General features: G+C 63.7%; 114 protein-coding genes and 1 tRNA gene (2 of these 115 cut by a window edge). 52 read left to right on the top strand and 63 right to left on the bottom strand.

Annotated features, from left to right (window positions below):
* From mmsB to ltnD, 12 genes are all read left to right on the top strand, one after another.
* Positions 1-514 carry the final stretch of a multiple monosaccharide ABC transporter permease gene (gene mmsB / locus IB235_RS15210; RefSeq protein ID WP_192337408.1) on the top strand. It extends 671 nt beyond the left edge of the window, so only the last 514 of its 1,185 coding nucleotides appear in the window; the start codon falls outside the window, past its left edge; it ends in the stop codon at positions 512-514.
* On the top strand, positions 514-2,256 hold the full coding sequence (gene araD / locus IB235_RS15205) for an L-arabinonate dehydratase (protein ID WP_192337407.1): 1,743 nt from the start codon (positions 514-516) through the stop codon (positions 2,254-2,256). Before mmsB ends, araD begins: the two co-directional genes overlap by 1 nt.
* Positions 2,243-3,175 (top strand): Gfo/Idh/MocA family protein, encoded by a 933-nt coding sequence (locus IB235_RS15200; protein ID WP_370576902.1) that lies wholly within the window; start codon positions 2,243-2,245, stop codon positions 3,173-3,175. The genes araD and IB235_RS15200 overlap by 14 nt, the downstream gene beginning before the upstream one ends.
* Complete coding sequence (locus IB235_RS15195; RefSeq protein ID WP_192337406.1) at positions 3,169-4,071, top strand: 2-dehydro-3-deoxygalactonokinase; 903 nt, start codon at positions 3,169-3,171, stop codon at positions 4,069-4,071. Before IB235_RS15200 ends, IB235_RS15195 begins: the two co-directional genes overlap by 7 nt.
* The gene (locus tag IB235_RS15190; RefSeq protein ID WP_192337405.1) at positions 4,068-4,664 is read left to right on the top strand and encodes a 2-dehydro-3-deoxy-6-phosphogalactonate aldolase; all 597 of its coding nucleotides are present in this window, start codon (positions 4,068-4,070) and stop codon (positions 4,662-4,664) included. Before IB235_RS15195 ends, IB235_RS15190 begins: the two co-directional genes overlap by 4 nt.
* Complete coding sequence (locus IB235_RS15185) at positions 4,661-5,506, top strand: SMP-30/gluconolactonase/LRE family protein (RefSeq protein WP_192337404.1); 846 nt, start codon at positions 4,661-4,663, stop codon at positions 5,504-5,506. Before IB235_RS15190 ends, IB235_RS15185 begins: the two co-directional genes overlap by 4 nt.
* Complete coding sequence (locus IB235_RS15180; protein ID WP_192337403.1) at positions 5,503-6,513, top strand: aldose epimerase family protein; 1,011 nt, start codon at positions 5,503-5,505, stop codon at positions 6,511-6,513. The genes IB235_RS15185 and IB235_RS15180 overlap by 4 nt, the downstream gene beginning before the upstream one ends.
* Positions 6,514-6,557: 44 nt before the next feature.
* Positions 6,558-7,313, top strand: coding sequence for a GntR family transcriptional regulator (locus IB235_RS15175; RefSeq protein ID WP_155039050.1), 756 nt, complete (start codon positions 6,558-6,560; stop codon positions 7,311-7,313).
* Between the two features lie 113 nt (positions 7,314-7,426).
* Complete coding sequence (locus IB235_RS15170) at positions 7,427-8,401, top strand: tripartite tricarboxylate transporter substrate binding protein (RefSeq protein ID WP_155039051.1); 975 nt, start codon at positions 7,427-7,429, stop codon at positions 8,399-8,401.
* A gap of 60 nt (positions 8,402-8,461) precedes the next feature.
* Positions 8,462-8,935, top strand: coding sequence for a tripartite tricarboxylate transporter TctB family protein (locus IB235_RS15165; RefSeq protein ID WP_192337402.1), 474 nt, complete (start codon positions 8,462-8,464; stop codon positions 8,933-8,935).
* Positions 8,936-8,942: 7 nt separating this feature from the next.
* A complete protein-coding gene (locus IB235_RS15160) occupies positions 8,943-10,436 on the top strand; it encodes a tripartite tricarboxylate transporter permease (protein WP_155039053.1) in 1,494 nt (497 codons plus the stop codon).
* On the top strand, positions 10,433-11,335 hold the full coding sequence (gene ltnD / locus IB235_RS15155) for an L-threonate dehydrogenase (protein ID WP_192337401.1): 903 nt from the start codon (positions 10,433-10,435) through the stop codon (positions 11,333-11,335). The genes IB235_RS15160 and ltnD overlap by 4 nt, the downstream gene beginning before the upstream one ends.
* 52 nt (positions 11,336-11,387) lie before the next feature.
* Here ltnD and IB235_RS15150 read toward each other — a convergent pair whose 3' ends face one another.
* Genes IB235_RS15150 through IB235_RS15120 form a run of 7 tightly spaced genes read right to left on the bottom strand, consistent with a single transcriptional unit; the run spans position 11,388 to position 18,151 of the window.
* The gene (locus tag IB235_RS15150) at positions 11,388-12,143 is read right to left on the bottom strand and encodes a hydroxypyruvate isomerase family protein (RefSeq protein WP_192337400.1); all 756 of its coding nucleotides are present in this window, start codon (positions 12,141-12,143) and stop codon (positions 11,388-11,390) included.
* Between the two features lie 54 nt (positions 12,144-12,197).
* Positions 12,198-13,040, bottom strand: a complete 843-nt coding sequence (locus IB235_RS15145; RefSeq protein WP_155039056.1) for an ureidoglycolate lyase — start codon at positions 13,038-13,040, stop codon at positions 12,198-12,200.
* The gene (locus IB235_RS15140; protein WP_192337399.1) at positions 13,037-13,978 is read right to left on the bottom strand and encodes a DMT family transporter; all 942 of its coding nucleotides are present in this window, start codon (positions 13,976-13,978) and stop codon (positions 13,037-13,039) included. The genes IB235_RS15145 and IB235_RS15140 overlap by 4 nt, the downstream gene beginning before the upstream one ends.
* A gap of 3 nt (positions 13,979-13,981) precedes the next feature.
* Positions 13,982-14,644, bottom strand: coding sequence for a GntR family transcriptional regulator (locus IB235_RS15135; RefSeq protein WP_155039058.1), 663 nt, complete (start codon positions 14,642-14,644; stop codon positions 13,982-13,984).
* 11 nt (positions 14,645-14,655) lie between these two features.
* On the bottom strand, positions 14,656-15,597 hold the full coding sequence (locus IB235_RS15130) for a 2-hydroxyacid dehydrogenase (RefSeq protein ID WP_192337398.1): 942 nt from the start codon (positions 15,595-15,597) through the stop codon (positions 14,656-14,658).
* A gap of 12 nt (positions 15,598-15,609) precedes the next feature.
* Positions 15,610-16,344: an SDR family oxidoreductase gene (locus IB235_RS15125; protein ID WP_192337397.1), complete on the bottom strand. Its 735-nt coding sequence runs from the start codon at positions 16,342-16,344 to the stop codon at positions 15,610-15,612.
* Positions 16,345-16,369: 25 nt separating this feature from the next.
* Complete coding sequence (locus IB235_RS15120) at positions 16,370-18,151, bottom strand: IlvD/Edd family dehydratase (RefSeq protein ID WP_192337396.1); 1,782 nt, start codon at positions 18,149-18,151, stop codon at positions 16,370-16,372.
* A gap of 128 nt (positions 18,152-18,279) precedes the next feature.
* On the opposite strand from IB235_RS15120, the gene IB235_RS15115 reads away from it, so the two are divergent.
* From IB235_RS15115 to IB235_RS15100, 4 genes are all read left to right on the top strand, one after another.
* Positions 18,280-19,191 (top strand): dihydrodipicolinate synthase family protein, encoded by a 912-nt coding sequence (locus IB235_RS15115; protein WP_155039062.1) that lies wholly within the window; start codon positions 18,280-18,282, stop codon positions 19,189-19,191.
* A gap of 117 nt (positions 19,192-19,308) precedes the next feature.
* Positions 19,309-20,286 (top strand): D-erythronate dehydrogenase, encoded by a 978-nt coding sequence (denD, locus tag IB235_RS15110; protein WP_192337395.1) that lies wholly within the window; start codon positions 19,309-19,311, stop codon positions 20,284-20,286.
* The gene (locus tag IB235_RS15105) at positions 20,273-21,016 is read left to right on the top strand and encodes a GntR family transcriptional regulator (protein ID WP_225612339.1); all 744 of its coding nucleotides are present in this window, start codon (positions 20,273-20,275) and stop codon (positions 21,014-21,016) included. Before denD ends, IB235_RS15105 begins: the two co-directional genes overlap by 14 nt.
* 28 nt (positions 21,017-21,044) lie before the next feature.
* On the top strand, positions 21,045-21,779 hold the full coding sequence (locus IB235_RS15100; RefSeq protein ID WP_192337394.1) for an SDR family NAD(P)-dependent oxidoreductase: 735 nt from the start codon (positions 21,045-21,047) through the stop codon (positions 21,777-21,779).
* A gap of 145 nt (positions 21,780-21,924) precedes the next feature.
* Here the strand turns inward: IB235_RS15100 and IB235_RS15095 are convergent, their stop codons facing one another.
* The 6 genes from IB235_RS15095 to IB235_RS15070 all read right to left on the bottom strand — a co-directional run bounded on the left by IB235_RS15095 (position 21,925) and on the right by IB235_RS15070 (position 28,817).
* Positions 21,925-22,806 (bottom strand): carbohydrate ABC transporter permease, encoded by an 882-nt coding sequence (locus IB235_RS15095; RefSeq protein WP_225612337.1) that lies wholly within the window; start codon positions 22,804-22,806, stop codon positions 21,925-21,927.
* Complete coding sequence (locus tag IB235_RS15090; RefSeq protein WP_155039066.1) at positions 22,806-23,732, bottom strand: carbohydrate ABC transporter permease; 927 nt, start codon at positions 23,730-23,732, stop codon at positions 22,806-22,808. The genes IB235_RS15095 and IB235_RS15090 overlap by 1 nt, the downstream gene beginning before the upstream one ends.
* A 50-nt stretch (positions 23,733-23,782) precedes the next feature.
* Positions 23,783-25,096 (bottom strand): ABC transporter substrate-binding protein, encoded by a 1,314-nt coding sequence (locus tag IB235_RS15085; RefSeq protein ID WP_155039067.1) that lies wholly within the window; start codon positions 25,094-25,096, stop codon positions 23,783-23,785.
* A gap of 91 nt (positions 25,097-25,187) precedes the next feature.
* Entirely contained in the window at positions 25,188-26,234 is a 1,047-nt protein-coding gene (locus IB235_RS15080; protein ID WP_192337392.1) for an ABC transporter ATP-binding protein, read from the bottom strand.
* Positions 26,235-26,363: 129 nt separating this feature from the next.
* Positions 26,364-27,260 (bottom strand): sugar kinase, encoded by an 897-nt coding sequence (locus tag IB235_RS15075; RefSeq protein ID WP_192337391.1) that lies wholly within the window; start codon positions 27,258-27,260, stop codon positions 26,364-26,366.
* A 114-nt stretch (positions 27,261-27,374) separates the two neighbouring features.
* Positions 27,375-28,817 carry an aldehyde dehydrogenase family protein gene (locus tag IB235_RS15070; RefSeq protein WP_225612356.1) on the bottom strand — a complete coding sequence of 481 codons (1,443 nt, stop codon included), beginning with the start codon at positions 28,815-28,817 and terminating at the stop codon, positions 27,375-27,377.
* Positions 28,818-28,951: 134 nt separating this feature from the next.
* Here IB235_RS15070 and IB235_RS15065 point away from each other — a divergent pair, with 134 nt between their 5' ends.
* Positions 28,952-29,344, top strand: a complete 393-nt coding sequence (locus tag IB235_RS15065; protein ID WP_192337389.1) for a VOC family protein — start codon at positions 28,952-28,954, stop codon at positions 29,342-29,344.
* 78 nt (positions 29,345-29,422) lie between these two features.
* A complete protein-coding gene (locus IB235_RS15060) occupies positions 29,423-30,079 on the top strand; it encodes a redoxin domain-containing protein (RefSeq protein WP_192337388.1) in 657 nt (218 codons plus the stop codon).
* Between the two features lie 142 nt (positions 30,080-30,221).
* On the opposite strand, the gene IB235_RS15055 is transcribed toward IB235_RS15060, so the two are convergent.
* Positions 30,222-31,004, bottom strand: coding sequence for a hypothetical protein (locus tag IB235_RS15055; RefSeq protein WP_192337387.1), 783 nt, complete (start codon positions 31,002-31,004; stop codon positions 30,222-30,224).
* A 171-nt stretch (positions 31,005-31,175) separates the two neighbouring features.
* On the opposite strand from IB235_RS15055, the gene IB235_RS15050 reads away from it, so the two are divergent.
* A complete protein-coding gene (locus IB235_RS15050) occupies positions 31,176-32,078 on the top strand; it encodes a glycosyltransferase family A protein (RefSeq protein ID WP_192337386.1) in 903 nt (300 codons plus the stop codon).
* Between the two features lie 66 nt (positions 32,079-32,144).
* Here IB235_RS15050 and pnp read toward each other — a convergent pair whose 3' ends face one another.
* From pnp to IB235_RS15010, 8 genes are all read right to left on the bottom strand, one after another.
* Positions 32,145-34,289 (bottom strand): polyribonucleotide nucleotidyltransferase, encoded by a 2,145-nt coding sequence (gene pnp / locus IB235_RS15045; RefSeq protein ID WP_192337385.1) that lies wholly within the window; start codon positions 34,287-34,289, stop codon positions 32,145-32,147.
* A gap of 233 nt (positions 34,290-34,522) precedes the next feature.
* The gene (putP, locus tag IB235_RS15040; protein WP_155039075.1) at positions 34,523-35,968 is read right to left on the bottom strand and encodes a sodium/proline symporter PutP; all 1,446 of its coding nucleotides are present in this window, start codon (positions 35,966-35,968) and stop codon (positions 34,523-34,525) included.
* Between the two features lie 230 nt (positions 35,969-36,198).
* Positions 36,199-36,543 (bottom strand): hypothetical protein, encoded by a 345-nt coding sequence (locus IB235_RS15035; RefSeq protein WP_155039076.1) that lies wholly within the window; start codon positions 36,541-36,543, stop codon positions 36,199-36,201.
* A 186-nt stretch (positions 36,544-36,729) separates the two neighbouring features.
* Positions 36,730-37,086, bottom strand: a complete 357-nt coding sequence (locus IB235_RS15030) for a hypothetical protein (protein ID WP_192337384.1) — start codon at positions 37,084-37,086, stop codon at positions 36,730-36,732.
* Positions 37,087-37,331: 245 nt separating this feature from the next.
* Positions 37,332-37,601, bottom strand: a complete 270-nt coding sequence (gene rpsO / locus IB235_RS15025) for a 30S ribosomal protein S15 (protein ID WP_155039078.1) — start codon at positions 37,599-37,601, stop codon at positions 37,332-37,334.
* Positions 37,602-37,744: 143 nt separating this feature from the next.
* The gene (locus tag IB235_RS15020; RefSeq protein WP_192337383.1) at positions 37,745-38,626 is read right to left on the bottom strand and encodes a calcium-binding protein; all 882 of its coding nucleotides are present in this window, start codon (positions 38,624-38,626) and stop codon (positions 37,745-37,747) included.
* Between the two features lie 100 nt (positions 38,627-38,726).
* The gene (locus IB235_RS15015; RefSeq protein ID WP_192337382.1) at positions 38,727-39,380 is read right to left on the bottom strand and encodes a YggS family pyridoxal phosphate-dependent enzyme; all 654 of its coding nucleotides are present in this window, start codon (positions 39,378-39,380) and stop codon (positions 38,727-38,729) included.
* A 69-nt stretch (positions 39,381-39,449) separates the two neighbouring features.
* Complete coding sequence (locus IB235_RS15010; protein ID WP_192337381.1) at positions 39,450-40,514, bottom strand: porin; 1,065 nt, start codon at positions 40,512-40,514, stop codon at positions 39,450-39,452.
* A gap of 371 nt (positions 40,515-40,885) precedes the next feature.
* On the opposite strand from IB235_RS15010, the gene IB235_RS15005 reads away from it, so the two are divergent.
* From IB235_RS15005 to IB235_RS14960, 10 genes are all read left to right on the top strand, one after another.
* A complete protein-coding gene (locus IB235_RS15005; protein ID WP_155039082.1) occupies positions 40,886-41,341 on the top strand; it encodes a DUF3576 domain-containing protein in 456 nt (151 codons plus the stop codon).
* A 66-nt stretch (positions 41,342-41,407) separates the two neighbouring features.
* The gene (gene leuS / locus IB235_RS15000) at positions 41,408-43,945 is read left to right on the top strand and encodes a leucine--tRNA ligase (RefSeq protein WP_192337380.1); all 2,538 of its coding nucleotides are present in this window, start codon (positions 41,408-41,410) and stop codon (positions 43,943-43,945) included.
* Positions 43,932-44,417, top strand: coding sequence for an LPS assembly lipoprotein LptE (lptE, locus tag IB235_RS14995; protein WP_155039084.1), 486 nt, complete (start codon positions 43,932-43,934; stop codon positions 44,415-44,417). The genes leuS and lptE overlap by 14 nt, the downstream gene beginning before the upstream one ends.
* Positions 44,414-45,442 (top strand): DNA polymerase III subunit delta, encoded by a 1,029-nt coding sequence (holA, locus tag IB235_RS14990; RefSeq protein WP_192337379.1) that lies wholly within the window; start codon positions 44,414-44,416, stop codon positions 45,440-45,442. Before lptE ends, holA begins: the two co-directional genes overlap by 4 nt.
* Positions 45,439-46,647, top strand: coding sequence for a TIGR03862 family flavoprotein (locus tag IB235_RS14985; protein ID WP_370576901.1), 1,209 nt, complete (start codon positions 45,439-45,441; stop codon positions 46,645-46,647). The genes holA and IB235_RS14985 overlap by 4 nt, the downstream gene beginning before the upstream one ends.
* Before the next feature lie 52 nt (positions 46,648-46,699).
* On the top strand, positions 46,700-47,944 hold the full coding sequence (locus IB235_RS14980; RefSeq protein WP_155039086.1) for an MFS transporter: 1,245 nt from the start codon (positions 46,700-46,702) through the stop codon (positions 47,942-47,944).
* Positions 47,945-47,952: 8 nt separating this feature from the next.
* Positions 47,953-49,152, top strand: a complete 1,200-nt coding sequence (locus IB235_RS14975; RefSeq protein WP_192337377.1) for an MFS transporter — start codon at positions 47,953-47,955, stop codon at positions 49,150-49,152.
* Positions 49,139-50,170 carry a glycosyltransferase family 4 protein gene (locus IB235_RS14970; protein WP_192337376.1) on the top strand — a complete coding sequence of 344 codons (1,032 nt, stop codon included), beginning with the start codon at positions 49,139-49,141 and terminating at the stop codon, positions 50,168-50,170. Before IB235_RS14975 ends, IB235_RS14970 begins: the two co-directional genes overlap by 14 nt.
* A complete protein-coding gene (locus IB235_RS14965) occupies positions 50,167-50,784 on the top strand; it encodes a glycosyltransferase family 29 protein (protein ID WP_192337375.1) in 618 nt (205 codons plus the stop codon). The genes IB235_RS14970 and IB235_RS14965 overlap by 4 nt, the downstream gene beginning before the upstream one ends.
* Before the next feature lie 76 nt (positions 50,785-50,860).
* Positions 50,861-51,883: an aspartate-semialdehyde dehydrogenase gene (locus tag IB235_RS14960; protein WP_192337374.1), complete on the top strand. Its 1,023-nt coding sequence runs from the start codon at positions 50,861-50,863 to the stop codon at positions 51,881-51,883.
* Between the two features lie 71 nt (positions 51,884-51,954).
* Here the strand turns inward: IB235_RS14960 and IB235_RS14955 are convergent, their stop codons facing one another.
* The 3 genes from IB235_RS14955 to IB235_RS14945 all read right to left on the bottom strand — a co-directional run bounded on the left by IB235_RS14955 (position 51,955) and on the right by IB235_RS14945 (position 55,678).
* Positions 51,955-52,614 carry a 5'-methylthioadenosine/S-adenosylhomocysteine nucleosidase gene (locus IB235_RS14955; RefSeq protein ID WP_192337373.1) on the bottom strand — a complete coding sequence of 220 codons (660 nt, stop codon included), beginning with the start codon at positions 52,612-52,614 and terminating at the stop codon, positions 51,955-51,957.
* A gap of 67 nt (positions 52,615-52,681) precedes the next feature.
* Positions 52,682-54,268, bottom strand: coding sequence for a PAS-domain containing protein (locus IB235_RS14950; RefSeq protein ID WP_192337372.1), 1,587 nt, complete (start codon positions 54,266-54,268; stop codon positions 52,682-52,684).
* 66 nt (positions 54,269-54,334) lie between these two features.
* Positions 54,335-55,678, bottom strand: a complete 1,344-nt coding sequence (locus IB235_RS14945; protein ID WP_192337371.1) for an ActS/PrrB/RegB family redox-sensitive histidine kinase — start codon at positions 55,676-55,678, stop codon at positions 54,335-54,337.
* Between the two features lie 149 nt (positions 55,679-55,827).
* Here IB235_RS14945 and IB235_RS14940 point away from each other — a divergent pair, with 149 nt between their 5' ends.
* Together IB235_RS14940 and IB235_RS14935 are read left to right on the top strand one after the other, a co-directional pair.
* Complete coding sequence (locus IB235_RS14940) at positions 55,828-56,379, top strand: ActR/PrrA/RegA family redox response regulator transcription factor (RefSeq protein WP_155039092.1); 552 nt, start codon at positions 55,828-55,830, stop codon at positions 56,377-56,379.
* Between the two features lie 99 nt (positions 56,380-56,478).
* Positions 56,479-56,787 (top strand): H-NS family nucleoid-associated regulatory protein, encoded by a 309-nt coding sequence (locus IB235_RS14935; RefSeq protein ID WP_155039093.1) that lies wholly within the window; start codon positions 56,479-56,481, stop codon positions 56,785-56,787.
* 38 nt (positions 56,788-56,825) lie between these two features.
* On the opposite strand, the gene IB235_RS14930 is transcribed toward IB235_RS14935, so the two are convergent.
* The 3 genes from IB235_RS14930 to IB235_RS14920 form a co-directional block, all read right to left on the bottom strand.
* Positions 56,826-57,431, bottom strand: a complete 606-nt coding sequence (locus IB235_RS14930) for a YfbR-like 5'-deoxynucleotidase (protein WP_155039094.1) — start codon at positions 57,429-57,431, stop codon at positions 56,826-56,828.
* 78 nt (positions 57,432-57,509) lie between these two features.
* On the bottom strand, positions 57,510-58,022 hold the full coding sequence (secB, locus tag IB235_RS14925) for a protein-export chaperone SecB (RefSeq protein ID WP_155039095.1): 513 nt from the start codon (positions 58,020-58,022) through the stop codon (positions 57,510-57,512).
* A 49-nt stretch (positions 58,023-58,071) separates the two neighbouring features.
* A complete protein-coding gene (locus tag IB235_RS14920; protein WP_155039096.1) occupies positions 58,072-58,632 on the bottom strand; it encodes an FxsA family protein in 561 nt (186 codons plus the stop codon).
* Positions 58,633-58,741: 109 nt separating this feature from the next.
* Between IB235_RS14920 and IB235_RS14915 the strand changes: the two genes are divergently transcribed.
* Entirely contained in the window at positions 58,742-59,398 is a 657-nt protein-coding gene (locus tag IB235_RS14915) for a Tim44/TimA family putative adaptor protein (RefSeq protein ID WP_192337370.1), read from the top strand.
* Positions 59,399-59,998, top strand: coding sequence for a Smr/MutS family protein (locus IB235_RS14910; RefSeq protein WP_192337369.1), 600 nt, complete (start codon positions 59,399-59,401; stop codon positions 59,996-59,998).
* 30 nt (positions 59,999-60,028) lie between these two features.
* Here IB235_RS14910 and IB235_RS14905 read toward each other — a convergent pair whose 3' ends face one another.
* The 3 genes from IB235_RS14905 to hslV form a co-directional block, all read right to left on the bottom strand.
* The gene (locus tag IB235_RS14905) at positions 60,029-60,220 is read right to left on the bottom strand and encodes a PLD nuclease N-terminal domain-containing protein (protein WP_370576900.1); all 192 of its coding nucleotides are present in this window, start codon (positions 60,218-60,220) and stop codon (positions 60,029-60,031) included.
* Positions 60,221-60,263: 43 nt separating this feature from the next.
* Complete coding sequence (hslU, locus tag IB235_RS14900; protein ID WP_155039100.1) at positions 60,264-61,568, bottom strand: ATP-dependent protease ATPase subunit HslU; 1,305 nt, start codon at positions 61,566-61,568, stop codon at positions 60,264-60,266.
* Positions 61,569-61,659: 91 nt separating this feature from the next.
* Positions 61,660-62,214, bottom strand: coding sequence for an ATP-dependent protease subunit HslV (hslV, locus tag IB235_RS14895; RefSeq protein ID WP_155039101.1), 555 nt, complete (start codon positions 62,212-62,214; stop codon positions 61,660-61,662).
* A gap of 83 nt (positions 62,215-62,297) precedes the next feature.
* Here hslV and IB235_RS14890 point away from each other — a divergent pair, with 83 nt between their 5' ends.
* Entirely contained in the window at positions 62,298-63,200 is a 903-nt protein-coding gene (locus IB235_RS14890; RefSeq protein ID WP_192337368.1) for a hypothetical protein, read from the top strand.
* A gap of 35 nt (positions 63,201-63,235) precedes the next feature.
* Here IB235_RS14890 and trxA read toward each other — a convergent pair whose 3' ends face one another.
* Genes trxA through dapB form a run of 6 tightly spaced genes read right to left on the bottom strand, consistent with a single transcriptional unit; the run spans position 63,236 to position 72,866 of the window.
* On the bottom strand, positions 63,236-63,556 hold the full coding sequence (gene trxA / locus IB235_RS14885; RefSeq protein WP_155039103.1) for a thioredoxin: 321 nt from the start codon (positions 63,554-63,556) through the stop codon (positions 63,236-63,238).
* Between the two features lie 52 nt (positions 63,557-63,608).
* Entirely contained in the window at positions 63,609-67,001 is a 3,393-nt protein-coding gene (gene addA, locus IB235_RS14880) for a double-strand break repair helicase AddA (protein WP_192337367.1), read from the bottom strand.
* Positions 66,994-69,933: a double-strand break repair protein AddB gene (gene addB, locus IB235_RS14875; RefSeq protein WP_192337366.1), complete on the bottom strand. Its 2,940-nt coding sequence runs from the start codon at positions 69,931-69,933 to the stop codon at positions 66,994-66,996. The genes addA and addB overlap by 8 nt, the downstream gene beginning before the upstream one ends.
* Positions 69,926-70,597, bottom strand: a complete 672-nt coding sequence (locus tag IB235_RS14870; protein WP_192337365.1) for a nucleotidyltransferase family protein — start codon at positions 70,595-70,597, stop codon at positions 69,926-69,928. Before IB235_RS14870 ends, addB begins: the two co-directional genes overlap by 8 nt.
* Complete coding sequence (gene tsaE, locus IB235_RS14865; protein WP_192337364.1) at positions 70,594-72,012, bottom strand: tRNA (adenosine(37)-N6)-threonylcarbamoyltransferase complex ATPase subunit type 1 TsaE; 1,419 nt, start codon at positions 72,010-72,012, stop codon at positions 70,594-70,596. The genes IB235_RS14870 and tsaE overlap by 4 nt, the downstream gene beginning before the upstream one ends.
* 47 nt (positions 72,013-72,059) lie before the next feature.
* The gene (gene dapB / locus IB235_RS14860) at positions 72,060-72,866 is read right to left on the bottom strand and encodes a 4-hydroxy-tetrahydrodipicolinate reductase (protein WP_155039108.1); all 807 of its coding nucleotides are present in this window, start codon (positions 72,864-72,866) and stop codon (positions 72,060-72,062) included.
* A 69-nt stretch (positions 72,867-72,935) separates the two neighbouring features.
* Here dapB and rbfA point away from each other — a divergent pair, with 69 nt between their 5' ends.
* From rbfA to truB, 3 genes are read left to right on the top strand one after another with little or no spacing between them, the layout of a single operon-like run.
* Positions 72,936-73,355: a 30S ribosome-binding factor RbfA gene (rbfA, locus tag IB235_RS14855; RefSeq protein WP_155039109.1), complete on the top strand. Its 420-nt coding sequence runs from the start codon at positions 72,936-72,938 to the stop codon at positions 73,353-73,355.
* On the top strand, positions 73,345-74,103 hold the full coding sequence (locus IB235_RS14850) for a phosphodiester glycosidase family protein (RefSeq protein ID WP_192337363.1): 759 nt from the start codon (positions 73,345-73,347) through the stop codon (positions 74,101-74,103). The genes rbfA and IB235_RS14850 overlap by 11 nt, the downstream gene beginning before the upstream one ends.
* 1 nt (position 74,104) lies before the next feature.
* Complete coding sequence (truB, locus tag IB235_RS14845) at positions 74,105-75,001, top strand: tRNA pseudouridine(55) synthase TruB (RefSeq protein ID WP_192337362.1); 897 nt, start codon at positions 74,105-74,107, stop codon at positions 74,999-75,001.
* 20 nt (positions 75,002-75,021) lie between these two features.
* Here truB and IB235_RS14840 read toward each other — a convergent pair whose 3' ends face one another.
* The 10 genes from IB235_RS14840 to IB235_RS14795 all read right to left on the bottom strand — a co-directional run bounded on the left by IB235_RS14840 (position 75,022) and on the right by IB235_RS14795 (position 82,005).
* Positions 75,022-75,564: an MOSC domain-containing protein gene (locus IB235_RS14840; protein WP_192337361.1), complete on the bottom strand. Its 543-nt coding sequence runs from the start codon at positions 75,562-75,564 to the stop codon at positions 75,022-75,024.
* 104 nt (positions 75,565-75,668) lie between these two features.
* The gene (locus tag IB235_RS14835) at positions 75,669-76,595 is read right to left on the bottom strand and encodes an MBL fold metallo-hydrolase (protein WP_192337360.1); all 927 of its coding nucleotides are present in this window, start codon (positions 76,593-76,595) and stop codon (positions 75,669-75,671) included.
* An 81-nt stretch (positions 76,596-76,676) separates the two neighbouring features.
* Complete coding sequence (locus IB235_RS14830) at positions 76,677-77,324, bottom strand: RluA family pseudouridine synthase (RefSeq protein ID WP_192337359.1); 648 nt, start codon at positions 77,322-77,324, stop codon at positions 76,677-76,679.
* A complete protein-coding gene (locus tag IB235_RS14825) occupies positions 77,321-77,947 on the bottom strand; it encodes a LysE family translocator (protein ID WP_192337358.1) in 627 nt (208 codons plus the stop codon). Before IB235_RS14825 ends, IB235_RS14830 begins: the two co-directional genes overlap by 4 nt.
* Before the next feature lie 2 nt (positions 77,948-77,949).
* Positions 77,950-78,306 (bottom strand): GFA family protein, encoded by a 357-nt coding sequence (locus IB235_RS14820; protein ID WP_192337357.1) that lies wholly within the window; start codon positions 78,304-78,306, stop codon positions 77,950-77,952.
* Complete coding sequence (locus IB235_RS14815; protein WP_192337356.1) at positions 78,303-78,698, bottom strand: GFA family protein; 396 nt, start codon at positions 78,696-78,698, stop codon at positions 78,303-78,305. Before IB235_RS14815 ends, IB235_RS14820 begins: the two co-directional genes overlap by 4 nt.
* Positions 78,676-79,131 carry a GAF domain-containing protein gene (locus tag IB235_RS14810; protein ID WP_192337355.1) on the bottom strand — a complete coding sequence of 152 codons (456 nt, stop codon included), beginning with the start codon at positions 79,129-79,131 and terminating at the stop codon, positions 78,676-78,678. The genes IB235_RS14815 and IB235_RS14810 overlap by 23 nt, the downstream gene beginning before the upstream one ends.
* Positions 79,128-79,955: an NAD(P)-dependent oxidoreductase gene (locus tag IB235_RS14805; protein WP_192337354.1), complete on the bottom strand. Its 828-nt coding sequence runs from the start codon at positions 79,953-79,955 to the stop codon at positions 79,128-79,130. Before IB235_RS14805 ends, IB235_RS14810 begins: the two co-directional genes overlap by 4 nt.
* Positions 79,952-80,794, bottom strand: coding sequence for a glycosyltransferase (locus IB235_RS14800; protein ID WP_192337417.1), 843 nt, complete (start codon positions 80,792-80,794; stop codon positions 79,952-79,954). Before IB235_RS14800 ends, IB235_RS14805 begins: the two co-directional genes overlap by 4 nt.
* Positions 80,788-82,005 (bottom strand): NAD-dependent epimerase/dehydratase family protein, encoded by a 1,218-nt coding sequence (locus IB235_RS14795; RefSeq protein WP_192337353.1) that lies wholly within the window; start codon positions 82,003-82,005, stop codon positions 80,788-80,790. Before IB235_RS14795 ends, IB235_RS14800 begins: the two co-directional genes overlap by 7 nt.
* A 153-nt stretch (positions 82,006-82,158) precedes the next feature.
* Here IB235_RS14795 and IB235_RS14790 point away from each other — a divergent pair, with 153 nt between their 5' ends.
* The 5 genes from IB235_RS14790 (at position 82,159) to IB235_RS14770 (ending at position 85,865) form a co-directional block, all read left to right on the top strand.
* The gene (locus IB235_RS14790; protein ID WP_155039121.1) at positions 82,159-82,608 is read left to right on the top strand and encodes an Rrf2 family transcriptional regulator; all 450 of its coding nucleotides are present in this window, start codon (positions 82,159-82,161) and stop codon (positions 82,606-82,608) included.
* 155 nt (positions 82,609-82,763) lie between these two features.
* Positions 82,764-83,615, top strand: coding sequence for a shikimate dehydrogenase (locus IB235_RS14785; RefSeq protein WP_155039122.1), 852 nt, complete (start codon positions 82,764-82,766; stop codon positions 83,613-83,615).
* Entirely contained in the window at positions 83,612-84,208 is a 597-nt protein-coding gene (gene coaE, locus IB235_RS14780; RefSeq protein WP_192337352.1) for a dephospho-CoA kinase, read from the top strand. The genes IB235_RS14785 and coaE overlap by 4 nt, the downstream gene beginning before the upstream one ends.
* Complete coding sequence (dnaQ, locus tag IB235_RS14775; protein ID WP_192337351.1) at positions 84,201-84,908, top strand: DNA polymerase III subunit epsilon; 708 nt, start codon at positions 84,201-84,203, stop codon at positions 84,906-84,908. Before coaE ends, dnaQ begins: the two co-directional genes overlap by 8 nt.
* A gap of 75 nt (positions 84,909-84,983) precedes the next feature.
* Entirely contained in the window at positions 84,984-85,865 is an 882-nt protein-coding gene (locus IB235_RS14770) for a YihY/virulence factor BrkB family protein (RefSeq protein WP_155039125.1), read from the top strand.
* Here the strand turns inward: IB235_RS14770 and IB235_RS14765 are convergent.
* Genes IB235_RS14765 through IB235_RS14755 form a run of 3 tightly spaced genes read right to left on the bottom strand, consistent with a single transcriptional unit; the run spans position 85,862 to position 88,393 of the window.
* Positions 85,862-87,640, bottom strand: coding sequence for a histidine kinase dimerization/phosphoacceptor domain -containing protein (locus IB235_RS14765; RefSeq protein ID WP_192337350.1), 1,779 nt, complete (start codon positions 87,638-87,640; stop codon positions 85,862-85,864). The genes IB235_RS14770 and IB235_RS14765 overlap by 4 nt on opposite strands.
* Before the next feature lie 12 nt (positions 87,641-87,652).
* Positions 87,653-88,240: an RNA polymerase sigma factor gene (locus IB235_RS14760; RefSeq protein ID WP_155039126.1), complete on the bottom strand. Its 588-nt coding sequence runs from the start codon at positions 88,238-88,240 to the stop codon at positions 87,653-87,655.
* A gap of 6 nt (positions 88,241-88,246) precedes the next feature.
* Complete coding sequence (locus IB235_RS14755; protein WP_155039127.1) at positions 88,247-88,393, bottom strand: NepR family anti-sigma factor; 147 nt, start codon at positions 88,391-88,393, stop codon at positions 88,247-88,249.
* A 93-nt stretch (positions 88,394-88,486) separates the two neighbouring features.
* Between IB235_RS14755 and IB235_RS14750 the strand changes: the two genes are divergently transcribed.
* Positions 88,487-89,290: a response regulator gene (locus IB235_RS14750; protein ID WP_155039128.1), complete on the top strand. Its 804-nt coding sequence runs from the start codon at positions 88,487-88,489 to the stop codon at positions 89,288-89,290.
* A 39-nt stretch (positions 89,291-89,329) separates the two neighbouring features.
* On the opposite strand, the gene IB235_RS14745 is transcribed toward IB235_RS14750, so the two are convergent.
* From IB235_RS14745 to IB235_RS14695, 11 genes are all read right to left on the bottom strand, one after another.
* Entirely contained in the window at positions 89,330-90,286 is a 957-nt protein-coding gene (locus tag IB235_RS14745; protein ID WP_192337349.1) for a nitronate monooxygenase family protein, read from the bottom strand.
* Between the two features lie 90 nt (positions 90,287-90,376).
* On the bottom strand, positions 90,377-91,429 hold the full coding sequence (locus IB235_RS14740) for an aldo/keto reductase (protein ID WP_192337348.1): 1,053 nt from the start codon (positions 91,427-91,429) through the stop codon (positions 90,377-90,379).
* Between the two features lie 17 nt (positions 91,430-91,446).
* A tRNA-Sec gene (locus IB235_RS14735) sits at positions 91,447-91,542 on the bottom strand.
* 7 nt (positions 91,543-91,549) lie between these two features.
* Positions 91,550-93,475: a selenocysteine-specific translation elongation factor gene (gene selB, locus IB235_RS14730; RefSeq protein WP_192337347.1), complete on the bottom strand. Its 1,926-nt coding sequence runs from the start codon at positions 93,473-93,475 to the stop codon at positions 91,550-91,552.
* Positions 93,472-94,809 carry an L-seryl-tRNA(Sec) selenium transferase gene (gene selA, locus IB235_RS14725; protein ID WP_192337346.1) on the bottom strand — a complete coding sequence of 446 codons (1,338 nt, stop codon included), beginning with the start codon at positions 94,807-94,809 and terminating at the stop codon, positions 93,472-93,474. The genes selB and selA overlap by 4 nt, the downstream gene beginning before the upstream one ends.
* Entirely contained in the window at positions 94,809-95,717 is a 909-nt protein-coding gene (gene fdhE, locus IB235_RS14720; protein WP_192337345.1) for a formate dehydrogenase accessory protein FdhE, read from the bottom strand. The genes selA and fdhE overlap by 1 nt, the downstream gene beginning before the upstream one ends.
* A 33-nt stretch (positions 95,718-95,750) precedes the next feature.
* Positions 95,751-96,440 carry a formate dehydrogenase subunit gamma gene (locus tag IB235_RS14715; RefSeq protein ID WP_192337344.1) on the bottom strand — a complete coding sequence of 230 codons (690 nt, stop codon included), beginning with the start codon at positions 96,438-96,440 and terminating at the stop codon, positions 95,751-95,753.
* A complete protein-coding gene (gene fdxH, locus IB235_RS14710; RefSeq protein WP_225612335.1) occupies positions 96,437-97,426 on the bottom strand; it encodes a formate dehydrogenase subunit beta in 990 nt (329 codons plus the stop codon). The genes IB235_RS14715 and fdxH overlap by 4 nt, the downstream gene beginning before the upstream one ends.
* Positions 97,423-100,506, bottom strand: coding sequence for a formate dehydrogenase-N subunit alpha (gene fdnG / locus IB235_RS14705; RefSeq protein ID WP_192337343.1), 3,084 nt, complete (start codon positions 100,504-100,506; stop codon positions 97,423-97,425). Before fdnG ends, fdxH begins: the two co-directional genes overlap by 4 nt.
* A 142-nt stretch (positions 100,507-100,648) precedes the next feature.
* On the bottom strand, positions 100,649-101,725 hold the full coding sequence (locus IB235_RS14700; RefSeq protein WP_192337342.1) for a hybrid-cluster NAD(P)-dependent oxidoreductase: 1,077 nt from the start codon (positions 101,723-101,725) through the stop codon (positions 100,649-100,651).
* Positions 101,725-102,966: an aromatic ring-hydroxylating dioxygenase subunit alpha gene (locus tag IB235_RS14695; protein WP_192337341.1), complete on the bottom strand. Its 1,242-nt coding sequence runs from the start codon at positions 102,964-102,966 to the stop codon at positions 101,725-101,727. The genes IB235_RS14700 and IB235_RS14695 overlap by 1 nt, the downstream gene beginning before the upstream one ends.
* 577 nt (positions 102,967-103,543) lie before the next feature.
* On the opposite strand from IB235_RS14695, the gene IB235_RS14690 reads away from it, so the two are divergent.
* From IB235_RS14690 to IB235_RS14660, 7 genes are all read left to right on the top strand, one after another.
* A complete protein-coding gene (locus IB235_RS14690; RefSeq protein ID WP_370576899.1) occupies positions 103,544-103,999 on the top strand; it encodes a CopD family protein in 456 nt (151 codons plus the stop codon).
* Between the two features lie 116 nt (positions 104,000-104,115).
* The gene (gene rho, locus IB235_RS14685) at positions 104,116-105,387 is read left to right on the top strand and encodes a transcription termination factor Rho (protein WP_155039140.1); all 1,272 of its coding nucleotides are present in this window, start codon (positions 104,116-104,118) and stop codon (positions 105,385-105,387) included.
* A gap of 16 nt (positions 105,388-105,403) precedes the next feature.
* Positions 105,404-106,663 (top strand): tRNA uridine-5-carboxymethylaminomethyl(34) synthesis GTPase MnmE, encoded by a 1,260-nt coding sequence (gene mnmE / locus IB235_RS14680; protein ID WP_192337339.1) that lies wholly within the window; start codon positions 105,404-105,406, stop codon positions 106,661-106,663.
* Between the two features lie 10 nt (positions 106,664-106,673).
* On the top strand, positions 106,674-108,533 hold the full coding sequence (gene mnmG, locus IB235_RS14675; RefSeq protein ID WP_192337338.1) for a tRNA uridine-5-carboxymethylaminomethyl(34) synthesis enzyme MnmG: 1,860 nt from the start codon (positions 106,674-106,676) through the stop codon (positions 108,531-108,533).
* Positions 108,530-109,111, top strand: coding sequence for a 16S rRNA (guanine(527)-N(7))-methyltransferase RsmG (gene rsmG / locus IB235_RS14670; RefSeq protein WP_192337337.1), 582 nt, complete (start codon positions 108,530-108,532; stop codon positions 109,109-109,111). The genes mnmG and rsmG overlap by 4 nt, the downstream gene beginning before the upstream one ends.
* The gene (locus IB235_RS14665; protein WP_192337336.1) at positions 109,104-109,880 is read left to right on the top strand and encodes a ParA family protein; all 777 of its coding nucleotides are present in this window, start codon (positions 109,104-109,106) and stop codon (positions 109,878-109,880) included. Before rsmG ends, IB235_RS14665 begins: the two co-directional genes overlap by 8 nt.
* 9 nt (positions 109,881-109,889) lie before the next feature.
* Positions 109,890-110,765 carry a ParB/RepB/Spo0J family partition protein gene (locus IB235_RS14660; RefSeq protein ID WP_155039144.1) on the top strand — a complete coding sequence of 292 codons (876 nt, stop codon included), beginning with the start codon at positions 109,890-109,892 and terminating at the stop codon, positions 110,763-110,765.
* A gap of 73 nt (positions 110,766-110,838) precedes the next feature.
* Here the strand turns inward: IB235_RS14660 and IB235_RS14655 are convergent, their stop codons facing one another.
* A complete protein-coding gene (locus IB235_RS14655) occupies positions 110,839-111,384 on the bottom strand; it encodes a nucleotide exchange factor GrpE (RefSeq protein WP_155039145.1) in 546 nt (181 codons plus the stop codon).
* Between the two features lie 4 nt (positions 111,385-111,388).
* Positions 111,389-112,444 carry a heat-inducible transcriptional repressor HrcA gene (gene hrcA, locus IB235_RS14650; RefSeq protein WP_155039146.1) on the bottom strand — a complete coding sequence of 352 codons (1,056 nt, stop codon included), beginning with the start codon at positions 112,442-112,444 and terminating at the stop codon, positions 111,389-111,391.
* An 86-nt stretch (positions 112,445-112,530) separates the two neighbouring features.
* Here hrcA and rph point away from each other — a divergent pair, with 86 nt between their 5' ends.
* Positions 112,531-113,244, top strand: coding sequence for a ribonuclease PH (gene rph / locus IB235_RS14645; protein ID WP_155039147.1), 714 nt, complete (start codon positions 112,531-112,533; stop codon positions 113,242-113,244).
* Positions 113,241-113,775, top strand: the 5' portion of a protein-coding gene (rdgB, locus tag IB235_RS14640) for an RdgB/HAM1 family non-canonical purine NTP pyrophosphatase (protein WP_192337335.1). Its footprint extends 71 nt past the window's final position; only the first 535 of its 606 coding nucleotides appear in the window; its start codon is at positions 113,241-113,243; the stop codon falls past the right edge of the window. The genes rph and rdgB overlap by 4 nt, the downstream gene beginning before the upstream one ends.

Raw genomic sequence — 113,775 nt, 5'->3', positions numbered from 1 at the left:
GATCTTTGTTGCGCTGGCCTGGATGACCTGGGCGCTGGCCAACTTCCGCGGCCTGCCGAACGTCTTCATCGTCATGGCCGTTCTGGTCGCACTGTATTCGTTCATCTCCGAGCGCACCACGCTGGGCCGTCGCATCTACGCCATCGGTGGCAACGAGAAGGCTGCGAAGCTCTCGGGCATCAATGTCGAGCGCATCACCTTCCTGACCTTCGTGAACATGGGCATGCTGGCCGCGCTGGCCGGTCTGGTCGTCTCGGCACGTCTGAACTCGGCCACGCCGAAAGCCGGTGTCGGCTTCGAACTGGACGTGATCGCGGCGGTCTTCATCGGCGGCGCGTCGATGTCGGGCGGTGTCGGCACGGTGATCGGCGCAATCGTCGGCGCTTTCATCATGGGCGTCATGAACAACGGCATGTCGATCCTTGGCATCGGCATCGACTACCAGCAGGTCATCAAGGGCCTGGTCCTTATGGCCGCCGTCATCTTTGACGTCTCGAACAAGAGAAAATCGTAATGTCCTTCAAACCCGCTGAATGGCCGCGCAAGCTGCGGTCGCAACATTGGTATGGCGGCAATTCGCGCGACACCATTTACCATCGTGGCTGGCTGAAGAACCAAGGCTACCCTCATGATCTGTTCGATGGCCGCCCGGTCATCGGCATCCTGAACACCTGGTCGGACCTGACGCCCTGCAACGGCCACCTGCGTGAGCTGGCTGAAAAGGTGAAGGCCGGGATCTGGGAGGCCGGTGGCTTCCCGGTCGAGGTTCCGGTGTTCTCGGCGTCGGAAAACACCTTCCGCCCGACCGCGATGATGTATCGCAACCTCGCCGCCATGGCGGTCGAGGAAGCGATGCGCGGCCAGCCGATCGACGGTGCCGTCCTTATGGTCGGCTGCGACAAGACCACGCCTTCGCTGCTGATGGCTGCTGCCTCGACCGATATTCCGTCGATCGTGGTCACCGGCGGTCCGATGCTGAACGGCTGGTTCCGTGGCGAGCGTATCGGCTCGGGCACCCATCTGTGGAAATTCTCGGAGGCCGTGAAGGCTGGCGAGATGACGCAGGACGAGTTCCTTGAGGCCGAACAAGCGATGAGCCGTTCGTCCGGCACCTGCAACACCATGGGCACTGCGTCGACGATGGCGTCGATGGCGGAAGCCCTCGGCATGGCGCTTTCGGGCAATGCCGCGATCCCGGCGGTGGATAGCCGTCGCCGCGTGATGGCGCAGATGACCGGCCGCCGCATCGTGCAGATGGTCAAGGATGACCTGAAGCCCAGCGACATCATGACCAAAGAGGCGTTCGAGAACGCGATCCGCTGCAATGGAGCGATCGGCGGCTCGACCAATGCCGTGGTCCACCTGCTGGCGATGGCGGGCCGCACCGGAGTCGAGCTGACGCTGGACGATTGGGACCGCTGTGGCCGCGACGTCGCGACCATCGTGAACCTGATGCCCTCGGGCAAATACCTGATGGAAGAGTTCTTCTATGCCGGCGGCCTGCCCGTCGTGCTGAAGCGTCTGGGTGAAGCCGGCCTTCTGCACAAGGACGCGCTGACCGTCTCGGGCGAAAGCATCTGGGACGAGGTCAAGGACGCCAAGAACTGGAACGAGGATGTCATCCTGCCGGTCGAGAAGGCTTTGACCCAACAGGGCGGCATCGCGGTCCTCAAGGGCAACCTCGCGCCGCTGGGCGCGGTGCTGAAGCCCTCGGCCGCGTCCCCGCATCTGATGCAGCACCGTGGCCGCGCCGTGGTCTTCGAGGATATCGACGACTACAAGGCCCGGATCAACGATGACGATCTCGACATCGACGAGACCTGCATCATGGTCATGAAGAACTGCGGTCCCAAGGGCTACCCGGGCATGGCCGAGGTTGGCAATATGGGCCTGCCGCCCAAGGTGCTGAAAAAAGGCATCACCGACATGGTCCGCATTTCCGATGCGCGCATGTCTGGCACGGCTTACGGCACGGTTGTCCTGCACACCTCGCCCGAAGCCGCGCGCGGTGGCCCGCTGGCCATCGTTCGCAGCGGTGACTTCATCGAACTGGACGTGGCGAACCGCCGCCTGCATCTGGACCTGAGCGACGAGGAAATCGCCGCCCGTCTGGCCGATTGGAAGAACCCGGTCGAACCACCCGCCTCGGGCTATGCACGGATGTTCCATGACCATGTCGAGGGCGCCGATACCGGGGCCGATTTCGACTTCCTCAAAGGATGCCGCGGAAGCGAGGTGGGACGTGACAGCCACTGATCTGGCCATTATCGGCTTCGGCAAGATTGCCCGTGAACAGCACCGTCCCGCGTTGGAGGCCTCATCGGCCTTCAACTTCGCGGCGACGGTTGATCCGTTCAACACGGCCGAGGGCATCTCCTCCTACAAGGACGTGACGACTTTCCTGGCCGAGCGCCCGGAAGTCGGCGCGGTCGCGCTTTGCACGCCGCCGCAGGTCCGCTTCGCCGTCGCGCGCGAAGCGCTGCTGGCCGGTCGCCACGTGCTGCTGGAAAAACCGCCGGGCACCACCGTGTCCGAGGTGATGACGCTGCAGCGCATCGCCAAGGAACAGGGCAAGACGCTTTTCACCGCATGGCACAGCCAATTCGCCCCCGGCATCCCCGGCGCGCGGGACTGGCTTTCGGACCGCAAGATCACCGCAATCACGGTGACCTGGCGTGAGGACGTGCGCCGCTGGCATCCCGGTCAGGACTGGATCTTTGCCCCCGGCGGGACCGGCGTCTTTGACCCCGGCATCAACGCCTATTCGATCCTGACCTATATCCTGCCGGTCGGCCTTTACACGACCGAGGCCGCGCTGGAATTCCCGGAAAACCGCGACACGCCGATCGCCGCTCAGCTGAAAATGCTGACCGAAGAAGGCGCACCGGTCGATCTGGACTTCGATTTCCGCGAGACCGGCGTGCAGACCTGGGACATGCGGATCGAGACCGATCGCGGCGTGATGGAGCTGTCGCAAGGCGGCGCGACCATTACCGCGGACGGCGAGGTGCTTTCGGCCGAAGGCGCGCTGGCGGGCGAATATGACCGCATCTATGCCCGCTTCGCTGAACTCATCGCTGCGGGCGAAAGCGATGTCGACGTGGCACCGTTCCGCCATGTCGCCGATGCGATGATGCTGGGCCGCCGGGTCCAGTCGGAAGCCTTCGAATGGTAAGGCCGAACTGGATCGCAGTCGATTGGGGCACCACCCGGCTGCGCGTCTGGGCCATGAACGACTCCGAGGTGCTGGAAAACCGCTCCTCGGACAAGGGCATGGGTAGCCTTGACCGCGACGGCTTCGAACCCGCGCTTCTGGAACTGGTCGAGGACTGGCTGGGCGACCAGCCGGTCCCCGTCATCGCCTGCGGCATGGTCGGTGCCCGCACCGGCTGGGTCGAGGCGGAATACCGCCCCACCCCCTGCACCCCGCTGGACCCGCTGCGCGCCACCCGGCCCGTCGTGCGCGATCCTCGCCTTGACGTACATATCCTGCCCGGCCTGTCGCAGATCGACCCGCCCGACGTGCTGCGCGGCGAGGAAACCCAGATCGCGGGCTTCATCGCGCAGAACCCGGACTTTCAGGGCACGCTTTGCCTGCCCGGCACGCATTGCAAATGGGTCATTATCTCGAACGGTCAGGTCGAGGGTTTCCACACCTTCATGACCGGCGAGGTCTATGCGCTGCTGTCGCGCCAATCGGTGCTGCGCCTGACCATTGGCGACGCCAAGCCCGACCTGCCCGGCTTCCTTGAGGCCTCGGCGCAGGCGGCGACCAATGCCGACATGGCGGCGGCAGGGCTGTTCCCCCTGCGTGCAGCGGCGTTGTTGAACGGGATGACCCCGGAACAGGGCGCGGGGCGGCTTTCGGGCCTGCTCATCGGGTCCGAGTTGGCAGCGGCGCATCCGCTTTGGCATGGCCGTCGCGTCATCATCATTGGCGCACCGGAACTCTCGGCGCTTTACGCGCAGGCCTTGACGCAGGCCGGTGCCGATGCGCATCAAATGGACGGCGGCGAATTGGTCCTTGCCGGACTGACCGCTGCCGCTTCCGCCCTGACGAGGACCCCATGACCCAGCCCATTATCGCCATCTTGCGCGGCCTGACCCCCGCGGACGCCCTGGCCGTCGGTCAGGCGCTGATCGACGCCGGCATCGACCGGATCGAAGTCCCGCTGAACTCGCCCGATCCGCTGGAAAGCATCCGGCTGATGGCGACCGCCTTTGCCGGTCAGGCGACGATCGGCGCGGGCACCGTGCTGACTGTCGAGGATGTGGCCCGGGTCGCGGATGCCGGCGGGCGGATGATCGTCTCGCCCAATGCGAACCCCGAGGTCATCCGCGAGAGCCGCCGCCGTGGGCTGGAATCCTATCCGGGCGTCTTTACCGCCACCGAATGCTTCACCGCGATCGACGCCGGTGCGACCGGGCTGAAACTGTTCCCCGCGGATCAGGGTGGCATCGGCGTGCTCAAGGCGTTGCGCGCCGTGCTGCCCCGCGACATGCCGGTCTATGCAGTGGGTGGCGTTGGTCCCTCGAACTTTGCCGACTGGTACGCCGCCGGTGCGCAGGGTTTCGGCATCGGGACCTCGCTTTACAAGCCCGGCGACAGTGCCGAGTCCGTCGGTCAGCGTGCGCGCGAGATGGTCGCAGCGCTTCCGGCATGAAATACACCCTGTTCGATCCCCGAGCCTGCCTGCTGGGCGAAGGTGCCTTCTGGCATCCCGAACGTCAGCAGGCCTTCTGGTTCGACATTCTCGGTCGCCGGATGCTTAGCCGCAAGGATGGGCGCGAGCTGGAATGGCGCTTTGATGAGCGCGTCTCGGCTGCAGGCTGGATCGATCATGACACGCTGATCATCGCCAGCGAAACGGCTCTGTTCCGTTTCAACCTCAAGAATGGCAGCCGTGAGGATCTAGTCCCGCTAGAGGCCGACCGCCCGGACACCCGTTCCAATGACGGGCGCGCCGATCCGCAGGGCGGCTTCTGGATCGGGACGATGGCGGTAGATGCGAGCCCCGGTCAGGGCGCAATCTATCGCTACTACAAGGGTGAGTTGCGCAAGCTTTTCGCGCCGATCTCGATCAGCAACGCAATCTGCTTCTCGCCCGATGGCACGCTGGCCTATTTCGCCGATACCGAAGAACAGACCGTCTGGGTCCAGGATCTGGATGGCGACGGCTGGCCCAAGGGCGACAAACGGGTCTTTCTGGATCTGCGCGGCACCGAGGAATATCCCGATGGCGCGGTCACCGATGCCAAGGGCAACTTCTGGAACGCGCGTTGGGGTACCGGGCGGCTGGTCTGCCACGCGCCGGACGGGCGGCTGCTGGATCAGGTCGAGGTGCCCTCGAAACAGACCACCTGCCCCGCCTTCATCGGTGAGCATCTGGACCGCATCCTGCTGACCAGCGCTGCGGTCGATCTGGGCGGCGCGCAGGACGGGCGCAGTTGGCTGGTGATGCCGAACGGTCCAAGGGGCCGACCGGAACCGCAGGTGCTGGCATGACCCGCGAGGTATTCGGCACCCTGCCCGATGGCCAGACCGTCGAGCGCATCACCATCAGCGCGCATGGGCTGACGCTGTCGGTGCTGACGCTGGGCGCGACGGTGCAGGACCTGCGGCTGGAGGGGGTTGATCACCCGCTGGTCTTGGGCTTTCCCGCGCTGGAACCCTATCTGGGTGAGGGTCGCTATGTCGGGGCCATTGTCGGGCGTTGCGCCAACCGCATCGCGCGCGGCCATGCCCGGATCGATGACCTGACACTGGAACTGGACCGCAACGAGGCGGGCCGAACCACGCTTCATGGCGGCTCGGACGGGACGGGCACGCGCAATTGGGCCGTGGGCGAGATCTCGGCAGATGCGATCGCGCTGTCGGATTATCTGCCTGACGGGCATATGGGCTTTCCCGGCGCGATGCTGGTCCATGTCCGCTATCGGCTGCTGCCCGGTGCGGTGTTGCAGATCGAGATGCTGGCCACCTCCAGCGAAACCACTTTGTGCAATTTCGCTCAGCACAGCTATTTCAACCTCGATGGCAGCGACAGTATCGCCGATCACGTGCTGACCATCCCGGCGGAAAGCTGGTTGCCGGTGGATGACACGCTGATCCCGCTGGGCGATCCCGCCCCGGTTCAAGGCTCGCATCTGGACTTCCGCACGCCCGTGCGTCTGGGTGAGCGGTTGGACGGGCCGCTGATCGATCACAACCTGTGCCTGTCCGAGCACAAGCATAAGCTGACCCAGCCTGCCGCCACGCTTGAGGCCGGGGGACTGCGGATGCAGATCGCCTCGACCGAGCCGGGGATTCAGGTCTATGCCGCCGATCACATGCGCCCCGGCGCAACGGGAATCGGTGGTCGTCCTTATGGCCAACATGCCGGAATTGCGTTGGAATCGCAGCTGTGGCCCGATGCGGTGCATCATCCCGGCTACCCGTCGGTGCTGCTCTCGCCGGGGCAACTCTATCGCCAGACCACCAGCTTCAGTTTCACCCGCGTGACAAGCAGTTGACGCAGGGGTAGCCTTCAACCGAAATGGATGCGAGGAGGACGATCATGGCCACTTCATCCACTGAATCCGAGCCGTCGCGCCCGGACACCATCATTGCAGCCGATCAGCCTGCCGCGATGCAGATGTACGGTTTGCTGCGCCGGCGCATCATCGCCGCCGACCTGCTGCCCGGCACCCGCCTGTCGGAACAGGAGATCGCCGACCAATACGACCTGTCGCGCCAACCCGTGCGCGAAGCCTTCATCCGCCTTGCCGGAGAGGGCCTGATCGAGGTCCGTCCGCAGCGCGGGACCTATGTCTCGCGCATCGACATGGATTGGGTAATGGGCACCCGCTTCATCCGCGAGTCGGTCGAGGCCGATATCGTCCGCCTTGCCGCCCGGCTGGCGCAACCCCAGCAGATCGTCGCGCTCCGCGAGATCCTTGAGCGGCAAGAGGCCATTGCGCAGGGCGATGCCAAGGCGCTGGTGACCCTGGACGAGGAATTCCATTACTCGCTGGCCGCAATCGCCGGTCAGACGCTGGTCTGGCGGCATCTGCAGGGACTCAAGATGCATCTGGACCGGGTGCGGCATCTGGTCTCGGCAGTGTCGCCCAAGGACGTGATGCTGGACCAGCACCGCGCCGTGGTCGATGCCATCGCCGCAGGCGATTCCGACCGTGCCGAAAAGGCGATGCGGCTGCATCTGCGTAGGGTCTTTGGCGACCTGCCGGCGATCATGCAGCTTTCACCGCAATATTTCGACAAGGCCGAAATGCTATCCTCGCGTATGCATTACGATCCGGCAGTGAATGCCTGAAATCCCTGTCCGGGCGCTGGTCAGCCGTCTGCACCGTTGACAATGTATACATGAATCACTGATCTTTCCCTTGGGAGAGGCCCGGTAACGCCGTGCCACAAGGGAGGAAAATCATGAATCGCAGAGCTGTTCTGCCGCTGATGGCGGCTGCGCTGTCGCTGGGGCTTGGTGTTGCCCCGGCCATGGCCGAATATCCCGAACGTCCGATCGAGATGATCGTGCCATGGGGCGCAGGCGGCGGCACCGATGCCGTCGGCCGCATCTTTGCCCAGATCCTGCAGGAAGAACTGGGCAAGCCGGTGAACGTGGTGAACCGCACCGGCGGCTCGGGCGTGGTCGGCCACAGCGCCATCTCGCGGGCCAAGCCTGACGGCTATACCATTGGCGTCATGACCATCGAAATCGACATGATGCATTGGCAGGGCCTGACCGACCTGACCTACAAGGATTTCGACATTCTGGCGCTGGTCAACGCCGATCCCGGCGGCATCATGGTCGCCGAGGATGCGCCGTGGAAGGACGCGGCAGCGCTGCGCGACACGATCAAGGCCGACCCGGCCGGGACGGTGAAGGCATCCGGCACCGGTCAGGGCGGCATCTGGCACCTGAACCTGCTGGGCTGGCTGATGTCCGAGGGCATCCCGGTCACGGCCGTGCCCTTCGTCCCCAGCCAAGGTGCCGCAGCGGGCCTGACCGACATGGTCGCGGGCGGCGTGCAGATGGTGCCGTCGTCCCTTGCCGAGGGCCGCTCGCTGATCGATGCGAAGCGTGTCCGCGCGCTGGCCAGCATGTCGGATGAACGCCAATCGCTGTTCCCCGACACGCCGACGCTGAAAGAAGCGACCGGATCGGACTGGAAACTGGCCGTCTGGCGCGCCATCGCCGCGCCCAAGGACATGCCGCCCGAAGCGCGCGCGAAGCTGATCGAGGCCATTGAAAAGGCCTATAACAGCGATGCCTATCAGAACTTCATGAAGGAACGCGGCTTCGGCCTGCGTTGGGCCGGCCCCGAGGAAGCCACCCAGATCGTCGCCGCCGATGACGCCAGCCTTGGCGATGTCATGAAAAAGGCCGGTCTGGCCAAGTGACGACCGGGCCGCGGGGCGCAATCCCGCGGCCTTTTTCATGCAAGCGAAGGGGGATCTGGCATGAGACTGGGGGACCGCGCGCTTGGCGCGCTGACATTGCTGGGGGCGATCGGGCTGTTCTTTGCCTCGCGGCAATTCTCGCCCATACCGGGACAGAAATACGGGGCCGAGACACTGCCGCTGGTCATCTCGATCCTGGCCGGGGCAGTCGGCATCTGGCTGCTTGTGCAGGGCCTCGCCACTGAGCGCAGCGCGGCGCTGACGACCACGCCCGACTGGGCGCGCGAGCCCGCAGCCTGGGCCAAGATCGCGGCGGCCATTATCGTCATCGCGGGCTATATCCTTGCCTCGGACTGGCTGGGTTTCACCATTTCAAGCCTGATCCTTGTCGCAGCGCTGATGCTGCTGACCGGAACCCGGCTTCTGACCGCGTTACCGGTCGCGCTGGCCACGGTGATCGTGGTGCAATTCGCCTTTGGCAAGCTGCTGCTGGTGCCGCTGCCGCGCGGCGAATTCCTGTCTTTGCCGTGGTGAGGTGACAATGAGCGTTCTTGCCCAATCCTTCGCCATGGTCTTCGACCCGCAGGTGCTGCTGGTCATGTTGCTGTCAGGCGCCTTCGGCCTGTTCGTCGGCGCGATCCCCGGTCTGACCGCGACCATGGCCACGGCGCTGCTGGTCCCGATCACCTTCTTCATGGAGCCGATCGCCGCCATCGCCTCGATCGTCACCGCCTCGGCCATGGCGATCTTTTCCGGCGACATTCCTGGCGCGCTTCTGCGCATTCCGGGCACCCCCGCCTCGGCTGCCTATGTCGAGGATTCCTACCGCATGACCCGCGCCGGCCGCGGCCCCGAGGCATTGGGTGCGCTGCTGGTGTTTTCGGTCATCGGCGGTATTTTCGGCACCATCGTCCTGATCGTCGCCTCGCCGATATTGGCGGAAATGGCGCTGAAATTCTCGTCCTTCGAGTATTTTTGGCTGGTGCTGCTGGGCCTGTCGGCGGCGATCTTCGTGTCGCCCGGCTCGGTCCCACGCGGGCTGGTGGCGCTGATCATCGGATTGGTCGCGGCCTCGGTCGGCATGGACAACCCCACCGCCGAGCCGCGCTTTACCTTTGGCAATCTCGATCTTCTGGGCGGGATTTCCTTCATCCCGGCGATGATCGGGCTGTTCGCGCTGGCCGAGGTGTTTCGCTACTTCGTCCACGGGCACAAGCTGGGCGCACCGCTGCGCCCCTCGACCAAGGGCATGCTGCGCAGCCAGATCGGGGTCCTGCGCCGCTACCCGAAACAGATGCTGCGTGGCAATATCACCGGTACGCTGATCGGCGCCCTGCCCGGTGCAGGCGCCGACATCGCCGCCTGGATCAGCTATGCCATGTCCAAGCGCTTCTCGCGTGAGCCGGAAAAATTCGGCAAGGGACATGTCGAAGGTCTGGTCGAGGCCGGAGCCTCGAACAATGCCGCCGTCAGCGGGGCGTGGATTCCGGCGCTGGTCTTTGGCATCCCCGGCGACTCGATCACCGCCATCGTCATCGGCGTACTGTACATCAAGGGCATGAATCCCGGCCCGACGATCTTCATCAATCAGGCCGAGCTGATCAACGCGCTGTTCATCGTCTTCCTGCTGGCGAACCTGCTGATGATCCCGCTGGGCTGGCTGGCGATCCGCGCCTCGACCACGATCCTTGCGGTGCCGCAAAAGATCCTGATGCCGATCATCACGCTGTTCTGTATCGTCGGAGCGTTCGCCATCACCAATTCGGTCTTCGGCATCATCCTGATGCTGGCTTTCGGCGTGCTCGGCTTCCTGATGGAGGAAAACGACATCCCCATCGCCCCCGCCATTCTGGGGCTGGTGCTTGGCCCGCTGCTGGAACAGCATTTCATCACTTCGATGATCAAGGCGGACGGAAACCTGCTTTCGTTCTTTGAGCGACCGATCGCAGCCGGTTTGGGCATCTTCACCATCCTCGTCTGGTGCGCGCCGCTGATCCGTCGCATCCTCATCCGCCGCAAGGAGGCGCTGACATGACCCTTTCCACCGCCGTTATCGGCCTTGGCTCGATGGGCCTGGGCGCGGCGCTGTCGCTGGCCCGTGCCGGTCTGCCGGTGCGCGGCCTCGACCTTAACCCCGCGCCCTGCGCGGAACTGGCCGAGGCAGGAGGGACCATCGCCACCACCCCCGCAGAGGCCGCAAGCGAGGCAGGCGCGGTCTTCATCTATGTCGTGAATGCGGCCCAGACCCGAACCGTGCTGTTTGGCGAAAACGGAGCGGTCGCGGCGGCCCGGCCCGGAACCGTCTTCGTTCTTTGCCCGACCATGCAACCCGATGATACCACAGCCATTGCGGAGGATCTGGCACAGGCGGGCATGCTGGCCATAGACGCGCCGGTTTCAGGCGGCGCGGCCAAGGCCCGCGACGGCGCGATCAGCATCATGGCCTCGGGTCCTCCCGCGGCCTTTGACCGTATCCAGCCCGCGCTTGACGCCATCGCGGCCCGTGTCTTTCGCCTTGGCGACCAGCCGGGCGCGGGCAGCCGGATGAAACTGGTGAACCAGCTTCTTGCCGGTGTCCATATCGCCGCCATGGCCGAGGCGATGGTGCTGGCCGCGAAATCCGGCCTAGATCTGGGCAAGGTATACGAGGTCATCACCGAATGCGCCGGCAACAGCTGGATGTTCCAGAACCGCGCGCCGCAGGTGGTCTCGGGCGACTATACCCCGTTCTCGGCGGTGGACATCTTCGTCAAGGATCTGGGCATCGTCACCGATGCCGCCGCCGCGCTGGACACCCCCACGCCGCTGGCCGCAGCCTCGCTTGATCTCTACCGCGCCGCATCAAGTGCCGGACTGGGGCGCGAGGCCGATGCCGCCATCGCCAAGATCCTCGCCACTCAGGCCAGGACCCGCCTGCCCGGCCAAGACGGTTGAATCTCTTCGTTTCCTAAATACCCATTCTGCCCGCGCCATCACCGGCGCGGGTTCAGATCCGGCGCAGCTCCGGCAACCAGCCCAGACTGTCGCCGGTCGCGCCAACGGGCTTGTATTCCGCCCCAAGCGGCCGATCCCAACCAAGATCGCGCAGCACGGCGCAGATATGGCGGTAATCCACCTCGCCATGATCGGGCGTCCCGCGATCGGGAACCGCAGCGATCTGGACATGACCGATCACCGGCAGCAGCCGGGTCAGGCGGCGAGTCAGATCACCCTCCATGATCTGCAGATGATAGCAGTCGAACATCAGCTTCAGGTTCGGATGCCCCAGCCGCTCGATCAGCATCAACGCCTGATCCGAGCGCGACAGGAAATAGCCCGGCGCGTCATAGCTGTTCAACGGTTCGATCAGAATGGTCAGATCGGGCGCGGCGCGGCAGGCATGGTCCAGATTGGCAAGGAAAACCGCCTCGGCCTGCGGCCCTTCGGCCACGCCCGCCATGACATGGACCGAGCCGCAGCCGATGGCGCGGGCGTAAGCGATGGCGCGGTCGATTTCGGCCCGCGCCTCGGCCTCACGTCCCGGAATGGCGGACAGCCCGTTTTCGCCCGGCTGACCGCGCAAGGTGTTCAGCCCCAGCATCGCAAGGCCTGTTTCAGCCAGCGCCGCAGAAACCGCCTCGGGGGCATGGGCATAGGGCCAATGGCATTCGACTGCATCGAAACCGGCGGCAGCAGCGGCGCGGATCGCATCGGGCAGCGCCAGATCCGACCACAGAAACCCCAGATTTGCGGAAAACTGCATCTTTCCTCCCCGAAAGACGAAGGGCGGCGGGGTAATCCCCGCCACCCGTCAGGATCAGGCGCGGCGCACGCTTTGACGCTGCTCGCCCAGACCCTCGATGCCCAGACGGATCACTTCGCCGCCGTTCAGATAGACCTGCGGGTTCTGACCCATGCCGACGCCCGGAGGGGTGCCAGTGGTGATCACGTCGCCCGGCATCAGCGTCATCAGCTTCGAGCAATAGGCCACCAGAGTCGCCACGTCGAAGATCATCGTTTTGGTCGAGCCGTCCTGATAGCGTTTGCCATCGACCTCCAGCCACATCGACAGGTTGCCCGCATCCGGCACCTCATCGCGGGTCACGACATAGGGGCCGATCGGGCCAAACGTGTCGAAGCCCTTGCCCTTGTCCCAGGTCTGGCCACGCTCAAGCTGCCATTCGCGCTCGGACACGTCGTTGACGACGCAGTAGCCGGCGACATGCTCCAGCGCCTGTTCCTTGCTGACCTTGCGGGCGGTCTTGCCGATGACGATGCCCAGCTCGACTTCCCAATCGGTCTTTTTCGAACCTTCCGGGATGACCACGTCGTCATTCGGGCCGACGATGCAGCTGGTCCATTTGTTGAAGACGACAGGCTCGGCCGGGACCGGCATGCCGCTTTCGGCGGCGTGGTCGGCATAGTTCAGCCCGATGGCGATGAACTTGCGCACATGGCCGACGCAGGCGCCCAGACGGGGCGAGCCTTCGACCACCGGCAGGCTGGAGACGTCGATCGCCGCCAGTTTCGCCAGCCCTTCGGGGGTCAGCACGTCATCGGCGATGTCGGCCACATGGCCCGACAGGTCGCGGATCTGGCCCTCGGCGTCCAGAAGACCGGGCTTTTCCTGGCCCTCGGGGCCATAACGCAGCAGTTTCATCTCTCCTCCTTCTTTCCTTGTTCAGATTGTGACTGTTTAGAAGAAACCGCGATGGCGGAAGCCCGGATCGCGGCAATTCTGTTTCTTCGACCCGACAGCCAAAGCAGCACGCCGCCGGCGATGATGACCAGCGCGCCCAAGAGTGTCGAGGCCCCCGGCACCTGTCCAAAGACCAGATAGCCCGCGACCGAAGCGAAAAGCAGTTGCAGATAGACCACCGGTGCCAGAACCGAGGCATCGGCGATGCGATGGGCCAGCGTGACCAGACTGTGCGACATGCCGCCCACGACGCCGATCAGGCACATCAGCCCGACGATCAGCCAGCTTTGCGGTTGCTCCCAATGCATCATCGCGAAGGGCGCGAGGCAAAGCGCCGCGATGCCGCTGGACCAGACCTGCTGCACGGCCGTCGATTCCGCCGCCAGCTTTCGGCTGAAGATGAAATAGAACGAGGTGCAGATGCAGGCCGTCAGCGAGAACAGGATCGCCGGGTGGAAGTCCGCCTGCCACGGCGCGACGACGATCAGCACGCCGATAAAGCCCACGATGATCGCCAGGAATTGCAGCGGGCTGACCCGCTCACCCAGCATCGGCACGGCCAGAAGCGTGGTCAGGACCGGACCCGCGAACATGACGGCGGTCACGGTGGTCAGCGGCAGATGGCTCAGGCCGACAAAGTTGAAGGCCGTGCTGCCCAGCAGCGCCAGCGAACGCAGGATCTGCAGCCGCGGGTTGATCGAGCGCAGCGTCGAGACGCCCTGCTTCGGCAGCACCGCAACCAGCGTCATCACCAGATGGCCCAGATAGCGGACAAAGGCCACCTGCATCAGCGCCAGCCCCGAACCCAGCAGAAATTTCGCGGTCGTATCCTGCACGGCGAACAACATCACCGCACCGGTCATCAGCAAGAGACCCGTCAGGTTGCCGCCCTTTTTCATGCCCTAATCCTGCCCCTCGTCCGTTTCCTCGCGGAAATGGTCCTCGATATTGGCGATCATCGCGCCCAGATGGGCGCCGATCTCGGCCTTGATGGCGGCCACGTCCCGGGCGTGCAGCGCGGCGTGGATCGCCTTGTGCTGGCGCAGCACCCGCCCCCGCGACAGCTTGCGGCGGGCCGACAGGTAGCGCGCCCGCCACAGCCGGGCCATGTAGGAGGCGTGGGTTTCCGCCAGCGCCGCATTATGCGAGGCAGCGACAATTGCGGAATGGAACTGCATGTCCAGCTCGAACACGTCCAGCGTGTCGGCCTCGCCATAGATTTCCTCGATCCGGTCCTTCAGCGCGCCGATGGCAGAGATCTCGCCCTCAGTGGCCTTTTCGCATGCCAGTTCACCCGACAGCAGCTCCAGCGCGTGCAGCACCCGGATCTGGTCGATGATCTCGGCCAGCGAAGGATCGGCGACGATGGGGCTGCGCAGGGGACGCAGTTGCACCAGCCCCTCTTTCGCCAGAATGCGGATCGCCTCGCGCATTGGGGTGCGCGAAACGCCCTGCCTTTCGGCATTGTCGCGTTCCTTGATCGTCGCGCCCGGCGGCAGATTGCCGCGCAGGATTTCGCGGCGCAGCTCATAGGCGATGGCCTCGGCCAAACTATCCTCGGTCATCGCCCTGCCCATCAGTTCACCGGCGTCACAAGCGCCTGCCCGGCCAGATGCGCACGGACATTCTGGCGCTGCAGATCGCCCATCGCCGCGCGGGTTTCAACGGTGGCCGAACCGACATGCGGCAGGATCGTGGCATTGGGCAGCGTCAGGAAGCGCGGATCGACATTCGGCTCAGCCCGGAACACGTCCAGCGCCGCGCCGCGCAGCCGACCCTGTTCCAAGGCGTCCAGCATCGCGGCCTCGTCCACGACCGAGCCGCGGGCGATATTGACGATGATCCCGTCAGGCCCCAGCGCGTCGATCACCGCTGCCGAAACGAAGCCCTCGGTCTCGGGACCGCCGACGACGGCAATGACCAGATCATCGACCGCGCGGGCCAGTTCCACGGGGTCGGCATGATAGGTCCAACCGGAGGGCGCGTCCTTGCGGCTGCGCGACTGGTAATGGATCTCGCATTTGAAGGCGGCCAGCCGGTCGGCGATCTCGCGGCCGATGCGACCCATGCCCAGCACGCCGACCTTGCGACCCGACATCTTGCGCGCCAGCGGATAGGCACCGCCCGCGGGCCATTTGCCATCGCGCATCCAGTTTTCCGAAGCCGTCAGCTTGCGCGATTCCATGATCAGCATCGCCACGGCCAGATCGGCCACGTCGTCATTCAGGACATTGGGCGTATTGGTTACGGTGATGCCGCGCGCCGAGGCATCCGTGACATTGATCGCGTCATAGCCCACGCCGAAATTCGCGATCAGCTTCAGCCCCGGCAGCAGGTCCATCACCGCGCCATTCAGCGGGTGATGACCCTTATAGGCAAGGGCCGTGACTTCAGCCCGCAAGGCAGGGGACAGGTCGGCGATCTGCGACAGGTCATCCAGCGGTCGCGCGCCGAATTCATCGGTCAGCGCGGCCACGTCGATATCGGAATACTGGCCCACGGCCAGAACCTTGTTCATACCCACATCCCCTCAGCCGCGCCCGATATAGGGCATGTTGGTCGCCATCACGGTCAGCCACTGGATATTTGCGCCCTCGGGCATCGTGGCCATGTGCCAGACCGAATCTGCGACGGTCTTCACGTCGATGACCGGCTCGATCTTGGTCGAACCATCGGCCTGCGGGACGCCCTTGGTCATGGCGACCGCCATGTCGGTCAGGGCATTGCCGATATCGACCTGCCCGCAGGCGATGTTGAAGGGCCGCCCGTCCAGAGACAGCGTCCGCGTCAGCCCCGTCACCGCATGTTTCGACACCGTGTAGGGGACCGAGCCCGGACGCGGCACGTCAGCCGAGATCGAGCCGTTGTTGATGATCCGCCCGCCCATCGGCTGCTGATTGCGCATCTGACGAAAGGCCGCGCGGGCGCACAGGAACATGCCGGTGATGTTCACATCCGTCACCCGCCGCCAATCCGCGACCGAAATCTCGTCGATCAGGGTCGAGGGCAGGACCGCGCCCGCATTGTTGAACAGGATATCCAGCCGCCCCCAGCTAGAAGCCACCTTGGCGAAAGTCGCATCCACGGCGGCCTCATCGGTCACGTCGCAGGGCAGGATCAGGGCGTTCGGGTTGTCCTCGGCAGTTTCCTGCAGGGCGTCCTCGCGCCGACCGATCAGGCCGACCTGCCAGCCCTCGATCAGGAAACGGCGGGCGGTGGCGCGGCCGACGCCGCTGCCGCCACCGGTGATCAGGATGTTCTTCACGTCTCTCTCCTCCCTTAGAGTGCCGTCAATGGTTGTCGCGTGCCATGGTCTGGCGCACGCGCTGATAGGCGGTGGCCAGTTCAAGGCAGCCCCCCTGCGCCAACTGGCCAACCTCCTTGCGGTAAATCTCCTCCCAAGGCGTCTGGCATTCGAGCACTGGCGGCGTCCACGCCTCCTTGCGGGCCTGCCATTCGGCCTCATCGACCAGCGCGTCCATGCGGCCCGCATTCAGGTCCAGCCGCACAAGGTCACCGGTCTGCAGATAGGCCAGCCCGCCGCCGACCACGGATTCCGGGCTGGCGTTCAGGATCGACGGGCTTTCCGAAGTGCCCGATTGCCGCCCGTCACCCACCGTCGGCAGGTGGTTGATGCCCTGTTTCAGCAGCGCGTCCGGCGGCTGCATGTTCACCACCTCGGCGCTGCCGGGATAGCCGACGCAACCGACATTGCGGATGAACAGGATGCAATGTTCGTCGATACCCAAGGCGGGATCGTTGATGCGGTCGTGGTAATCCTCCGGGCCCTCAAAGACCACCGCGCGGGCCTCGTGGACGCCCTCATTTCCCGGTTGGGACAGGAAGCGCTGGCGGAAATCCTTCGAGATCACGCTGGTCTTCATCAGCGCGGAATCGAACAGGTTGCCGGTCAGGACGATAAAGCCCGCATTCTCGCGCAGCGGGTTGGCATAGGGGCGGATCACCGCCTGATCCTGACTCTCCCAGCCGATCAGGTTTTGGCCCATGGTCTGGCCCGTCACCGTCATCGCCCGCTCATGCAGGCGACCGGCCTTTTTCAGCTCACCCATGACGGCAGGAACGCCGCCCGCATGGAAGAAGCTCTCGCCCAAGAACTCCCCGGCGGGCTGCATATTGACCAGCAGCGGCACGTCAAAGCCCACCTTCTGCCAATCGGTCACATCCAGTTCCACACCAGCATGGCGCGCGATGGCCTGCAGATGCGGCGGGGCATTGGTCGAGCCGCCAATGGCCGCATTGACGATGATCGCGTTTTCAAAGGCTTCGCGGGTCATGACATCGCTGGGCTTGATGTCCTCATAGACCATTTCGACGATGCGCTTGCCGGTCTGGTAGGCCATGTTCATGCGCTCGCGGAAGGGCGCGGGAATGGCCGAGCAGCCGGTCAGCGACATGCCAAGCGCCTCGGCCATGGCATTCATCGTGCTGGCCGTGCCCATGGTGTTGCAATGCCCAAGCGACGGCGCCGAGGCGCAGACGCGCGACATGAACTCATCATAGTCGATCTTACCCTCGGACAGCAGCCGGCGGCTTTCCCAGACGACCGTGCCGGAACCGGCGCGCTTGCCCTTCCACCAGCCATCCAGCATCGGCCCGCCATTCAGCGTGATCGCCGGAATGTCGACCGTCGCCGCGCCCATCAGCATGGCGGGTGTGGTCTTGTCGCAACCGGTGGTCAGCACGACACCGTCCAGCGGATAGCCATGCAGAACCTCGACCAGACCCAGATAGGCCAGGTTGCGATCCAGCGCCGCCGTCGGGCGCTTGCCGGTTTCCTGAATCGGATGGACCGGGAATTCCATCGGGATACCGCCGCCGTCACGGATACCCGCCTTGATCCGGTCCATCAGGAAGACATGGATCTTGTTGCAGGGCGCAAGATCGCTGCCGGTCTGGGCGATGCCGATGATCGGGCGCGCCGATTGCAGCTCTTCGCGCGTGTACTGCTGGTTCAGGTAGCGCTCGATGTACAGCGCGGTCATGCCGGGATTGTTCGGGTTGTCGAACCATTCCTGCGAACGGAAGCGCTTGTTTGCTCTGGTATTTCCCATGGCTTGCCTCATCTCCGGGCTATCGCTTGGCTGACTTGGTATACCAGAATCCGCCAAGGGGAAAGGGGTCCGCTTGCGCCCGCGACAAAATGGTATACCATCCGGCCCGAATTTTTCAGGAGGCCATCATGGCTAAATACGAGGGCATCTGGCCGGTTGCGCCGGTTTCTTTCAACGATGACGGCTCGGTCGATTATGCCGGCATGCGCCGCATTCTCGACTGCATGATCGATCAGGGCGTGGACGGGATCTGCATCCTTGCGAACTTCTCGGAACAGTTCCTGATCTCGGATGCCGAGCGCGAGGAACTGACCCGCGTCTCGCTGGAGCATGTCGCAGGGCGCGTGCCGGTGATCGTGACGATCAGCCATTACTCGACCCCGATCGTGGTTGAGCGTGCCCAGCTGGCCAAGGATCTTGGCGCGGCCCAGGTCATGATGATGCCCCCCTACCACGGCGCCCTGCTGAAAGGCACCGCCGAGCAAACCTTTGAGCAATTCGCCCGCGTGGGTGACGTCGGCATCCCGATCATGATCCAGGACGCGCCGCTTTCGGGCGTCGACCTGCCGGTGCCGCTGCTGGTCCGCATGGCCCGCGAGATCGAGATGGTGAAGCTGTTCAAGATCGAGTGCCCCCGCGCCGCGAACAAGCTGCGCGCGCTGATCGCCGAAGGCGGTGACGCGATCGAAGGCCCCTTCGACGGCGAAGAAGCCATCACCCTGCTGGCCGACCTTGATGCAGGCGCGACCGGGACCATGACCTCGGCGATGATCCCCGACCAGATCAAGCCGGTGCTGACCCATTGGAAGGCCGGCGACCGCGCCGCCGCCACCGCCGCCTATGCCCGCATCCTGCCCGCGGTGAACCACGAAAACCGCCAATGCGGCTTCCTGTCGGCCAAGGCCGTCATGGTCGAAGGCGGCGTGATCAAGTCGGAATTCAGCCGCCACCCGATCCCGGCGCTGCACCCGGCGACCCGCGCCATGCTGATGGATCTGGTCCGCCCGCTGGACCCGGTCGCCCTGCGCTGGGGCAAGTAAGCTGACAGCCCGGTCGCGGCGACGCGGCCGGGCATTTCGACTCTATCGAAACACTGGCGCAAGCCTCGACAGCAATGTATACATAATCCGACCGATACTGGGGAGGATAGGTCGGACATGAAGCTGTTGATCATTGGTGCTGCAGGCATGGTTGGCCGCAGGCTAGCCGAAAACATTCTGAAAACTGGCACGCTGGGCGCGCATCCTGTGGATGCACTGACCGCGTTCGACGTGGTTCCGGCCGATCTGGCCTCGACCGATTCCATCGCCGTCACGGTGAAATCGGGCGATATTTCCGACCGGGCAACGGTCGATGGGCTGGTCACCGACCGTCCTGACGTGATCTTCCACCTTGCCGCCATCGTTTCGGGCGAAGCCGAGGCCGATTTCGACAAGGGCTATGCCATCAACATGGACGGCACCCGCCACCTGTTCGAGGCGATCCGCGCCCAGGGCCCCGACTATCACCCGCGCGTGGTCTATACCTCGTCCATTGCGGTCTTTGGCGCGCCTTTCGAGGAAAAGATCACCGACACGTTCCTGACCGCGCCGATGACCAGCTATGGCGCGCAAAAGATGATCGGCGAGCTGCTGCTGAACGACTATGCCCGCAAGGGTTTCTTCGACGGCGTCGGCATCCGTCTGCCCACCATCGTCGTGCGCCCCGGCAAACCGAACAAGGCAGCCTCGGGCTTCTTCTCGGGCATCATCCGCGAGCCTCTGGCGGGGCTCGACGCCGAATTGCCGGTCGAGGATGACGTGCGCCACTGGTTCGCCAGCCCCGATGCCGCCGTGGGCTTCCTGCTGCATGCGTCCACGATGGACACGGCGCAGCTTGGCGTGCGGCGCTGCCTGACCATGCCGGGACTGTGTTTGTCGATTGCCGAGGTGCTGGAGGCGCTGCGCGAGGTCGCGGGCGACGACGCCGTGGCTCGCGTCAAACGGGTCCCGAATGAGACGATCCGGACCATCGTCGCTGGCTGGCCGCAGGACTTCGCGCCCGACCGCGCACTGGCGGCGGGCTTTACCGCCGACCCGGATTTCCCTTCGATCATCCGGGCGCATATCCGCGATAGCGGCCATGCCACAGGCTGAACCGCCCGTCTCGCGAAGGGCCAAGGGGCGTTCGGCCAGATCGGTCCCCAGTCTGCATGGGCTGACAGAAATGGCCGCGCGCGAACGCGCCTATCACGACCTGCGCTACCGCATCCTGACCGGGCGGCTGGCGCCCGGCACGACATTGCTGGAAACCGAACTGGCCGGGCTGCTGGCTCTTTCGCGCACTCCGGTGCGCGAGGCGGTGATCAAGCTTGAAGAGGAAGGACTGGTCGAGGTTCGCCCGCGCCACGGCGTCACCGTCAAGGCGCTGTCCCTGCAGGATTTCGCGAATATCCTCGACGTGTTTTCGGCACTTGAAGTGCGGGCGTTCGAACTGACCGCCGAGCGCGGGTTGACGCCAGAACAGACCCGCCTGCTGGAACGCATGGTCGAGGATATGGAGGTGGCAACCGCCTCGGGCGACATCGCCCGCTGGTCCGATCTTGACGACGAATTCCATTCCGAAGTGGTAGCTCTTTGCGGCAACCAGCGCCTGCAGACGGCGCTGAACGCCTTCTGGGGCCAGCAATACCGCGCAAGGATGATGATCCTGCCGACGCGGCCATTGCCCGAGGAATCGAATGCCGAACATCGCAGCGTGCTGGACGCGTTGAAACAAGGCGACCGTGCCCTGACCCGCGAAAGGCACAATGCCCATCGCGACCGGGCCGACAAGCAGCAGCTCGAGCTTCTCAGCCGCTCATTGGGGAGCAGCGGACTGGCCTGAGCTTTCCGGAGGAGGGAAAGAGGGAAGAATGAACCAGATCGATCTGAACGGCCGCCTTGCGGTCATCACCGGCGGCGCGCAGGGCATCGGCTATGCCATCGCACAGCGCTTCATCGACAGCGGCGCGCGGGTGATCATTTGGGACCGTGATGGCGATGCCGCCGAAAAGGCCGCCGCCAATCTTGGCGACGCCGCATCCAGCCGTCAGGTCGAACTCAGCGAGGACGCCCAGATCGAAGCCGCGGCGCGTGAGGCTGGCCCGGTCGATATCCTGATCAACAATGCCGGCATCACAGGCGGTAATGGCAAGACCTGGGAACTGGACCCGACCGTCTGGCGTCAGGTGATCGAGGTGAACCTGAACGCGCCCTATGTCGCCTGCCGCGCGCTGGTGCCGGGGATGATCGAGCGCGGCTATGGCCGCATCGTCAACGTGGCCTCCATCGCTGCCAAAGAGGGAAATCCCAATGCTGCGCATTACTCGGCTTCGAAAGCCGGGCTGATTGCACTGACGAAATCGCTGGGCAAGGAACTGGCGGGCACCGGTATTTTGGTCAACGCCATCACCCCCGCCGCAGCCCGCACCCCGATCTTCAACCAGATGACCCAACAACATATCGACTACATGCTGTCGAAAATCCCGATGAACCGCTTTCTTGAGCCCGCCGAGGCTGCCGCGCTGGTCGCCTGGCTGGCATCCGAGGATTGCGCCTTTTCGACCGGTGCCGTCTTCGACATTTCCGGCGGTCGCGCCACTTATTGATCTTGCTGCCGGGGGCTGTCTGCCCCCGGACCCCCGAGGATATTTAAGCAAGAAAGACCAAAGGCGGCCGCTATCAAGCAGGTCGCCTTCTTTCTTGTCCAAATATCCCGGAGGAGTCCGAAGGACGGGGGCAGAGCCCCCACCCTTACTCCTTCACCGCGCCTGTCATCGAGCTGACGTAGTAATCCACGAAGAACGAGTAGAGGATCACCACGGGCAGCGAACCCAGCAGCGCCCCGCTCATCAACGCGCCCCATTCATAGATGTCACCCCGCACCAATTCGGTCAGGACGCCCACCGGAATCGTCTTGTTTTCCGAACTGGAGATGAAGGTCAGGGCGTAGATGAATTCGTTCCAGGACAGCGTGAAGGCAAAGATGCCGGCCGAGATCAGCCCCGGCACTGCCAGCGGCAGCACGATCTTGGTCAGGATCTGCCAACGCGTCGCACCATCGACCAGTGCCGATTCCTCAAGCTCATAGGGGATCGAGCGGAAATAGCCCATCAGCAGCCAGGTGCAGAACGGGATCAGGAAGGTCGGATAGGTCAGGATCAGCGCCAGCTTGGAATCGAAGATGCCGATCTGGAAGACGATCACCGACAGTGGAATGAACAGGATCGACGGCGGCACCAAATAGGCGAGAAAGATCAGAAGCCCGGTGACACGTGCGCCGCGAAAGCGCAGCCGTTCGATGGCATAGGCGGCAAAGACCGAGGCCAGCAACGACAGGAAGGTCGAGCAGACCGCCACGATCAGTGTGTTCCACAGCCAGCCGGGATAGCTGGTCTCGAACAGCAGGTATTTGATGTGATCAAGCGTCGGACCGACCACCCAGAACGGGCTGTGGTTCTGGTAGTCGGTCAGCTGGGCGTTCGGCTTCACCGCCGTGACCGCCATCCAGTAGAACGGGAACAGCAGCACGAAGATGAAGCAGGCCAGCGGCAGCCAGACCAGAAAGATCTTGCGGCCCCGACTTTCGAACTGGTCCAGGCCTTCGTGGTCGTCGGTCACGGTCTGGTCAGCCATCAGTCTGCTCCCTGCTGCCATTTGCGGCGCTGAAGGCCGAAGAAGCTGAATAGGATCGCTGCCAGCAGGAAGGGGATCATGGCGACCGCGATGGCCGCGCCCTCGCCCAGTTGGCCGCCGGGAATGGCGCGCTGGAAGGACAGCGTCGCCATCAGATGCGTCGCGTTCACCGGCCCGCCGCGGGTCAGCACATAGATCAGCTGGAAATCGGTGAAAGTGAACAGCACCGAGAAGGTCATCACCACCGCGATGATCGGCGTCAGCAGCGGCAGGGTCACCCGGCGGAAGCGCTGCCACGGGGTCGCCCCGTCAATGGCCGCAGCCTCATTCAGGGATTGCGGAATGGTCTGCAACCCGGCCAGCAGCGAGATCGCGACAAAGGGAATCCCGCGCCACACATTCGCCGCCATCACCGACAGCCGCGCGTTCCACGGATCGCCAAGGAAGTTGATCGGCTGGCTGATGATGCCCCATTTCATCAGCACCCAGCTGATGATCGAGAATTGTGAATCGAAGATCCACCAGAAGGCCAGCGCCGACAGCACCGTCGGCACGACCCATGGCAGCAGGATGATGGCCCGGAAGAAGTTCTTGCAGGGGAGGTGCCGGTTCAGCAGCAGCGCCAACCACAGGCCCAGCCCAAATTTCAGCACCGAGGCAACAATGGTGTAGAAAAGCGTGTTGAAGACCGACAGCCAGAAGACCGGATCATCCATCAGCCAGGCGTAGTTTTCCAGCCCGATCCATTGTCCGGCGCGACCGATCCGCGCGTCGGTAAAGCCCAGCCAGACGCCCAGGCCCAGCGGATAGGTCAGGAAGCACAGCAGGAACGCCGCCGCGGGCAGCATGAACAATAGGCCAAGGCCATTGCGGCTTTCGACAAAGCGTCGCCAGAAAGAGGCGCGCGGTTCGGGCACGGGGGGCATGTTCCTCTCCTTCCGTCAGGAAGGGGGCGCCCGAAGGCGCCCCGATGCGATCAGCGGTAATAGCGCGCGATGCGGCGCTCGGCATTGGCGATGGCTTCCTCGGTCGTGCGCTGACCGGTGACGGCCTCGGCGAACATGTCGACAAGGACGTAATCGGCCATTACGCCCGCCGATGCCGGACCCAGTTTCCCGGCATAGCCATTGGCACGCAGCGATTCCGAGGCTTTGGCATAGGGCGCGTGGATCGGGTTCGAGGTCCAGACCGGGTTATTCGCGAACCCCTTCAGTGCCTGACAGCAATAGGCGCTGGCGCCGGTCAGCCAAGCGTTCATCTGCTCGGGCTGATACATGAACTCCAGATAGGCCTTGGCGGCATTCGGGAACTTGCAATGCTGGAAGATCGAGATGGTCGAGGTCTGGTGCAGTTCGACCGACTTGCCGACCGGGCCGATCGGCAGGTTGCCGGTGCGCAGATCCTCGGCAATCGCCTTGGTCGCCTCTTCCTTGCGGGCCGCGTAGTACAGCGACACGCCATTCGCCGTCAGCGAGATGTCACCCGACAGGAAGGCACGGTTGTTGTTGATATCAAGCCAGCTTTCCGTTCCCGGCACGAAGACCGCGTAAAGCTTCTTGGCATATTCGATCGCCGCAGCGGTTTCGGGGCTGTTGATCGCGACCTCGCCCGCCTCGTTGACGGTCTGGCCGCCGTGGCTCCACAGCAGCCAATGCGCGAAGTTGTTGCCGTCGCCCACCGCCTTACCAAAGGGAAAGCCTGCCGGCGTACCCTTTTCCTTGAGCGCTGTGCAAAGCGCCAGAAACCCTTCGGTATCCTTGGGGAACTCGTCGAAACCGGCGGCCTTCATATGGCTTTCGCGGTAGCAAACGGCGTTGCCGATGGCGCAAAGCGGGGTCGAGATGAACTTGCCATCCTGCTCGCCATAGGCGCGCAGCCCGTCATACCAGCCGCCGTTCTTTTCGCCCAGCATGGTGCAAAGGTCGGTCACGTCGACCAGTTTGTCGGGATACTGGAAGGGGTCGTCGAACCAGCTCATCACCATGTCGGGGCCGGAACCCACATTGGCGGCGACGGCGGCTTTCGGGCGGACATCCTCCCAGCTTTCCTGGTCGATGCGGACCTCGACGCCGGTGGCCTTGGTGAAGGCTGCGGTATTGGCGTTCCACGCCTCTTCCTCGCCCTTGACGAAGGGCACCCAGCGCAGCAGGCGCAGACTGGCGCCCTCTTCGGGGGTGAAGGTCATGCCCCCCGTTTGCGCCATGGCGGGGCGGATGAAGGGGCTGGTCAACACGGCGCCGGCTGCCAGCGCGGCGCCGCCCTGCAAGAGCTTTCTGCGGTCGATGGACATTGCTTAACTCCTCCCAAAGTGCAATGCGGCCGTTTCGCGGCCCGTTATACCCGCCCCGAAGCCGGGACGGGGCCAGTCAATCCGTCACCTGTCAGTCCGTCAGGCGCACCCCGCTATCGGCGTCGAAAAGGTGGATGCCGGCAGGGTCGATGGTGACATGGATCACCTCGCCCGGACGGGCGGTCACGCGGTCGCGGAAGACGCAGGTCACGGGCTCGCCGCCCAGCTTTCCGGCGACATAGGTTTCCGCCCCGGTGGGTTCGGTGACTTCGATCGTCAGGGGAATGTCGCCGCCAAGGGTGATCGCCTCGGGGCGGACGCCATAGATCAGCTTGCGGCCCTCGGGTGCGCGCGGGGTCGGCAGGCGCTGGCCGTCACCGGCGACAAAGCTGCCACCCTCGGCCCGGCCGGGGATCATGTTCATCGCCGGGCTGCCGATGAAGCCTGCCACGAACAGGTTGGCGGGCCGGTCATAAAGATCCAGCGGCGCGCCGATCTGTTCCACCCGCCCGTCATGCATGACCACGATCTTGTCGGCCATGGTCATGGCCTCGATCTGGTCATGGGTGACATAGACGGTCGTGGTCTTCAGCCGGTTATGCAGGTTCTTGATCTCGGTCCGCATCGAGACGCGGAGCTTCGCATCCAGATTCGACAGCGGCTCGTCGAACAGGAAAACCTGCGGATCGCGGACAATGGCCCGGCCCATGGCAACACGTTGGCGCTGACCGCCCGACAATTGCCGCGGGTAGCGATCCAGCAGATGCGCAAGCCCAAGGATCTGGGCGGCGGGCTTCACCTTTTCCTCGATCTCGGCCCGGCCGGCGCCCTTGAGCTTCAGCGAGAAGCCCATGTTTTCGGCCACGGTCAGATGCGGGTAAAGCGCATAGTTCTGGAACACCATGGCGATGTCGCGATCCTTTGGCGGCAGGTCATTCACGACCCTTTCGCCGATCAGGATCTCGCCCGAGGTGATATGTTCCAGCCCCGCCAGCATGCGCAGCAAGGTCGACTTGCCGCAGCCCGAGGGGCCGACCAGAACGACGAACTCCCCTTCGTCGATATCGACCGAGACGCCATGCATCACCTCGACCGCGCCATAGGATTTCTTGATATCCCGGATCGTCACCGAGGCCATGCGATCCCTCCTCCCAAAGGTATCCATTGGGAGGAAGGCTGGCAGGAAGCCCTGCATCAAGCAAGCATTTTGTTGGGGATGCGCGAAAAGGCCTAGTCGGCCACGCCCATCGCCCAATGTATACGCTGTTTAACGCAGCGCCTCGTGCGGGATCAGCGCGCCGGGATGGCAGATGACGCGGGCAGCGGTCGCATGGCCGCGCGCGACCGCGCCCGCCATGTCCATTCCGGCCAGTCGCGCCGAGAGATAACCGCCATTGAAGCTGTCCCCGGCACCGGTCGTATCGACAGGTTGCAGACGCTCGCCGCAGGGCAGGTCCAGCCAATCGCCATCGGGGGTGTGACCCAGCATGTCGCCGCCGCCATTCTTGACCAGAATCTCGGTGACACCTGCCTCAAGATAGCGGTCGGCGGTCTGGCGCGGGCTTTCGTCGCCGAAATACTGCGCCTCTTCGTCGAAACTGGGCAGGGCGATGTCGGCCACGGCCGCGCCCTTCATGATCCAGTCGCGCATGTCCTCGGCGCCCGGCCACAGGCGCAGGCGCATGTTGCTGTCAAAGGCCACGCGGCCCGGTGCTGCCGCCAGTGCCGCCAACAGCGCCTGACGGCGGTCCGGTGTCAGAATCGCCAGCGTGATCCCCGAGAAATAGATCAGGTCTGCGCCGTGAAAGCAGCGGGCCAGATGGTCGATGTCATCGGCCAGACAACGCGCCGCCGAACTGTCGCGCCAATAGGTAAAGCTGCGCTCGCCATCCTTCAGGTCGATCATGTACAGGCCCGGCGCACGGGTCGGATGGCGAGTGATGCAATCGGTGCCGATTCCGGCCCCCGCGAAGAAATCCAGCATCTTGCCGGAAATCCCGTCCTGACCGACGCAGGTCAGGTAATCGACTTGCGCGTCAGCGGGCATCAGGGCGCGCAGGTACCATGCGGTGTTGAAGGTGTCGCCCGCAAAGGCCTGACGCCAGAGCCCCTGCCCCGCGCCCGACAATTCGACCATGCATTCGCCTACCGAAACAACCCGCATCGCATCCCCCTGTCACCTGCGAGGCGCAACTTAGCGGGAACGCCCGAAATGAAAAGGGCCGCCGGTCATCCGGCGGCCCCTCTCGGCAGGATTGCGGCGGATTATGCGCGCCGATCAGGCGTCGACGTCCCAGCCGCTGATCTGCTTGCTGTCCATGAACTCTTCCAGCCCCCAGACGCCGCCTTCACGCGCCCGGCCCGAGGCCTTGACCCCGCCAAAGGCCGAGCCCTTGCCACGGCCTTGGCCGTTCATCTCGACCATGCCGGCGCGCAGCTGGCGGGCCAGACGGTTGCGGCGGGTGCCGTCCTGGGTCTGCACGTAGTTGGTCAGGCCGTAGACGGTGTCATTGGCGATGGCGACGGCCTCTTCTTCGGTATCGAAGGGGATGATCGCCAGCACCGGGCCAAAGATTTCCTGACGCGCGATGGTCATGTCATTATTCACATCGGCAAAGACCGTCGGGCGGACGTAATAGCCGCGATTGACGCCCTCGGGCAGGCCGGGACCACCGGCGACGACGCGCGCGCCCTCATCGATGCCCGCCTGAATCAGGTCCTGGATCTTGTCCCATTGCAGCTTGGAAACCACCGGGCCGATATGACGGCCGGACTGGTGGGCAGTCGCCACCGCGGTTTCCTCGGCGACCTTGCGGGCCTGCTCGACCGCAGTCTCATAGAACGAGCGCTCGACCAGCATCCGGGTCGGCGCGTTGCAGGATTGGCCGCTGTTGTAGAACACATGCCGCACACCGCGCGTCACCGCCTTTTCATCGGCATCGGCAAAGACCAGGTTCGCGCCCTTGCCGCCCAGTTCCAGCGCCACTTTCTTGACCGTATCGGCAGCCGCCTTGGTGATGGCGATGCCGGCGCGGGTCGAGCCGGTGAAGCTGATCATCTCGACATCGGGATGGGTCGAAAGCTGGGTGCCGACACCCAGACCGTCGCCGTTCACCATGTTGAAGACGCCGGCGGGTAGCCCGGCCTCATCCACGATTTCCGCGAACAGGATCGAGGACAGCGGCGCGATTTCGCTGGGTTTCAGCACCACGGTATTGCCGGTCAGAATCGCCGGGATCACCTTCAGCGTGACCTGGTTCATCGGCCAGTTCCACGGCGTGATCAGGCCGATGACGCCGATCGGCTCCCATGCGACCATGGCATTCGGGGCATGCGGGCCCAGCGGGCGGATGAATTCGAATTCGCGGAAGGCGTCGATGAAGGTCTGGATGTGGCTGACGCCGCAGCCCGCCTGATCCTCGATCGCCATGTCATGGGGGGCACCCATTTCATCCTCGATGGCCTGACCCATCTCGGCCTGACGGCGCACATAGATCTCAAGGATCTTCTCGACATGGGCCAGCCGTTCCGCCGGGGACGTGGCCGACCATGCCGGGAAGGCAGCCTTGGCCGCCGCCACTGCCGCATCGGTATCGGCCTGCGCACCCAGAGAGATCACCGCGACCGAATCTTCCGTCGAGGGGTCGATCACCTCAAGGTCATTGGGGACGCTCGGGGCGACCCATGCACCGTTGATGTAGAATTTCCGCTTGTCTGCCAGTTCGCTCATGAGCGGACTCCCTTTCTGTTCTGGGCCGTAACCTGCCACCGTGCCCGACGCGGTGCAAGCTTGCGGGACTCGCCAAGTCGCAGGATCGCGGGCAAGGTGGGGCGACCAGCCAGAGAGAGGGGCTCATGCTGCGCACCATTCATCATGCGGCCATCATCTGCTCGGACTATCCGCGCGCGCGCGCTTTCTATACAGAAATCCTCGGGTTGCGGATCGTGGCCGAGAACCACCGGATCGCGCGGGATTCGTGGAAGCTGGATCTTGCACTTCCGGGTGGCGGCCAGATCGAGCTGTTTTCCTTCCCCGATCCCCCGCCGCGCCCGAGCCGACCCGAGGCATGCGGCCTGCGCCATCTGGCCTTTACGGTCAGCGATCTGGATGCCGCCTGTGCGCGACTGGCCCGGCACGGGGTTCAGGTCGAGCCGGTCAGGACCGATGAATTCACCGGCCGTCGTTTCACCTTCTTTGCCGATCCGGACGGACTGCCGCTGGAGCTTTACGAGATTCCCGAAAATTAACACGATGAAATAAATCGTGTTTTCAACCGCCTCGGCCTCGCATATCGTGTGGCCGCGACCCAACCGAAAGGATCAGAAATGTCCCTGCGCATCAATGACATCGCCCCCGATTTCGCGGCCGACTCGACCGAGGGGCAGATCAGCTTCCATGACTGGATCGGCGACAGCTACGCCATCCTTTTCTCGCATCCGCGCGACTTCACCCCGGTTTGCACCACCGAGTTCAGCGCCGTCGCGCAACTGGTTCCCGAATTCGAATCCCGCAACACCAAGGTTCTGGGCGTCTCGGTCGATTCGGCGGCAGATCATGCCAAATGGAAGGCCGACATCGAGAAAGTCGCGGGCGTCCCGGCGAACTTTGCCATCATCGACGACACTGCGCTGAACGTGGCCAAGGCCTATGACATGTTGCCCGCCGATTACTACCTGCCGACCGAGGGCCGCACCCCGGCGCATTCGGCGACCGTGCGCACCGTCTTCATCATCGGCCCGGACAAGAAGGTCCGCCTGACCATGACCTATCCGATGTCGGTCGGCCGCAATTTCGCCGAGATCCTGCGGGCGCTGGACGCCGTGCGCAAGACTGACGGTGTGCCGCTGGCGACCCCGGCGAACTGGGTTCCCGGTCAGGACGTGATCGTGGCGCTGGCGCTGGACGACGCGGCCGCCGAAGCGAAATACGGCGCGCTGGACAAGAAGCTGCCCTATCTGCGCTTCGCCAAGGACCCGGCCTGATCCGGTCAAAGGCCGCCGCAAGGCGGCCTTTTTCTTTGCCTAACGCCCGGCAAAGCGCATCCGGATATCCGTTCTCGGCCACCTCGCGACACAACTTACGCAGGTAATGGGCAATCGCGGTCATGCTGGCAGTGCGCCGGGACTATCGCCCCACGTCCATCTCGGCGCGCAGCCGCGCCATGGCGGCCTCGACCTGTTCGCCGAGCACCACATGACGTCCCCTGCCTCGCGCCGCATCGACCAGATCGGCCAGCAAAAGCGCCTCACGCGCGGGGTCGTGATGCCCGATTCCGGCGACGCGCTGCCGTGCCTCATCGTCGGTGCCAAGCTCGGCCTCATAGCCGACGTTGTAGCACGTGGTGAAAAAAGTGAAGCCGACGATGGCCAATTCCTGCACTGGGGCGCGCAGGAAGAAATCCGCGCAGATCAGCCCCGAGGTCGGGCTGGCGCCGCCCAGATCTCGCTGCAGATCGCGGTATCGCTCCCACGGGATATGCCGCAAGGCCTGCCGGGGAAAGCATCGCGCCGCAATCAGGGTTTGCAGGAAGGCCCCCTTGGTCGGTGTGCGATGCACGAGCACCTGAACCCCCGCCGCCTCCAGCGCCGCCGCTGTGACCGGGCGGGTATCCGAGGTCAGCGAATGGAACAGCACGTCGCAGCGCCGGGCCGCCTGCCCCAGTGCCGGGATTGGCATGTCCAAGCCGTTGTTCAACCGAACGAAAACGTCAAAGCGTGCCGGATCGAGACAGGCCAGATCCTCGCCCACGGTTCGCGCGGGTCCCAAAATCAGCACGCGCAGGCCCTGAAAATCCGCGGCATTCAGCTGATATTCCGGCCCCAGCCTGCGCCGCAGCAGTTTGATCACCGGCGACCTGAGAAAGCCCGGCATCCGGCTGACGATCGAAAGAGCAAGCTTGCCCGGCATGGTTCATTCCGCCCAACTGCGCGTGTCGCGGCATGCCCATGCCATGCCTTGTCACGTGGCGGAAGGCAAGGAACTCGTTCCGTGCCCCGTCACACCTGCCCGAAACCAGCTTCCGCCTATATCCCGCAAGCGATATGAGCAAATACAACTGAACCAGCGCGCGGAAATGCCGTGAACCGTCCCACCATCATTACCCTGTCGACCATCCCGCCGCGCTTTGGCCTGCTTGGGCCGACGCTGGATTCGCTGTTGCGGCAAAAGCTGCCCGCACAGCAGATCCTGTTGCAGATCCCGAAAAGCTATCGGCGCTTTACCGATTGGGACGGGCGCCTGCCCGATGTGCCGACCGGAGTGACCATCAGCCGATGCGAGGCCGATCTGGGCCCCGCCACCAAGATCCTGCCCGCCTGCCGCGAATTCGCCGGGCAGGATGTGGACCTGCTGTTCTGCGACGATGACAAGATCTACGACCGCGACTGGCATGCGCGGCTGAAAAAGGCCCGTGCGGAACATCCCGATGCCTGCATCGTCGAGGCCGGCGACAGCCTGCCCGACATCGCCGACAGCGCCCGACCCGCGGACCGGCTGCCGCGCGCAGCCCGCTGGAGCAAGAAGCCGCTGTCCTATCGCATCAAGCGCGTGTTGTCGTTGTTCACGATCAAGTCGCCGATCTATGCCTCCAGCGGCTTTGTCGATGTGCTGGGCGGTCATGGCGGCGTCATGGTCAAGCCGGACTGGTTCGGCCCCGAGGCATGGGACATTCCTCCGGTGCTGTGGACCGTCGATGATCCGTGGCTGTCCGGCCATCTGGAACGACAGGGCATTCCGATCTGGCTTCTGGCCAAAGTCAGTCGCATGCGCGTTTCGCGCGCTGGCGGCGTCGATGCCCTGCATGATCTGGTCGAAATGGACCATGGCCGGGTCGAGGCCGATATTGCCGCGATCGACTACATGCGCCGCCATTACGGGATCTGGCAGCCGGGCGGTACGCCGATTCCGCCCGCCTCATGGATGAGCAACACCATGCGCCGGATCTCCAGACGCGCGCTGGAGGCGGGCGACAAACAAGGCTGAGGCACGGGCCCAAATGCAAAAGGCCCCGTCGATTGACGGGGCCTTTCCTTTAGCAGATCGCGCCGATTACTCGGCGTTTTCTTCTTTCTTCTCGGGGGCGATTTCCTCGCCGGTCTCTTGGTCGACCATCTTCATGCCCAGACGGACTTTGCCGCGGTCATCGAAGCCCAGCAGCTTGACCTTCACTTCTTGACCCTCTTTGAGGATCTCGTTCGGGTGGGTCAGACGCTTGTTGGCGATCTGGGACACGTGGACCAGACCGTCGCGCTTGCCGAAGAAGTTCACGAAGGCGCCGAAATCGACCAGTTTCACGACCTTGCCGATATAGACCTTGCCTTCTTCCGGCTCGGCCACGATCGAATAGATCATGTCATAGGCTTTCTTGATCGAGTCGGCATTGGCCGAAGCGATCTTGATCACGCCGTCGTCGTTGATGTCGACTTTGGCACCCGAGGTTTCCACGATCTCGCGGATGACCTTGCCGCCCGAGCCGATCACTTCACGGATCTTGTCGGTCGGGATGGTCATGGTCTCGATGCGCGGAGCATGAGCCGAGAATTCGCGGCGGCCTTCGGTCAGGGCATGGGCCATCTCGCCCAGGATGTGCATCCGGCCGTCCTTGGCTTGCGCCAAAGCCTGCTCCATGATCGCCGGCGTGATGCCCGCAACCTTGATGTCCATCTGCAGCGAGGTGATGCCGTTTTCCGTACCGGCAACCTTGAAGTCCATGTCGCCGAGGTGATCCTCGTCGCCCAGAATGTCGGTCAGAACCGCGTATTTGCCGTCATCCTCAAGGATCAGGCCCATCGCGACGCCAGCAACCGGAGCTTTCAGCGGAACGCCCGCATCCATCATCGACAGCGAGCCGCCGCAGACCGAAGCCATGGACGACGAGCCGTTCGATTCCGTGATCTCGGAAACGACGCGGATGGTATAGGGGAAGTCGGTCGCAGCCGGCAGCACGGCTTGCAGCGCACGCCATGCCAGTTTGCCATGGCCGATCTCGCGACGACCGGGCGAACCAACGCGGCCCACTTCGCCGACCGAGTAGGGCGGGAAGTTATAGTGCAGCAGGAAGTTCGAGCGGAAGTTGCCGTGCAGCGCGTCGATGATCTGTTCGTCATCGCCGGTGCCCAGCGTGGTCACGACCAGCGCCTGCGTTTCACCACGGGTGAACAGCGACGAGCCGTGGGTGCGCGGCAGGATGCCGACTTCGCTGTCGATGGCGCGAACGGTCTTGGTGTCGCGGCCGTCGATGCGGGCACCACCATTGATGATGTCACCGCGCAGAATGCCCGATTCCAGCTTCTTCAGCGCCGAACCAAGGTTCGCATCGGCCAGTTCTTCTTCGCTCAGGCCAGCCTTGACAGCAGCTTTTGCGGCGCCAACAGCGTCCTGACGGTCGCTTTTGTCTTTGATCGCATAGGCGGCGCGCATATCGGCCTCGCCCAGCGATTTCACACGGGCGTAAAGCGCGCTGTAATCGGGCGATTGGAAGTCGAAGGGCTCTTTTGCGGCGGCTTCTGCCATGTCGATGATCAGGTCGATCACCGGCTGCATTGCCTCATGGCCGAATTTCACGGCGCCCAGCATTTCTTCCTCGGTCAGCTCATAGGCTTCCGATTCGACCATCATCACGGCGTCTTTGGTGCCGGCGACAACCAGATCCAGACGCTGTTCCGGGTTGTTGCGCAGCTGGTCCATGTCCTGAACTTCGGGGTTCAGCACATATTCGCCATTCGAGAAGCCGACGCGGGCAGCGCCGATCGGGCCCATGAACGGAACGCCCGAGAGCGTCAGCGCGGCCGAGGCAGCGATCATCGCGACAATGTCGGGATCGTTGACCAGATCGTGCGACAGCACGGTGCACATGACCAGAACTTCATGCTTGAAGCCGGCGGCAAACAGCGGGCGGCAGGGACGGTCGATCAGACGCGCGGTCAGCGTCTCTTTCTCGGTCGGGCGCGCTTCACGCTTGAAGAAACCGCCCGGCACTTTGCCGGCGGCATAGTATTTCTCTTGGTAGTGGACCGTCAGCGGGAAGAAGTCCTGCCCCGGCTTCGGCTCTTTGGCGAAAGTGACGTTGGCCATGACGCTGGTTTCGCCAAGCGTGGCGATGACCGTACCGTCGGCCTGACGGGCAACCTTGCCCGTTTCCAGCGTGAGAGTTTCCTCGCCCCACTGGATCGATTTTTTCACTTCATCAAACATCTGATTTCCTCTGGGCGACGCCAGCCCTCTGGTCGCGCCCGTGTCATATGGCGGCCCCATTGCCGCCTGCCCCTATCCTTCGCATGTGCCCCGAGGCATGGGCGGCACGTCACAGATGCGCGGGGCATACAGCAAAACATGGGTTTTGGAAAGTGTCTTGCAGGTTGGCAACCCGGATGCGCAAAGGCCCGCCCCGTTTCGGGGGCGGGCCTTATTATCGAAGTCAAACCGGCTCAGGCCAGTTTCTGATGGCGGTATTCGCCCTGATCGGCGGTCGCCATGCTGACCGCGACAATGGCAAGGAACGAGGCGATGAAGCCCGGAACGATCTCATAGATGGTGCTGCTCAGCCCCATGGCGATCCATGCGATGACGGTCACCGCACCGACGATCAGGCCCGCGACGGCACCCGCGCCGGTCATCCGTTTCCAGGTCAGCGACAGCACGATCAGCGGACCAAAGGCCGCGCCGAAACCGGCCCATGCGTTCGCGACCAGACCCAGCACCTCTGACTCGGGGTCGGCAGCGATGATCAGCGCCACGACGCCTACGGCCAGAACGGCCAGACGGCCGATATTGACCAACTCGCGTTCGGATGCGTCACGCTTCATCAGCGCGTGGTAGATGTCCTCGGTCAGCGACGAGGACGCGACCAGAAGCTGGCTCGACACGGTGGACATGATCGCAGCCAGCAGCGCCGCATACAGGAACCCGGTCACCAGCGGATGGAACAGCAGGTCCGACAGCAGGATGAAGATGGTCTCGGGGTCAGCCACCTCAAGCCCGGTGCGCAGCGCATAGGCGCGACCAAAGACGCCGACCGCCAGCGCACCCGCAAGCGACACGATCATCCACGACATGCCGATCCGGCGCGCCGCCGGAACGTCCTTGACGCTGCGGATCGCCATGAAGCGCACGATGATATGCGGCTGCCCGAAATAGCCCAGACCCCAGGCCATGGCCGAGATCCAGCCGATCGCCGTCACACCCTTGGACAGAGAGAAGAACTCGGGATCGATCGCGGTCACCCGCGCGGCCGCCTCAGAAGCGCTCGACCCGTCCGAGGTCAGGATGACGATAGGCATGATGACCAGCGCCAGCATCATGATGCAGCCCTGCACGAAGTCGGTCAGGCTGACCGCAAGGAAGCCCCCGATCACCGTATAGACCAGCACGATGCCCAGCGTCAGCGAAATCCCGACCATGTAATCGCCGCCAAAGGCGCTGGCGAACAGCTTGCCGCCGCCGACAAGGCCCGAAGCGGTGTAGACCGCAAAGAACACCACGATGATGATGGCCGAAACCATGCGCAGCAGGCGCTCGGTGCTGGGGAACCGCTTGCCGAGGAAGCCCGGAATGGTCAGGCTGTCATAGAATTCGGTCTGCTCGCGCAGACGCGGCGCGACGATCAGCCAGTTGGCCCATGCGCCCAGCACAAGGCCAACGCCGATCCAAGCCTGCGACAGACCCGCGACGAACAGCGCGCCGGGCAGACCCAGCAGCAACCAGCCGCTCATGTCGGACGCCCCGGCCGACAGTGCCGTCACCGACGGCCCCAGATCGCGGCCACCCAGGATGTATTCTTCGGAATTCGATGTCGACTTGCGCCAGGCATAGACACCGATTGCAATCATCAGCAGGAAATAAGCCGATAGGCTGATCCACACTCCCATTTGCATGCGCGCTTCCCCTTTTTGAACAAGGGCGCGCCTTTTTCACGATTTCGGCATTCGCGAAAGCGAAAACGGGCCGGCCGGGCGGGCAAAACAGGCAAATGGTCAGATCGTCCATCAGCCCCCTCGAAAAAATCCGAAAATCAGCCAGAATCGCGGATTTTAGACGAATCCGATTTCGGCCTTCCGGGCCGGAAACCTGCCCGGAGGCGCTCGGGAATCACCCTTTGGGCGAGTCAGTTGCAGTCGGGATACTTGTAGCGGTCGGCCTCGGTGACATCGACCGGGCAGCCTGCCCCGGCACCCGTCTTGGGCCGCATCCGCATGCCGCAATCAGACGGCTTCACGATATCCACGGATTTGAAGCGCCCCTGCGAGACGGGCATATGCACGCAGATCCCCTCGCCGGCGCTCCACCAATAGCTGCCTTTGACATTCGCGAAGCCGCGCTGGTTCAGGCCACCTTCAGCCTGCCCCGAACGCGCCCCGACAAAGTCTTCCAGTTCCGGCGGAGGATGCGCCAGCGCCGGGCTGGCAAACATGACAAGGACAAGCGCGAGGCGGGTGGGGGCGATCAGCAATTGGCAATCCTTTCCTGCAGACAAATGACGCGTGAAAGAAGCTTCTGCCGCAAGGTTCCGATCCGGACCGGGACAGAGCGGTCGCCTGATGCGGGCATCTTGCCCTAACCCGGCAACCGCATTCCGGTTCCGCCGCCGCGCAACTTCGCCATTGGGAACCCGCGACCGACGCCGCGGGTCCGCATCTTAGCGCCCAGCCATCGAGCGGCCGCAAAAGCCTTCCGCCGCCGCGCCCGCGCCGACCCTGCACACCTTGACCGGCGTCGCTATGGCCCGCATCGCCATGCCGCAGACAGTGGGTCTTGCCCTGACCAGCGGCGGTGCCCCGCTGCCGGGGGTCGAGGCATAGACGCAGTCTTTCTCAGCCGCGTTCCACCAATACTGACCCCTGACATTGTCATAGCCATATTCGGGCAGGACCTCGGAGGCGGGCTCGACGCCGTTCCCGATGATTTTCGCCGCCAGTTCCAGATTGGTCTGCGCAATGACAGGCAATGCGACAGCACCCGCCAGAATGGCGGTCCCAACGATCATGAATTTCATCTAGTGATCCTTTCGTGACGGCAACCGCAGTGCCGATCAACATTGACGAGGATCCAGCCCCTCTATCCGCGCCCAGATCCTACCAGAAATGGGCGATTCCAAATATCGGGTTTCAACCTGCGGAACCTGACCCTTAAGGCAGGATTCCGGAGTACGCGCCATGTAGGGCTAGCACCTAGCATCGGCGCAAAGAAAAACGCCCGCAGCTTTCGCCACGGGCGCCGATCAATGCGACTGATCTACGATCAGCGGCGCAGACCCAGCTTGCCGATCAGGTCGGTGTAGCGGGCTTCGTCCTTGCGCTTCAGGTAGTCCAGCAGCTTGCGGCGCTGTGCGACCATCATCAGCAGACCACGACGCGAGTGGTTGTCTTTCTTGTGGGTCTTGAAGTGCTCGGTCAGGGTCGCGATACGCGACGACAGGATCGCAACCTGAACCTCGGGCGAACCGGTGTCGCCTTTCTTGGTCGCGAATTCGGTCATCACGCGGTTCTTTTCCTCGACGGTGATCGACATCGGGGTCTCCTTTTCGGATCAAAGGGTTATGGCACAGGCCGGGATGTCGTCCAGCTCAGGCCCGTGGAGAATTCCGGCAGGATTCGCCTGACCGGATGCGGGCGTATAGGCGAAATCCCTGCAAAAGAAAAGGAATTTGTGCCTCAGGCATTCGGAGCGCGGGTCAGCACGATGTCGCGCAGGTCCAGCCCTTCGCCATTCAACACGCGTCCCACTGCCTGACCATCGATGCGGATCAGGGCCGAGCCGTCGTCGCCCCGTTCCAGCGTGACGGTCGGCACGTGCTGTTCGGCCCCGTGCCAGCGCAGTTCAATGATATCTTCGGCAGGATTGTAATCCCCGATGACCGGGGAGGTCTGGCCCGGTTCCTGCAGCACAAACAGATCGCGCCCTGCCCCACCTTCCGCAAAATCTCCGGCATGGGCTTGCAAGCTGTCATCACCCTCACCTCCATGCAACCACGCAGCGTCCTCTTCAGGCGAACCGATCAGCAGATCGTTGCCGTCGCCCCCATCCAGATCGTCCAGCCCGCGACCCGCAACCAGCGTGTCATTGCCCGAATTGCCCGAGAGCCAATCGTCCCCAGCCCCGACGGTCAGGCTGTCATCGCCCTCACCCCCGAACAATGTGTCATTGCCCCCGCGCCCCAGCAGCGTGTCATCGCCGCCCTGCCCGGCCAGTTGATCGTCCCCTGACCCGCCATCCAGCAGATCATCCCCACCAATGCCATAGTCGCCGTCGCCGTAGATCCAGTCGGTTCCGTCGCCACCGCGCAGCGTGTCATCACCCAGATCACCATGCAGATCGTCATTCCCGGCCCCGCCTTCCAACAGGTCGTCGCCATCCTCTCCGGCCAGCCAGTCCGAGCCGGAACTGCCCTCGACCTCCAGCCCTTCGGGTTCGTCAGGATCAGGCCTATCGATTGGATTTTCGGCACCGTCGTCCTTGGGACCGCGCGACGCGCCGGTGCCGTCAATGGCAAGCCCCATGACCAGAAGCCCCAAAAGGCTGCCAAGGATGAACATCTGAATACCCACAACAATCGTCAAACTATGAACGAAAGGTTAATCCCGTGACGGGATTCGCGCACGGGATTTGACGATTCTGGGTTAACCGGTGTTGGCCTTAGCCGTAGTCGCGCGCGCCAAAAATGGCACTGCCCACGCGAACATGCGTCGCGCCCTCGGCGATAGCGGATTCGAAATCCGCGCTCATCCCCATCGACAAGCCGGTCAGCCCGTTACGCGCGGCGATCTCGCGCAGATGGCGGAAATGCGGGGTCGAGGGTTCATCCTCGGGCGGGATGCACATCAGCCCAGCAACCTGCAGGTCCAAAGATCGGCACGAGGCGATGAACTCATCCGCGTCGTCGGGCAGAATCCCGGCCTTTTGCGGCTCGGCACCGGTATTGACCTGTACGAAAAGCTGCGGGCAAGCCCCGTGCGCCTGTACCTGCCGTGCCAGTTTCTGCGCCAGCGAAGGTCGGTCCAGCGTGTGGATCGCGTCGAAAAGCTCCAGTGCCAGCTTCAACTTATTGGTCTGAAGCGGGCCGATCATATGCAGTTCGACCCCCGGATAGGCCTCGCGCCAGGCGGGCCACTTTCCGGCGCTTTCCTGCACGTAATTCTCGCCAAAGACCCGATGTCCGGCCTGCAAGACCGCCTCGACCCGGTCGCCGGGCTGCACCTTGCTGACGGCAATCAGCCGGACCGTGCCCTGCGGACGTCCGGCGGCGGTTTCGGCCGCGTGAACGCGGCTTTTGATCTGTTCCAGTCCCATATGGGGAGAATCCCAAAACAAAAGAGCGGGCACAAGGCCCGCTCTTTCTTAATTCCGTATCCCGAAGGATCAGAACTTGAAGCGAACACCCATGTCCGCGACGGTGTCGTTCAGCCAGTCGCTGTCAACGATACCGCCCGACAGGGTGGCGCCGCCGCCCAGATCGTAGTCGGCGCCAACACCGAAGGTGTCGAAGTCACGGTCGTCGAGGCCAGCAGCATCGCCAATGTCGGTGGTGCGGACTTCGTCACGACGGTAGAAACCAGCAACGCGGATCGCGTCTTGCTGCCACTCGAGGCCCAGGCCCCAGGTTTTGCTCAGCTGGTAGTTGTCGGAGGTCAGGGTCAGGTCGTCAACGAAGTTGCCGGTCGCGTCGTCGCCGCCGAAGCTGATCGAGTCGCGATCGCTATAGTCAGCGTAGATGGCCGAAACGGCGATGTTGTTGAACGTCGCTTTACCGCCCAGAGTGACCTCTTTGGCGTCGCCGTCTTTGGCGTAGCCCAGACCAACGGTGAAGTTTTCGGCTTCGTAGTTGGCGCCCAGCGACCAAGCGGTGTCATCCGACGACACAGTCGCGCAGTCGACCAGCTCACCGGTAACCGGATCGTAGGTGCACTCGATGTTGTCGTTGGCGCCGGTGGTGGTGAACCACTTACGGTCGCTGCCATCCGAGGCCGAGGCAAACAGCGAGATGTTGTTGATGGTGTACTGGTACAGGATGTTCGGGCCCTGATCCAGGTTCGCACCGTCGCCGGTCAGGTACGAGATCTCTTCCAGGTCGCCAGCGAAGCCGCCTTGGGTGTAGCCGATTTCCGGCAGGTCGCCGATCGCGGCTTCCGAAGCCGAGACCACGTCGCCCATTTCGAGCTTGCCGTAGGTGCCCGAAACATAGACCGAGCCTGCGGTGCCCTGATTGCCGTTGGCCGAGTTGTCGGCACGGATCGAGCCGCCGAAGGACAGGCCAGCATCGCTCTCGCCGGTCATGGTGAAGATGGCACGGATACGGCTCGAGAACTGAGCGTCGTTACCGTCATAGATCACACCCATCCGGCCGGTACCGGTGACCGCAACCTCAGCGGCGGCGACACCAGCGGTCATCACCAGCGCGGTGGTGGCGAAAAGAACCTTTTTCATGGTTTTCCCTCTTGTCTCTCTCGTGTGCCCCAGCTGTTTGCCAACTTGGGGTATGGCAGTTGTCTCGCGCTTTCATCCTAGTATTGCAACGAATTCGGACCGGCCCTTCCTGATTAGCAAGTGTTGTGATGCATCAGCGCCACACCGGCTATGCAACCCCTGCAATCGTGGGTGTTTCGCGCCTGCAGCACGCACAATCCGCAGATTTTCACCCCCAGTCCTTCAGGTCATGCCCCGCTCATTGGGAAGCCGTTATCACTCAACCGCAGGAATCGCTGACAAAGGCGACTCGGCCACGCGGGAAGCGCTATCTTGTCGCTAGCCCCGGATTTGCGCTATGGCTCGCATTCAGGACGATCGGGGGATGACTGATGACCAGATGCGCCGCACGGCTGACCGCCGCCTTGCTTCTTACGGCGGGGCTTGCCGCATGTTCCGGCTCGGGCAGCAATACCGCCCAAAGCCAGCCGGCCGAGCGGGAATCGACGCTTTGGGACCTGTTCTCGAACCGGCGCAACGCCAATGACACGGTGGCGGTGAACCGCTATCTGTGGAACGCCAGCCTTGAAGTGCTGAACTTCCTGCCGATCCAGTCGATCGATCCCTTCACCGGCATGATCGTCACCGGCTATGGCACGCCCCCCGGCGGCGGACGCAGCTATCGCGCGACGATCAAGGTCAGCGACCCCTCGCTGGACGCCCGCGCATTGAAGGTCTCGCTGCAGGGTCCGGGCGGTAGCGCCGTGGCACCCGACACCGTTCGCGCGGTCGAGGACGCCATCCTGACCCGCGCCCGTCAGATGCGCGTCCGCGACGGCAAGCTCTGACCCCGCTGGACCTGCGGCGCGGCAACGGATAATACCCTGCGGGCATTCTGACGCCCGGAGGTTCCCATGCCCTATGATCCCGCAATCAGCGAAACCCGCTGGCAAGAGGCGTGGGACCAGGCCGACACGTTCCGCGCCATCCGGGACGAGCGGCCCAAATACTACGTCCTCGAGATGTTCCCCTATCCCTCGGGGCGCATCCATATGGGGCATGTGCGCAACTACACGATGGGCGACGTGGTCGCGCGCTTCAAACGGGCGCAGGGCTTCAGCGTGCTGCATCCGATGGGCTGGGACGCCTTCGGCATGCCAGCGGAAAACGCCGCGATGGAGCAGGGCGGTCACCCCCGCGACTGGACCTATGCCAATATCGCCACCATGCGCGAGCAACTGAAACCGCTGGGCCTGTCCATCGACTGGAGCCGCGAATTCGCCACCTGCGACGATTCCTACGTCCACCAGCAGCAATCGATGTTCCTCGACTTCCTGGAAGCCGGGCTGATCTATCGCAAATCGGCGATGGTGAACTGGGACCCGGTCGACATGACGGTTCTGGCCAACGAACAGGTCGAGGACGGTCGCGGCTGGCGCTCGGGCGCGCTGGTTGAGCGGCGCGAGCTGACGCAATGGTTCTTCCGCATCTCGGATTATTCCGATGAGCTGCTGTCCGCCTTGGACAATCTGAACGGCTGGCCTGAAAAGGTCCGGCTGATGCAGCAGAACTGGATCGGCAAGTCGCGCGGGCTGCAATTCCGCTTTGACATCGTGAACCCGCCGCAGGGTTTCGACGCGATCGAGGTTTATACGACCCGTCCCGACACGCTGATGGGCGCGAGCTTCGCCGCGCTGTCGCCCGATCACCCGCTGATCAAGGCGCTCGCCGAGACCCGCCCCGAGATCGCCGAGTTCTGTGCCGAATGCCGCCGCATCGGCACCACCGAGGAAGCCATCGAAACCGCGCCGAAGCTGGGCTTCGACACCGGGCTGACCGTGCGTCATCCGCTTGATCCGACTTGGGAATTGCCGATCTGGATCGCGAATTTCGTGTTGATGGATTACGGCACCGGCGCGATCTTCGGCTCGCCCGCCCATGACGAACGCGACCATGAGTTCGCCACCAAATACGGTCTACCGATCCGCGCGACCTTCGGCCCGAAAGGCGCGACGCTTGAGGAAGCCGACGCGCTGATCGCCGAGGCCCCCTATGTGCCGCTGAAATCGGACGCCGTGACCTATGTGCGTGGCTTCTCGGGTGCCGCCGATCAGACTGGCGAAGCCGCGGTCGATGCCGCCATCCAGCACGCCGAAGCGGCGGGCTATGGCGAGGGGGTCACCAAGTTCCGCCTGCGCGACTGGGGCATCTCGCGGCAGCGCTATTGGGGCTGCCCGATCCCGGTCGTCCATTGCGATGACTGCGGCACGGTCCCCGAGAAGAAGGAAAACCTGCCGGTGCTGCTGCCGCAGGACGTCACCTTCGACGTGCCCGGCAACCCGCTGGACCGCCACCCGACTTGGCGCAACACCGCCTGCCCGGTCTGCGGCAAGGCAGCACGCCGTGAAACCGACACGATGGACACGTTCGTCGATTCGTCCTGGTATTACGCGCGCTTCACCGCGCCGCATGCCGAAACGCCGACCAGCCGCGCCGACGCGGATTACTGGATGAATATCGACCAGTATATCGGCGGCATCGAACACGCGATCCTGCACCTGCTGTATTCGCGCTTCTTCGCCCGCGCGATGGTCAAGACCGGCCACCTGCCGGAAAGCGCCAAGGAGCCCTTCGACGCGCTGTTCACGCAGGGCATGGTCACGCATGAGATCTACCTGACCCGCGACGAGCGCGGTCGTCCGGTCTATCACCTGCCCGAATCCGTCACTGACGGAAAGCTGGCGGACGGGACTGCGGTCGAGATCATCCCCTCGGCCAAGATGTCGAAATCCAAGAAGAACGTCGTCGACCCGGTCAATATCGTCGAAAGCTTCGGCGCTGATACCGCGCGCTGGTTCATGCTGTCCGACAGCCCGCCCGAACGTGACGTGGAATGGACCGCCGCCGGGGCCGAGGCTTCGAACAAGTTCCTGTCGCGCGTCTGGCGTCTGGCCGACGAGATCCCCGAGGGTGAGACTGATGCCGACCTGACGCGCGCCGCCCATCGCGCCATCGCCGACGTGACCAAGGCGATCGAGGGCTTTGCCTTCAACAAGGCCGTGGCCAAGCTTTACGAACTGGCCAATGCCATCGGCAAATCCAAGGCCGGGGGCGAGGGCCGCCGCGACGCGATCCGCATCCTTGCGCAACTGCTGGCGCCGATGGTGCCGCACCTTGCCGAAGAACTCTGGTCGAAAGCGGGCGGGCAGGGCATGGTGGTCGATGCCGCCTGGCCCAAGGCGGACCCGGCGATGCTGGTCTCGGACAGTGTGGTGCTGCCCATCCAGATCAACGGCAAGCGTCGGGCGGAAATCGAGGTGCCCAAGGACATGCCCAAGGAACAGATCGAGGCCATCGTTCTGGCCGACGAGACCGTCCAGCGCTTCATGGAAGGCGCGGCACCGAAAAAGCTGATCGTCGTGCCGGGGCGCATCGTCAATGTCGTGGTCTAGGCGCGGACTGCTTGTCAGCGTGCTGGCGCTTGCCGCCTGCGGCTTTTCCCCGGTCTATGGGCCGGGGGGCACGGGCAGCAAGCTGTTCGGCAAGGTCCGCACCGCCGACCCCAAGACCCCGGACGATTTCACCTTTGCCGGTCGGATCGCCGAACGGATGGGGCCGGACAGCGCCGCCACCTATGAGCTGAAGTGGCAACTGCGCATCGCGGTCGTGCCGCAGGCGATCACGCCCGACGAGATCACCACCCGCTATGCCCTGAACGGCAGCGCTGAATACCTGCTGACCAATATCCAGACGGGCCATGCGGTCAGCCGGGGGCAGGTCAGCAGCTTTACCTCGTATTCGACCACCGGCACGACCATCGCCACCATGGCGGCGGAACAGGACGCGCATGAGCGGCTGGCACGGTTGCTGGCCGATCAGGTGGTGACGCGGCTGCTGGCCATCGATCCCGCGACGGTCGAATGATCCTGAAAGGGGCCGAGATTGCCCGCTACCTATCGCGGCCCGATCCGACGCGCCCGGCGCTGCTGATCTATGGTCAGGACGCGATGCGCGTCGCCCTGAAACGGGCCGAGGCGGTCAAGGCGCTGGTGGGCGATCACGCAGAAGAGGAAATGCGCCTGACGCGTCTGCCCGGCGCGGATCTGCGCAAGGACCCGGCGGCATTGCTGGATGCGGTCAAGGCAGTGGGCTTTTTCCCCGGTCCGCGGGTTGTGCTGGTCGATGACGCGCCCGATGCCTCGGCACCCGCCATTGCGGCGGCGATCGCGGAATGGAAGACGGGCGATGCCGCGATCGTGGTCGCGGCGGGCGGGCTGTCCAAGGGCTCGGCCCTGCGCAAGCTGTTCGAGCCTCATCCTTCGGCGGTAACCGCGCCGATCTATGACGATCCCCCCGGAGAAGAAGAAATCACCCGCTGGCTGCGCGAGGCCGGCCTGCCCGACGTGCCCCGCGACGCGATGCGCGATCTGGTGGCGCTCAGCCGTGCGCTGGACCCCGGCGATTTCCGCCAGACGGTGCAGAAGATCGCTCTGTACAAGCTGGGTGACGACAGCCCGCTGAACCCTTCCGAGATCGCGCTTCTGGCCCCGGCCACCATCGAAGCCGAGGTTGACGACCTGATCGATTGCGTGGCCGAACGCCGCGCCAAGGAATTCGGCGCGCTGATGCGGCGGATCGAAGGGCAGGGGATTCTGCCGGTGACGCTGTGCATTGCCGCCCTGCGTCATTTCCGGGCGCTGCATGCGGCATCCTCGGACCCCAGTGGACCTGCGGCGGGAATCGGGCGGCTGCGCCCCCCTGTCTTTGGCCCGCGCCGCGACCGGATGATCCGGCAGGCACAGGACTGGGGCATGCGTGCGCTTGAGGATGCCATCCATCAGCTGATCGACACCGATCTGACGCTGCGCTCAGCCTCGAAGGCGCCGGCCATGGCGGTGATGGAGCGGACATTGCTGCGGCTGTGCATGATGCCTCGGGGCAGCCGGTGAGCGGTCCTGAGGCGGTCGAGGCGCTGATCATCGGTGCCGGGCCCGCAGGCCTGATGGCCGCCGAGGTGCTGGCCGGGCAGGGGATTGGGGTGGTCATCGCCGAGGCCATGCCCACACCGGCGCGGAAATTCCTGATGGCCGGGAAATCCGGGCTGAACCTGACCAAGGACGAGGATCTCGAATCCTTTGCTGCGCGGTTTTCTGGGGCTCTGCCCCAGACCCCGGGATATTTAGGCAAGAAAGAATTCGGGCCGACCGAGGTCATGGGCTGGGCCCGGGGGTTAGGGATTGAGCTGTTTTCCGGCTCGACCGGGCGGGTGTTTCCGATCGGAATGAAGGGATCGCCGCTGTTGCGGGCTTGGCTGACGCGGTTGGCCGGACTGGGCGTCGAGATGCGGACCCGCTGGCGTTGGACCGGGTTCGAGGGCGAGGATTGGCGCTTTGAAACCGCCGATGGCGTCAGGCTGCTGCGCCCGCAAGCGGTGGTGCTGGGTCTGGGTGGGGCAAGCTGGCCGCGGCTGGGATCTGACGCGGCATGGATCCCGTGGCTGGCTGAACGCGGCGTGCAGATCGCGCCCTTCCGCCCGGCCAATATGGGGTTTCACGTGAATTGGTCGGCGGCAATGGACCGGCATTTCGGGCAGGCGGTCAAGGGCGTCGCTCTGACCGCCGGAACACTTTCCAGCCGGGGCGAATGGGTGGTGACCGCCAAGGGGATCGAGGGCGGCGGCGTCTATGAGGTCTGCGCGGCCATCCGTGATGGGGCGACAGCGCAGGTCGATCTGGCACCGGACGTGACGGTCGCTGAACTGGCCCGGAAATTTGCCCAAGCTCCTACGAAGCTGTCGGTCGGCAACCGGCTGCGGCGTGTGCTTGGCGATCCGCTGCGGGCAGCGCTGCTGATGGAATGGGGGCGGCCACTGCCTTCTGATCCCGCGGCACTGGCAGAATTGGCCAAGACCCTGCCGATGCGCCATGACGGCGCAATGGGGCTGGAGCGAGCGATATCCTCGGCCGGGGGAATCATGGCCGAGAGCCTTACCGACGAACTGGAACTGAGCGGCCTGCCCGGCGTCTTTGCCGCGGGCGAAATGCTGGACTGGGAAGCGCCCACCGGAGGTTATCTGCTGACCGGCTGTCTGGCCTCGGGACGGCTGGCCGGGCAGGGGGCCGCGACGCGGCTTAGGGGTGCCGTCAGGCATTGACCTTGCCCCCGGTCGGGCGCAGGAATTGCGTCTGCCATACAAGGAACCGGCCATGCCCAACGCCCCCCGCGCCTCGCTGTTCACGCCGGTCCTGATCGGCGGCTCGCTTATCCTGCTGATCAACTTCGCCCTGCGCGCGAGCTTCGGCGTCTTTCAGATCCCAATCGCGCAGGAGTTTGGTTGGCCACGGGCCGAGTTCAGTCTGGCCATCGCCATCCAGAACCTTGCCTGGGGCATCGGCCAACCGATTTTTGGCGCGCTGGGGGAACGTTTCGGCGACCGCTGGTCGATCATCATCGGCGCGTTCCTGTATTCGGCGGGGCTGATCCTGTCCTCGCAGGCGACGGACCCGGCGACCATGCAGATGCTTGAGGTGATGGTCGGCTTTGGCATCGCCGGAACCGGATTCGGGGTCATCCTTGCGGTCATCGGTCGTGCCTCCAGCGATGAAAACCGCAGCCTTTCGCTGGGCATCGCCACCGCCGCAGGTTCCGCTGGTCAGGTCTTTGGCGCGCCCTTGGCCGAGGGGCTGCTGGCCTTTTACCCGTGGCAGACGGTCTTCGTGATCTTCGGCGTCACCGTACTGGCCTGTCTGTTCTTTCTGCCAATGCTGGGCGACAGCAAGCCCGCCTCGCGTCACGAGCTTGAGGAAAGCATGGGAACCGTGTTGAAGCGCGCCTTCACCGACCCGTCCTATCTGATGATCTTTGCCGGGTTCTTTTCCTGCGGCTATCAGCTGGCCTTCATCACTGCGCATTTCCCGGCGATGATCACCGAGATGTGCAGCGCCATCGCACCGGGCGGGACGCTGGCCAGCCTTGGCATCACCACGACATCGGCGCTGGGGGCGGTGGCGATTTCGGTGATCGGGATGGCCAATATCGGCGGCGCGATCTTTGCGGGCTGGCTGGGCAGCCGCTACAGCCGCAAATACCTGCTGGCGGGCATCTATACCCTGCGCACCATCGCGGCAGCGGCCTTTATCCTGATGCCGATCACGCCCACCAGCGTCATCATCTTCTCGCTGGTGATGGGGGCGCTGTGGCTAGCGACGGTGCCGCTGACCTCGGGGCTGGTCGCCTATATCTACGGGCTGCGCTACATGGGCACGCTTTACGGCTTCGTCTTTCTCAGCCACCAGCTGGGCTCATTCCTTGGGGTCTGGCTGGGCGGGCGGATGTATGACGCCTATGGCGATTACACGCTGGTCTGGTGGGTCGGCGTCGGTGTCGGAGCGTTCAGCGCGCTGATCCACCTGCCCGTGCGAGAGGCTCCCGCCCGGCTTGCAACGGCCTGATTGCCGCCATGCGCTGGATCATGTCGCCGGGACTTCTGTCCCTTGTGCTGGGCTATACGCTCAGCCAGTTCTACCGCGCGTTTCTGGCCGTGCTGGCGCCCCGGCTGCAGGCCGAGCTGGGGGCGGGTCCCGAGGATCTCGCGCTGTCATCAGGGCTTTGGTATATCGCCTTCGCCGCGGTGCAGCTGCCGGTCGGCTGGGCGCTGGACCGTTTCGGCCCGCGCGAGACCGTGGCCGCGCTGCTGGGCTTTGGCGGGGCAGGTGGGGCGCTGGTCTTTGCCTTGGCAACTGCGCCCTGGCATATCCATGTCGCCATGGCGCTGCTGGGGATCGGCTGTGCGCCGGTGATGATGGGCAGCTTCTACATTTTTGCCCGCATCCTTCCCCCTGCCTCAATGAGCGCGGCGGGCGGGGCCGTTGTGGGCCTTGGATCGCTGGGCAATATGCTGGGCGCGGCGCCGCTGGTCTGGACCGTCGGCCAGCTGGGCTGGCGCGAAACGCTGGTCGCGCTGGCCGTCGTCACGCTGGCCGTCGCACTAACGGTCTTTGCCTGCGTCAAAAATCCCGCCCACCCCGAGGGCAAGCTGGCCCCCGCCCGACTGCGCGACTTGCTGGCAGTGCGCGAGCTGCGTCTGATCCTGCCGCTTCTGGGCGTCACCTATGCCGCCTCGGCCTGTATCCGCGGGCTGTGGGCCGGGCCCTATCTGGCGCAGGTCTTTGGTGCCAGCGACCGGCTGATCGGCTGGGTGACGCTGGGCATGGGCCTTGCCATGGTCACGGCGAATCTGGCCGTGGGCCGGATCGTGCGCATCTTTGGTTCGGACAAGCGGACCTCGATCGCCAACACCCTGCTGCTGTGCCTGGTCCTAGGGACGCTGGCGCTGGCTCCGGGGGCAAGCCTGCCGCTTTCGGCAATGCTGTTGGTCATGGTCTGCATCTCGGACAGTTCATATTCGCTGATCATGTCGCATGGCCGCGTCTTCATCCCACAGCATCTGGTGGGGCGGGGCATCACCTTCCTCAACATGATCTCGATCTCGGGGGTGGGGGTCATGCAGTTCCTGTCGCGCCCGGTCTATCTGGCCGCATCCGGGGCGCATCCACCGGCGGCGGCATACGGTTACATTTTCCTGTTCTTCCTGATACCTCTGGCGATCGGATTGGTTTTCTATCTGTTCAGTCCCGAGGATCGCCATGCAGGATATTGACGTTGTCGCCCCCAATCTGAAGCGCCGCTTGTCCGGCGTGACCGCGACCGTGGTCCGGCTGATCCCGGTTCAGTCCAGGATGATCGGCATCGTCACCACCGGGCCGGGTCTGCCGCCCGAGCTGCCGCATATCCCGCTGACCCGCGCCGCCACCCTGCCGCGCGACCGATGGCGGGTCTGGCATGCACGCCGCAATACCGAAATGGCGCTGGGGCTGATCCTGCGCCACGTCCTGCGGCGGCGCTATCGGCTGCTGTTCACCTCGGCGGCGCAGCGCGCCCATACCGGCTTCACCCGTTGGCTGATCCGCCAGCAGGATGCGCTGATCGCGACCTCGCCGCAGGCCGCCAGCTATCTGGAACGCCCGGCGACGGTGATCCTGCATGGCGTCGATCTGAGCATCTTTCACCCCTCGCCCGACCGCGAGGCGTTGCGGGCACAGCTGGGTTTCGCCCCGGGTGACATCGTCATCGGCTGCTTCGGCCGCATCCGCGCGCAAAAGGGCGTGGACCTGCTGGTTGAGGCAGCCTTGCGCCTGTTCCCGTCGCGTCCGCGCGCAAAGCTGATCTTCACCGGCCGCGTCACCGCCGATAACCAGAAGTTCACCGACGATCTGCTGGCCCGGATCAAGGCCGCAGGCCTGTCCGACCGTATCCGCTTTCTTGGCGAGGTCCCGTGGGAGCAGGTGGTCCAGAACTATCAGGCCATCGACCTGTTCGCCGCGCCCGCCCGCTGGGAGGGATTCGGCCTGACCCCGCTCGAAGCCATGGCCTGCGGCGTGCCCAGCGTCGGTGCCCGCGTCGGCGCCTTCGAGACCCTGATCCGCGACGGCGAAACCGGCAGCCTTGTCCCCCGCGACGACGCCGATGCCCTGACCGAAGCCTTGGCGCATTGGCTGGACGACGACGCGGCGCGGTCGGCGGCGGGGCAGGCAGCCCGCGCCCATGTGCAGGCCAACCACGCCATCGAGGGCGAGGCCCGCGCCATTGTCGAGGTCTATCGAAAGCTGCTGGCGTGAACCGGCTGGGCTTTCTGGTGGCGCGGACTCTGCGGGACGAGACCGCCTTGCAGCCGCTTTCCGTACCCCAACCGGCGTTGCTGGCGGACCTGAGCGGCAAGCATGTCGCCCTGATCGGCAATGCCCGCGCGCTGGCCGAAAGCCACCACGGCGCGGCGATCGACGCCGCCGACCGGGTGGTGCGGATCAATCTTGCGCCCATGACAAGCCCCACAAGCCATGGCACGCGCACCGACTGGCTGGCACTGGCGGTGCGGCTAGGGACCGCAGACCGTACCCGCATCGCGCCGGGCCGCATCCTGTGGATGTCGCACAAGCGCAAGCGGCTGGATTGGCGAACCGCGACCAGCCCCGGCTTCTACCTGCATCCGCTGGACGATTTCGCGGCGCTGAAGGCCCGGCTGGGTGCGCCGCCGACCACGGGGGCAATGATGATCGACCTGATCGCGCGGTCGGACATGGCCTCGCTAAGCCTTTATGGCTTTGATTTCTTTGCCTCGCTGTCGCTTTCCGGCAATCGTACCGCTGGCAAAGTGCCACATGATTTCGTCAAAGAGGCGGATTTTGTGGCAAATCTGCTAAAAAATGACAAACGTATCCGTCATATTCGCTGATTAGCCCACGGAAACCGCTTCCTTTTTTCCGCTGCGTGACCTATATCGCAGCGTCTTTACATGAGGAGACCCCCAGATGGGCTACAAGGTCGTTGTCGCCGGCGCCACGGGGAACGTGGGCCGTGAAATGCTGAACATTCTCGCCGAGCGCGAGTTCCCTGCCGATGAGGTTGTTGCTCTGGCTTCGCGCCGGAGCATTGGCACTGAGGTCAGCTTTGGCGACAAGACACTTAAATGCAAGGACATCGAGGGTTTCGATTTCACTGGCTACGACATCGCGCTGTTCGCGATCGGCTCGGAAGCCACCAAGACCTATGCGCCGATCGCCGCCTCGCAGGGCTGCGTGGTCATCGATAACTCGTCCCTCTACCGCTATGACCCGGCGATCCCGCTGGTCGTGCCGGAAGTGAACCCGGATGCGGTCGAGGAATACCGCAACAAGATGATCATCGCGAACCCCAACTGCTCGACCGCGCAGATGGTGGTGGCACTCAAGCCGCTGCATGACCGCGCCCGCATCAAGCGCGTCGTCGTCTCGACCTACCAGTCGGTTTCCGGCGCGGGCAAGGACGGCATGGACGAGCTGTGGAACCAGACCAAGGGCATGTATGTCCCCGGTCAGGAAGTGGCCCCCAAGAAGTTCCAGAAACAGATCGCCTTCAACGTGATCCCGCAAATCGACGTCTTCCTGGACAGTGGCGACACCAAGGAAGAATGGAAGATGGCGGCCGAGACGAAAAAGATCATGGACCCGTCGATCAAGGTCACCGCGACCTGCGTGCGCGTCCCGGTCTTTGTCGGCCACTCGGAATCCGTGAACATCGAGTTCGAGGACTTCCTGGACGAGGACGAGGCACGCGACATCCTGCGCGAGGCACCGGGCGTGCTGGTCATCGACAAGCGTGAGCCGGGCGGCTACACGACCCCGGTCGAATGCGTCGGCGATTTCGCCACTTTCGTGTCGCGCATCCGTCAGGACGTGACGGTTGAGAACGGCCTGAACCTGTGGTGCGTCTCGGACAACCTGCGCAAGGGCGCGGCCCTGAACGCCGTTCAGATCGCCGAACTGCTGGGCAATCGCTGCCTGAAAAAAGGCTGAGGCCTGCTTTGATCGATTTCAGGGGCGCCCGTCGGGGCGCCCTTTTTCGTGTCGAAACCCGTTGCGGAGTATCAGTCGCGGCGGATCAGATCGTCCAACCTGCCGCTTTCCAGCTCGATGGCCAGCAGATCGACGGCATCAGCCAGTTTTTCGTCGATCACATGCAGATATTGCGTCCAGTCCTTCAGATGGGAAAGCTCCTCCGCACCATCGGAAATGCCGCGAAGGCCGATCAGTGGCAGGCCGAAACGCTGACACGCCCGCAGAATGGCGAATGTCTCCATATCGACCATCTCGGCGGCAATGCCGTCATATCCCGGACCGCTGACAATGCTGCCTCCCGTCGCCAGGCTGGCCTTGGGCAGACCCGGCAAGGGACAAGGCATTTCGATCCGCGCCGGCAGGTCCAGAAACGGTGTCACCCCCTTGGCAAAGCCAAGGGCCGAGGCATCCATGTCGCGATATTCGACCGCGGCAACCTGATAGACCTCTGCCTGCGCCAACAGGCGCGACCCGGCCGAGCCCAGCGACACGACCAGATCCGGCAGCCCGCCCTGTGCCCGTAGCCCTGCCAGAACCGAGGCCAGAACGACACCGGCCTCGACCGGTCCGACCCCGGTCATCAGGGGCGTGATCCGCTGCTGCAGCTCAGGACCGTATTCAGCCTGCGCCGCCATCACGAACAGCACATTCCGGTCCCCGATCCGGTCGTATTTACCCAAGTCCTGCATTCCCGTCCCGTCGATCATTTGGCGTCAGGGAACTACAGCTGATCGCGACGGGCAAGCCCTGCGCGGCTTAAGCTTGCTGCGCGACAGATTGTTCGGGCGAATCGCCCGGCAGGTCGGCGCTTCCCTGACCTGTTTGCTGTCGAACCGGATGATCGACCGATGCCAGATCGACCATCGCCTGAAAGCGCAAAAGGGTGCGGCCGCCCGAAAGCGACCGCAGGCTCCATGACAGAAGCCCGCCCGTCGGTCCGGCAATTGCCCCGTTGCGAGCCGGATCAGAGGCGGGTTGCGCAAAGGCCTGCCGCAACGCCGCCAAACCCGGACTGTCGCCGCAGGCAGCAGTCCAATGGGCGAACTGGTCCTCAAGCGTGCCGCGGGGCGGCGTGTTCCAGATCGTCGCATAGCGGCGGTTTGACAGGATCAGCTCTCCGTTCACCGCAAAAACGGCGATGGCATCGTCGAGCGCATCCAGCACATCCGCACCCAGCGAGAGATCGGCCCGGAACTTGCGGGTCAGCGAAATCTCTGAGGTGATGTCTTCAAGAAGGAAGGCAATCGCGCCATCGGGATGCGGGCGGCCAGTGACGCGATAGGTCTGGCCACCGGGCAGCGACCATGTCTCGACATGCCGTCCCGAGGAGGCCGCCGCCTCTAGCGAGTTCATCTGTTCACGCCAGCTGCGATAATCCTTGGGCTCGGGGACCATCCGCGCCTCGCGCAGACGGTCGAGAAAGGCAAAGAGGGTAGGTCGCGCGGTCAGGAATCCCGTCGCCAGTCCGGTCAGGTCGATCAACGCTGGGTTGAATAACTGCAGCTTCCGGTCACGGTCAAAGATCGCAAGCCCGATGGGCAGATCGGCAAAGGTCTTGGTCAGGGTCTGGACAAATTCGCGCAGGCTGCGCTCGGCCCGGACGGCGGCATCGGCGGGCAGGGCCATGGCGACGGTCTGATCGGCGACGTCATGGATATGACAATCATACCAGCGACCGTGCTGATCGTTTCGAACCTGCATCCGGCGCGCTACCTGGACCGTGCCCTGTGCCGGTAAGGTCGCGGCGGGCAGGTCGATCAGCCGTGGCAGCGGCCATTGGGTTTCACCGTCCGAAACCTCTTCGACCATCTGCAGATAAGCGGAATTGGCCCATGTCACATGCCCCTGCCCATCCTGCCGCCAAGCCAGCATCGGCGAATGATCGATAGTGCTGCGCAGGATCTGCAATTCATGCTCCATCGCGGCAAAGGACAGCGAATCCACCACGATTCCGGCATTCGCTGCGGTCGGATCGGCCAGCGTCAGGCGCAGATGCCCGGACCCGAGATCCTCGGCCAGCAGGCGAAACCCGTTATCCCCCGTCAACTCCAACCGAGGCGGGCGGGCTTCGCGGTCAAGCCCCGTTTCCTGCGGCAGACGAGAAGCGAGCCAGCCCATGACGCGTTGCCAGTCGCTATCCCCCGGCATGACCGACAGCAGCAGCCGTGCGGGCGATGTCGCATCGACCAGCACCCGATCGCGGAACAGAAAGACGATCGGCTCCACATCCCGTTCCAGCCGAGCCTGCTCTGGCCGCCGCCTTTTGGTTCCGACCGCAAGCAGCCGAAACAGCACAACGGCGGCCAGAGCCGCCGCGAAAGCGATCGGGAATTGCGCAAGCATCGGTCCGCCCCGGCATAGCTACAAACATTCACAACTATAACGAGAAAAATAAACGAAGAGTTAACGCTATTCGGAAATATGCGGATTCTGTCCCAAGGCCCCTCGATCATTCTTGGCCTCGATCACTTCACGCGGCCAAGTGACCGTCACCTGCGCGCCGCGTTGGCGGTTGCCAAAGCGCACCGCCGCCCCGGACCGCTCCAGCAGGGTCTTGGCGATGAACAGGCCTAGCCCCATGCCCTCATAGCTGCGCCCGTCCTCGGAGCGGGGGCGGGTGGTCAGGAAAGGGCTGCCCAGACGCGGCAGGATCGCCAAGGGAAAGCCCGGACCGTCATCGGCGATACGCAGCCTGATTTCACGCCGGTCTGCCTTGGCCTCAATCAGCACCTCGACCGAGGCGAAATCGACCGCGTTCTGGATCAGGTTGCGCAGGCCGTGGATCAACGCGGCATCGCGCTGGATACTGGGGTGATCGCCGGTGATCTCGATGCGGATGCGGATACCACGGTCGCGATGCGGGCCTGCGGCCTCTTCCAGAACCTGCCGCAAGGGCGCGCTGCGGATCAGCAGATCGTCGCGCCCGGCACTGCCCATCGAGCGCAGGATCGCCCCGCAGCGGTCGGCGGATTGGCGCAACAACTCCATATCCTCGGCCAGATCATCGCGGTCGGGCAGGGCCTCGCCGATCTCATCGGCCAACTCGGAACTGACCAGTTTGATCGTCGCCAGCGGTGTGCCCATCTCATGCGCGGCAGCGGCGACGACGCCGCCCAGATGTTGCAGCCGCTGCTCGCGTTCCAGCGCCATGCGCGCGGCAAACAGCGCGTCCGATGTCGCGGTGATCTCGGCGGTGACGGTCCGGGCATAAAGCGCAAAGAACAGCGCGCCGATGATGATGGCAAACCAGCTTCCCACGAGCAGCGGATCGCTGAGCACCGCAATACCGTTATCCGAGAACGTCATTGGCCGCGCGAACCACGCCGTCATCGAGACCATGATGAAGGTGGCGATCCCCAGTGCCATCAGTTGCCGTCCGGGCAGCGCCGTTGCCGCCACCGTCACCGGGGCCAGCAGCAGCAGCGCGAAGGGATTGGACAGCCCGCCGGTCAGCGACAGCAGCGCCGCGATCTGGGCAAGGTCGAATCCCAGCTGCCAAGCGGCCTCCAGCGCCGAGATGCGCCTGTCGGGCCGCAGCATCATCGCAAGGTTGAGGATCATCGCCAGACCCAGCACCACCATCACCGGACCCAGGCTCAGATGCGCGCCGATCAGAAGCGCCACGCCCACGGCGACGGTCTGGCCGCAGATGGCCACCCAGCGCAGCAGGATCAGCGTTCTCAGTCGGATCGGCTCGGGACCGGGCTGGCCGGGCAGCAGGTCGAAGCGCCGCGAAACGAGGCCAATAAGCACCTGTTCCCTCCTTGATCGGAAATCACCGATTGATACGCAGGGACGGGCGGGCAATCAATGCAGTGTGAACTGCGGCAAATCGAGTCGGTTTGACCCGAGGGTCATTTCCGCCTAGAAGCCACCGGGTATTTTTTCAGGGGTAACTGACCATGGCCGAAAGCCGGAATATCGGACCCGATGCCAGCCTTCTTCTGGTTGATGACGACGAAATCTTTCTGAACCGCCTGGCCCGAGCCATGGAAAAGCGCGGCTTCAGCGTCACGCGCGCCTCGTCTATTGCAGATGCAAAAGCAATCGTCGCGGATAAGCCTCCGGCCTATGCGGTGGTCGATCTGCGGCTTGAGGATGGCAATGGGCTGGATGTGGTCGATGCCCTGCGCGAAGCACGCGCCGATGCCCGCATTATCGTGCTGACCGGATATGGCGCCATTGCCACGGCAGTCGCCGCCGTCAAAATGGGTGCGACCGACTATCTTTCGAAACCCGCGGATGCCGAAGAGGTGACGCGCGCCCTTCTGTCCAGCGATTCAGAAATGTTGCCACCGCCGCCCGAATCCCCGATGTCCGCGGATCGCGTGCGCTGGGAACATATCCAGCGCGTCTATGAACAATGCGACCGCAATGTCAGTGAAACTGCGCGGCGCCTGCATATGCACCGCAGAACCTTGCAGCGAATATTGGCAAAGCGCAGCCCTAAGTAGTATTTCACGAAATTGTGCAACCTGTACTTATAGCCATATCACTTTTGAGCATGTCTGCTTATATGGTGGATAAGATTTAAATACGCTTAGGAAATGAAAATGGAACTTGATCTGGACCAAATGTCCCTTCGCGAGCTGCGCGACCTGCGCAACAAGGTCGAAAAATCCATTTCGACTTTTGAGGACCGTCGCAAGCGCGAAGCTCTGGCCGCTGTGGAAAATGCCGCTCGGGAATTCGGTTTCACCTTTGCTGATCTGGCCGATGTGAAACCCGCACGTGGCAAGGTTGCCGCGAAATATGCCGACCCCGCCAATCCGGACGCCACCTGGACCGGTCGTGGCCGCAAGCCGCGCTGGGTTGTCGAGGCGCTGGATGCCGGCAAATCCATGGCCGATCTGGAAATCTGATTTCCCAAACCCCGCCCTTCCGGCGGGGTTTTCATTTTTCACCGACGATCGATTTCCGAAATCAGTATTTCGAACTGTGCCAGATAGGCATTGCGGGTCTCGATCGGCGGACGCAGCCGGATTTCCAATCCCTCCAGCAATTCCTCGGCCGGAACCGGGAATAGCCGGTCGGCCTCGGCTTGCGAAAAGCCCGCGATCTGCACGGCCTCCAGCCATGCCGACACCCGATCCGCGCTTTTGATCGCCGCCTTGACGGTCTTGGGCAATTGCGCGGGCAATCCGAAGCGCAGGTGAATGGCGGCGGTCAACCGTGCGTCCATTTCGCCATATTCCTGACCAAGCGCGGCTTTGACCGGGGAAATCATGTCCCCGATCACATATTCAGGGGCGTCGTGCAAAAGCGCCGCCAGATGCCAGCGCGGATCGCAATCGGGTTGGGCACGGCGATGGATTTCCTCGACCAGCAGAGAATGCTCGGCCACCGAATAGGCCCAGTCGCCGCGAGTCTGGCCATTCCAGCGCGCGACGAATGCCAAACCATGCGCAATATCCGAAATCTCGATATCGACAGGGGTCGGGTCCAGCAGATCCAGCCTGCGGCCCGAAAGCATCCGCTGCCATGCGCGTTGCGCGCGTTTCGCCATGACTTTCCCCTGCTGATGAATATGAAAAGGCCCGCGCATTGCCGGGAACGCGCGGGCCGAAATACTAAGTCACGCTGATCAGGACAGCGGCTGGTCGGCCGGACGCTCGGCCTGAACCCGACGCGAGATTTCCTGACGGTACAGCGCCACGAAATCGACCGGGTCCATATTGAAGGTCGGGAAGCCGCCATCGCGGGTCATGTCCGAAATGATGCGGCGCACGAAGGGGAACAGCATACGCGGGCATTCGATCATCAGGAACGGGTGCAGTTGTTCCTCGGGCACACCCTCGACGTGGAAGATGCCGCCGTAATCCAGCTCGCACAAGAAGATCGGCGATTTGTCCGCCGCATTAACGGACTGGACGCGGAACTTGCTGATGACCTCGTACTGGTGCTCGGTCGTGCGCTTGCGGGCATCAAGGCTGACCTGGACGCTGATCTCGGGCTGGACCTCGCCCGAGGGCAGGCCCTTCTGCGCGACGGCATTCTCGAACGAGAGGTCACGGATATACTGGGTCAGGATCTGCATGCGGACGGCGGGCTGGGTGCCGGCCGGCGCTGCGGCTCCGTTGGTGGTTTCGTCGCTCATTGGGGTCTCCCTGTCATCCGAAGGGTTCTAGCACCCTCGCGGATGACGCTCAATGCCGGGTCCAGCCCGAGCTGCCGGGTCGTGGCCCGCCTGCCGGACGATCATCGGTCAGCCCTTCGCGCACCGGGGCGGGCGGGTCATCCTGCACGGAATATTCGCCGTCGATCACCCCATCGCGGGAATTGCCGCGACGCCCGAAACCCGAAGGGAAATCGCCCATCACGTCGGCCTCGCGCCCCGGATAGCCAAAGCCCACGCCGGATACGCGGACCTTGCGGCCCATCCAGCGCATCACCAGGCTGCGCACCGCCGGGATCAGCAGCAGCACGCCCACCGCGCTGGTAAACAGGCCCGGAATCACCATCAGTGCCCCCGCCACCATGATCAGCGCCCCATGCGCCATCGGCGCGGACGGGTCGCGGAATTCCTGCATCGCACGTTGCACATCCAGCATCGCCAGCGCACCCTGACGGCGCATGACGGCGACGCCCGCAACTGCGGACAGCAGGACCAGAAGGATCGTCGGCAGGACACCGATCGCACCGCCAACCTGAATGAACAGCGCGATCTCGACGATCGGCAGGATGACGAATGGCAATAGCAGCCACATGGGCGCACCTTTCACTTTTGACTTCCACAGGCGGCAAACTGGACTTGCACCGCCCTGCATCCTACATAGGTATCAAGCGCCCGCTCCGAAAGCTCCTCAAGGACCGTTGATGTCGAACCCAATGCTGCAACTTCTTGTTCTTGCCGCGATCGCGATTTTCCTGATCCTCCGCCTCCGGGGGGTTCTTGGCACGCGTGACGGGTTCGAAGCCCCCCGCGTCCCCGAGGAACGTCCGGCCCCCCGCCGCTTCGACGTGATCGACGGCACCGCCGATACCCCGGACACCGATATCAACGATCACGCCGAGCCGGGTAGCGCCAATGCCCGCGCCCTTGCCGCGATGAAACAGGTCGAGCCCGACTTCCAGGTCGGCCCGTTCCTGTCCGGTGCGAAAGCCGCCTATGAGATGATCCTGATGAGCTTCGAACGTGGCGATATCAGCGATGTCCGCGCCTTCCTCGCGCCGCCGGTGGCCGAGGCCTTCGAATCCGTGATCGCCGACCGCAAGGCCCGCGGCCTGACCACCGAGGCGCAATTCCTTGGCACGCGCGAAACCGCGCTCGCCGCGGCGGAATTCAACCCGGCCACCCGTCAGGCCGAGATCTCGGTGCGCTTCGTCGGCGAAATGATCGTGGCCACCCGCGATGCCGCCGGCAATGTCGTCGAGGGCGATCCCAAAGCCTCGCGCAAGCAGCGCGACACTTGGACCTTTGCCCGTCAGATGGGGTCGAACGACCCGAACTGGCAGCTTGTCGCCACGGCGTAAATGGCGCGGCGCAGGGGCCTGACGGCCGACGAACAGGCCCTCTGGTCCCGCATTGCCCAGACGACGGTCCCGATCCATCCGTCCCGCAGGACCAAGCTGGAACCGCTGGAGCCCCCAAAGGCCCCGGCGGTGAAATCACATTCGCCCGAACCCGAGCCGCTACCCGTTGATTTCCGCATCGGGGCTAAGCCGCTGGGGAAATCCTCGACCCGGATCGAACTCTCCCCCCATCCCGGCAAGGCGCTGCGCGACAAGCCGGTGCGGATGGATCACAAGACCCATCGCCGGATGAATCAGGGCAAGCTTGTCCCCGAGGCGCGGATCGACCTGCATGGCATGACCCTCAGCGTCGCCCAGCCACAGCTGCTGCGCTTCATCCTGAACGCCCATGCCGACGGGCGCAGGCTGGTGCTGGTCATCACCGGCAAGGGCCGCGAGGGTGGCCCGGACGCGCCACTGCCGGTCCGCCCCGGCGCTTTGCGCCACAACGTGCCGTTATGGCTGCAAATGGCGCCGCTGAACCAGCTGGTGCTGCAGGTCAGTCACGCCCATCGCCGTCATGGTGGCGAAGGGGCCTATTACGTCTACCTGCGGCGCTGAATGCGAAAAGGCGGCCCGAGGGCCGCCTTGTCATGCGCTGTAATTCGGCTTCGGTCCCGCAAACCACCAGATGATCAGTCCCAGAACCGGCAGGAAGGCGACCAGCGCAATCCACAGGATCTTGGTCGATGTCTCGGCATTGGAATTGATGATCATGGCGATCGCCCAGACATCGAGGGCAAAGATGATCAGTCCGATGATAAACTTCATGAAGCTCCCCAAGGTTGCTGCAGTTCTTCAACCACAGCAGCCCCCGGGGGTTCCATCACAGCACGTAGCGCGACAGATCGGTCGAACGCGACAGGTCGCCCAGATGCTTCTCGACAAAGGCTTCGTCCACGGTCACGCTTTCGCCCGAACGGTCGGGGGCGCTGAAGGACAGCTCCTCAAAGACCCGCTCGATCACGGTATAAAGCCGCCGCGCACCGATATTCTCGACCGAGCCGTTGACCTCGGCCGCGATCCGCGCCAGCGCCCGGATGCCGGTCTCGGTGAACTCAACCACCACGCCTTCGGTCGCCATCAGCGCGGTGTATTGGCGCGTCAGGGCGTTGTCAGTCTCGGTCAGGATGCGGACGAAATCCTCCTCGGTCAGCGGGCGCAACTCGACCCGGATCGGCAGGCGACCCTGAAGCTCTGGCAGCAGGTCCGAAGGCTTGGCGATGTGAAAGGCACCGCTGGCGATGAACAGGATATGGTCGGTCTTGACCGGGCCATATTTGGTCGAAACGGTCGTGCCCTCGATCAGCGGCAGCAGGTCGCGCTGCACACCTTCACGTGAAACGTCGCCGCCACGGGCATCGGTGCGCGCCGCGACCTTGTCGATCTCGTCGATGAAGACGATGCCGTTTTCCTGCACCGATTCAAGCGCCGCCGCCTTGACGGCCTCATCATCCAGCAGCTTGTCAGCCTCTTCGGCGATCAGCAGGTCATAGCTTTCCTTGACACTGACCTTGCGCCGCACGCGACGCCCGCCAAAGGCCTTCATCAGGCCCGACAGATCCATCATCCCGCCCATGGCACCGGGCTGGCCGGGAACATCCATCATGCCCAGCGGATTGGAGTTGTCCTGCAGCTCCAGCTCGATGATCGTGTCGTCCAGCTCACCGCGCTTCAGCTTGTCGCGGAACATCGCCTGCGTCTGCTCGCGCGCGCCATCGCCCGCAAGGGCCGCGACGACGCGATCCTCGGCCGACTTATGCGCCTTGGCCTTGACCTCTTCGCGCATGCGCTCACGGGTCTCGATGATCGCGGCATCGGCCAGATCGCGGATGATCTGCTCGACATCGCGGCCGACATAGCCGACCTCGGTGAACTTCGTCGCCTCGACCTTCAGGAAAGGCGCACGGGCCAGTTTGGCCAGACGGCGGCTGATCTCAGTCTTGCCGACGCCGGTCGGCCCGATCATCAGGATGTTCTTCGGATAGACCTCGTCACGCAGGTCGTCGCCCAGCTGGCGACGACGCCAGCGGTTGCGCAGGGCGACGGCGACGGCGCGCTTGGCCTCTTTCTGGCCGATGATGAAGCGATCAAGCTCGGACACGATCTCGCGCGGCGTCAAATCACTCATGTTGAACCTTTCTTCATGCTGGAAACGGGATTGAATTCACCGTTTCCGAAATACCCCGGGGGGGTCCGAAGGACGGGGGCAGAGCCCCCCTTCAGCCCAAAATCTCGACGGTCAGGTTGCCGTTCGTATAGACGCAGATATCGGCGGCGATCTTCATCGCTGCCCGCGCCACGCCCTCGGCATCCAGATCGCTGGCCATCAGGCCACGCGCCGCAGCCAGCGCGAAATTCCCGCCCGAGCCGATCGCCGCCACGTCATGTTCCGGCTCCAGCACGTCGCCCGCGCCGGTCACGACAAATATTTCCTTGCCGTCGGTCACGATCAGCATGGCTTCCAGATTGCGCAGGTACTTGTCCATGCGCCAGTCCTTGGCCAGATCGACGCAGGCCCGCGCCAGCTGACCCGGTGCGCTTTCCAGCTTCTTCTCCAGCCGCTCCAGCAGCGTAAAGGCATCGGCGGTCGATCCGGCAAAGCCCACCACCACGTCATGGCCGCCGGGCGTCAGGCGACGCACCTTGCGGGCAGTGCCCTTCATCACGGTCGGGCCGACGCTGACCTGACCGTCCCCGGCGACGACGACCTTGCCGCCGCGCCGCACCGCAAGGATCGTGGTGCCGTGCCAGCCGGGAAATTTCTCATCGGACATGCGTATTCTCCGCTTTGGTCTGCGGCTCAGATATGAGGCGTCGGGGGCTTTCGCAACCCGAGCCTGACCGCTAGCCTGCCCTTATGAGCAACACGACCACCCTGCGCGTCTATCTGGAAGCCCCGATGTTGAAAACGGCGGTGGACGGGACGTTCAACTTCATGAACGTGCTGAAAGCGACCGTCGAGGGCGCGGGCTGGCGCGTCGAATGGCACGAGGCCAGCGAACACGCACGGCTGCGCGCTGCCGATCTGGACGGTTATGCGCTGTTTCACGCGGCCGCGCCGCCCGACGCGCGCTCACTGTCCTTTCGCCGCGCCTATCACTACCCGTTCTGGCAGATCGAGCCGACGCAGCAGCGCTGGCGCTTCGAGGTCGCGCGCAGCGCCTATGATCCCGACAGCATCGACCCGACCGAGGCCCGCGACTTCGCCAACCGGTTGCGCGCGCGCGTCCTGCCCGGCCCGCCACCACGGCGCGACGGTCCGATCCTTGTGCCGCTGCAGGTCCATATCCGCCGCTGCCGCGGCTTTCAGACCATGAGCCCGCTCGACATGGTCGAGGCGGTGGCCCGAACCGGCAGGCACGCCATCGTCACGCTGCATCCCGGCCATCACTACGATCCGGGCGACATGGACGCGCTGCACACGCTGCTGCGCCACCACCCCAACCTGAAATTCGCGCCGCGTACCGCGCCGGTGCTGCGCGACTGCAGCCTTGTCGCAACCCAGAACAGTGCCGTGGCCTTTGACGGCCTGCTGCTGGGCAAGCCGGCGGTGCTGTTTGCGCAGATCGACTTTCATCATATCGGACTGAGCGTCGCCGAACTGGGCGCATCCGAGGCGCTGGCGCGGGCCGAAACCTTCGCCCCCGATTTCGACAAGTATGTCTATTGGTTCCTGCAGAAGAAATCGATCAACGCGACGCTGCCCGATGCCGGCGAGCGCATCCTTGCTGCAATGAGAAGGGGCGGCTGGCCGATCTGACCTGCCGCCCCCGAATTTCCAGCTGAACGATCAGCTTAGATTGCGTCGTCGATCCAGGCCTTCAGCGCGGCCTTGGGCGCGGCGCCGATCTTGTTCGAGACGACCTCGCCATCCTTGAACAAGAACAGCGCCGGGATGCCACGCACGCCAAGGGCGGCCGGGCTTTCCGGGTTTTCGTCGACATTGACCTTCACGATCTTGACCTTGCCGTCATATTCGGCGGCAAGCTCTTCCAGCGCCGGGCCGATCTGGCGGCAGGGGCCACACCATTCGGCCCAGAAATCGACCACGACCGGGGTCGCGGACTGGCGGACTTCGGTATCGAACTCGGCGTCGGAAACGGCTTGGGTGGCCATTGAAATCTCCTCGATGCGCCGGCAACGGGCCGGCTGGGCTGTCCTGCAAGAGCTAGGGATGGGACCGGGCAGGGTCAAGACCCGCCAACACCTCGTCCAGCAACCCGCCGGGCAGGGCCGTCAGGCTGCGCGTCGCGGTCCACAGCACCGCCGTCTCGACCGGCAGATCCGGCCACAGCTGCCGCAAGGCCGCGCGATAGGCCGCCATCTGGCGCAAGATGCCCAAGGGCGTGGCTTCGGGCGTCGCCGGAACATCGCGGTTCGACTTGTAATCGACGGCCAGAATACGGTCGCCGGTGACCACCAGCCGGTCGATCTTGCCATAAAGCATTCCGATTCCCGGCAGCGGCGCGGACAGCGCCAGTTCCTGCAGCACCTCGGCCCCTTCGGGCAGGTCAAAAACCTCGGACAAAGCGGGTGCGGTCAGGACCTCATGCGCCTCGTCGAGCAGGCCTGCCAGCGCGGCGGGTTCGGGCAGGCCACCTTCGGCATCGGCCAGAACGTCGCGGGCGATACCCGGCCATTCGGCAGGGTCGCGGCCCGGCAGATGTTCCAGCAGCAGATGCAGGCGTGTGCCAAACAGCATCGCGGCCTCGGCGTCGCCTTCGCCCGCACCCGCCATGACCTTGGCCCCGCCCAAGGCGGTCGCGGCCACGGGGCGTCGTTTTTCGGGCATCGGCGGAGGTGCCGCACGCAACCAATCCGGCGCGGCGACGGGTGGTTTTTCGATATAGACGGTCTGGGGCGCCTCGGTCGGCCAGTCGCCAAAGGCCAATCGCCGGATCTCTCCGCCGCCGGGCATGGGCACGCGGCTTTCGGTCAGGTCCGAACGGCCAAATCCCGCCTCGACCAGACTGTGCCAGCTATCCTCGGCCATGCCGGTTTCGCCCGCAGCGGCAAGGATCAGCCAGCTTTCAGCGCGAGTCAGGCCGACATAAAGCAGGCGTTTGCGTTCTTGCAGCTGGCGTTCCGTCTGATCGGTGGCCAGTGCCTCGATGGTTTCGGGCCGCTCGCCCTTCCTGCCGCGCCACAGGGCCAGACCACCGGGCAGGGTCAGCACCTGCCCCTCGCGCGGGGGGCGGCGTTTCGATGCGTCAGGCATGATGACGATGGGGCTTTCAAGGCCTTTCGAGCCATGCACCGTCATCACCCGGATCAACCCATCGCCATGTTCGCCGGCCGAGCCGGGCTGACGCTTGACCTCGACATCATCAGCGGTCAGCCAGACAAGGAAACCGGTCAGCGACGGGGTTTCGCTGGATTCGTAGCTGAGCGCCTGCGACAGCAATTCGTCGATGCCATCCTCGGCCTCGGGGCCAAGTCGGGCCACCAGACGTTCGCGCGCACCGTGCCGGACCAGCAGGCGCGAGATCAGGTCGTAGGGGCGCATGAACCCGGTCTGGCCCATCAGGTCGGACAGCAGTTCGACCGCGTGGCGATGGTCGGAATCGCGCAGACGCCGCCACAGGAATTCACGTTTCATCCGGCCATGGGCAAGGCGGTAAAGCTGCTCCTCGCTCAGGCCGAATATCGGCGAACGCAGCGCGGCGGCCAGCGACAGGTCGTCTTCGGGCGTGGCAAGGACTGACAGCACGGCGCGGATGTCGCGCACGGCCATTTCACCCGCCAGCTTCAGTCGGTCAGCGCCCGCGACGGGCAGGTTCACGGATTTCAGCGCCGCGATGATTTCCGCAAACAGGTCCGAACGGCGCTGGACAAGGATCAGCACATCGCCCGCGCGGACCCGGCGCACCTTGCCGCTTTTCGCGTCGAAAATCGGCGTGCCCAGAATATCGCGGATGCCACGGGCGATGGCGCGGGCCAGTTGAGTGGTCTCCGAGTTTTCGGCGGGCTGATCGACCGGATCGGTCCATTCGCCGGGTTCGGGTTTATCGGGCTTCGGGATCGCGGGCCACAGGTCGACGCGGCCCGGCATGTCGGTCCGAAAGGCGCGGTGCTGCGGAGGATCGCCCAGACCTTTTGCGGCATCGCCCGCAAAAACCTGATCGACCAGCGACAGGATCGCGGTCGAGGAACGGAAGGAATGGCGCAGCTCCAGCACCTGCATCGGATTTTCGACGGCGGCGAAGGCCTCGGCGAAGCCCGCGCGGCGGGCCTCGAATACGGCGATGTCGGCACCCTGAAAGGAATAGATCGACTGTTTCGGATCGCCCACGACGAACAGGCTGCGCGAACCGGCCTCGCGCGCGCCCTGACCCGAGGTGAATTCATCGGTCAGTCGCTCAATCACCTGCCATTGCGCCGGGCTGGTATCTTGTGCCTCATCGACAAGGATATGGTCGATGCCGCCATCCAGTCGGAACAGCACCCATTGCGCCATGCTGTTTTCCGACAGCAACCGCGCAGTGCGGTCGATCAGGTCGTCGAAATCCAGATAGCCCTGCGCCGATTTCTGCGCCCGGTAGCGCGTCAGAAAGGCATGGGCGAAGCGGTGCAGGGACAGGCTCCGCTCGGCCAGCGCCAGGGCCAGACGGCGCGGGCGGGCCTCGTGCACGCGCTCCATCAGCACGGCCAGATCGTCGATCAGTTCAGCACAGGAGCCCTGCCGCAGCGCCTTGGTCGGGAAGCTGTCATATTTGGGTGAGAAGGGTTCCTTCGCGCCCGCGCCGGTCAGCAGCACGGATTCAAGGGTCTGAAGCTCGGCAAGGCCGGGCTGGGTCCAGAGGCCCGGTTGCAGCTTGGCCGCGGCCTTCTGGTCGTTCACACCGCCCTTGAGCAGATGCGGGACCAGCGCGGGAATGACCAGCGCGCCATCCGCGAAGGTGCGCGCCAGAAGCGAGGCCAGATCCTCACCCGCGTCCAGTTCGCAGGCCTCCCACAGCAGGTCCCGGTCTGCGGGGGCCTCGAACCCCCGCAGACCGGACAGGAAAGCGTCGAGGTTTTCGCCAGATTGCAGCACCAGCAGATCTGAAAGCTCGGGCGCGTCCTCACGCACCATGTCCTCGATGATCTCGGACCGGATCAGTGCGGCGCTGCGGTCGTCAAGTTCGGTGAAGCCATGCGGCACACCGGCCTCGATCGGGAAGCGGCGCAGCACGCCGCCGCAGAAGCTGTGGATGGTCTGGACCTTGAGCCCGCCCGGCGTTTCGATGGCGCGGGCGAACAGGCGGCGCGCGGCAGGTAGGTCCGGGGCGCGATCCTCGCCCAGCCGGGCCAGTTCCTCGCGCAGCTTGTCCTCGGGGAGCATCGCCCATTTGCCCAGTCGCGCCAGCAGGCGGTTCTGCATCTCGGTCGCCGCAGCCTTGGTATAGGTCAGGCACAGGATCTTTTCCGGCGCGGTCCCGGCCAGAAGCAGCCGCGCCACCCGATCGGTCAGCACCCGCGTCTTGCCCGAACCGGCATTGGCCGTCAGCCAGGTCGAGCGCAGCGGGTCCGCCGCCCGCACCTGCGCCAAGGTGGCCTCGTCGAAATGCATCCTAGTCATGGTCGAAACTTTCGGACTGCGCGGGCTCGGTCGTGTCCCATTCGCCATGGCGCGACAGGTGGTCGTAATCGCTGGCGTGATCTGTGCGTTCCATCGCAAGGCGCGCGGTAAAGCCGCGCTCGCCGCGCAGATAAAGGCCGATCAATGCCACGAAGCCCGCCCATGTTTCCTGCGCAAAGCCGGGGCCAAAGCTGCGGGTCTCGGTTTTCCCCTCACCGCCAAGCTGGATATAGCTGATGCCGTCGACATCAGCCCGGCCTAGGCAGTCGAAGGCGCCCTGTTCGACCATCGCCGCCTCAAGCGGGAGCTGCTTGTCGAAATGCGCGATCTGGGCATCGGTCGGTGGCTTGCCGGACTTGTAGTCATAGACATGCACGCGGCCGTCATTCAGCAGGTCCAGCCGGTCGGGCTTGGCGATCAGGCGGAAATCCGTTCCCGGCACCGAAAGCTGGGCGAAGCTTTCGACCACGGTGGGCTTGCCCTGGGTCAGGCGATGCGCCTCATCCGCGACCAGCCGGTCGGCAATGCCTGCGATTCGCGCGCGCCAGAACAGCCGGGCCGAGGGCCAGGGCACCTCGGCGTTCAGCACCGCGTCGGTGATCTCAAGCAGACGGTCCTTCATCGCGGCGGGCGTTTCCGGCAGATCGGGCAGGGTGGCCAGAAAACGGTCCATGATCGCGTGCAGCACATTCCCGCGTTCGGCGGCATCGGGTTCCGGGCGCAGCGGGTCCAGCGCACGCAGACCCAGCACGCGGCGGGCATAGATCGCATAGGGGTCGCGGATCAGGGTGCGGACCTCGGTCACCGACATCTGCTTCAGCGCGGGCGCGGGAGGAACGGGCGAAGGGCGGCGCGCGGGCGTCAGACGGTGGCGCGGTTGGGCCTGAAGCCCGGCCAGATCCAGCCAGCGTTGGCCGCGTTCGCGCATCTCGCGCAGCGCCTGCGGGCCATCTTGGGCGGGCAGGCCGCCCAACAGGTTCACCAGCCGGTTCAGCCAGCGCGAGGGGATGGTCTCGGCCTCGGCATCGCGATGGGCGCGGGTCAGGATCACCTGCGCGGCCCCGACCGCCTGCTGGAAGTCATGCGCGGCCAATCCGACGCGACGCTCGGGCAGGGTCAGTCCGGCCGACAATCGCATGGGGCGCGACAGCCACGGATCGGGCGGCAATGCCTGCGGCCAGCCGCCTTCGTTCAACCCAGCGAGGATGACCAGTCCGGCCGCCTCGCCGACAGCCTCGGTCCGGGCCTCGCGCGGGCCACGGAATCGGACCAAGGGATGCGAGGCCACGTCCTGCCGCACCGCCTGCCCCTGCAATTCATCGTAAAGCAGGTCGCGGAATTCGCCGGGCCGCAGGGCATGGCCCAGATGCGCATGCGCCGCCAGATGGTCCAGCACGCCCTTGGCCAGCCCACCCGAGGCCTTGGCCCACAGTTCCGACGCATCGGCGCTGCCATTCGGACCGGCCGCCAGATCCTCGGCCAGATGGCGCAGATCGGCCAGCCGCTGCGCCATCGGACGCGGGCCGCGATCAAGGGCCAAGGGCACGATCCGGTCCAGCAGACCAGCCAGCCACAAGGCCCAGGGCTTGCTGCGTTCATCGCCGCGATCAGCCCAGTCACGCAGCGCCGCGCCATCCGGGAAGGCCGGACCATGCTTGCGCAGGTCCAGTTCAAGATCGCGGGTATGGCGCAGATGCTCGCGCCGGTAATCGCCGCCAAGGCCAGTCGCCATGACCGGGTGTTTCAGCAGCGTCAGCAAACCGTCGATCATCAGATCGGCCCCGAACAGGTCCGCGACATGGCGCAGGAACAGGCCGGGCGCCGTCAGCGGCAGGGGCTGACCGGCGGAATCGTCAGGGATGATCGCCCAGCGATCCAGCGCCGATTGCACGCGGCGGGTCAGCATCCGGTCGGCGGCGATCAGGGTCACCGGCTGGCCGCGCTCTACCGCGTCGCGAATGACCAGTGCCACGGCCTCGGCCTCTTGGCCCGGTTGCTCGGCTTCGATCAGTGTCAGGTTTTGCGTGGCCGGGATCAGCGCGCCAAGTCGGGGACCTTCCTCGATCCATTGGTCGGTCACCGGCGCGGGCCGTAGCGCCAGCGAGATCAGGCGGTTGCGCAAGGGATCGGGGGCGGTGCCGGTGATCCAGTCACGGGGCATGCCGAATTCGGATACAAAGGGCGCATAGCGGGCCTGCGGGTGATCCTCGGCCCGCGCGTCCAACCCGTCCCAGACCGCCTGCGGCATGTCGGGATCATAGCCCGGCAGCACCACCGCGCCCATCGGCAAGCGGGCGACCGCGCGCATGAAATTCCGCGTCGCGCCATGCGATCCGGTCGAGCCCGCGATGACCACCGGGCCTTGGGGCAGGTTCTCGCCCCGCGCCCAATCCGCGGCCAATTCCTCGGCGGCGACACGCTGGCGGGATTCGCGGTCCTGTGGCGGGTCGGACAGATAATAGGCGGCAGCGATCTTCAGAAAGGCCAGCGCCCGGCCCCAATGCTGGGCGTGATCGCCGGCGTCGATCCGGTCCAGCGCCTGCGCGTCCAACCCCTCAAGCTGCATCTCGGCCATCAGCCCCGCCAGCGAGGCCGCAAGCTCGGGCACCGATTGCCCCTGCGCCAGATCGGGCTGGGCGCGCAGGGCCGCGTCGATCAACCGACCCAGTTCAAGGCGACGGGCAAGCGGCGCGGTGGCAGAGCCGCCTCCGATATCCGCGATCAGCCGCAATTGCGGCAGGATGATCGGCCCACGCCAGATCAGCGCATCGCGCAAGGCTTGCAGCGACTGGCCCGAGTTCGCGAACACCGTCACCCGCGCCATGTCCTGCGGCGGGCGACCCCGCATCCTTGCGATCAGTCCCTCGGCGAATGCCCCCGGAAAATCCGCGCCGCAAGGCAGGGCAAAGACGCCATTCTGCCAGTCAGCCATTCAGCAGGGCCTCGGCCAGCGGGATGCAGTCGGGGCGGCCCACATCGCACCATTCGCCATCATGGATCAGGCCATGCGCCCGGCCACCCGCGATCAGCAGATCCCACAGCCGGTTCAACGAGAAGATATCCTCGGGGATCTCGGCCAGCCGGTCGGGGCGGATGATCTGCACGCCGCCATAGACCAGATCGCCGCGTCGGATCAGGCGACCCGCCGGATCAAGACTGAAGTCCCCAGCCCCCTGCCGCCCATGCGTATGGGCCAGCGGCACCAGCATCAGCAGCGCGTCCATGCCGTCGTCCCATGCATCCAGCAGCGCGCGGACCGGATTTGTGCCGGTCCAGACCACATCCGGGTTCATGGTGATGACCGGGCCCGTCCCCAGCAGCGGCAGCGCCTTGCGCAACCCGCCACCGGTTTCCAGCAGCAGATCGGCCTCGTCCGAGATGGCAATGGCACGTCCGTTGACATGGTGCCGGATCTGGCTGCCCAGATGATGGGTGTTCAGGACGACGGGACCGGTCCCGGCCTGCCCGGCCAGGGTCAGCGCGCGGTCCAGCAGCGTCTGGCCGCCGACCTCGATCAGCGGTTTCGGCGTCACATCGGTCAGGGGCGCCATGCGCGTGCCCTTGCCGGCGGCAAAGATCATCAGGGGCAGGCTCATCCGCGGGCGATCCTTTCGATCACGTCGGGGGAGGGTTCGGGAATCCCGTCCAGCGCAGCGGCCAGCGGTGCCAGCGCCGGATGGGCCAGATCGCGACGGATCGCGGCCCAGACCCGTGGCATGAAGGCCAGATAGCGCGGCTTGCCGTCGCGCTGCGCCAAACGGGTAAAGATGCCCATAATGCGCAGACCTCGCTGCGCGCCCAGCAGCGCATAGGCGGCGCGGAAGCGGTCGGCATCGACCCCTGTCGCGGCGATATAGCGAGCAATCTGGGCTTCCTCGATCGCCGGGTCCACGTCGCGGCGCGCGTCCTGCAACCCCGAGACAAGGTCATAGGCCGGATGCACTGCAACCGCGTCCTGAAAATCCAGCACGCCCAAGGGGGCCTCGTCGCGCCAGATCAGGTTTTCGGCATGGAAATCGCGCAGGCCAAGGATGGGGGTCACGTCGGCGGCCAGTTCGGCATGCAGCGCCTCGATGGTGCGGGCGACATCAAGGCCCTTGCCGGGCGCACCTGCGGCGGCGGGGTAATGTTCGGCGAACAGCCCGACCTGACGCGCCAGTTCCGGACCGTCCAGCCGCAGCACGAAATCGGGCGGCGCGTGGCGATGCAGATCGACCAACAGATCGGTCATGCGGTCATAGATCCGGGGGGCGAGCTGCGGTTCCGCCGCCAGCACGCGGGCCACCAGATCGTCGCCCAGATCTTCTAGCAGCAACAGCCCCTCCACCTGATCGGCGGCCAGAATCTCGGGCGCATGGAAGTCGCGCGTGCGCAGCCATTGCGTCATCGCGACATATTCGCCGGTCGTGCCGGGGGCGGCATCCATCAGCACCGCGCTGCGCACGCCATCCAGCAGCCGGAAATAGCGCCGGGCCGAGGCATCGCCCGCCAGCGGGATCACCCTGGCCTCGCCCCAGCCGGCGCGATGCAGCAGCCGCGCGATTGCGGGCAGGCGGGCCATGCCTCCCCAGCGTGGCTCGGACCCGGCCAGCGTGATCTGGCGCAGATCGGGGAAATCCGGGATCGGCTCAAGGCCAAGGGTCAGCGGGTCGGGCAGGGGACCGCCATGATCGGGCCATTCGATCAGCACCACGGCCTCGCGCATGGCCTCATCCAGCCCCAGTTCGGCCAGCTCATCGGGATGGGTCAGGCGATACAGGTCGGCATGCCAGATCTCGGTCCCCATCGGGTCGTCATAGGTCTGGACAAGAGTAAAGGTCGGGCTGGGCACGTCCTCGGCCAGATCGCCCTGACGGGCGCGGATGAAGGCGCGGGCGAAATGGGTCTTGCCCGCGCCCACCGCGCCTTCCAGCGCGACCACGTCGCCGGGTTTCAGGACAGCCGCCATGACCCGCGCAAGGCAGGCAGTCAGGTCGGCATCGGCATGTTCAAGCGTGGCGATCAGGGTCATGACACGAAACTAGGGGCAGGCTGCCGGGGCGTCAAAGCCCCAATTCCTTACAAGCCCAGCACATCCGCCATGTCATATTCGCCCGGACCCTTGTCCTGCCCCCACAGGGCCGCCCGCAGCGCGCCCCGGGCAAAGATCGCGCGGTCGGTCGCCAGATGGCGCAACACGACACGTTCACCCGCTGCGGCAAAAATCACGTCATGCTCGCCCACGACATCGCCGCCGCGAATGGCCGCGAAACCGATCGAGCCCTTTTCGCGCGCGCCGGTGATCCCTTCGCGGGCCGGGGTGCGCAGTTCGTCGAGGGTATGGCCACGGCCCTCGGCAGCGGCCTCGCCCAGCATCAGGGCGGTGCCCGAGGGGGCGTCGACCTTGCGATTGTGATGGGCCTCGACGACCTCGACATCCCAATCCTCGCCCAGGGCAGCTGCGACCTTGCGGGTCAGGCCGACCAGCAGGTTGACGCCAAGGCTCATGTTGCCGGCGCGGACGATCGGTGCATGGCGGGCGGCGGCCTTGATCTTGTCCAGATGGTGCTGCTCGAACCCGGTGGTACCGATGACATGGACGGCGCGGGCCTGAGCGGTCAGTTCGGCAAAGCTCACGGTGGCGTCGGGCGTGGTGAAATCGATCACCGCTTGGGCCTTGGCAATCGCCTCGACGGCATCGTCGGTGACGATGATGCCAAGGGGCGCGCCACCCATCGCCTCGCCCAGATCGCGGCCAACCCAAGGGCTGCCTTCGCGCGCGATTGCGCCGACCAGACGGGCCTGATCCGATTCCAGAACGGTGCGGACCAGCATCTGCCCCATGCGGCCCGACACACCCGTGATGACGATTCCCGGTTTTTCCATGTCCATATCCCCGTTTTGGCATGGTCTATCCCGTTGCGGCGCGCGCCGCGACCCCCTACATCTGCGGGCATGGCACAGAACCGCTTTCAATCAGGGTCCGGCCCCACGCAGCGCCAGCTGCGCGTGGGCGAGCTGATCCGCCGCACCCTTTCCGATGTCCTGCTGCGCGCGGACGTCCATGACCCCGACCTGAACCGCCACTCGATCACGGTGGGCGAGGTCCGCACGTCGCCCGACCTCAAGGTCGCGACCGCCTATGTCCTGCCTCTGGGCGGGCATGACGCCGAGGACGCGCTGGTCGCACTTCGCCGCAATCAGGCCGAGCTGCGCCATCTGGTCGCCAAGGCGATGTCGCTAAAATACGCGCCGCAGCTGCGCTTCGTTCTGGACGAGACCTTTGACCGCATGGACGACACCCGTCGCCTGCTGAACGACGAACGCGTCCGCCGCGATGTCGAAAGCGACGACGACGAGACCGATGAAGATTGATCTGAAGCGTCGGCTGGGCCTTGCGCTTGGCGCGCTGATCGCGATGACCCTGCCCGCCGCGGCAGAAGGCATATGCGAAAAGCGTGACTTCGACGGCCAGGGCTATGTCATCTGCACCCTGAATGCCGCGCAGGAGCCGGGCCTGAAGCTGTGGCTGAACGATGCCAATGGCCGCGTGTTGGGCGACTTCTACAGCGTCCGCAAGACCCTTGCCCCCGACGAGGTGCTGGGTTTCGCCATGAACGCGGGCATGTATCACGAGGATTACTCTCCCGTCGGGCTGTATGTCAGCGAGGGCACCAAGGAGCATGACATCGTTACCGCGGGCGGCGGCGGCAATTTCGGCATGCTGCCGAATGGCGTCTTCTGCGCCGGCGGCGACAAGCCCTATCGCGTGATGGAAAGCCGCGCCTTTGCCAAGGCACAGCCGGAATGCCGGCTTGCGACGCAATCGGGGCCGATGCTGGTCATCGACGGCGATCTGCATCCGCGTTTCCTGATCGACAGCGACAGCCGCTATGTCCGGAACGGCGTCGGCGTGTCGCCCGACGGGCAGACGGCGTGGTTCGCGATCTCGGACCGGGCGGTGACCTTCCACGAATTCGGCCGCCTGTTCAGGGACGGCCTTGGCGCGCGCGATGCGCTTTACTTCGACGGCTCGATCTCGCGGCTTTATGCGCCCGAGCTGCGGCGGTCGGATTTCGGCCGCCGTTTGGGGCCGATCATCGGATATACGGGAAAGAACTGACATGGCGCGGAAAAAGGGACGCGAGATCCACGGTTGGCTGATCGTGGACAAGCCCGCAGGCGTGGGCTCGACCGATGTGGTCAGCAAGGTCCGCTGGGCGCTGGACGCCAAGAAGGCGGGCCATGCCGGGACGCTGGACCCGGATGCGACGGGCGTGCTGGCGATCGCGCTGGGAGAGGCCACCAAGACTGTGCCGATCCTGACCGATGCGCTGAAAGCCTATGACTTCACGGTGAACTGGGGCGCGGAAACCAGTTCCGATGACGCCTCGGGCGAGGTGGTAAAAACCAGCGACGCCCGCCCGAACGAGGATGCGATCCGCACGGCACTGCCCGCTTTTGTCGGTGACATCATGCAGGTTCCGCCGCGCGTGTCCGCCGTCCGGGTCGATGGCGCGCGCGCCTATGATCTGGCCCGTGAAGGCGAGGTGGTCGAGCTGGCCGCACGTCCCCTTTGGGTCGAATCGCTGGAACTGCTGGGGGTGACGGCGGATCAGGCGCAGCTGCGCATGGTCTGCGGCAAGGGCGGCTATGTCCGCGCCATTGCCCGCGATCTGGGACGCGCCCTTGGCTGCCTTGGCCATGTCGACCACCTGCGCCGGATCTGGTCGGGTCCGTTCGAGGCGGCGGACGGCATCGCCTTTGACCGCATCGACCGCGCCAATCAGGCCGAGATCGAGGCGGCCCTGCTGCCGATCCAGTCGGCGCTTTCCGACCTGCCCCAGATGCAGGCCACCGAGATCGGCGAGACCCGCATCCTGAACGGCAATCCCGGTCAGGTTCTGGGTCATGCCGAATTCGGCGAGGAAGTCTGGGTCAGCCGCAATGGCCGCGCCCTGTGCATCGGCCGCTATATGGGCGGCGAGGTCCAGCCCAGCCGCGTCTTCAATCTGGGCTGAGCCCTGCCGGAACCTGCCGCTTAGACCCTCTCAAGCGGCAGGTGGGGCAGCGGCGGATTGGTGACGGCGATGGCATCGCCCGGCTTGACCGTGCCACCCGACCGCACCACCGCCATGATCCCCGATTTGCGGATCAGCGTGCCATTTGCCGCCTTGACCAGAACCGCGCCCAGCAGCCCTTTGCGGAAATTCTCGATCTGCGCGCAGGGATTGCGCAGGCCGGTGACCTCCAGTTCCACCTGATCGCCCAGCTTGAGGATCGCGCCGCGTGGCAGCGCCAGCAGGTCGACGCCCTTGGTGGTGATATTTTCGCCCAGATCGGCAGGGCGGATGTCAAAGCCCTGCGCCTTGAGTTCGGAAAACAGCTCGGCATGGATCAGATGCACCTGCCGCAGATTTGGCTGCGTCGGATCGGCCCGAACCCGCGAGCGGTGCTTGACGGTATCGCCCTGATGCGCGTCGCCCTCGACCCCGAGCCCGGTAAGGATGCGGATTTCCGGGGCTTCGATCTTTGAGAAGCGATGCTTCCCATCCTTTGCGACCGCGATAACGCTTCCTGCCAATTGCGACCTCCGGTTTGCTCGGGCGCATCATCGGCAAGTTCCGCAGGCGATGGCAGCGCGATCAGGTCTTGCGCCAGCCACCGTGGACTGGCGCAAGGCCGGTTTCAGCCCGCGAACTGATAGGTCGCGGGAACATAGCGGAAGGTCCCCTCGGCCTCGCCCGGCGCGATATAGGCCAGCGCCGGGAAGGGCATGTGATAGCCGATGAAGGGAATGCGGTCGGTGGCCAGACGCGCCAGCACCGTCTTGCGGGTCTCGGCCCCCTTGTCCTTGTCGATGTCGAAGCGGACATGCCATTCGGGGCGCTGGACCGAATAGACATAGTGATTGAAGGTGTCGCCGGTCACCAGCAGGCGCTGACCATCGCTTTCCAGCAGGTAGGTCGTGTGGCCCGGCGTATGGCCGTAAGCCCCTGCGGCGGTGATGCCGGGCATGACCTCATCCCCATCCGCGATCAGGCGGGCATTGCCGATCAGCGGCGCGACATGGGTGGTGTAGGCCTCGGCGGGGTTGGCGGCCCAATGGTCGGCCTCGACCTTGGGGGCGATCAGCTGCGCCTTGGCAAAGACCGGCGCGCCGTCCTTGGTCAGGGCGCTGACATGGTCCCCATGCATATGGGTCAGCAGCACATGGGTCACGTCCTCGGGCGCATAGCCCGCCGCCGCCAGCGCCGAGACCGTCACCTCGGGGAACATGCCTGTATCGATCAGGACCAGCGCGTCCGGCGTCTTGACCAGCGTCATGGTGAAGGAGTTGCCCGACTTGTCCGCGGGGATGAAATTCGCCTCGCTGAGCTTTTCCCATTCGGCAGGATCGGCAGTCAGGCCGAAGGTCTCGATCGGCTTCTCGCGCATGGCCGCGCCGCCCAGCAGGGTCGAGACCTGAAACGCACCAAGCTGGATCGTATGCGCCTTGCCCGCGGGCTTGGCATCGGGCGCGGGGGCCTGCGCCAAGGCGGGCAGCGCGATCAGTGCTGGCAGGCCCGCCCCCATCATCATCGCTCCCCGACGGCTGATTCCACTTCCGGTCATCTTTCCGCTCCCTGTGGGTGATTCCCCTGCAAAGCTACGGCAAGTCGGATGATTTCCTTATTGAAACTGTCGTGAGATCGCTCAGAACGGCGCGGGTGCGGTATAGCTTTGCATGACCCCGGTTTCGGGATGCTTGAAGCGCAGGTTTTCGGCGTGAAGCATCAGGCGCGGGAACTCGGCCGCCTGACCTGTGGCGTATAGCGGATCGCCAAGGATCGGGTGCCCCAGCGACGCCATATGGACGCGCAACTGATGGCTGCGGCCCGTCACCGGCGACAGGCGCACGCGGGTTTCCGTATCGCTGGCGCGGATCACCCGCCAATCGGTCTGGGCGGGGCGGCCCTGTTCATGATCGACCTTTTGCCGGGGGCGGTTCGGCCAGTCGACAATCAGCGGCAAATCGACGGTGCCGGTCTTGGGCTCGAGCCTGCCCCAGAGCCGCGCGAGATAGGTCTTCTTGGTCTTGCGGTCCTCGAACTGCTTGGACAGGTGGCGCTGCGCATGCGGCGTCAGGCCAAAGACCATGACCCCCGAGGTGTCCATGTCCAGCCGATGCACCAGCAGGATGGTCGGAAACGCTCCGCGCAGACGCTCGATCAGGCAGTCGGTGCGATCCTCACCCCGGCCCGGCACCGACAGCAGCCCCGAGGGTTTGCTGACCACCAGCACCTCGTGATCGGCATGGATCACCTGCGGCTGCTCGGTCGTGGGTTCGTAGACGAAGCTCATTTCGACACCAGCCGCAGCGCAAGCCCCGCGAACATCACCGCAGCGATGCGGTTGACGATGCCCAGACGCTTGCCGATGACCTGCCCGGCATAGCCGCCGACAATGCCATAACCCATGGTGACCAGCGTCCCCGAAGCCATGAACATCAGCCCCAGCCCAAGGATCTGCTGCCAGATCGGGCCGAATTCGGGACGGGTGAATTGTGGCAGGAACGCCAGCAGGAACAGCACCGGCTTGGGGTTCAGCAGGTTCGACAGCGCGCCGCGCCGGATGATGTTCCAGGGGCTGCTGGCCGCACGGGCGCTGGGGTCGATCTCGCCCGCGGTCCAGCTTTTATAGGCCAGCCACAGCAGATAACCCGCGCCGACGAACTTGATCGCAACCAGTGCCTCGGGATGGGCGGCGACCAGTGCACCAAGGCCGACCGTCGCCATCACGACATGAAAGATCACGCCCATGCCGACGCCAAGACCGGCCAGCGCGCCAGCGCGCGGCCCGTTCTGGATGCCGCAGGCGCTGGCAAAGAACACGTCCTGACCGGGGGCTAGGTTCAGGACCAGCGCACCCGCCATGAAAGCCAGCAATTGCTGCGCCGGAAAATTGGCAATCGTATCCCAGATCATGGTCAGAGCCCGTAATAATCGCCGTGGTTTTCGGGGAAAGAGGGCGCACCCAGCCTTAGCCCAGTCGGCATATCGAATGCACCGGCGGAAACGTCAACCTTTGCCGAACCGTTCCGCCGCCAGAACAGCGACGATCCGCAATGCCCGCAAAACCCCCGACGCGCCTTTGGCGTATGCGCGTACCAAGCCAGCCCGTCGTCACGGGTGAATGTCAGTTCGTCCCAGCGGACGCAGACATAGGCCCAGACATGGCCCGACCAGTTGCGGCATTGCGTGCAATGGCATTCATGCGCCGTATAGGCCCGCGACCGGGCGGAAAAGGCCACCGCCCCGCACAGGCAGCGGCCCTGCGCCTTCATTCACGCGGGTCCTGCGGCAGCCCGTCGGCGATGTCATAGTAATCGCCCTTGTCGGCCACAAAGATATGACCCAGCAGCCGCAGCCCGGTCGGGCTGTCAAGCGCCCCCGCCGCCACGTCTATGATATCCGACCCGTCACGCTGCCAGAACAATGACGAACCACAACTCGGGCAGAACCCCCGCCGTGCGAAATCCGAGGCGCGATACCATTTCGGCTCACCCTCGATCACCATGGATTTCGGCAGGATCGCCGCCCAGACATGGCCGGACCAGCGTCGGCATTGGCCGCAATGGCAGGCTTTCAGCCCGTGACTGTCGTCATAGGTGCCGTGAAAGCGGATCGCGCCGCACAGGCAATGGCCGGTGAATTCAGTGACGTCCGAAGGTGGCATCCAGGATCTCCTGCAGGCGGTCTGCATCTTCCTGGGTGAAAGCGTCGGGTTGGTTGCTGTCGATGTCAAGGACGCCGATCAGGCGGTCATTCGCGGCAAAGACCGGCAGCACCAATTCGGACCGGGTCGAGCTGGCGCAGGCGATGTGACCGGGGAAAGCGTCGACATCGGGCACAAGCTGGGTCTGACGCGTGCGCGCCGCAGCCCCACACACCCCGCGCGAGAAGGGGATGACCAGACAGCCGTGGCCGCCCTGATAGGGGCCGATCTTGAGCAATTCCGGCTCGGTCACGCGATAGAAGCCGGTCCAGTCGAAGCGGGCGTCGGAATGGTGGATCTCGCAGGCCAGCGTCGCCATCAGCGCGACCTCATCGGTCTCGCCATGGGTCAGGCTTGCAATGGTCTGGGCGAGTTCTGCGTAATCGACGTTCATTCCATGTCCTTCAGGTCTTGCAGGATGGCGGGCAGGTCGGCATGCAGCCGCGCAAGGCCATCGGGACGCCATCTTAACGCATCAAGCCGCGCACAGACAGGGACACTGAGCAGGCTTGCATCCGAACGCATCGGCGGGGCAAATCGGCTGCCGGTCAGCACCGCGACGCCGGACAGAAGCTCATGATGGTCAAGGATGATGTCGCTGACATTGTAGCTGCCGGACATGGCCGGATCATTCAGGACCAGCATGGCGGCCTGACCCAGATCGGCACCATGCACCTCGGTCGCGACGCGCGGCGGCACGGGTTTTCCAGAGATGAAATCGCGGATCAGCCCGGCCCATTTCTGCGGGTGGCCGGGGCCGAAGACCCCGGTCGGGCGCAGGCTGGCTACGTGAAAATCCGGGGCGGCCATGGCGGCAAGGGCGGCCTCCGCCTGCGCCTTGACCTGACCGTAAAGATTGACCGGCGCGGGCGGCAGATCGTCGGGCAACTCGCTTCCCGCCGGGTGACCGTCATGGACGGCACGCGAGGACAGAAAGATCACACGACCTACACCTTGATCGCGGGCGGATTTGAAAATATCCAACGATCCCTGAAGGTTGGCATTGGTGAAGGCATCGGGATCGTCCCCCTCTCCGCCACGATACTTGCCCGGAACGTGTTGGAAGGCAGCGTGGATCAGCGCGTCGCATCCGGTCAGATCTGCGGGCTGGCCAAGGCGCCAGCCGGGCAGGGGATCGACCTGATGACCGGCCTCCAGCGCGGCGCGGTGCAGCCAGCGGCCGACAATGCCGGTTGCTCCGGTCAGGGCGATCCTCATGCGGCACCGGGGGGCGGCGGCAGGTCGCGCGGATCGGGGACGGGACCGTCACCGGCATGGGCTTTCCACAGGTCTATCAACACCCGCAGACTGTCGGCCTTGGCATGATTTTCCCAAGGTTTTTCATATTGATAATGCAGCACGCGGATATCGTGCCAGCGCCACAGATCGGGAAGATTCAACCAGACATATTGCAGCATGTTGTCAAAGACCGGCAGGCCGTGCCAGTTCGGGAAATAGGCTTCCAGAAACGTTTGGTCGGTGCGCTTCCAGAACTGGCCGGGCTGGTCCAGACGGGCCAGCATCGCATCATATGTGACCTGCGAGGGCCGCGCGGTGAAGACCCCGGAATTCAAGCGGTGGAAATCGGTCAGAGACTCGTAAACATTTGGTGCGGCTGAAAATTCCGGATAGTCGAACAGCCTGTCGATGTTCTGCAACACGATCGCATCGGCATCGATGAAGACCACGCGCGCATAGTCCAGCTGCCACAGCCGCAGCTTGGCGAAATTGTCCAATGGCGTGTGGAAGGGGGGCTTTTCGCCCTTGGTAAAAGGGGCCACGCCATGCAGCCGGGCGCGGGCATGCAAGTCGTTGAATTCATGCGAGGTCGGCAGCAGATCCACATGCACCGCGCGTATACCAAGCGTAGACAGGTCGGACACCGTCTGATCGGGCAGCTCGGTGTAAAGCAGGACCAGATCGGCAGTTGTCCCCGTTCGCCGCAGGGACCGGAACAGGGCCGCCGCACCGGTCGCGTAATCGGGATTGGTCGCCAGTGTGACAAAGGCGCGATCTGAGCGCGCCTTGCCTTGGGGATGGATGCCGGAGGTCACGATACGGAACGCAGCCTTTTGCCTTCGGGATCATGTTCGACGCGCTTGGCCAGATCCTTGGTCCATGCCGAGACGGCAGGCACGCGTGAACGGTCGATGCGATGGGCGTATTTGCGCGCCACCTCGACCACCTCAGAGAGCAGCCCCTCGGCCAAGGTGATCGGTTTCAGACCCAACGCCAGGAACTGGTCGTTCCTGACGATCAGGTCGTTTTCCTCGGCCTCCTTACGAGGATTGGGCAGATAGGCGACCTCGGCCCCGGTCAGCTTTGCCACCAGTTCGGCCAGATCGCGAACGCGGTGGGTTTCGGTCATCTGGTTGAAGATATGAACGCGATCGCCTGCAGCGGGGGCATCCTTCAACGCCAGTTCGATACAGCGCACCGAATCCTGCACATGGATGAAGGCGCGGGTCTGGCCTCCGGTGCCATGCACGGTCAGCGGATAACCGATGGCGGCCTGAATCAGGAAGCGGTTCAGCACGGTGCCGTAATCACCGTCATAATCGAAACGGTTGATCAGTTGTTCATGCCGCCGGGTCTGATCGGTATGCGTGCCCCAGACGATACCCTGATGCAGATCGGTGATGCGCAGCCCGTCATTCTGGGCATAGAACTGGAACAGGATCTGATCGAGGCTTTTGGTCATGTGATAGACCGATCCGGGCCGGGTCGGATACAGGATCTGCTGTTCGCGCGGACCGCTGGGCGTGTCGATCTGCACGTCCAGATAGCCCTCGGGGATGGGTGCACCGACCGAGGAATAGCCATAGACCCCCATGGTCCCCAGATGGACCAGATGCGCGTCAATGCCGGTCTCGACCAGCGCTGCCAGCAGGTTATGGGTCGCGTTGGTGTTATTGTTGACGGTGTAGACCTTGTGGCGGTCGGTCTTCATCGAATAGGGCGCGGCGCGCTGTTCGGCGAAATGGATGACCGCATGGGGCCGAGTTTCGGCCAGCCAGCCCTTGAGGCGTTCATATTCGGTGGCAAGGTTCAGCAGGTGGAAGTGGATCTTGCGTCCGGTCAACTGGTGCCAGATCCGGCAGCGTTCCTGAATTGAATCCATTGGGGTCAGGGATTGCACGCCCAGTTCTGTATCGATCCAGCGGCGCGACAGGTTGTCGAGGATATGGATCTCGTGTCCCAGATCCGACAAATGCAGCGCCGTGGGCCATCCGACAAAACCATCTCCGCCCAGAACCGCTATGCGCATGTTCACCTCCCTCATGTTGCGCGGCCAGAAATGCGCGCCCAATGTGTCAGAAATATAACGCTTTGACGTCAGTGCTGTGTTCCCGAAGTTTCTTCAGAAAGGAAAATCCGTGAAATGATTGCAACCCCGCCCGGTCGTGATTATTGATTTTCCATGATCTCGCAGAAAACCAAATACGCCATCAAGGCGCTGATCGCGCTTGCCGATGAGGTCGCTGCCGGTGGCAGCGCTCTGACGATCGAAGAGATCGCAACGAGGTCCGGTGCGCCCAAGCGTTTTCTGGAACATATCATGCTGGAATTGCGCAATGCGGGCTATGTCGGCTCGCGGCGCGGGCGGGCCGGCGGCTATGTGCTGATCAAGCAGCCCAAGGAAATCTCGATCGGCGAATTGCTGCGTCAGGTTGACGGGCCGATCGCGCCCTTGCCCTGCCTGTCGCGTCGTTCCTACCAGCGCTGCGAGGATTGCGAGGACGAGGCCAGCTGCCGCCTGCGCAAGATGTTCGGGCAGGTGTTCTGGTCCTATCTGCTGCTGATCGAATCCCTGACGCTGGACGATCTGGTCGCCGAGGGCGGCCTGCCGGAAATGGGCGGCGTTTCGTAACCAAGCCTGCGAAAAGGTTGCCTTTCTGCCATGCCGACGCGGCTGTGATCGGCGGGCCGCTTGACCGGCGCTGATCGGGGCGGCACTGCTTTGCGACAGGATCGCCCCGAGGGCGGCTGCCCCGACACCGCGTTTAGAAAGTAGCTGTTTCGATCATGCCGGATTCTCAGCCCCACGCCCCCCGCCATGTCCCCATTGCCGGAGTTCTTGGCTGGCCCATTGCCCATTCCCGCTCGCCCCGGTTGCACGGCCATTGGCTGCAACGCTACGGGATCGACGGCCATTACATCCCGATTCCCGTCATGCCCGAGCATCTGGCCGAGGTGCTGCGCGCCATGCCCCGCATGGGCTTTGTCGGCGCCAACGTGACCATCCCGCATAAGGAAAGCGTGCTGGCCCTGGCCGATGTCGTCACCGACCGCGCCGCGCTGATCGGGGCGGCGAACACGCTGATCTTCCGCTCGGACGGCAAGATCCATGCCGACAATACCGATGGCTACGGCTTCATCGCCAATATCCGCCAGCATGCGCCGGGCTGGATTCCCGATCTGGGTCCGGCGGCGCTGATCGGGGCCGGGGGGGCCGCGCGGGCCGTCGTCGCCTCGCTGCTGGAAAGCGGCGTGACGGAACTGCGCATCGCCAACCGCACCCGTATCCGGGCCGAGCAGATCCGGGCCGAATTTGGCGCCCGCGTCGTCGTCTATGACTGGGCGCAGGCCGGCAACATGCTGGAAGGCGCGATCACGGTCGTCAACGCCACCTCGATGGGGATGGACGGCAAGCCGCCGCTGCGGGTGCCGCTGGATGCGCTGGCACCGGGAACACTGGTCACCGATCTGGTCTATACGCCGCTGATGACGCCTTTCCTGCTGGAAGCACAGGCCCGTGGCTGCGAGATCGTGGACGGGCTGGGCATGCTGCTGCATCAGGCCGCGCCGGGCTTTGAGCGCTGGTTCGGTCACCGCCCCGAGGTCGATGACGATCTGCGCCGGGCCGTTCTGGGATGAGCTATCTGCTGGGCCTGACCGGCAGCATCGGCATGGGGAAATCCACCGCTGCCGCGATGTTCGCCGAACTGGGCCATCCGGTCTGGGATGCCGATGCTGCCGTCCACCGGCTTTATGCGCCGGGCGGCGCGGCCGTGGCCAAGGTCGCCTCGGCCTTTCCGGGCGCGTGGAAGGATGGCGGCATCGACCGGGCGGCGCTGAAATCGGCGCTGGCCGCCGACCCGTCGGGTTTCGCCCGGCTTGAGGCGATCGTTCATCCTCTGGTCGCCGCCGACCGGGCAGATTTCATTGCCCGGCATGCGGGTGCGCCGATCATCGTGCTGGATATTCCGCTGCTTTACGAAAACGGCAGTCAGGCCGGGATGGACGGGGTGGCGGTGGTTTCCGCCCCTGCCGAGATCCAGCGGGCACGGGTGCTGGCGCGTCCCGGCATGACCGAAGAGGCATTCCAGATGATCCTGTCACGGCAGGTGCCGGATGCGGAAAAGCGCCGCCTTGCCGATTGGGTGATCCCCTCGGACACGATGGACGTTGCGCGGGCAGCAATCATGGACATCTGCGCCCGGATCGTGGCAGGAAGCCCCCATGCGTGAGATCGTTCTGGATACCGAGACCACCGGCTTTGACCCGACCACCGGCGACCGCATCGTCGAGATCGGCGCGGTCGAGCTGATGAACCACCTGCCCACCGGGCAGACTTTCCATGTCTATATCAACCCCGAACGCTCGATGCCGAATGAGGCCTTCGAGGTGCACGGGTTGGGCGACGACTTCCTGCGCGACAAGCCGAAATTCGCCGAAATCGCCGCGGATTTCGTCAGCTTCATCGGGGATGACGCCAAGCTGGTCATCCATAACGCCCAGTTCGACATGAAATTCCTGAATTTCGAGCTGACCCGGCTGGGCCATCCCGCCATGCCTTATTCGCGCGCCGTCGACACGCTGGAACTGGCGCGCAAGAAGTTTCCGGGCGCGCAGAACTCGCTGGACGCGCTGTGCCGGCGGTTCCGCATCGACAACTCGAACCGGACGCTGCACGGCGCGCTTCTGGACAGCGAATTGCTGGCCGAGGTCTATCTGGCGCTGCGCGGCGGACGCCAACCGGGGCTGGTGCTGGAAACAGCGGCTGCAGCCGCCCAGAGCGGGTCTGGCGTTTCGGGTCAGGGCGGCCCGCGCGGCGCGCGTCCGCGCCCGCTGGCCCCCCGCCTGTCCGCGGCCGAGGCCGAAGCCCATGCCGCCTTCGTGGCCAAGCTGGGCGACAAGGCGGTGTGGCTGCGCTACCTCGGGCCGTAAAGCGCGGGCCTTCGGGCTTGCACAACCTTTCGCCCCCGTCGCAAGCTGTGCCCTCGAAGGGAAGGGAAGCGGCACTTGCTGAAGGATTGGTGGCAATTCACCCTCGCGCTGTTCGAGCGGATGGACAAGATCCACATGAGCCTGATCGCGGCGGGTGTGGCCTTCTATGCGCTGTTCGCGGTGTTTCCGGGGTTGGCGGCGTTATTCGCGCTGTGGGGCCTGTGGTACGACCCGCAGCTGATTGAACAGTATATCCTGCACACAGCCGATGAGTTCATCCCCTCGGGCGCGGCGGATATCATCTATGGCCAAATCAACGAACTGATCGCGGCTGGACCCACGCAACTTGGCTGGACCACGGTGATTTCCTTCCTGATCGCCACGATCTCGGCGCGGGCGGGGGTCGATGCGCTGATCCGAGGGCTGAATGCCGCCAATGGCGTGCGCTCGCATTCGACAATCATGGGATTCCTGCTGGCCTATGTGCTGACGCTGGTCATTGTCGGCGTCGTCATCCTGGGGCTGGCACTGATCATCGTCGTGCCCTTGATGCTGAACTTCCTGCCCGATGTGCCGCTGCGGGCGTGGATGCTGGGTTCGATCCCGTGGATCGCGATCTTTGTCATCGTGCTTCTGGTGATCGGGATCATGTATCGCTATGGTCCGAACGTGAAAACGCCCCGGACGGCGATCTTCACCTGGGGCTCACTTTTCGCCGCGCTGGCATGGGCGCTGGCCTCCTATGCGTTCTCGGCCTATCTGGCCAGCTTTCACAGCTACAACCGCATCTATGGCTCAATCGGCGCGGTGATCGCGCTGCTGATGTGGTTCTATCTGGGCGGCTTCTCGGTGATGCTGGGGGCGATCATCAATCTGGAACTGGCCCGCCATCGCCGTGTTGCCGCCGCCCGCAAGCTGCGCAAGGCCGCCCGCGAAGACACCACACCCAAGAACTAGTGCTGCGAACCCGGACGCGCGGCCGAAGTCAGAACCACATCGGCCATGGCAGCGGGGCGGCGCTGGACGGGCTCGACCCGGAAATGCAGCCGCATGCTGAAGCGCCCGGCGCTGTGGTCGAATTCGGTCCGGCCCTCAAGCTGGCTGGCAAAGGCGTCGATCAGCTGGCTGCCCAGCCCGGTCCCTTCGGCCATCGGGGCCTCGCCGGTCGAGTTCTCGACCTCAAGCACGGCCTCGGTCGGGCTTTCGCTGCGCAGCGTCATGCGCACCCATGGCGGACGCCCATCCCCGCCCGAACCGGAATATTTCAGCGCATTGGTAAAGGCCTCGGTCGCCAGCAGCGACAGCGGCACGGCCTGATCGGGCATCAGCACCAGGGGTTGCAGATCGGTTTCCACCCGCAGTCCGGTCCCCGGCCCGACCGAGGCGTTCACCATCTGGTTGATGATGTCCATCAGCAGCCGGTCGGCTTCGACCGAATCCAGATGCTCGGCCTGATAAAGGTTGCGATAGATCGTCGCCAGCGACGCCACCCGGTCCTGCACTGAACGCAGCACCCGCTTGGCATCGTCATGGTCGATCACCCGGATCTGCATGTTGATGATCGAGGCGATCAGTTGCAGGTTGTTCTTGACCCGGTGATGGACCTCTTTCAGCAGCACGGTCTTTTCGTTGACCGCGGCCTCCATCGCGTCCTCGTCGCGGATCAGGATGCGCGCCATGTTGTGGAAGGTCGCGCTCATGTCGCCGATTTCGGTGGGCGCGTCCTTGAGGATCGGTGGCGGAGCCGAGCGGTCGCCGATGGCGAAGCGACGCATCTGGCCGCGAAGCTCGCGGATATGGCGCAGCACCAGCCGGTAGACCGCGAAATAGGCCACCGAGAGCGAGGCCGCCCACAGGATCAGCGGCAGGACCAGCGCGGTGCGCCGCGTCTTGTCGATGCCGGCAATACCCGATTCCGAGCGCGTCCATGACCCCATCGCATAGACCAGCCCCGGCACCACCGGCACGACGCTGAAGATCCGCCGTTCGCCCTGCGCCGAATAGTCGCTGAAGGTGGTCTCGCTGCGCGACAGCAGCGAGGGCAGCGACTTGTCGCGCGGCAGCAGGTCGGAAAGCGAGGCCTTGCCATCCTGCCCGCCGGACAGGATCTGGCCCAGATTGTTGAAGGTCAGCACCTGCACGCTGTCGCCGCCCAGACCCGCGACATGGGTCGAGCGCAGCATGTCATGGGACATGGCGACGCCGATGTAGCCCAGCAGTTCCGCCCCGCGATACAGCGGCTGGATCACGATGACCGAGGATTCGCCGTCTTCGCTGCCGATCATGCTGGTGGTGACCAGCGTGCCCGGGCTTTCGACGAAATGCTTGAAGGCCGGGTCCTGCGTCATGTCATGCACCCCCGGCACCGAGGAGCATTCGCTGGTCCCGTCCAGCCGGGTGAAGCCCGCATAGGCAAAGTTCACCGTGCGCTGGACAAAGCTGCGCATGATGTCGGCGCAGGCGCGGGGGTTGTCCATTGTCTCGAGCACGGCCGGACCCAGCGCATCGGCGGTGCCAAGCGCGCCCTGCAGCAGCGCGCGTTCGCCCGCCGCCGCCGTGGCCGTCCGCCCCAGCAGTGCAATCTCGGCCGAGCGTTCATATTCACGCGACAGATGCAGGGTCTGGATGACCGAAATCAGCCCGATCGGCAGGATCGCCAGCGACAAAAGCCCACCAAGGCGAAAACCCAGCCCCTTGGGGAACTCCCAGCCATCCAGCAATCCGCGCAGCACGAGACGCCGCCCCTAGCGTGAGACGGGGTGGTTTTGCGCCATGACGGCCAGCGTCGCGCGATCCGTCATCTCAAGCTCTTCGCCCGCTTCCAGCTTGAGAAGCTCTGCCAGACGCTTGCGACCACGATTGGCCCGCGACTTGACCGTGCCCACGGCCACCCCGGTCATGCCGGCGGCCTCCTCATAGGAAAAGCCCGAGGCTCCGACCAGAATCAGCGCCTCGCGCTGTTCGTCGGGAAGCTGCTGGAAGGCGACACGGAAATCGTTCAGCGCCAGACGCCCGTCATGCTCGGGACGGGTCGCCTGACGCGCGGCATGGATGCCGTCGCTGTCGCTGACCTCGCGCCGGGTCTTGCGGCGGGCGGAATAAAAGGTGTTGCGCAGGATGGTGAACAACCACGCCCGCAGGTTCGTTCCGGGCTGGAACTTGTCGATATGGGTCCATGCCTTGACGATGGTGTCCTGCACCAGATCGTCGGCAGACGCGCCCTCTCGGGTCAGCGACAGCGCAAAAGCGCGCAGGGCGGGAAGGTGATCCACGATCTCGTTTCGGGGGTCAGGATGGCCCGAAGCACGCGCCGTCTTGGCGTCCTTTGTCATGCGGGGCTACTCCTGCTCGCGCAATTTATCGAGCAATTCCAGAAACCTGTCGGGAACCTTCTGGGTGGTGTCCTGCTCATATACGCGTTTCAGGTTTTCATCGATTTGCTGTTCGATGGCGACCTTTCTGCGTTCCTCACGCCTTGTCTTCATTTTTAAGTTATTCCCGAAATTCTTGTGCGCACAGTTTGCAACGGATACGTATCCAATCAAGTTCCCTGTGAATATTGCATTTTTGAGGACGACATGAACGCAGCAGACCTGGCACAATCCATCAGCCGCGAGTTGCCCTATCTGCGTCGCTATGCGCGGGCGCTGACCGGAAGCCAGTCCGCCGGGGATAATTACGCGGCAGCGACACTTGAAGCCATCCTCAGCGATCGCAGCCTGATGGACGGGGCCGAGGCACGGGTGTGCCTGTTCCGCACCTTCCACGCGATCTGGCAAAGCTCGGGCCAGCCGGTCCATGCCGAGCCTCAGTCGCAGCACGAAGCCCGTGCCCAGACGCATCTGCGCGGCCTGACCCCCAACTCGCGCGAGGCATTGCTGCTGCGCACGATCGAGGAACAGCGCTACGACCAGATCGCGCAGATCATGCAGATCTCGCAGGAAGAGGCCGAAGAGCTGGTGCAGATCGCGCTGGAGGAGATGGGCCAGTCGCTGACCGGCAAGGTCATGGTCATCGAGGATGAAACCATCATCGCCATGGACCTCAAGGGCATCGTGCAAGCGATGGGCCACGAGGTCACCGGTATCGCCCGCACCCACAAGCAGGCGATCGAGCTGGCCCATGACAAGCGCCCCGAACTGATCCTGGCCGATATCCAGCTGGCCGATGGCTCATCGGGCGTCGAGGCGGTGAACGAATTGCTGGGCGACCTGGGCGACCTGCCGGTGATCTTCATCACCGCCTTCCCCGAGCGGCTCCTGACCGGCGACCGGCCGGAACCGGCCTTCCTGATCTCGAAGCCCTATTCCGAGGAGCAGGTGCGCTCGGCGGTCAGTCAGGCAATGTTCTTTGCCTCGACCGAGGGGCTCAGCACCGTCTGAGACGACAAGGCCGGGATGGTGACATCCCGGCCCTTTTCTTTACATGGCGGCGACGGCCTGCTTGGCCTGCGCATATTCCGCGGCCAGCCGGTCGATCATCGCGGTCGCGGTCGCGATCCCGCGCACTGCGCCGATGCCCTGACCCGAACCCCAGATCTTGCTCCAGGCCTTGGCGCCGCCGAAATCCATGCTGGAAGGATCGGCGCTGGCCAGCGCCGCCGGGTCCAGCCCGGCATTGCGGATCGAGGGGGCAAGGTAGTTGCCGTGGACCCCGGTGAACAAGCTGGAGTTCACGATATCCTCGGCACCGCTATCGACGATCATCTGCTTGTATTCGGGCTGGGCATTGGCCTCGGACGTGGCGATGAACGGGCTGCCGATATAGGCTAGGTCCGCACCCATCACCTGCGCCGCCAGCACCGCACGCCCCGTGGCGATCGAGCCGGACAGCAGCAGCGGCCCGTCGAACCATTCGCGGATTTCCTGAATCAGCGCAAAGGGCGACTGGCTGCCCGCATGACCGCCCGCGCCGGCAGCGACGGCAATCAGCCCGTCCGCGCCTTTATCGATGGCCTTGCGGGCGAAGGTGTTGTTGATCACGTCATGCAGGGCGATGCCGCCGCAATCATGGGCGGCGGCGTTCACCTCGGGGCGGGCGCCAAGGCTGGTGATCCAGATCGGTACGCGGTGGCGGTGGCAGATCTCGATGTCACGCTCCAGCCGGGCATTGGAACGATGCACGATCTGGTTCACCGCAAAGGGTGCAGCGGGGCGGTCGGGATTGGCCTGATTGTGGCGGTCCAGTTCCTCGGTGATGCGGGTCAGCCAGGCGTCCAGCAGGACCGGCTCGCCCTCTTTCTCACGCGCGTTCAACGCCGGGAAACTGCCGACGATACCCGCCTTGCATTGCGCGATGACCAGATCCGGCCCCGAGACGATGAACATGGGCGAGGCCATGACGGGAATGCGCAGATTGGCAAGAATGGGCGGCAGCATGACGGATCCTCCGGTGGTCAGCATCGGCGGCAGGTTGCACAAGCCGCACGATGCTGCCAACGGTTCCGTGGCGTCGGTATCCTGCCGCGACTAGTAGGGCATCGGCATGTCGCGATGCAGCCGGTCGATGCGGCGCAGCGCCTCGTCCGACAGGACCAGATCGATTCCCTTCAGCAGATGCTCCAACTGGTCCCGGTTGGTCGCACCGATGATCGGGATGCAGGCAAAGGGACGCTGCCGGGTAAAGGCCAACGCCATGTGGATCGGGTCCAGCCCCAGTTCATGGGCCAGCGCATGATAGCCCGCGACCACCTCGGGGGCGCGTTTGGTGCGGCGTCCACCCAGATCGCCTGGACCGCCATGCGCCTTGTCGACAAAGGCACGGCTGCCCTCGGGCTCTCCAAGATGGTATTTACCGGTCAGCAGCCCCGCCGCCAGCGGCGAATAGGCCAGCAGGGTCACGTCCTCATTCACGGCGACCTCGGCCATGTCGGTATCGTAAAGCCGGCACATCAGCGAATATTCGTTCTGCACCGTCACCACGCGCGGCGCACCGATGCGCTCGGCCGTGTCGATCCAGCGCGAGGTGCCCCAGGCGGATTCGTTCGACAGGCCAAAGGCGCGGATCTTGCCCTCGCGGACGGCGTCACTGACGGCCTCCAGCACATCGGCCATGTGATCCAGCGTCTTCTGCCGATCCTGCTTGCGCGGGTCATAGCGCCAGTTCTGGCGGAAGGCGTAGCTGCCCCGGACCGGCCAATGCAGCTGATAGACATCGATGTAATCGGTCCGCAGACGCTTCAGCGATGCGTCGATGGTCTGGTGGATGGTCTTGCCGTCATAGCCATGCAGGCGCACCTTGTCGCTGGGCCCGGCGACCTTGGTCGCGATCTCGACCTTATCGCGCCCGCCGCGATCCGACAGCCACGCGCCGATGATTTCCTCGGTCCGGCCGACGGTTTCACGCTCGACCGGGTTCACCGGATACATTTCGGCTGTGTCGAGGAAGGTGATGCCGGCTTCCAGCGCCATGTCCATCTGGCCATGGGCATCGGCCATCCCGGTCTGGTTGCCAAAGGTCATGGTCCCCAGCGACACGGCACTGACCGAGACGTCGCTGTTTCCAAGCGTCACACGTTGCATCGAAACCCTTTCAGTATTGGCGGAAGAGAATGGGAGTCGAACCCACCCGGGACAGGCTCGCTGCCCCAACCGGATTTGAAGTCCGGCCGCCCCACCGGGGACGATTCTCTTCCAAATGGCTCATCCGTCCGACCCGCCCGGCGTGAACTGGTCGATCCGGTGCGGATTGATGCGCCGCAAATCGCCCCGCCGCAAGGTTAGACCGAGCCTGTCGAAGAAGTCGAGGATCTGGATTGCCACCTTGCGTCCGTTCTGCACGCGGTCGCGAAACTCGGGCGCGGTGAACCAGCCAGCCGTGGTCTGCGCGGCCACGTCACGGATGATGGCGACCATTTCCACGGTGGTGGCGCGGGCAAAGAAATGATCATGCGCGATCTGGTCGATCCGGCCCTGCCGCGCGGCCACGCGCAGGATGCGGCGTATCTCGGGCTCGTCCACGCCAAGCTCGGTGGCGAAGTCGCGGACGCGGGGCGGGCGAAAGCGTTCCTCGCCGGTCAGATGTGGCAGGATGCGGGCAAGGATGTCCTCATCCGCGTCCGAGAGGCGGGGCAGGTGGCCGGGCAGGCGGATGAAGGCCCCGTCCAGCGCGATGTGACCGGCGTCAGCCTCAGTACGGATGAAGCTTCCGAAATCGGGCTTCGGCAAGCGGGGGGACAGGACCAACCGCAGCCTTTCGCGCCCCAGCCCCTGTAAGTCGGCATTGTCGCGGTGAAACTCGGCCAAGGCGTCCTGCATCTGCTGGCGCAAGGCGGCCAGCCCCTGCGGTGCCAGCGCCTGCGAGGTGCCCGCGATGATGACAAGGCCAGAGGCGGTCAGCGCGGTATCAAGCTGCTGGGGCGACATTGCCCGGTCGCGAGCGAAACCGCCCAGATCGACCAGACCGCTGTCCCCCAGCGCCGCCAATGCAGCGACAGGGTCAGGCAGGGACATGGTCCGCAGGGCCGCGATCCGCTCGGGATGCGTGCGGCGGCGAGAGGGCGCGCGCAGATCGACGATGTGCCCACCACCGATGGTGCGCCGGGCGGACACGTCGCGCAGAATGAAACGGTCGCCCACCGCGGCGGCCAGCGGGCGGTCCAGAACGATCTGAGCCAACCCCTCGGCACCGGGGGCCAGATCGCCTTCTAGTGGGACGATACGCGCGCCAAGCTCGGCCGCGCCGACATGCAGCCGGGCCGGAAACCACGTCGACAGGGGCTTGGGTTCCGTGTCCAGCGTGTGCAGAATCACATCCATGCGCTCGGTCGGAGCGTGCAGGACCGGGTCCAAGGCCATGTCGCCGCGCGCGATGGCCTCGCGCGTGATCTGGTCGCCCGACAGGTTCAGGGCGCAGCGCTGGCCCGCCAGACCGTGATCGGCCTTGCGGTTCTGGGCATGGATGCCGCGCACCCGCGCAGACAGGCCCGAGGGGCTGAGGGTGATCTGATCCCCGACCGCAACCCGCCCTGACAGCACCGTCCCGGTCACCACCGTGCCCGCCCCGGCAAGGGTAAAGCTGCGGTCGACCGCCATGCGAAATCGCGCATCCGCCGCGCGGGCGGTCGTGGCAGCCTCGGCCTTGGCAAGCTCGGCCCGCAGGATATCGACCCCCGCGCCAGTCAGCGATGAGACCGGCAGCACGGGCGCACCCGCCAGTCCGGTCGCGGCCAGCATGTCGTCGATGTCAGCAGTCAGCCCGGCAATGCGCTCCGCATCGGCAAGGTCGGATTTCGTCAGCGCGACGATGCCGCGGGTGATGCCCAGCAAATTGAGGATCGCCAGATGCTCGCGCGTTTGCGGCATGATCCCGTCATCGGCGGCGACAACCAGCAGGGCCAGATCGATGCCGCCCGCACCCGCCAGCATGGTATGGACGAATTTCTCATGCCCCGGCACATCGACAAAGCCGGTGATCGCGCCGCCGCCCAGATCGGCATAGGCAAAGCCCAGATCGATGGTAATGCCGCGGGCCTTTTCCTCGGCCAGACGGTCGGCATCGATGCCGGTCAAGGCGCGGACCAGCGCGGTCTTGCCATGGTCGATATGACCAGCCGTGCCGACGATCATCCCGAGATGGCAGCCAGCAGCGCCGCGTCGTCGGGCAGGCAGCGCAGGTCAAGGATCAGTTCATCATTACGGATGCGGCCGATGATCGGGGTGGAAAGCCCGCGCAGGCGCTCGGCCAAGGCCTCGGGCGAGGGGCCAAGTGCCAGCCCGGCGCTGGGAATGGTTTCGGTGGGCAGCGCGCCCGAGCCGATCTGGCTGGCGCAATCGGTGACGCGCACCCGGCAGCCCAGTTTCGCGGCGACGCGCGGGGCCAGACGTTCGGCCTGCGCGCGGATCTCGGGCTCGGGGCGGGCAAGCAGGCGCAATGTGGGCAGGCGGTCGGCCAGCCGGTCAGGGTCGCGATACAGGCGCAGCGTGGCCTCGGTCGAGGCAATGCGGATCTTGTCCATGCGGACGGCGCGCTTCAGCGGATTCCTGTTGATGGCGGCGATGATCTCGCGCTTGCCGACGATGAACCCTGCCTGCGGTCCGCCCAGCAGCTTGTCGCCGGAAAAGGTCACGACATCGGCCCCCTCGGCCACGGCCTCGGCCACGGTGGGTTCGGGTTTCAGACCCCAGCGGCGCAGATCGACCAATGTGCCCGAACCCAGATCGTTGACCAAGGGCAGACCGGCCTGATGTGCCATCAAAGCCAGTTCGGGGGCGGACACTTCCTTGGTGAAGCCCTCGATCCGGTAGTTCGAGGTATGGACCTTCATCAGCAAACCGGTGTCCGGACCGATCGCCTGAAGGTAATCCTTGGCATGGGTGCGGTTGGTGGTGCCGACCTCGCGCAGCAGGCAACCGGCCTGCTCCATGATCGCGGGCATGCGGAAGGCACCGCCGATCTCGATCAGCTCACCGCGCGTGACCACGGCCTCGCGGCCCTTGGCCAGCGTGTTCAGGACGATCAGCACGGCCGAGGCATTGTTGTTGACGACGGTCGCGTCCTCGGCCCCGGTCAATTCGCAAAGAAGCCCGCGCAGATGGCTGTCACGTTCGCCGCGACCGCCGCTATCCAGATCGAATTCCAGCGCGGCAGGGGCGCGCATCGCGGCGACGGCGGCCTCGATGGCGGATTCGGCCAGCAGGGCGCGGCCCAGATTGGTGTGCAGGACGGTTCCGGTCAGGTTCAGGACCGGGCGCAGCCGCGACTGCGCCTCGGAGGCCATCGACTTGACCACCCGGATCAGGATTTCCCGCGCATCGGGCAGCGGATCGGGGCGGTTGGCGCGGATCGTCGCCAGCTCGGCACGCAGCGCAGCGGTCACCGCCGGGCGGCCATGGGTCTGGATCAGCGGGCCGCAATCGGCCAGCAACCTGTCGACCGAGGGCAGGGACCGCAGGTCGGGCATCAATAGCCCACGAGGAAGGGGTTGTAGCCGCCCCGCTTCCATTCGGTTTCGCCCATCATCAGGTCCAGACCAAGGCTGGCCACGTCATCGGCGATGGGCTCCAGCGTCGGGTTCTTGTTCTGATAAAGAATCTTTACCCAGCGCGCGCATTCGCGACAGATCTCAGCCTTGACGGTGGCCTCATCGGTTTCGACCGAGCGATAGGTGATGCCCTTGGTCGAACCGCAGCAGGTGCAGCGGACCCGCACCTCGTTCCACAGCGTCTGGCAGGTCGCGCAGGAGCAATAGCGCGCGCCCTCGGCCCCCATGTTTTCGGTGACCATGCTTACGGCGGCGCGACCACCGCAGGCCGGGCAGGCGCCGACATGGATCGGGACCAGTTGTTCCACGTGAAGCCCTGCGGCCAGCATCGCGGCATGGACTTGAAGGGCGGCGGCGGCGAACAGATGCGGGGCGACGCTGTCCTCGGGGATCTGGTCGGTCAGGACATTGGTCATCACCCAGTCCAGATCCTCGGGTTCCGCGGATTGCAGGGCCTGCAGCGCCAGACGGCCCGGTTCGGGCATGTCGACATCGGCCAGCATGTCGCACAGCTTGGGCAGGATCAGCGCCAACCCCGCGCGCATGTCGTTGCGATCCAGAGGCGGCATGCGCGAGGAGCGCGCCAATGCGATACGTTCGGGCGACAAAGGCTCGGGGCGCGGCAGTTCACGGGCCAGTTCGGCCTGCGCCAGTGCCACTTCACCCAGGAAACGCAGATAGGGGGCAAGGTTCGGGCTGTATTCGGCCAGAAACTCGAAACGCTCGGCCCTTGTGGTGAAAAGCGCCTCGGGGTCGGGCAGGCGCGCCAAGGGAACCTTGGCCACGCCGCCGATCATCGAGGGGTCGGGTTTGGGATCGGAAGTCATCTTGTCCTTTGGGGGCAGACGCGCCTTTGTGGCTTACTCTGCCGGGCCGCGCCCTTCTCGTCCAGCCAGTTCACGCAGCCATTTGCGGTGATGCCGCCATGCCCAGCCGCCGGTCACCGTGCCCCGCGTCATTGCGCGCAGCGTCCCCCGCGTCCAGATCGCCGCATAGACATGCATGATGAACACAAGGATGATCGCCACCGCTGCCAGCGAATGAATCAGCATCGCCCAACGACGCACGGGAATGGTCACGAGATCGGGGAAGAACTGTTCCCAGATCATCACGCCCGAGCCGATCAGCACCACGATCAGCACCGACATCGCCCAGAACACGCCCTTCTGCCCGGCATTGTATTTGCCAAGCTCGGGCAGGCGTTCCTCGTGACCCTTCACCACATCGCCGATATGGCTGACCCAGGTCCGGTCCTCGGGACGGGGCAGGTTCAGCCGCCACAGCTGCAGGAACAGCACAAGGAAGCTGAAGAACAGCAGGATGCCGACGAACGGATGCAGCCAACGTGTGGTCTGCCCGCCGCCAAAGAGCCCGGTCAGGAAGTAGAGCGAGGGGTGAAACAGCGCCAGCCCCGACAACAGCAGCACGATCAGGCTAAGCGCGGTCACCCAGTGATTGGCCCGGGTAAAACCGCGATACCGGCTGACGGTGACGGGAGCGGTCGATTCGATATGGTCGCCGCTTTGAGAATATTGACGCTTTTCCATCATACCCTCTCGTCCCTGGGGGGAAGGCTGCGGTCGACCAGATGTTCGGCCTCACGCTCTTCCTCGGCGCTGACGCGGTTGGCGCGGGCGAAGAGCCCATGCAGGATCGAGCCCACCGCCGCCGCCCCGATGACCGCCAGACCGATGGTCTTGGTCACGCCCTTCCAGCCGCGCACCACCGGAGAGATTTGCGGATTGGCAGGCAGACCCGAATAAAGCTCGGGCTGGTCGGCATGGTGCAGCACATAGAAGACATGCGTGCCGCCCACGCCCTCGGGGTCATAGATGCCGGCGTTTTCGTAGCCGCGCGATTTCAGGTCGGCCACGCGCATATTGGCGTGTTCGATCATGTCCTCCTTGGCGCCAAAGACGATGGCTTGCGTGGGGCAGGCCTTGGCGCAGGCCGGTCCCTGACCCACGGCAACGCGATCCGAGCACAGGGTGCATTTATAGCTTTTATGATCGGTCTTGCTGACGCGGGGAATGTTGAACGGGCAGCCGGTGATGCAATAGCCGCAACCGATGCAGTTCTCGTGGATGAAATCCACGATACCATTCGAATATTGCACGATCGCGCCGGGGGCCGGGCAGGCTTTCAGGCAGCCCGGATCCTCGCAATGCATGCAACCGTCCTTGCGGATCAGCCATTCGAAATTGCCGGTTTCCGGGTTTTCGAATTCGCTGAAGCGCATCAGCGTGAACATGTCCGGGGTCAGGTCATGCGGGTTCTCGAACATGCCGACATTGTGCTCGATCTCGGGCACGGTGTCGTTCCACTCGGCGCAGGCCGACTGGCAGGCCTTGCAGCCGATGCATTTGGACACATCGATCAGCTTGGCCACCGGGGTCAGCTGACGTTCAGGCTTGGGCAGATCGGGCATGGCCGAGGCGCGGACAACATCGCCAGCACCAAGGTTGGCCTTCATCGGCTGGATCGGCGGGTTCGACACCGCCGTCCTTGGGCTGTCGAGGTTCGGATCCATGGTCATGACACGACCTCCCCCGTCGCCGGTTCGATATTGACGAGGAACGCCTTGAATTCAGGCGTCTCGACGTTTGCGTCACCCACAAATGGCGTCAGGCTGTTCGGCCCGAAGCCCTTGCGCGCCGCTCCCATGAAGCCCCAATGCAGCGGGATGCCGATGACATGCACCAGCTTGTCGCCGCATTGCAGCGGGCGCAGGCGCTTGGACACCAGCGCCTTGGCCGTGATCGAGCCACGTTTGGACCAGACCCGCACCGTGCCGCCCTTGGTGATGCCCTTTTCGGCGGCGAGTTCTTCGCTGATCTCGACGAAGAATTCGGGCTGAAGGGCCGCGTTGATGCGGTTGTGCTTGGTCCAGTAGTGGAAATGCTCGGTCAGGCGATAGGACGTCGCCACGAACGGGAACTCGTCGCTGGTCGCGAACTGGTCCGCATCCTTGGCAAAGACCCGTGCCACCGGGTTGCCGCGCATTTCCGGGTTGAAGACGTTGGCCAGCGGCGACTCGAACGGCTCCATATGCGTCGGGAAGGGCCCGTCGCGCATCATGCCCCGGCTGAACAGGCGCGACGAGCCTTCCGGGTTCATGATGAAGGGGCCGACCTCGTCGGGCTTCGCGGTGGGGGCGATATCGGGCACGTCGTAACCTGCCCATTTCTCGCCATTCCACTCGATCAGCTTGCGCGAGGGGTCCCAGGCCTTGCCCTGCATGTCCGCCGAGGCCCGGTTGTACAGGATCCGGCGGTTCAGCGGCCAGGCAAAGCTCCAGTTCAGGAAGGCGCCGGTGTCGTCGGGATCGGAATTGTCCCGCCGCGCCATGTTGTTGCCTTCCTCGTTCCAGCTACCGCTATAGATCCAGCAGGCCGACATGGTCGAACCGTCGTCGCGCAACTGGCTGAAGTTCAGCAATTGCTTGCCCTGCGCGGTCAGCAGCTTGGTCGTGTCCTTGAGGTCAAAGACATCGGCCAGCGCGCGGCCGTTCAGTTCTTTCGCCAGTTCCTCGGCCGAGGGTTCGTTCTCGTCCTTGTAGTTCCAAGTCAGGTTCAGGATCGGATCGGGGAAGGGCCCGCCCTCGTCCTGATACATCTTCTTCATGCGCAGGAAGATCTGCGACATGATCCACGTATCACGCTTGGCCTGACCCGGAGGCGTCGCCGCCGCCCAGTGCCACTGCATCCAGCGCCCCGAATTGACCAGCGAGCCGTCGTCTTCGGCAAAGCTGGTGGTGGGCAACTCGATCACCTCGGTCTGGATCGAGGCCGTGTCCACGTCGTTATATTCGCCGTGGTTTTCCCAGAAATGGGCGGTCTCGGTTTCCAGCGGGTCCATGACCACCAGAAGCTTCAGCTTGGACAGCGCCGACGTGACCTTGCCCCGGTTGGGGAAGGACAGCAGCGGGTTGAAGCCCTGGCAGAAGTAGTTGGTGATCTTGCCTTCGTTCATCAGGTCGAACATGCGCAGGATATCATAGGTCGGCACATCCAGCTTGGGCAGGTAGTGGAATGCCCAGTCATTGTCGGCCCGCGCGGCATCGCCCCACATGGCCTTCATGAAGCTGACCATGAACTTGGGATAGTTCTGCCAATAGCTGGTCTGGCCCGGCCTGAGCGGCTTGAAGGACCGGCTGGACATATAGGTCGTCCAGTCCTTTTCCTTCTCGGTCGGGATGTTCATGTAGCCCGGCAGCAGGTTCGACATCAGCCCGACATCGGTCAGGCCCTGAATGTTCGAATGCCCGCGCAAGGCGTTCATCCCGCCGCCCCGGACGCCGATATTGCCCAGGACCAGCTGCAGCATCGCCATGCCGCGGATGTTCTGTGCGCCCTTGGAATGCTGGGTCCAGCCAAGCGCGTACATTGAGGTCATGGTCTTATCGACGGCCGAACATTCGCCGATCATCTCGGCCACCTTCAGGAACTTATCCTTGGGCGTGCCACAGACCTGCTCGACCAGTTCGGGCGTGTAGCGCGAGACATGTTCCTTGAGCAGGTTCCAGACGCAGCGCGGGTGTTCCAGCGTCATGTCGATCTGCGCAAAGCCGTCTTCGCCGATGACGTAATCCCAGCTGGATTTGTCGTAGTCGCGCTTCTCGGGATCGTAGCCGGAGAACAGACCGTCGCTCCAGCCGAACTCGTCCTTCACGATGAAGGCGGCGTTGGTGAAGTTCTTGACGTATTCCCACTGGACCTTGTCGTTCAGGATCATCCAGTTGATCAGGCCCATCAGGAAGGCGATGTCCGAGCCCGGCCGGATCGGCGCGTAGTAATCGGACACGGATGCGGTGCGCGTGAAGCGCGGGTCGACCACGATCAGCTTGGCGCCGCGATGCGCCTTGGCCTCGGTCACCCATTTGAAGCCGCAGGGATGGGCTTCAGCGGCGTTGCCGCCCATGACGACCACGAGGTCGGTATTCTTGATGTCGGTCCAGGAGTTGGTCATCGCTCCACGGCCAAATGTCGGGCCCAAACTGGACACCGTGGGGCCGTGTCAGACGCGCGCCTGGTTATCGAATCCGACGATCCCCATGGACCGGACCACTTTATAGGTCAGCCATGCGGTTTCATTGGTGGTGGCCGAAGCGGCCAGAAACCCGGTCGAGGTCCAGCGGTTGACCGGAACTCCGGCGTCGTTGGTTTCGATCAGGTTGGCGTCGCGGTCGTCCTTGAGCGCGCGGGCGATCTTGTCGAGCGCCTCTTCCCAGCTGATGTCTTCCAGCGTGTCGGAACCGGGACGGCGGATGCGCGGCTGGGTCAGGCGGGTAGCGGACAGGACGGTGTCCTTGAGCGCTGCACCCTTGGGGCAAAGCGTGCCGCGGTTCGTCGGGTGGTCGGCATCGCCCTCGATATGGACGACATGGGCTTCTTCGCCCGCCGCGACATCACCCTTGGAATAGATCAGGATCCCGCAGGCAACCGAGCAATAGGTACAAGTGTTTCGCGTTTCCGTGGTCGAGGCCAGCTTGAAGGCACGCACATGCGCCTGTTCCGCCGCCTCGGCCGCGCCAAAACCCATGGCCCCGAGCGAAGTTGCCGCGACACCCGCACCCGCCAGCTTCAGAAAGCCGCGACGTGAGAGGTCGATGTTCATCGTGCCTCCTTTTTGCCTGTCAATTGGATAGGTAAGGTCCAGCATGACTCCGCAGGTAAAGGCATGTCAAGCGACGCAAGGTCGCAGGCATTCCGCGTTTTCCCCAGAAAAACCCTAGGTTTATGCTGCAAAGCAGCATGGATCAGACCTCGACGGCAACGGCCCCGATCGGATGCGAGCAGCAGGCCAGGATATAACCCGCCTCGATATCCTCGTCGCTGATCCCGCCATTATGGACCATATGCACCTCGCCCGAGGTCTTGCGGATCTTGCAGGTCCCACACAACCCAAAGGTGCAACCAGAAGGGATGTTCAACCCGTTCGCCTTGGCCACGCCCAACACCGTATCGGTCTGGGTGCAGGTCGCCGTAACCCCCGAAAGCGCAAAGCTGATCCGCGATTCGCTGGCCTCATCGGGGACCAGATCATCCAGCACCGGGGCTTCGGATTCGTTGCGCACCGGCGCGCCGAAGCTTTCCTGATGGTAGCGGTCCATGTCGTAGCCAAGCGCCACCAGCATGTCGCGCACCGCCTGCATGAAGGGCTCGGGGCCGCAGCAGAAGACCTCACGCTCCAGATAGTCGGGGGCCATCAGGCCCAGCATGATCTGGTTCAGCCGGCCACGATAGCCGTGCCAGCTGCGGAAGGGATCGCCCTCCTCAACCGTGAAGCGCAATTGCAGCCCCGGCACGCGGTCGGCCATCTGTTCAAGCCGCTGGCGAAAGATGATGTCGCTGGGCGTGCGCGCGGCATGGACAAAGACGATGTCGGGCATTTCCCCGGAATCCCACGCCCATGTCGTCATCGACATCAAGGGCGTGACCCCGGACCCGGCCGAGATGAACAGATATTTCGGTGCCTCATGCCGGATGAAGCTGAAGATCCCCGCCGGGCCATACGCCTTAAGCCGCATCCCCGGACGCAGATGGTCGATCATCCAGCGCCCGCCCTGACTGCCGGGCTGCGCCTTGACCGTGATCGAGATCGACAGCGGCCGCGACGGGCTGGAGCTGATCGTGTAGGTCCGCTGCACATTGCCGCCGGGCACCGGCAGGTCCAGCGTGACGAACTGGCCCGGCTGGTAGTCGAAAAAGGCCCCGGATGGCGCGCGAAAGGTGAAGGTCGCGGTGTCCGTGGTCTCGGGCACGATCATCGCGCATTCCAGAGGCTCATCGTCGCGCCACGGCCTGTCACCAAAGGCCTTGACCAGAACCGCCATCACTCGGTCGCCATGGCGGGGACGGGTGACAGACGGCCCTTCATCACGCCGGCATACCAATCCACGAAATGGATCACGCCCTCTTCCTGCGTGCGGGAATAGGGACCGGGCTCATAGGCGGGCGAGCGGATGCCGTTCTGATTTTCCTCGACCACGCGGCGGTCCTCATCGTTGGTGGCCATCCAGACTTCGGTCAGCTTCTCAATGTCGTAGTCCTTGCCCTCGACCGCATCCTTGTGGACCAGCCATTTGGTCGTGACCTCGGTCTCGGTCGGGCTGATCGGCAGCAGGCGGAAGACGATGGCATGATCGGCCAGGTAGTGGTTCCAGCTGGACGGGAAGTGATAGAACATCAGGCTGCCCGCATCGGCCCAGGGCATGTTGCCCATCAACCGCGACACCGCCGATTTCGTCGACATGGTGAAGCTTTCAGCATGATCCAGCAGCGGCACCCGCGCCATGCGCCATTGCATGTCCGCCTGATTGACGAAGCGCGCCGGAATCCCGGCCTTGTCGCAGCGATCCCAATGCTCAAGGATTTCCGGCGAAGCGGCATTCGGCCCCTCCATCACCGTCATCAGCGGATTGTCGGAATAGCTCCGGCACAGCGAGGGATGCGAGCCGCTGCAGTGATAGCACTCGCGGTTGTTCTCGATCACCAGCTTCCAATTGCCCTTTTCGACGATGGTCGAGGAATGGGCGACCTTGGCATCGGCCAGCAGCCCCGAAGGCGCAAGATAGGGGATCAGGTTCTTGGCCAGATCGGCGATCGCCGGAGGAATGGCGGCAAGGCAGACAAAGACCATCCCACCCAGATCGACGCAATGAACCGGCTTCAACCCGAACTTCGAGGCGTCGAAGTCATCGCCCATGTCGCGGGCGTAAAGCAACTTGCCGTCCAGCTCGTAAGTCCATTGGTGATACGGGCAGACGAGTTTCGTGGTCGAGCCGCTTGCCTTGGAGCACAGCCGCTGCCCGCGATGACGACAGACGTTGTGGAAGGCCCGGATCTTACCGTCCCCGCCCCGCAAAATGATCACCGGATAGGCGCCGACCTGAAGCGTCGCGTAATTCCCAGTCTTGGGGATTTCGCAGGACGGGATGGCAAACAGCCATTCCCGATACCAGACGTGGTCCAGATCCGCCTGAAATACGCCGGGATCACAATAAAGATCCCGCGTCAGGGCGTAATTTTTCTGCCTGCTGACAAGCTGCGACAGGATTTCCGAAGAGTTGAGCATGACCAGTTACCGGTGGCTTTGAGTGGCGTGGCGTCCTGTGTCGAATTTGGCAGGGCCGTGACTGCGACAGCCGATCAAATGCGACATCCCGATGGCGAAAACGGATAGCTCGCGATCCTGCCATTTTCGCTCTTGCGGCGCTTTCAGGCCCATGCAGAGGGCCAGTTTTCAAGGCGAAAATCGATTCTCTGCATAAGGCTGTGGAGGAATCGGGTGCGACTCACGAGGGCGAATCTGTGGGAATCAGACTCGATCTTTCGAGGGTGTGGGCGACTCATCGGAACGACCCGGGAACGGAGGACTCTTCTCCACATGTAGACAGAACATCGCCACTTACTCACATGCTGGGGAAAACTAAACTTTTCACAAAGTTATCCACAATGTGGTTTTAGGTAAGTATCTGTATTTATTTATTTAATAATTGATGATCCGTAGATGGTTAATCTTTTCCACATTGGCGTCTTGTGGGGATTTCTTCCGTGAAACACTCTTTTCCGGTTATCCACAGGGCCTACTTCATCATCATCTTTCCTTTATCTTTCTTTTCATTTGAAGAAAGGAGAGACCGAATCCGGAGATGCTCATGCTCGATCTGTTCGCCTCGTCTTACCCATTGGTAAAGGCGCTTCATGTCATGGCCGTCCTGTCATGGATGGCAGGCCTGTTCTATCTTCCGCGGCTGTTTGTCTATCACGCTGAACGGGGACAGCAGACAGATGCCGAGCCAGCACGCTCTTTGATCATCATGGAGGAGAAGCTGCTGCGCTTGATCATGAACCCCGCCATGATCGTCACCTGGATCGCAGGTCTGATCCTGGTAATGACGCCGGGAATCGTTGACTGGACAATGCTTTGGCCCTGGACCAAGGCAGGTGCGGTGATCGCGATGACCTGGTTTCACATGTGGCTGGCCGGGCAGCGCCGCGCGCTGCTGGCGGGCAGGGGGCTGACAGGACGTCGCTATCGGATGATGAACGAATTGCCGACGCTTCTGATGGTCGTGATCGTGCTGTCGGTGATCCTGAAGTTCTGAGAATTGACTCGCGGTGGGATTCTTCCTATCTGAGACAGGACTGCCGTCCGGTAGATTCTTTCCATCACATGATTCCATTGCGGCGCGCTCAATTTCGGCGTGTCTATAGGCCCGAAATGAGCGAAGAACGTCTTAACCTGTCCGATCTCAAGGCGAAGAGCCCGGCAGACCTGCTGGCCATGGCCGAAGAGTGGGAAATCGAGAACGCGTCGACCATGCGCAAGGGCGAGATGATGTTCTCGATCCTGAAGGAGCATGCTGAAGAAGGTTTCGAAATCGGGGGCGATGGCGTCCTTGAGGTCGTCCAGGACGGCTTCGGCTTCCTGCGCTCGACCGGGGCGAACTATCTGCCCGGTCCCGATGATATTTACGTCAGCCCGGATATGATCCGTCAGCACTCGCTGCGCACCGGAGATACGCTGGAAGGCGTAATTCGCGCGCCGGGCGAGAATGAACGCTATTTCGCGCTGACGAAAGTTGAGAAGATCAACTTCGAAGATCCCGAAAAGGCACGCCACAAGGTCGCCTTCGACAACCTGACGCCGCTTTATCCGAATGAACGGCTGAAGATGGAGATCGAGGACCCGACGATCAAGGATCGTTCGGCGCGTATCATTGATCTGGTTGCGCCGATCGGAAAAGGGCAGCGATCACTGATTGTCGCACCGCCGCGCACGGGTAAGACTGTTCTGCTGCAAAATATTGCGCACTCGATCGAAAAGAATCACCCCGAGTGCTACTTGATCGTGCTGCTGATTGACGAACGTCCCGAAGAGGTGACGGACATGCAGCGCTCGGTCAAGGGTGAGGTGATCTCCTCGACCTTTGACGAACCGGCGAGCCGTCACGTGGCCGTGTCCGAGATGGTGATTGAAAAGGCGAAGCGTCTGGTCGAGCATAAACGAGATGTTGTGATTCTTCTCGATTCGATCACCAGACTTGGTAGGGCGTTCAACACTGTTGTGCCGAGCTCGGGTAAAGTTCTGACCGGTGGTGTCGATGCGAACGCATTGCAGCGGCCGAAGCGCTTCTTCGGCGCGGCGCGGAACATCGAAGAGGGCGGATCGCTGACCATCATCGCGACCGCGCTGATCGATACCGGCTCGCGTATGGACGAGGTGATCTTCGAAGAGTTCAAAGGCACGGGCAACAGCGAGATCGTGCTGGATCGCAAGGTTGCGGACAAGCGTGTCTTCCCGGCGATGGATATTCTGAAATCCGGTACCCGGAAAGAGGAACTCCTGGTCGATTCGAAGGATCTGCAGAAGACCTATCTTCTGCGCCGTATCCTCAACCCGATGGGAACGACCGATGCGATCGAGTTCCTGATTTCGAAGCTGAAACAGACGAAAACCAACGGCGAGTTCTTCGAATCGATGAACGCCTGATGGTCCGGAGGACGGATTGGACACAATCTTTGCCGAGGCAACCCCGCCCGGTCGCGGAGGTGTTTCTGTCATCCGCCTGAGCGGGCCTGATTCGCATGCGGTCATTGAGACATTGGCAGGCTTCCTGCCTGAAGCGCGCAGATCTTATCTGCGCGCTTTACGTGATGGCGACGATCTGATCGACCGAGCGTTGGTTATTCGATTCGATGAGGGTGAGAGCTTTACCGGGGAGCAAGTGGCGGAAATCCATGTTCACGGCGCCCCAGTAATCGTGAATCGACTTAACGTCGCGCTGATTGCGCGAGGGGTTCGCCGTGCAGAAGCTGGTGAATTCACGCGCCGTGCGTTTCTTAACGGGATGATGGATCTGGCCGAGGCTGAGGGCTTGGCCGATCTGTTGTCCGCCGAAACGGAAGCGCAGCGCAAATTGGCGATGCGGGCAACTGAAGGTGAGTTGGGCAAGCAGACTGATGTCCTACGGACAAAATTGATCCGTGCCGGCGCGCTGATTGAAGCGAGTATCGACTTTGCGGATGAGGAAGTCCCTGAGGAAGTCCCATCGGAGGTATTCGACTTAGTGCGAGACGTGCGGATTGAAATCGAGAAGATGCTCTTCAGCTATCCGGCGACCGAACGTCTCCGGCAGGGTTATGAAGTGGCGATCATCGGACCGCCAAATGCAGGAAAGTCGACACTTATCAACAGGATTGCTCGCCGAGAACTCGCGCTAGTATCTGATACTGCGGGGACGACACGAGACATTATCGAGTTGCACACGGATCTGCGCGGCCTTCCCGTGACTTTCTTGGACACAGCGGGACTGCGTGACAGTCTAGATCCAGTGGAAGCAATGGGCATCTCTCGGGCAACTGAGCGCGCAAAAGAGGCAGATCTTAGGATACACCTGTCCGCCGACGGATGGGATGGGGTAAACTGGAACGAAGACGATATTCGTGTTCGATCGAAAGCGGATCTTGTAAACGGTGAAGGACTAGCCATATCCGCGGAAACTGGAGCAGGGGTCGCCGATCTTCTCGATTTGATCTATGATCGACTGAAAGCGAAAGCCTCACGTTCCGGCTTGGTGGGACACAAAAGGCAAGCAGAATCGCTTTCAAGGGCATACACGTGTTTGGACATTGATCCAGACATGGCCCCGGAATTGATGGCTGAGAGTATTCGCCAGGCTGCACATGCGCTTGCGGAGATGGTGGGCCGGGTAGGTGCCGAGGATTTTCTGGACGAGATCTTTTCCTCGTTCTGTATCGGGAAGTAGGGTGTTTCACGTGAAACAATTCGATGTGATTGTCGTTGGTGCAGGACATGCGGGTGTTGAAGCCGCTATGGCCGCGGCACGAATGGGTGCAAATACCGCATTGGTGACAATGCGCATGGATGACATCGGTACGATGTCCTGCAATCCGGCCATTGGCGGCTTGGGTAAGGGCCACCTGGTACGTGAAGTCGATGCTCTTGACGGTGTTATGGGACGGATTGCGGATGCAGCCGGCATTCAGTTCCGTCTGCTTAATCGTCGTAAAGGTCCGGCGGTGCAAGGGCCTCGTGCGCAGGCGGATAGAGCGCTATATCGCGCTGCAGCGAGGAAAATGGTAGAGGGGCAGGCGAACCTCAGCATTGTTCTGGGTGAAGTGAGCGAGCTGGTAGCGAGCTCGGATGGCGTCGAGGGAGTTAGGCTGGCTGATTCGACTGAACTGCTCGGACGTCAGGTAGTTCTGACAACTGGGACCTTTCTGAATGGCTTGATTCACATTGGTGAGGAAACCAAGCGTGCGGGGCGATGGGGCGATGAAGCATCCATTGGATTGGCGAACTCTATCAGGGAGCTGGAGCTTCCCTTTGGGCGTTTGAAAACGGGAACCCCGCCGCGTATCGCTCGCGATAGCATCAACTGGGATATTCTGGAGTTCCAGCCGGGTGACGATGAACCGGTACTTTTCTCATATTTGAACTCCCACCCGGTAGCTGATCAGATAAGTTGCGGGGTTACCCACACCAACGACCGCACACATGAAATAATTCGAAGCAACCTGTCACGATCGGCTATGTATGGCGGCCGAATTGATGGGGTAGGCCCTCGTTACTGTCCATCGATCGAAGATAAGGTTGTGCGCTTCGCAGAGAAATCCTCACATCAGATTTTCCTCGAACCCGAAGGACTAGAATCCGATCTCGTCTATCCGAACGGAATATCCACATCGCTTCCTGTCGATGTTCAGGTAGATTATGTTCGCTCAATCAGGGGTTTGGAGAATGCAGAAATAGTTCAGCCGGGCTACGCCGTAGAGTATGATTACGTAGATCCCCGCGCGCTTACGCCTACGCTCCAGGTGAAGACCATGCCAGGGCTGCATTTGGCCGGGCAGATCAACGGCACGACTGGCTACGAAGAGGCGGCTGCGCAAGGACTTGTCGCGGGGTTGAATGCTGCTTTGCGTGCGCAGCAGCGTCCTGCCGTCGAGTTCAGTCGATCTGAAAGCTATATCGGTGTGATGATCGACGACCTTGTAACGCGTGGTGTAAGTGAACCATATCGTATGTTTACGTCTCGCGCAGAATTCAGACTATCACTTCGTGCCGATAATGCCGATCAGCGGCTTACACCGGTGGGGCTTGATATTGGTTGTATCGGCGAGGCCCGAAAACTCAGCTTCAATGACAAGCTGCGACAGTACACCGCTCTTCGTGACCACGCGTCATCGGTTTGGTTTACCCCGTCCAAACTCAAAGAAGTCGGAATAGACGTTCGGCAAGACGGGCATCGCCGTAGCCTATTTTCGCTTTTAGGTCAGCAGGAGATTGGCCGAGATTCGATCATCTCTCTGGATGAAACGCTCCAAGCCGCTCCGGAGCCGATTTTGACGCAGGTTGCGATTGATGCCCTGTATCACCAGTATACTGATCGACAAAGCAAAGACGCAGAAATGCTTCGTAAAGAGGAAGCCGTTAAAATACCTCCACTTTTCGACTACGATACCATTTCAGGTCTTTCAAACGAGTTGAAATCCAAGCTTAACGCTCACCTGCCCGACAGTTTGGCTGCTGCGAGCCGCATTGAGGGTATGACGCCTGCAGCTCTGACACTTATTCTCTCGCTCCTGAAATCAGGAATGCGGAAATCAGCATGAATGTTTCACGTGAAACAGAAGTTCTTGAACAATACGCAGCCCTGATACGCAAATGGAATCCGGCAATAAATCTTGTAGCTCCGTCTACTCTGGAACAGGTGAAAAGCCGGCATATCGATGACTGCCTGCAGCTAGTTGATGTTTCGCGTTCCTCGTTGGGTGACTGGGTGGATATAGGTAGCGGAGGTGGTCTTCCCGGCATTGTTGTTGCCATCTGCCGTCCCGATATGCGGGTGCATCTCGTTGAAAGTGACCGGAGAAAATGCAGCTTCTTGCGGAATGCAGGTCGCGAACTCAAGTTGACTAATTTGAGCGTTTCAACTGAACGTATTGAGAGCGTCAATCCGCTGAAAGCCGACCATATTAGCGCTCGCGCTCTTGCGCCGCTTCCATTGCTGTTGTCTTATGTCGACAGGCATTTGGTGTCTGGTGGAAGGGCTTGGCTGATGAAGGGACGAAATTGGCGGACCGAAGTCGAAGCAGCGCGTGAGACGTGGAAGTTTGACGTGACTTCACATCCAAGCGTCACGGATTCAGAGGCAGCCATCTTGGAAATTTCGGAGCTTCGTCATGCCTGAGGGTCGGATTATTGCCGTTGCAAACCAAAAGGGTGGAGTCGGAAAGACTACGACGGCAATCAATCTCGCTGCGGCACTCAGTGAAACGGGTCAACGCGTCGCAATCATCGATCTAGATCCGCAAGGCAATGCTTCGACAGGGCTTGGTGTCGCACCTGAAACACGATCCATCACTTCCTATGACTTGCTTACTGGCGATGCCAGCTTTCGGGAATCCTTGATTCCGACCCAAGTGGACAATCTAAGCCTTATTCCGTCAGATCGAGATCTCGCATCAGTCGATTTTGAGGTCGCGACCCGACCAGGACGCATGCAACTGTTGCGACGGAAGTTGCAGGAGGTGGGCGAGTATGACTTCGTGCTCATCGACTGCCCACCCGCACTTGGACTTCTGACCCTGAACGCCATGGTTGCCGCCGGTAGCGTTCTCGTTCCGTTGCAGGCCGAATTCTATGCGCTGGAAGGATTGTCCCAGTTGCTTATGACGGTGCGCGAAATCAGGCAGGCTGCAAACCCGGATCTGCGGATCGAGGGCGTCTTGCTGACTATGTCCGATAATCGGAACAATCTATCCCAGCAGGTGGAGGCCGACGCGAGGAATACGTTGTCAGGTCTCGTCTACAACACGGTTATTCCTCGCAACGTGCGTCTGTCCGAAGCGCCGTCGTATGCCATGCCTGTGTTGCAATACGATTCGAACTCAAAAGGCAGCGCCGCATATCGCGAGCTGGCCAAGGAATTTCTCTCCAGACAATTCGTAGCCGCCTAGGAGTATTAAATGTCAGATAATAGACTGGAAAAACGGGGGCTTGGGCGCGGATTGTCGGCATTGATGGCGGACGTGGACCTTATTCCATCAGACAAACCGGTGCCTCGGCAGGTTCTTCCGGTAGAGCAACTGACCCCAAACCCGGACCAGCCTCGGCGTAGTTTTGCGCCTGAGTCTTTGCAGGAACTCGCAAGTTCGCTTAAAGCGAAAGGCGTCCTTCAGCCGTTGATCGTTCGACCGCATCCCAGCGATAGGGGATTGTTCCAGATCGTTGCGGGTGAGCGTCGCTGGCGGGCGGCCCAAATTGCCCAGTTGCACGAAGTCCCAGTAATTGTCCGCGATCTGGACGATACTGAGGTGCTTGAAGTCGCGATCGTCGAGAACATCCAGCGTTCTGACCTGAATGCGATCGAAGAGGCGGCCTCCTATCGTCAACTTATGGACCGTTTCGGTCATACGCAGGAGAAGCTTGGCGAAGCGCTGAACAAAAGCCGCAGCCATATTGCGAACCTGCTGCGTCTGCTCAATCTTCCAGAGCAGATTCAGAACTGGCTGAAGGAAGGTAAGCTGACGGCTGGTCACGCGCGCGCGCTGATTACGGCGCAGAATGCCGTAGATCTTGCCCGCAAGGTTATCGAGAAGAACCTATCGGTGCGTGAGACCGAGGAACTGGTTCGTCGTCAAGCCGAGGCCAACAAGCAGAAACCAGCCCGCGCCAAAGCCGAAAAAGACTCTGATACCCGTGCGTTGGAGGGCGATTTGTCGGCGCATCTTCGCATGAAGGTAGCGATCAATCATTCCGGGCAGGATGGCGGTCAGCTGGTGATTACTTACAAGGATCTGGACCAGCTGGATCAGCTTTGCCAACTTCTTGGAAATCAATAGCTCATATAGACGTTTAGCCGATATGAAATACTAGATGTAGAAAGCCCCGGTGCGAAACCGGGGCTTTTTGCGATTATTGGGCAGGGGTAGAACTGACGCCAACCTTGGCCGGGCGCAACAGCCGGTCGTGCAGCATAAAGCCATGCCCCATCACCTGAATGATGTTGCCGGCGATTGTTCCCGGAACGGGGGCCTCAAACATGGCCTCGTGCTGCAGCGGGTCGAAGCGTTCGCCGACTGCCGGGTTGATGACCTGAATGCCATGCTTGGAGAAGACATTGTTCAACTCGCGCAGGGTCAGTTCGACGCCTTCGATCAACGCACCATTCGCGCCGCGCTGCTCGTCATTGACCGAATCCAGCGCACGGGACAGGGCATCGTAGACTGGCAGCAGATCACGCGCCAGGCGCGTGCCGCCATATTGCTCGGCCTCGCGGCGTTCCTTGTCGGCGCGCTTGCGGGCATTGTCGGCATCCGCGAGGGCGCGGATGAACTTGTCCTGCAGGGCGTCCCGCTCGGCGATCAGCGCCTCGATCTCCGAGGTGTCCTCGACCGCCTCGTCCAGCGGGCTGGCAAGATCATCGCCTTCAGTCAGGCCGTTCGGGTACTCGTTCGTCATGTCCTTATCCTTTCCGGCCGGCAATCATCCGGCCGACGAGCTGGGCGGTATAGTCGACAATCGGCACGATCCTTCCATAGTTCAATCTGGTGGGTCCAATAACCCCGACCGCGCCGACAATCCTTCGGTCGGCATTCATATAGGGTGAAACCACCAGAGATGAACCGGAAAGTGAAAAAAGCTTGTTCTCGGAGCCGATGAAAATGCGCACGCCCTCGCCATGCTCTGCCAGTTCAAGGAATTCGGCGATATCCCGCTTGCGTTCGAGGTCGTCGAACAGGGTGCGGATGCGGTCCAGATCGGCCAGTTCATCGGCCAGCAGGTTGGCGCGTCCGCGGACAATCAACCGCGGGTCGGCCACATCGCCATCCCACATCGCCAATCCCGAGGCGATCAGCTCGGCGGCGATCAGGTCCAGCTTCTGACGGCTGGCCTCGATCTCATGCGAGATGCTGCTGCGCAGATCGGTCAGGGTGCGCCCCTCGGCCACCGCGTTCAGGAAGTTCGCCGCCTCACGCATCGAACTGGCGGTATGGCCGGGCGGTGGGGTAAAGACCCGGTTCTCGACCCGTCCATCCGCAAAGACCAGCACGACCAGCGCGCGATCCGGGGCGAGGCTCACGAATTCGATATGACGGACCGGCGCTTCCTGCTTTGGCATCAGCACCAGCGAGGCGCCGTGCGTCAGGGTCGACAGCGCCATGCTGACCCGGTCCAGCATCGCACCGGTATCGCCCTGATCATTGCCCAGCGTCTCCTCGATCATCTCGCGATCCGTGGTCGAGACCGGCCCCATTTCCATCAGTCCGTCTACGAACAGCCGCAGCCCCAGTTGCGTCGGCATCCGCCCGGCCGAGACATGGGGATGGTCCAGCAGACCGAAATGTTCCAGATCCTGCATCACGTTACGTATCGTGGCAGCGCTGACCTTTTCGCTCATGTCGCGGGTCAGGGTGCGCGAACCGACGGGCTCGCCGGTGGCCAGATAGGTCTCGACGACCCGGCGAAATACCTCGCGGGATCGGTCATTCAAGTCAGAGAGCAAGGCGCGGTCAGGCATGGCGGATCAATCGCGTTGGGTAACGGGTTGCGGTCAGGGGCAGGCGAGCGGTATTTGAACAGCAAAACCCCCGAAAGGAATGACCGATGCGACCCTCAGGCCGGAATTTAAGCGATATGCGTCCGATTTCAATCGAAACGGGGATCATGCGTCACGCCGAGGGCTCTTGCCTGATCTCTTGCGGGGACACGCGCGTGCTGTGCTCGGCTACGATCGAGGAAAAAGCGCCGCCCTTCCTGAAGGGTTCCGGGCAAGGCTGGGTCACCGCCGAATACGGAATGCTGCCGCGCGCCACCAACTCGCGCAACCGGCGCGAGGCTGCGGCGGGCAAGCAATCGGGCCGCACCCAGGAAATCCAGCGCCTGATCGGCCGCGCCCTGCGCGCAGGCGTCGACCGCCGCGCGCTTGGGGAACGCCAGATCGTCATCGATTGCGACGTGATCCAGGCCGATGGCGGCACGCGCTGCGCCTCGATCACCGGCGGCTGGGTCGCGCTGCGTCTGGCAGTGAATAAACTGCTCAAGGCCGGGATCATCTCGACCGATCCGATCATGGATCATGTGGCCGCAGTGTCTTGCGGGATCTATGCCGGTCAGGCGTTGCTGGATCTGGACTATGCCGAGGACAGCGAAGCCGGCACTGACGGCAACTTCATCATGACCGGCGCAGGTCGTCTGATTGAGGTGCAGATGTCCGCCGAAGGCGCGACCTTCTCGCGCGCGCAGATGAACGACCTGCTGGACCTGTCCGAGGCTGGCATCGCCGAGCTGGTCCGCGCTCAGAAAGAAGCCATCGCATGAGGAAGCTCAGCGAACGCAAGCTTCTGGTCGCGACCCATAACTCCGGCAAGCTGGACGAGATCCGCGCGATGATGGCCCCGCACGGGATTGAGGTCACCTCGGCTGGCGAGATGGGACTGGCCGAACCGGCCGAGACCGAGGATAGCTTCATCGGCAATGCCCGGATCAAGGCCCGGGCTGCCATGCTGGCGACCGGGTTGCCGGTGCTGGCCGACGACAGCGGCATTACCGTCGACGGTCTGGATGGCGCGCCCGGCGTCTATACCGCCGACTGGGCGGAAACGCCCAATGGCCGCGACTTCATGCAGGCCATGTCGCGGACATGGACCGAGCTGGACGCGCGCAATGCGCCCGAGCCCCGTACTGCCCAGTTCCGCGCCACGCTGATCCTGATGTGGCCCGACGGGCATGAGGAGATCTTCGAGGGCATCGCACCCGGTCATCTGGTCTGGCCGCCCCGTGGCGCATTGGGCCACGGCTATGACCCGATCTTTGTCCCCGACGGCCATGACCGTACCTTTGCCGAGATGA

The sequence above is a fragment of the Paracoccus sp. PAR01 genome (genome assembly GCF_014851995.1).
Classification (GTDB): Bacteria; Pseudomonadota; Alphaproteobacteria; order Rhodobacterales; family Rhodobacteraceae; genus Paracoccus; species Paracoccus litorisediminis.
The sequence above is the reverse complement of the archived record's forward strand: the minus strand, read 5'-3'. Positions and strand labels throughout refer to the sequence as shown.

Coding starts and splice junctions, on each gene's coding strand:
- rpsO (WP_155039078.1), bottom strand. CDS start 37,601: ATGTCGATCACCGTCGAGGAAAAGAACCGCGTGATGACCGAATTCGCG.
- IB235_RS15085 (WP_155039067.1), bottom strand. CDS start 25,096: ATGTCCATCGACCGCAGAAAGCTCTTGCAGGGCGGCGCCGCGCTGGCA.
- IB235_RS14975 (WP_192337377.1), top strand. CDS start 47,953: ATGCGCTGGATCATGTCGCCGGGACTTCTGTCCCTTGTGCTGGGCTAT.
- leuS (WP_192337380.1), top strand. CDS start 41,408: ATGCCCTATGATCCCGCAATCAGCGAAACCCGCTGGCAAGAGGCGTGG.
- IB235_RS15015 (WP_192337382.1), bottom strand. CDS start 39,380: ATGGGACTGGAACAGATCAAAAGCCGCGTTCACGCGGCCGAAACCGCC.
- coaE (WP_192337352.1), top strand. CDS start 83,612: ATGAGCTATCTGCTGGGCCTGACCGGCAGCATCGGCATGGGGAAATCC.
- IB235_RS15105 (WP_225612339.1), top strand. CDS start 20,273: ATGCCACAGGCTGAACCGCCCGTCTCGCGAAGGGCCAAGGGGCGTTCG.
- IB235_RS14910 (WP_192337369.1), top strand. CDS start 59,399: ATGGCGCGGCGCAGGGGCCTGACGGCCGACGAACAGGCCCTCTGGTCC.
- IB235_RS14930 (WP_155039094.1), bottom strand. CDS start 57,431: ATGGCGAAACGCGCGCAACGCGCATGGCAGCGGATGCTTTCGGGCCGC.
- IB235_RS14815 (WP_192337356.1), bottom strand. CDS start 78,698: ATGCCACCTTCGGACGTCACTGAATTCACCGGCCATTGCCTGTGCGGC.
- IB235_RS15190 (WP_192337405.1), top strand. CDS start 4,068: ATGACCCAGCCCATTATCGCCATCTTGCGCGGCCTGACCCCCGCGGAC.
- IB235_RS15115 (WP_155039062.1), top strand. CDS start 18,280: ATGGCTAAATACGAGGGCATCTGGCCGGTTGCGCCGGTTTCTTTCAAC.
- IB235_RS15170 (WP_155039051.1), top strand. CDS start 7,427: ATGAATCGCAGAGCTGTTCTGCCGCTGATGGCGGCTGCGCTGTCGCTG.
- IB235_RS14740 (WP_192337348.1), bottom strand. CDS start 91,429: ATGCAACGTGTGACGCTTGGAAACAGCGACGTCTCGGTCAGTGCCGTG.
- IB235_RS14835 (WP_192337360.1), bottom strand. CDS start 76,595: ATGACCGGAAGTGGAATCAGCCGTCGGGGAGCGATGATGATGGGGGCG.
- IB235_RS14830 (WP_192337359.1), bottom strand. CDS start 77,324: ATGAGCTTCGTCTACGAACCCACGACCGAGCAGCCGCAGGTGATCCAT.
- IB235_RS14665 (WP_192337336.1), top strand. CDS start 109,104: ATGCCTGAGGGTCGGATTATTGCCGTTGCAAACCAAAAGGGTGGAGTC.
- IB235_RS15165 (WP_192337402.1), top strand. CDS start 8,462: ATGAGACTGGGGGACCGCGCGCTTGGCGCGCTGACATTGCTGGGGGCG.
- addB (WP_192337366.1), bottom strand. CDS start 69,933: ATGGCTGACTGGCAGAATGGCGTCTTTGCCCTGCCTTGCGGCGCGGAT.
- IB235_RS15180 (WP_192337403.1), top strand. CDS start 5,503: ATGACCCGCGAGGTATTCGGCACCCTGCCCGATGGCCAGACCGTCGAG.
- selA (WP_192337346.1), bottom strand. CDS start 94,809: ATGCCCGACCTGCGGTCCCTGCCCTCGGTCGACAGGTTGCTGGCCGAT.
- IB235_RS14760 (WP_155039126.1), bottom strand. CDS start 88,240: ATGACAAAGGACGCCAAGACGGCGCGTGCTTCGGGCCATCCTGACCCC.
- IB235_RS14920 (WP_155039096.1), bottom strand. CDS start 58,632: ATGTGGCTGCTATTGCCATTCGTCATCCTGCCGATCGTCGAGATCGCG.
- IB235_RS14660 (WP_155039144.1), top strand. CDS start 109,890: ATGTCAGATAATAGACTGGAAAAACGGGGGCTTGGGCGCGGATTGTCG.
- IB235_RS15030 (WP_192337384.1), bottom strand. CDS start 37,086: ATGAAATTCATGATCGTTGGGACCGCCATTCTGGCGGGTGCTGTCGCA.
- IB235_RS15195 (WP_192337406.1), top strand. CDS start 3,169: ATGGTAAGGCCGAACTGGATCGCAGTCGATTGGGGCACCACCCGGCTG.
- IB235_RS15090 (WP_155039066.1), bottom strand. CDS start 23,732: ATGCCCCCCGTGCCCGAACCGCGCGCCTCTTTCTGGCGACGCTTTGTC.
- IB235_RS15130 (WP_192337398.1), bottom strand. CDS start 15,597: ATGAACAAGGTTCTGGCCGTGGGCCAGTATTCCGATATCGACGTGGCC.
- IB235_RS15020 (WP_192337383.1), bottom strand. CDS start 38,626: ATGTTCATCCTTGGCAGCCTTTTGGGGCTTCTGGTCATGGGGCTTGCC.
- tsaE (WP_192337364.1), bottom strand. CDS start 72,012: ATGACCCTGATCGCCACGCTTGAACATGCCGATGCCGACCTGACTGCC.
- IB235_RS15100 (WP_192337394.1), top strand. CDS start 21,045: ATGAACCAGATCGATCTGAACGGCCGCCTTGCGGTCATCACCGGCGGC.
- trxA (WP_155039103.1), bottom strand. CDS start 63,556: ATGGCCACCCAAGCCGTTTCCGACGCCGAGTTCGATACCGAAGTCCGC.
- IB235_RS15065 (WP_192337389.1), top strand. CDS start 28,952: ATGCTGCGCACCATTCATCATGCGGCCATCATCTGCTCGGACTATCCG.
- hrcA (WP_155039146.1), bottom strand. CDS start 112,444: ATGCCTGACCGCGCCTTGCTCTCTGACTTGAATGACCGATCCCGCGAG.
- IB235_RS14980 (WP_155039086.1), top strand. CDS start 46,700: ATGCCCAACGCCCCCCGCGCCTCGCTGTTCACGCCGGTCCTGATCGGC.
- IB235_RS15120 (WP_192337396.1), bottom strand. CDS start 18,151: ATGGGAAATACCAGAGCAAACAAGCGCTTCCGTTCGCAGGAATGGTTC.
- IB235_RS15060 (WP_192337388.1), top strand. CDS start 29,423: ATGTCCCTGCGCATCAATGACATCGCCCCCGATTTCGCGGCCGACTCG.
- holA (WP_192337379.1), top strand. CDS start 44,414: ATGATCCTGAAAGGGGCCGAGATTGCCCGCTACCTATCGCGGCCCGAT.
- IB235_RS14935 (WP_155039093.1), top strand. CDS start 56,479: ATGGAACTTGATCTGGACCAAATGTCCCTTCGCGAGCTGCGCGACCTG.
- IB235_RS14690 (WP_370576899.1), top strand. CDS start 103,544: ATGCTCATGCTCGATCTGTTCGCCTCGTCTTACCCATTGGTAAAGGCG.
- IB235_RS15160 (WP_155039053.1), top strand. CDS start 8,943: ATGAGCGTTCTTGCCCAATCCTTCGCCATGGTCTTCGACCCGCAGGTG.
- IB235_RS15145 (WP_155039056.1), bottom strand. CDS start 13,040: ATGAAACTGCTGCGTTATGGCCCCGAGGGCCAGGAAAAGCCCGGTCTT.
- IB235_RS15135 (WP_155039058.1), bottom strand. CDS start 14,644: ATGACCGAGGATAGTTTGGCCGAGGCCATCGCCTATGAGCTGCGCCGC.
- IB235_RS14960 (WP_192337374.1), top strand. CDS start 50,861: ATGGGCTACAAGGTCGTTGTCGCCGGCGCCACGGGGAACGTGGGCCGT.
- dapB (WP_155039108.1), bottom strand. CDS start 72,866: ATGGAAAAACCGGGAATCGTCATCACGGGTGTGTCGGGCCGCATGGGG.
- denD (WP_192337395.1), top strand. CDS start 19,309: ATGAAGCTGTTGATCATTGGTGCTGCAGGCATGGTTGGCCGCAGGCTA.
- addA (WP_192337367.1), bottom strand. CDS start 67,001: ATGACTAGGATGCATTTCGACGAGGCCACCTTGGCGCAGGTGCGGGCG.
- IB235_RS15080 (WP_192337392.1), bottom strand. CDS start 26,234: ATGGCCTCGGTGACGATCCGGGATATCAAGAAATCCTATGGCGCGGTC.
- IB235_RS14695 (WP_192337341.1), bottom strand. CDS start 102,966: ATGCTCAACTCTTCGGAAATCCTGTCGCAGCTTGTCAGCAGGCAGAAA.
- fdxH (WP_225612335.1), bottom strand. CDS start 97,426: ATGACCATGGATCCGAACCTCGACAGCCCAAGGACGGCGGTGTCGAAC.
- IB235_RS14810 (WP_192337355.1), bottom strand. CDS start 79,131: ATGAACGTCGATTACGCAGAACTCGCCCAGACCATTGCAAGCCTGACC.
- IB235_RS14820 (WP_192337357.1), bottom strand. CDS start 78,306: ATGAAGGCGCAGGGCCGCTGCCTGTGCGGGGCGGTGGCCTTTTCCGCC.
- IB235_RS15140 (WP_192337399.1), bottom strand. CDS start 13,978: ATGAAAAAGGGCGGCAACCTGACGGGTCTCTTGCTGATGACCGGTGCG.
- IB235_RS15005 (WP_155039082.1), top strand. CDS start 40,886: ATGACCAGATGCGCCGCACGGCTGACCGCCGCCTTGCTTCTTACGGCG.
- IB235_RS14655 (WP_155039145.1), bottom strand. CDS start 111,384: ATGACGAACGAGTACCCGAACGGCCTGACTGAAGGCGATGATCTTGCC.
- hslV (WP_155039101.1), bottom strand. CDS start 62,214: ATGTCCGATGAGAAATTTCCCGGCTGGCACGGCACCACGATCCTTGCG.
- truB (WP_192337362.1), top strand. CDS start 74,105: ATGGCGCGGAAAAAGGGACGCGAGATCCACGGTTGGCTGATCGTGGAC.
- IB235_RS14850 (WP_192337363.1), top strand. CDS start 73,345: ATGAAGATTGATCTGAAGCGTCGGCTGGGCCTTGCGCTTGGCGCGCTG.
- hslU (WP_155039100.1), bottom strand. CDS start 61,568: ATGAGTGATTTGACGCCGCGCGAGATCGTGTCCGAGCTTGATCGCTTC.
- IB235_RS14715 (WP_192337344.1), bottom strand. CDS start 96,440: ATGATGGAAAAGCGTCAATATTCTCAAAGCGGCGACCATATCGAATCG.
- IB235_RS14950 (WP_192337372.1), bottom strand. CDS start 54,268: ATGCTTGCGCAATTCCCGATCGCTTTCGCGGCGGCTCTGGCCGCCGTT.
- IB235_RS14825 (WP_192337358.1), bottom strand. CDS start 77,947: ATGATCTGGGATACGATTGCCAATTTTCCGGCGCAGCAATTGCTGGCT.
- ltnD (WP_192337401.1), top strand. CDS start 10,433: ATGACCCTTTCCACCGCCGTTATCGGCCTTGGCTCGATGGGCCTGGGC.
- IB235_RS14785 (WP_155039122.1), top strand. CDS start 82,764: ATGCCGGATTCTCAGCCCCACGCCCCCCGCCATGTCCCCATTGCCGGA.
- IB235_RS15095 (WP_225612337.1), bottom strand. CDS start 22,806: ATGGCTGACCAGACCGTGACCGACGACCACGAAGGCCTGGACCAGTTC.
- IB235_RS15150 (WP_192337400.1), bottom strand. CDS start 12,143: ATGCAGTTTTCCGCAAATCTGGGGTTTCTGTGGTCGGATCTGGCGCTG.
- IB235_RS14940 (WP_155039092.1), top strand. CDS start 55,828: ATGGCCGAAAGCCGGAATATCGGACCCGATGCCAGCCTTCTTCTGGTT.
- IB235_RS14755 (WP_155039127.1), bottom strand. CDS start 88,393: ATGAAGACAAGGCGTGAGGAACGCAGAAAGGTCGCCATCGAACAGCAA.
- IB235_RS14700 (WP_192337342.1), bottom strand. CDS start 101,725: ATGGCGGTTCTGGTCAAGGCCTTTGGTGACAGGCCGTGGCGCGACGAT.
- pnp (WP_192337385.1), bottom strand. CDS start 34,289: ATGTTTGATGAAGTGAAAAAATCGATCCAGTGGGGCGAGGAAACTCTC.
- IB235_RS14790 (WP_155039121.1), top strand. CDS start 82,159: ATGATCTCGCAGAAAACCAAATACGCCATCAAGGCGCTGATCGCGCTT.
- araD (WP_192337407.1), top strand. CDS start 514: ATGTCCTTCAAACCCGCTGAATGGCCGCGCAAGCTGCGGTCGCAACAT.
- selB (WP_192337347.1), bottom strand. CDS start 93,475: ATGATCGTCGGCACGGCTGGTCATATCGACCATGGCAAGACCGCGCTG.
- rbfA (WP_155039109.1), top strand. CDS start 72,936: ATGGCACAGAACCGCTTTCAATCAGGGTCCGGCCCCACGCAGCGCCAG.
- putP (WP_155039075.1), bottom strand. CDS start 35,968: ATGCAAATGGGAGTGTGGATCAGCCTATCGGCTTATTTCCTGCTGATG.
- IB235_RS14795 (WP_192337353.1), bottom strand. CDS start 82,005: ATGCGCATAGCGGTTCTGGGCGGAGATGGTTTTGTCGGATGGCCCACG.
- IB235_RS14890 (WP_192337368.1), top strand. CDS start 62,298: ATGAGCAACACGACCACCCTGCGCGTCTATCTGGAAGCCCCGATGTTG.
- IB235_RS15010 (WP_192337381.1), bottom strand. CDS start 40,514: ATGAAAAAGGTTCTTTTCGCCACCACCGCGCTGGTGATGACCGCTGGT.
- rho (WP_155039140.1), top strand. CDS start 104,116: ATGAGCGAAGAACGTCTTAACCTGTCCGATCTCAAGGCGAAGAGCCCG.
- secB (WP_155039095.1), bottom strand. CDS start 58,022: ATGAGCGACGAAACCACCAACGGAGCCGCAGCGCCGGCCGGCACCCAG.
- fdhE (WP_192337345.1), bottom strand. CDS start 95,717: ATGACTTCCGATCCCAAACCCGACCCCTCGATGATCGGCGGCGTGGCC.
- dnaQ (WP_192337351.1), top strand. CDS start 84,201: ATGCGTGAGATCGTTCTGGATACCGAGACCACCGGCTTTGACCCGACC.
- IB235_RS15175 (WP_155039050.1), top strand. CDS start 6,558: ATGGCCACTTCATCCACTGAATCCGAGCCGTCGCGCCCGGACACCATC.
- IB235_RS14955 (WP_192337373.1), bottom strand. CDS start 52,614: ATGCAGGACTTGGGTAAATACGACCGGATCGGGGACCGGAATGTGCTG.
- IB235_RS14915 (WP_192337370.1), top strand. CDS start 58,742: ATGTCGAACCCAATGCTGCAACTTCTTGTTCTTGCCGCGATCGCGATT.
- IB235_RS14745 (WP_192337349.1), bottom strand. CDS start 90,286: ATGCTGCCGCCCATTCTTGCCAATCTGCGCATTCCCGTCATGGCCTCG.
- IB235_RS15055 (WP_192337387.1), bottom strand. CDS start 31,004: ATGCCGGGCAAGCTTGCTCTTTCGATCGTCAGCCGGATGCCGGGCTTT.
- IB235_RS15185 (WP_192337404.1), top strand. CDS start 4,661: ATGAAATACACCCTGTTCGATCCCCGAGCCTGCCTGCTGGGCGAAGGT.
- IB235_RS14870 (WP_192337365.1), bottom strand. CDS start 70,597: ATGAGCCTGCCCCTGATGATCTTTGCCGCCGGCAAGGGCACGCGCATG.
- IB235_RS14970 (WP_192337376.1), top strand. CDS start 49,139: ATGCAGGATATTGACGTTGTCGCCCCCAATCTGAAGCGCCGCTTGTCC.
- IB235_RS14750 (WP_155039128.1), top strand. CDS start 88,487: ATGAACGCAGCAGACCTGGCACAATCCATCAGCCGCGAGTTGCCCTAT.
- lptE (WP_155039084.1), top strand. CDS start 43,932: ATGTCGTGGTCTAGGCGCGGACTGCTTGTCAGCGTGCTGGCGCTTGCC.
- rph (WP_155039147.1), top strand. CDS start 112,531: ATGCGACCCTCAGGCCGGAATTTAAGCGATATGCGTCCGATTTCAATC.
- IB235_RS15075 (WP_192337391.1), bottom strand. CDS start 27,260: ATGCGGGTTGTTTCGGTAGGCGAATGCATGGTCGAATTGTCGGGCGCG.
- IB235_RS14805 (WP_192337354.1), bottom strand. CDS start 79,955: ATGAGGATCGCCCTGACCGGAGCAACCGGCATTGTCGGCCGCTGGCTG.
- rsmG (WP_192337337.1), top strand. CDS start 108,530: ATGAATGTTTCACGTGAAACAGAAGTTCTTGAACAATACGCAGCCCTG.